The organism is Agrobacterium sp. LR_9 (assembly GCF_041954855.1).
In the GTDB taxonomy this organism is placed as follows: Bacteria; Pseudomonadota; Alphaproteobacteria; order Rhizobiales; family Rhizobiaceae; genus Agrobacterium; species Agrobacterium leguminum.
The window spans coordinates 55,136-166,726 of record NZ_JAVAYA010000004.1; the positions used below are offsets into that span (position 1 = coordinate 55,136).

The 111,591-nt window shown below is 61.0% G+C and carries 111 protein-coding genes, 2 tRNA genes, 1 pseudogene and 1 riboswitch (1 of these 115 running past the window's edge); of the genes and pseudogenes, 53 read left to right on the plus strand and 61 right to left on the minus strand.

Going from position 1 to position 111,591, the window contains the following annotated elements:
- From RAC79_RS06595 to RAC79_RS06610, 4 genes are all read left to right on the plus strand, one after another.
- A protein-coding gene (locus tag RAC79_RS06595) for an ABC transporter substrate-binding protein (RefSeq protein WP_174038919.1) crosses the window boundary here: on the plus strand, positions 1-244 show its 3' end. Its footprint begins 767 nt before the window's first position; the window shows 244 of its 1,011 coding nt (coding positions 768-1,011); its start codon lies off the left edge, out of view; its stop codon occupies positions 242-244.
- A 246-nt stretch (positions 245-490) separates the two neighbouring features.
- Positions 491-1,399: a proline/glycine betaine ABC transporter permease gene (locus tag RAC79_RS06600; protein ID WP_174038918.1), complete on the plus strand. Its 909-nt coding sequence runs from the start codon at positions 491-493 to the stop codon at positions 1,397-1,399.
- The gene (locus RAC79_RS06605; protein WP_174038917.1) at positions 1,392-2,501 is read left to right on the plus strand and encodes a glycine betaine/L-proline ABC transporter ATP-binding protein; all 1,110 of its coding nucleotides are present in this window, start codon (positions 1,392-1,394) and stop codon (positions 2,499-2,501) included. The genes RAC79_RS06600 and RAC79_RS06605 overlap by 8 nt, the downstream gene beginning before the upstream one ends.
- A 374-nt stretch (positions 2,502-2,875) precedes the next feature.
- On the plus strand, positions 2,876-3,163 hold the full coding sequence (locus RAC79_RS06610) for a hypothetical protein (RefSeq protein ID WP_065654236.1): 288 nt from the start codon (positions 2,876-2,878) through the stop codon (positions 3,161-3,163).
- Positions 3,164-3,173: 10 nt separating this feature from the next.
- On the opposite strand, the gene dmeF is transcribed toward RAC79_RS06610, so the two are convergent.
- Together dmeF and dmeR are read right to left on the minus strand one after the other, a co-directional pair.
- On the minus strand, positions 3,174-4,187 hold the full coding sequence (gene dmeF, locus RAC79_RS06615) for a CDF family Co(II)/Ni(II) efflux transporter DmeF (RefSeq protein WP_142846557.1): 1,014 nt from the start codon (positions 4,185-4,187) through the stop codon (positions 3,174-3,176).
- A 20-nt stretch (positions 4,188-4,207) separates the two neighbouring features.
- Positions 4,208-4,480, minus strand: coding sequence for a Ni(II)/Co(II)-sensing transcriptional repressor DmeR (gene dmeR, locus RAC79_RS06620; RefSeq protein ID WP_003509296.1), 273 nt, complete (start codon positions 4,478-4,480; stop codon positions 4,208-4,210).
- Positions 4,481-4,609: 129 nt separating this feature from the next.
- Between dmeR and RAC79_RS06625 the strand changes: the two genes are divergently transcribed.
- The 4 genes from RAC79_RS06625 to RAC79_RS06640 all read left to right on the plus strand — a co-directional run bounded on the left by RAC79_RS06625 (position 4,610) and on the right by RAC79_RS06640 (position 6,711).
- Positions 4,610-4,957, plus strand: coding sequence for a hypothetical protein (locus RAC79_RS06625; RefSeq protein WP_161988023.1), 348 nt, complete (start codon positions 4,610-4,612; stop codon positions 4,955-4,957).
- 60 nt (positions 4,958-5,017) lie between these two features.
- Positions 5,018-5,431: a helix-turn-helix domain-containing protein gene (locus tag RAC79_RS06630; protein ID WP_174038916.1), complete on the plus strand. Its 414-nt coding sequence runs from the start codon at positions 5,018-5,020 to the stop codon at positions 5,429-5,431.
- A gap of 203 nt (positions 5,432-5,634) precedes the next feature.
- Positions 5,635-6,123, plus strand: coding sequence for a GNAT family N-acetyltransferase (locus RAC79_RS06635; protein ID WP_003509304.1), 489 nt, complete (start codon positions 5,635-5,637; stop codon positions 6,121-6,123).
- 21 nt (positions 6,124-6,144) lie between these two features.
- Positions 6,145-6,711, plus strand: a complete 567-nt coding sequence (locus RAC79_RS06640; protein ID WP_174038915.1) for a type 1 glutamine amidotransferase family protein — start codon at positions 6,145-6,147, stop codon at positions 6,709-6,711.
- Between the two features lie 170 nt (positions 6,712-6,881).
- Here RAC79_RS06640 and RAC79_RS06645 read toward each other — a convergent pair whose 3' ends face one another.
- The 6 genes from RAC79_RS06645 to RAC79_RS06670 all read right to left on the minus strand — a co-directional run bounded on the left by RAC79_RS06645 (position 6,882) and on the right by RAC79_RS06670 (position 10,880).
- Positions 6,882-7,196: a hypothetical protein gene (locus RAC79_RS06645; protein WP_142778879.1), complete on the minus strand. Its 315-nt coding sequence runs from the start codon at positions 7,194-7,196 to the stop codon at positions 6,882-6,884.
- A 4-nt stretch (positions 7,197-7,200) separates the two neighbouring features.
- On the minus strand, positions 7,201-7,911 hold the full coding sequence (locus tag RAC79_RS06650; RefSeq protein WP_174038914.1) for a CbtA family protein: 711 nt from the start codon (positions 7,909-7,911) through the stop codon (positions 7,201-7,203).
- Between the two features lie 10 nt (positions 7,912-7,921).
- Entirely contained in the window at positions 7,922-8,104 is a 183-nt protein-coding gene (locus tag RAC79_RS06655) for a CbtB domain-containing protein (RefSeq protein ID WP_080856088.1), read from the minus strand.
- Positions 8,105-8,264: 160 nt separating this feature from the next.
- Positions 8,265-8,501, minus strand: a riboswitch (cobalamin riboswitch).
- A gap of 185 nt (positions 8,502-8,686) precedes the next feature.
- Positions 8,687-9,607 (minus strand): cytochrome c, encoded by a 921-nt coding sequence (locus RAC79_RS06660; protein ID WP_078051090.1) that lies wholly within the window; start codon positions 9,605-9,607, stop codon positions 8,687-8,689.
- Between the two features lie 90 nt (positions 9,608-9,697).
- Positions 9,698-10,132 (minus strand): cytochrome c, encoded by a 435-nt coding sequence (locus RAC79_RS06665; RefSeq protein ID WP_174038913.1) that lies wholly within the window; start codon positions 10,130-10,132, stop codon positions 9,698-9,700.
- Positions 10,133-10,250: 118 nt separating this feature from the next.
- Positions 10,251-10,880 carry a LysE family translocator gene (locus RAC79_RS06670; protein ID WP_080856087.1) on the minus strand — a complete coding sequence of 210 codons (630 nt, stop codon included), beginning with the start codon at positions 10,878-10,880 and terminating at the stop codon, positions 10,251-10,253.
- A 133-nt stretch (positions 10,881-11,013) separates the two neighbouring features.
- Here RAC79_RS06670 and RAC79_RS06675 point away from each other — a divergent pair, with 133 nt between their 5' ends.
- Entirely contained in the window at positions 11,014-11,715 is a 702-nt protein-coding gene (locus tag RAC79_RS06675; protein ID WP_374996950.1) for a helix-turn-helix transcriptional regulator, read from the plus strand.
- A 201-nt stretch (positions 11,716-11,916) separates the two neighbouring features.
- On the opposite strand, the gene RAC79_RS06680 is transcribed toward RAC79_RS06675, so the two are convergent.
- Positions 11,917-12,768: a metallophosphoesterase gene (locus RAC79_RS06680; protein ID WP_080856085.1), complete on the minus strand. Its 852-nt coding sequence runs from the start codon at positions 12,766-12,768 to the stop codon at positions 11,917-11,919.
- Positions 12,769-13,029: 261 nt separating this feature from the next.
- The gene (locus RAC79_RS06685; RefSeq protein ID WP_003522258.1) at positions 13,030-13,632 is read right to left on the minus strand and encodes a superoxide dismutase; all 603 of its coding nucleotides are present in this window, start codon (positions 13,630-13,632) and stop codon (positions 13,030-13,032) included.
- Between the two features lie 220 nt (positions 13,633-13,852).
- Between RAC79_RS06685 and RAC79_RS06690 the strand changes: the two genes are divergently transcribed.
- Positions 13,853-14,215: a hypothetical protein gene (locus RAC79_RS06690; RefSeq protein ID WP_078051094.1), complete on the plus strand. Its 363-nt coding sequence runs from the start codon at positions 13,853-13,855 to the stop codon at positions 14,213-14,215.
- Between the two features lie 4 nt (positions 14,216-14,219).
- Here RAC79_RS06690 and RAC79_RS06695 read toward each other — a convergent pair whose 3' ends face one another.
- Positions 14,220-14,762, minus strand: coding sequence for a GNAT family N-acetyltransferase (locus RAC79_RS06695; RefSeq protein ID WP_059754120.1), 543 nt, complete (start codon positions 14,760-14,762; stop codon positions 14,220-14,222).
- Between the two features lie 96 nt (positions 14,763-14,858).
- On the opposite strand from RAC79_RS06695, the gene RAC79_RS06700 reads away from it, so the two are divergent.
- On the plus strand, positions 14,859-15,746 hold the full coding sequence (locus RAC79_RS06700) for a LysR family transcriptional regulator (protein WP_174038912.1): 888 nt from the start codon (positions 14,859-14,861) through the stop codon (positions 15,744-15,746).
- 346 nt (positions 15,747-16,092) lie between these two features.
- On the opposite strand, the gene RAC79_RS06705 is transcribed toward RAC79_RS06700, so the two are convergent.
- Positions 16,093-18,468 (minus strand): HAMP domain-containing methyl-accepting chemotaxis protein, encoded by a 2,376-nt coding sequence (locus RAC79_RS06705; protein WP_174038911.1) that lies wholly within the window; start codon positions 18,466-18,468, stop codon positions 16,093-16,095.
- A 172-nt stretch (positions 18,469-18,640) separates the two neighbouring features.
- Entirely contained in the window at positions 18,641-19,522 is an 882-nt protein-coding gene (locus RAC79_RS06710; protein WP_174038910.1) for a branched-chain amino acid aminotransferase, read from the minus strand.
- A gap of 338 nt (positions 19,523-19,860) precedes the next feature.
- On the opposite strand from RAC79_RS06710, the gene tam reads away from it, so the two are divergent.
- The gene (gene tam, locus RAC79_RS06715) at positions 19,861-20,631 is read left to right on the plus strand and encodes a trans-aconitate 2-methyltransferase (protein ID WP_174038909.1); all 771 of its coding nucleotides are present in this window, start codon (positions 19,861-19,863) and stop codon (positions 20,629-20,631) included.
- Between the two features lie 2 nt (positions 20,632-20,633).
- Here the strand turns inward: tam and RAC79_RS06720 are convergent, their stop codons facing one another.
- Positions 20,634-21,002 (minus strand): VOC family protein, encoded by a 369-nt coding sequence (locus tag RAC79_RS06720; protein ID WP_174038908.1) that lies wholly within the window; start codon positions 21,000-21,002, stop codon positions 20,634-20,636.
- A 48-nt stretch (positions 21,003-21,050) separates the two neighbouring features.
- Complete coding sequence (locus RAC79_RS06725; RefSeq protein ID WP_174038907.1) at positions 21,051-21,755, minus strand: YafY family protein; 705 nt, start codon at positions 21,753-21,755, stop codon at positions 21,051-21,053.
- A gap of 215 nt (positions 21,756-21,970) precedes the next feature.
- Here RAC79_RS06725 and RAC79_RS06730 point away from each other — a divergent pair, with 215 nt between their 5' ends.
- Positions 21,971-22,798: an aldo/keto reductase gene (locus RAC79_RS06730; protein WP_174038906.1), complete on the plus strand. Its 828-nt coding sequence runs from the start codon at positions 21,971-21,973 to the stop codon at positions 22,796-22,798.
- Between the two features lie 24 nt (positions 22,799-22,822).
- On the opposite strand, the gene RAC79_RS06735 is transcribed toward RAC79_RS06730, so the two are convergent.
- From RAC79_RS06735 to RAC79_RS06745, 3 genes are all read right to left on the minus strand, one after another.
- Entirely contained in the window at positions 22,823-23,434 is a 612-nt protein-coding gene (locus RAC79_RS06735) for a LysE family translocator (RefSeq protein WP_174038905.1), read from the minus strand.
- 181 nt (positions 23,435-23,615) lie between these two features.
- Entirely contained in the window at positions 23,616-24,455 is an 840-nt protein-coding gene (locus tag RAC79_RS06740; RefSeq protein WP_174038904.1) for an AraC family transcriptional regulator, read from the minus strand.
- 70 nt (positions 24,456-24,525) lie between these two features.
- Positions 24,526-25,284, minus strand: a complete 759-nt coding sequence (locus RAC79_RS06745) for an SDR family oxidoreductase (RefSeq protein ID WP_059753982.1) — start codon at positions 25,282-25,284, stop codon at positions 24,526-24,528.
- A 103-nt stretch (positions 25,285-25,387) separates the two neighbouring features.
- Between RAC79_RS06745 and RAC79_RS06750 the strand changes: the two genes are divergently transcribed.
- A complete protein-coding gene (locus RAC79_RS06750; protein ID WP_065654255.1) occupies positions 25,388-25,819 on the plus strand; it encodes a helix-turn-helix domain-containing protein in 432 nt (143 codons plus the stop codon).
- A 7-nt stretch (positions 25,820-25,826) separates the two neighbouring features.
- On the opposite strand, the gene RAC79_RS06755 is transcribed toward RAC79_RS06750, so the two are convergent.
- Positions 25,827-26,219 carry a hypothetical protein gene (locus RAC79_RS06755; RefSeq protein WP_065654256.1) on the minus strand — a complete coding sequence of 131 codons (393 nt, stop codon included), beginning with the start codon at positions 26,217-26,219 and terminating at the stop codon, positions 25,827-25,829.
- Between the two features lie 314 nt (positions 26,220-26,533).
- Here RAC79_RS06755 and RAC79_RS06760 point away from each other — a divergent pair, with 314 nt between their 5' ends.
- Complete coding sequence (locus tag RAC79_RS06760; protein ID WP_174038903.1) at positions 26,534-28,105, plus strand: helicase HerA-like C-terminal domain-containing protein; 1,572 nt, start codon at positions 26,534-26,536, stop codon at positions 28,103-28,105.
- Between the two features lie 54 nt (positions 28,106-28,159).
- On the opposite strand, the gene RAC79_RS06765 is transcribed toward RAC79_RS06760, so the two are convergent.
- Together RAC79_RS06765 and RAC79_RS06770 are read right to left on the minus strand one after the other, a co-directional pair.
- Positions 28,160-28,510: an Atu4866 domain-containing protein gene (locus RAC79_RS06765; RefSeq protein ID WP_078051105.1), complete on the minus strand. Its 351-nt coding sequence runs from the start codon at positions 28,508-28,510 to the stop codon at positions 28,160-28,162.
- 12 nt (positions 28,511-28,522) lie between these two features.
- Positions 28,523-29,245: an SDR family oxidoreductase gene (locus RAC79_RS06770; RefSeq protein WP_142843903.1), complete on the minus strand. Its 723-nt coding sequence runs from the start codon at positions 29,243-29,245 to the stop codon at positions 28,523-28,525.
- Between the two features lie 122 nt (positions 29,246-29,367).
- Here RAC79_RS06770 and RAC79_RS06775 point away from each other — a divergent pair, with 122 nt between their 5' ends.
- Entirely contained in the window at positions 29,368-30,264 is an 897-nt protein-coding gene (locus tag RAC79_RS06775; RefSeq protein ID WP_174038902.1) for a LysR family transcriptional regulator, read from the plus strand.
- A gap of 40 nt (positions 30,265-30,304) precedes the next feature.
- Here RAC79_RS06775 and RAC79_RS06780 read toward each other — a convergent pair whose 3' ends face one another.
- The 3 genes from RAC79_RS06780 to RAC79_RS06790 form a co-directional block, all read right to left on the minus strand.
- Positions 30,305-31,084 carry a VOC family protein gene (locus RAC79_RS06780; RefSeq protein ID WP_065654260.1) on the minus strand — a complete coding sequence of 260 codons (780 nt, stop codon included), beginning with the start codon at positions 31,082-31,084 and terminating at the stop codon, positions 30,305-30,307.
- 98 nt (positions 31,085-31,182) lie between these two features.
- Positions 31,183-31,677, minus strand: coding sequence for a DUF1579 domain-containing protein (locus tag RAC79_RS06785; protein WP_020813114.1), 495 nt, complete (start codon positions 31,675-31,677; stop codon positions 31,183-31,185).
- A 26-nt stretch (positions 31,678-31,703) separates the two neighbouring features.
- Positions 31,704-32,432 (minus strand): thioredoxin family protein, encoded by a 729-nt coding sequence (locus RAC79_RS06790; protein ID WP_174044068.1) that lies wholly within the window; start codon positions 32,430-32,432, stop codon positions 31,704-31,706.
- Positions 32,433-32,582: 150 nt separating this feature from the next.
- On the opposite strand from RAC79_RS06790, the gene RAC79_RS06795 reads away from it, so the two are divergent.
- The 3 genes from RAC79_RS06795 (at position 32,583) to RAC79_RS06805 (ending at position 35,454) form a co-directional block, all read left to right on the plus strand.
- The gene (locus tag RAC79_RS06795; RefSeq protein ID WP_003522235.1) at positions 32,583-33,029 is read left to right on the plus strand and encodes a MarR family winged helix-turn-helix transcriptional regulator; all 447 of its coding nucleotides are present in this window, start codon (positions 32,583-32,585) and stop codon (positions 33,027-33,029) included.
- Positions 33,030-33,131: 102 nt separating this feature from the next.
- The gene (locus RAC79_RS06800; protein WP_003522234.1) at positions 33,132-33,554 is read left to right on the plus strand and encodes a YciI family protein; all 423 of its coding nucleotides are present in this window, start codon (positions 33,132-33,134) and stop codon (positions 33,552-33,554) included.
- A gap of 385 nt (positions 33,555-33,939) precedes the next feature.
- Positions 33,940-35,454, plus strand: coding sequence for an ABC-F family ATP-binding cassette domain-containing protein (locus RAC79_RS06805; protein ID WP_174044066.1), 1,515 nt, complete (start codon positions 33,940-33,942; stop codon positions 35,452-35,454).
- Between the two features lie 23 nt (positions 35,455-35,477).
- Here the strand turns inward: RAC79_RS06805 and RAC79_RS06810 are convergent, their stop codons facing one another.
- From RAC79_RS06810 to RAC79_RS06820, 3 genes are all read right to left on the minus strand, one after another.
- Positions 35,478-36,239 carry an RES family NAD+ phosphorylase gene (locus RAC79_RS06810; protein ID WP_162934042.1) on the minus strand — a complete coding sequence of 254 codons (762 nt, stop codon included), beginning with the start codon at positions 36,237-36,239 and terminating at the stop codon, positions 35,478-35,480.
- A complete protein-coding gene (locus RAC79_RS06815) occupies positions 36,199-36,582 on the minus strand; it encodes an MbcA/ParS/Xre antitoxin family protein (RefSeq protein WP_020813119.1) in 384 nt (127 codons plus the stop codon). The genes RAC79_RS06810 and RAC79_RS06815 overlap by 41 nt, the downstream gene beginning before the upstream one ends.
- Positions 36,583-36,690: 108 nt before the next feature.
- Positions 36,691-37,113 (minus strand): organic hydroperoxide resistance protein, encoded by a 423-nt coding sequence (locus tag RAC79_RS06820; protein ID WP_003509379.1) that lies wholly within the window; start codon positions 37,111-37,113, stop codon positions 36,691-36,693.
- Between the two features lie 192 nt (positions 37,114-37,305).
- Between RAC79_RS06820 and RAC79_RS06825 the strand changes: the two genes are divergently transcribed.
- Positions 37,306-37,764 (plus strand): MarR family winged helix-turn-helix transcriptional regulator, encoded by a 459-nt coding sequence (locus tag RAC79_RS06825; protein WP_078051112.1) that lies wholly within the window; start codon positions 37,306-37,308, stop codon positions 37,762-37,764.
- 236 nt (positions 37,765-38,000) lie between these two features.
- Here the strand turns inward: RAC79_RS06825 and RAC79_RS06830 are convergent, their stop codons facing one another.
- Positions 38,001-38,726, minus strand: a complete 726-nt coding sequence (locus RAC79_RS06830) for a L,D-transpeptidase (RefSeq protein ID WP_065654265.1) — start codon at positions 38,724-38,726, stop codon at positions 38,001-38,003.
- A gap of 155 nt (positions 38,727-38,881) precedes the next feature.
- A complete protein-coding gene (locus tag RAC79_RS06835; RefSeq protein ID WP_174038899.1) occupies positions 38,882-39,790 on the minus strand; it encodes a L,D-transpeptidase in 909 nt (302 codons plus the stop codon).
- Positions 39,791-39,957: 167 nt separating this feature from the next.
- On the opposite strand from RAC79_RS06835, the gene RAC79_RS06840 reads away from it, so the two are divergent.
- Positions 39,958-42,699, plus strand: coding sequence for a heavy metal translocating P-type ATPase (locus tag RAC79_RS06840; RefSeq protein WP_174038898.1), 2,742 nt, complete (start codon positions 39,958-39,960; stop codon positions 42,697-42,699).
- Between the two features lie 153 nt (positions 42,700-42,852).
- Positions 42,853-43,635 carry a glycosyltransferase family 32 protein gene (locus RAC79_RS06845; RefSeq protein WP_374996951.1) on the plus strand — a complete coding sequence of 261 codons (783 nt, stop codon included), beginning with the start codon at positions 42,853-42,855 and terminating at the stop codon, positions 43,633-43,635.
- Positions 43,636-43,720: 85 nt separating this feature from the next.
- Here the strand turns inward: RAC79_RS06845 and RAC79_RS06850 are convergent, their stop codons facing one another.
- The 4 genes from RAC79_RS06850 to RAC79_RS06865 all read right to left on the minus strand — a co-directional run bounded on the left by RAC79_RS06850 (position 43,721) and on the right by RAC79_RS06865 (position 49,290).
- Positions 43,721-44,686 (minus strand): S9 family peptidase, encoded by a 966-nt coding sequence (locus tag RAC79_RS06850; RefSeq protein ID WP_174038897.1) that lies wholly within the window; start codon positions 44,684-44,686, stop codon positions 43,721-43,723.
- A gap of 171 nt (positions 44,687-44,857) precedes the next feature.
- Complete coding sequence (locus tag RAC79_RS06855) at positions 44,858-46,483, minus strand: cisplatin damage response ATP-dependent DNA ligase (RefSeq protein ID WP_374996952.1); 1,626 nt, start codon at positions 46,481-46,483, stop codon at positions 44,858-44,860.
- Position 46,484: 1 nt separating this feature from the next.
- Complete coding sequence (locus RAC79_RS06860) at positions 46,485-47,501, minus strand: ligase-associated DNA damage response exonuclease (RefSeq protein ID WP_174038895.1); 1,017 nt, start codon at positions 47,499-47,501, stop codon at positions 46,485-46,487.
- A gap of 259 nt (positions 47,502-47,760) precedes the next feature.
- Positions 47,761-49,290: an MDR family MFS transporter gene (locus RAC79_RS06865; protein WP_174038894.1), complete on the minus strand. Its 1,530-nt coding sequence runs from the start codon at positions 49,288-49,290 to the stop codon at positions 47,761-47,763.
- Positions 49,291-49,431: 141 nt separating this feature from the next.
- Here RAC79_RS06865 and RAC79_RS06870 point away from each other — a divergent pair, with 141 nt between their 5' ends.
- The gene (locus tag RAC79_RS06870; RefSeq protein WP_078051119.1) at positions 49,432-49,947 is read left to right on the plus strand and encodes a MarR family winged helix-turn-helix transcriptional regulator; all 516 of its coding nucleotides are present in this window, start codon (positions 49,432-49,434) and stop codon (positions 49,945-49,947) included.
- A gap of 82 nt (positions 49,948-50,029) precedes the next feature.
- On the plus strand, positions 50,030-50,689 hold the full coding sequence (locus RAC79_RS06875) for a glutathione S-transferase family protein (RefSeq protein WP_065654273.1): 660 nt from the start codon (positions 50,030-50,032) through the stop codon (positions 50,687-50,689).
- A gap of 150 nt (positions 50,690-50,839) precedes the next feature.
- Here RAC79_RS06875 and RAC79_RS06880 read toward each other — a convergent pair whose 3' ends face one another.
- On the minus strand, positions 50,840-51,460 hold the full coding sequence (locus RAC79_RS06880; protein ID WP_078051121.1) for a glutathione S-transferase family protein: 621 nt from the start codon (positions 51,458-51,460) through the stop codon (positions 50,840-50,842).
- Positions 51,461-51,594: 134 nt separating this feature from the next.
- Positions 51,595-52,593 carry an asparaginase gene (locus tag RAC79_RS06885; RefSeq protein WP_174038893.1) on the minus strand — a complete coding sequence of 333 codons (999 nt, stop codon included), beginning with the start codon at positions 52,591-52,593 and terminating at the stop codon, positions 51,595-51,597.
- A gap of 73 nt (positions 52,594-52,666) precedes the next feature.
- Between RAC79_RS06885 and RAC79_RS06890 the strand changes: the two genes are divergently transcribed.
- Positions 52,667-53,419 (plus strand): DUF3750 domain-containing protein, encoded by a 753-nt coding sequence (locus RAC79_RS06890; protein ID WP_174038892.1) that lies wholly within the window; start codon positions 52,667-52,669, stop codon positions 53,417-53,419.
- 4 nt (positions 53,420-53,423) lie between these two features.
- Here the strand turns inward: RAC79_RS06890 and RAC79_RS06895 are convergent, their stop codons facing one another.
- Positions 53,424-54,767: a chloride channel protein gene (locus tag RAC79_RS06895; protein ID WP_162934038.1), complete on the minus strand. Its 1,344-nt coding sequence runs from the start codon at positions 54,765-54,767 to the stop codon at positions 53,424-53,426.
- 151 nt (positions 54,768-54,918) lie between these two features.
- On the opposite strand from RAC79_RS06895, the gene RAC79_RS06900 reads away from it, so the two are divergent.
- Together RAC79_RS06900 and RAC79_RS06905 are read left to right on the plus strand one after the other, a co-directional pair.
- Positions 54,919-55,191, plus strand: a complete 273-nt coding sequence (locus RAC79_RS06900) for a YlcI/YnfO family protein (RefSeq protein ID WP_065654276.1) — start codon at positions 54,919-54,921, stop codon at positions 55,189-55,191.
- Positions 55,188-55,487, plus strand: coding sequence for a type II toxin-antitoxin system RelE/ParE family toxin (locus RAC79_RS06905; RefSeq protein ID WP_125144693.1), 300 nt, complete (start codon positions 55,188-55,190; stop codon positions 55,485-55,487). Before RAC79_RS06900 ends, RAC79_RS06905 begins: the two co-directional genes overlap by 4 nt.
- Before the next feature lie 3 nt (positions 55,488-55,490).
- On the opposite strand, the gene betA is transcribed toward RAC79_RS06905, so the two are convergent.
- The 3 genes from betA to betI form a co-directional block, all read right to left on the minus strand.
- Positions 55,491-57,140, minus strand: coding sequence for a choline dehydrogenase (betA, locus tag RAC79_RS06910; protein WP_174038891.1), 1,650 nt, complete (start codon positions 57,138-57,140; stop codon positions 55,491-55,493).
- A gap of 231 nt (positions 57,141-57,371) precedes the next feature.
- Positions 57,372-58,835 carry a betaine-aldehyde dehydrogenase gene (gene betB, locus RAC79_RS06915; RefSeq protein WP_161987741.1) on the minus strand — a complete coding sequence of 488 codons (1,464 nt, stop codon included), beginning with the start codon at positions 58,833-58,835 and terminating at the stop codon, positions 57,372-57,374.
- Between the two features lie 30 nt (positions 58,836-58,865).
- Positions 58,866-59,486 carry a transcriptional regulator BetI gene (betI, locus tag RAC79_RS06920; RefSeq protein WP_065654279.1) on the minus strand — a complete coding sequence of 207 codons (621 nt, stop codon included), beginning with the start codon at positions 59,484-59,486 and terminating at the stop codon, positions 58,866-58,868.
- Positions 59,487-59,854: 368 nt separating this feature from the next.
- Between betI and RAC79_RS06925 the strand changes: the two genes are divergently transcribed.
- The 5 genes from RAC79_RS06925 to RAC79_RS06945 all read left to right on the plus strand — a co-directional run bounded on the left by RAC79_RS06925 (position 59,855) and on the right by RAC79_RS06945 (position 63,862).
- Positions 59,855-60,085 carry a type II toxin-antitoxin system ParD family antitoxin gene (locus tag RAC79_RS06925; RefSeq protein WP_142843918.1) on the plus strand — a complete coding sequence of 77 codons (231 nt, stop codon included), beginning with the start codon at positions 59,855-59,857 and terminating at the stop codon, positions 60,083-60,085.
- 166 nt (positions 60,086-60,251) lie between these two features.
- Positions 60,252-62,054, plus strand: a complete 1,803-nt coding sequence (locus RAC79_RS06930) for a GGDEF domain-containing protein (protein ID WP_065654280.1) — start codon at positions 60,252-60,254, stop codon at positions 62,052-62,054.
- 88 nt (positions 62,055-62,142) lie between these two features.
- Complete coding sequence (locus RAC79_RS06935; protein WP_174038890.1) at positions 62,143-63,156, plus strand: NAD(P)H-quinone oxidoreductase; 1,014 nt, start codon at positions 62,143-62,145, stop codon at positions 63,154-63,156.
- Positions 63,157-63,218: 62 nt separating this feature from the next.
- Positions 63,219-63,500: a DUF6516 family protein gene (locus RAC79_RS06940; RefSeq protein WP_174035723.1), complete on the plus strand. Its 282-nt coding sequence runs from the start codon at positions 63,219-63,221 to the stop codon at positions 63,498-63,500.
- Positions 63,497-63,862: a helix-turn-helix domain-containing protein gene (locus RAC79_RS06945; protein WP_174038889.1), complete on the plus strand. Its 366-nt coding sequence runs from the start codon at positions 63,497-63,499 to the stop codon at positions 63,860-63,862. Before RAC79_RS06940 ends, RAC79_RS06945 begins: the two co-directional genes overlap by 4 nt.
- A gap of 519 nt (positions 63,863-64,381) precedes the next feature.
- Here RAC79_RS06945 and RAC79_RS06950 read toward each other — a convergent pair.
- The 5 genes from RAC79_RS06950 to RAC79_RS06970 form a co-directional block, all read right to left on the minus strand.
- A complete protein-coding gene (locus RAC79_RS06950; RefSeq protein ID WP_078051130.1) occupies positions 64,382-65,422 on the minus strand; it encodes a sulfate/molybdate ABC transporter ATP-binding protein in 1,041 nt (346 codons plus the stop codon).
- A gap of 11 nt (positions 65,423-65,433) precedes the next feature.
- Complete coding sequence (gene cysW, locus RAC79_RS06955; protein WP_080856056.1) at positions 65,434-66,306, minus strand: sulfate ABC transporter permease subunit CysW; 873 nt, start codon at positions 66,304-66,306, stop codon at positions 65,434-65,436.
- Entirely contained in the window at positions 66,299-67,156 is an 858-nt protein-coding gene (gene cysT / locus RAC79_RS06960; RefSeq protein WP_003494311.1) for a sulfate ABC transporter permease subunit CysT, read from the minus strand. The genes cysW and cysT overlap by 8 nt, the downstream gene beginning before the upstream one ends.
- A 196-nt stretch (positions 67,157-67,352) precedes the next feature.
- Positions 67,353-68,378, minus strand: coding sequence for a sulfate ABC transporter substrate-binding protein (locus RAC79_RS06965; RefSeq protein WP_065654285.1), 1,026 nt, complete (start codon positions 68,376-68,378; stop codon positions 67,353-67,355).
- A gap of 498 nt (positions 68,379-68,876) precedes the next feature.
- Positions 68,877-69,317: an Rrf2 family transcriptional regulator gene (locus RAC79_RS06970; RefSeq protein WP_003520468.1), complete on the minus strand. Its 441-nt coding sequence runs from the start codon at positions 69,315-69,317 to the stop codon at positions 68,877-68,879.
- Between the two features lie 204 nt (positions 69,318-69,521).
- On the opposite strand from RAC79_RS06970, the gene RAC79_RS06975 reads away from it, so the two are divergent.
- Genes RAC79_RS06975 through cysN form a run of 3 tightly spaced genes read left to right on the plus strand, consistent with a single transcriptional unit; the run spans position 69,522 to position 72,766 of the window.
- On the plus strand, positions 69,522-70,304 hold the full coding sequence (locus RAC79_RS06975; RefSeq protein WP_161987652.1) for a phosphoadenylyl-sulfate reductase: 783 nt from the start codon (positions 69,522-69,524) through the stop codon (positions 70,302-70,304).
- A gap of 27 nt (positions 70,305-70,331) precedes the next feature.
- Complete coding sequence (gene cysD / locus RAC79_RS06980) at positions 70,332-71,285, plus strand: sulfate adenylyltransferase subunit CysD (RefSeq protein WP_003520470.1); 954 nt, start codon at positions 70,332-70,334, stop codon at positions 71,283-71,285.
- Positions 71,285-72,766, plus strand: a complete 1,482-nt coding sequence (cysN, locus tag RAC79_RS06985) for a sulfate adenylyltransferase subunit CysN (RefSeq protein WP_127756230.1) — start codon at positions 71,285-71,287, stop codon at positions 72,764-72,766. Before cysD ends, cysN begins: the two co-directional genes overlap by 1 nt.
- 846 nt (positions 72,767-73,612) lie before the next feature.
- Here cysN and RAC79_RS06990 read toward each other — a convergent pair.
- A tRNA-Pro gene (locus RAC79_RS06990) sits at positions 73,613-73,689 on the minus strand.
- Positions 73,690-73,953: 264 nt separating this feature from the next.
- On the opposite strand from RAC79_RS06990, the gene RAC79_RS06995 reads away from it, so the two are divergent.
- On the plus strand, positions 73,954-74,376 hold the full coding sequence (locus RAC79_RS06995) for a hypothetical protein (protein WP_080856053.1): 423 nt from the start codon (positions 73,954-73,956) through the stop codon (positions 74,374-74,376).
- 389 nt (positions 74,377-74,765) lie between these two features.
- Positions 74,766-76,499, plus strand: a complete 1,734-nt coding sequence (gene mqo, locus RAC79_RS07000; RefSeq protein WP_164865343.1) for a malate dehydrogenase (quinone) — start codon at positions 74,766-74,768, stop codon at positions 76,497-76,499.
- 348 nt (positions 76,500-76,847) lie between these two features.
- Here mqo and RAC79_RS07005 read toward each other — a convergent pair whose 3' ends face one another.
- Both RAC79_RS07005 and RAC79_RS07010 read right to left on the minus strand, forming a co-directional pair.
- Complete coding sequence (locus RAC79_RS07005; RefSeq protein WP_142843923.1) at positions 76,848-77,225, minus strand: hypothetical protein; 378 nt, start codon at positions 77,223-77,225, stop codon at positions 76,848-76,850.
- Positions 77,226-77,568: 343 nt separating this feature from the next.
- Positions 77,569-77,643 (minus strand) — tRNA-Gln (locus tag RAC79_RS07010).
- A 202-nt stretch (positions 77,644-77,845) separates the two neighbouring features.
- On the opposite strand from RAC79_RS07010, the gene RAC79_RS07015 reads away from it, so the two are divergent.
- Complete coding sequence (locus RAC79_RS07015) at positions 77,846-78,754, plus strand: MBL fold metallo-hydrolase (protein ID WP_142843943.1); 909 nt, start codon at positions 77,846-77,848, stop codon at positions 78,752-78,754.
- A gap of 257 nt (positions 78,755-79,011) precedes the next feature.
- Here the strand turns inward: RAC79_RS07015 and RAC79_RS07020 are convergent, their stop codons facing one another.
- Positions 79,012-79,932: a DUF1499 domain-containing protein gene (locus tag RAC79_RS07020; protein ID WP_174038888.1), complete on the minus strand. Its 921-nt coding sequence runs from the start codon at positions 79,930-79,932 to the stop codon at positions 79,012-79,014.
- A 498-nt stretch (positions 79,933-80,430) separates the two neighbouring features.
- Here RAC79_RS07020 and RAC79_RS07025 point away from each other — a divergent pair, with 498 nt between their 5' ends.
- The 3 genes from RAC79_RS07025 to RAC79_RS07035 all read left to right on the plus strand — a co-directional run bounded on the left by RAC79_RS07025 (position 80,431) and on the right by RAC79_RS07035 (position 82,807).
- Entirely contained in the window at positions 80,431-81,795 is a 1,365-nt protein-coding gene (locus RAC79_RS07025; RefSeq protein WP_149742291.1) for a dicarboxylate/amino acid:cation symporter, read from the plus strand.
- 149 nt (positions 81,796-81,944) lie between these two features.
- Complete coding sequence (locus RAC79_RS07030; protein ID WP_174038887.1) at positions 81,945-82,343, plus strand: hypothetical protein; 399 nt, start codon at positions 81,945-81,947, stop codon at positions 82,341-82,343.
- A gap of 191 nt (positions 82,344-82,534) precedes the next feature.
- Complete coding sequence (locus RAC79_RS07035; RefSeq protein WP_035260597.1) at positions 82,535-82,807, plus strand: hypothetical protein; 273 nt, start codon at positions 82,535-82,537, stop codon at positions 82,805-82,807.
- Here the strand turns inward: RAC79_RS07035 and ppdK are convergent.
- On the minus strand, positions 82,785-85,511 hold the full coding sequence (gene ppdK / locus RAC79_RS07040) for a pyruvate, phosphate dikinase (RefSeq protein WP_174038886.1): 2,727 nt from the start codon (positions 85,509-85,511) through the stop codon (positions 82,785-82,787). The two genes, RAC79_RS07035 and ppdK, sit on opposite strands and share 23 nt — an antisense overlap.
- Before the next feature lie 228 nt (positions 85,512-85,739).
- Here ppdK and RAC79_RS07045 point away from each other — a divergent pair, with 228 nt between their 5' ends.
- Positions 85,740-86,717, plus strand: coding sequence for a VOC family protein (locus RAC79_RS07045; protein WP_174038885.1), 978 nt, complete (start codon positions 85,740-85,742; stop codon positions 86,715-86,717).
- Between the two features lie 323 nt (positions 86,718-87,040).
- On the opposite strand, the gene RAC79_RS07050 is transcribed toward RAC79_RS07045, so the two are convergent.
- The 3 genes from RAC79_RS07050 to RAC79_RS07060 form a co-directional block, all read right to left on the minus strand.
- Positions 87,041-90,508: a chromosome segregation SMC family protein gene (locus tag RAC79_RS07050; RefSeq protein ID WP_174038884.1), complete on the minus strand. Its 3,468-nt coding sequence runs from the start codon at positions 90,506-90,508 to the stop codon at positions 87,041-87,043.
- Positions 90,509-90,592: 84 nt separating this feature from the next.
- Positions 90,593-91,273 carry a DsbA family protein gene (locus RAC79_RS07055; RefSeq protein WP_125144703.1) on the minus strand — a complete coding sequence of 227 codons (681 nt, stop codon included), beginning with the start codon at positions 91,271-91,273 and terminating at the stop codon, positions 90,593-90,595.
- A 610-nt stretch (positions 91,274-91,883) separates the two neighbouring features.
- Positions 91,884-92,399 carry a DUF721 domain-containing protein gene (locus RAC79_RS07060; RefSeq protein WP_374996953.1) on the minus strand — a complete coding sequence of 172 codons (516 nt, stop codon included), beginning with the start codon at positions 92,397-92,399 and terminating at the stop codon, positions 91,884-91,886.
- Positions 92,400-92,496: 97 nt separating this feature from the next.
- On the opposite strand from RAC79_RS07060, the gene mutY reads away from it, so the two are divergent.
- A complete protein-coding gene (gene mutY / locus RAC79_RS07065) occupies positions 92,497-93,600 on the plus strand; it encodes an A/G-specific adenine glycosylase (protein ID WP_174038882.1) in 1,104 nt (367 codons plus the stop codon).
- Positions 93,597-94,208: an HAD family phosphatase gene (locus RAC79_RS07070; RefSeq protein WP_142843949.1), complete on the plus strand. Its 612-nt coding sequence runs from the start codon at positions 93,597-93,599 to the stop codon at positions 94,206-94,208. The genes mutY and RAC79_RS07070 overlap by 4 nt, the downstream gene beginning before the upstream one ends.
- Before the next feature lie 37 nt (positions 94,209-94,245).
- Here RAC79_RS07070 and RAC79_RS07075 read toward each other — a convergent pair whose 3' ends face one another.
- The 3 genes from RAC79_RS07075 to RAC79_RS07085 all read right to left on the minus strand — a co-directional run bounded on the left by RAC79_RS07075 (position 94,246) and on the right by RAC79_RS07085 (position 96,311).
- On the minus strand, positions 94,246-94,536 hold the full coding sequence (locus RAC79_RS07075) for a type II toxin-antitoxin system RelE/ParE family toxin (protein ID WP_174039004.1): 291 nt from the start codon (positions 94,534-94,536) through the stop codon (positions 94,246-94,248).
- Positions 94,537-94,538: 2 nt separating this feature from the next.
- Entirely contained in the window at positions 94,539-94,790 is a 252-nt protein-coding gene (locus RAC79_RS07080) for a type II toxin-antitoxin system ParD family antitoxin (RefSeq protein WP_125144708.1), read from the minus strand.
- A 375-nt stretch (positions 94,791-95,165) separates the two neighbouring features.
- Entirely contained in the window at positions 95,166-96,311 is a 1,146-nt protein-coding gene (locus tag RAC79_RS07085) for a site-specific DNA-methyltransferase (RefSeq protein ID WP_065654299.1), read from the minus strand.
- Between the two features lie 237 nt (positions 96,312-96,548).
- On the opposite strand from RAC79_RS07085, the gene RAC79_RS07090 reads away from it, so the two are divergent.
- Complete coding sequence (locus RAC79_RS07090) at positions 96,549-97,649, plus strand: hypothetical protein (RefSeq protein WP_374996954.1); 1,101 nt, start codon at positions 96,549-96,551, stop codon at positions 97,647-97,649.
- On the opposite strand, the gene RAC79_RS07095 is transcribed toward RAC79_RS07090, so the two are convergent.
- A complete protein-coding gene (locus RAC79_RS07095) occupies positions 97,609-98,070 on the minus strand; it encodes a DUF1284 domain-containing protein (RefSeq protein WP_078051146.1) in 462 nt (153 codons plus the stop codon). The two genes, RAC79_RS07090 and RAC79_RS07095, sit on opposite strands and share 41 nt — an antisense overlap.
- A 45-nt stretch (positions 98,071-98,115) precedes the next feature.
- Positions 98,116-98,796, minus strand: a complete 681-nt coding sequence (locus tag RAC79_RS07100) for a GntR family transcriptional regulator (RefSeq protein WP_142843951.1) — start codon at positions 98,794-98,796, stop codon at positions 98,116-98,118.
- Between the two features lie 222 nt (positions 98,797-99,018).
- Between RAC79_RS07100 and RAC79_RS07105 the strand changes: the two genes are divergently transcribed.
- Positions 99,019-99,708 (plus strand): HAD family hydrolase, encoded by a 690-nt coding sequence (locus RAC79_RS07105; RefSeq protein ID WP_003520496.1) that lies wholly within the window; start codon positions 99,019-99,021, stop codon positions 99,706-99,708.
- Between the two features lie 13 nt (positions 99,709-99,721).
- Positions 99,722-99,913: pseudogene (locus RAC79_RS07110) on the plus strand (hypothetical protein); the annotation flags it as partial.
- A gap of 253 nt (positions 99,914-100,166) precedes the next feature.
- Here RAC79_RS07110 and RAC79_RS07115 read toward each other — a convergent pair.
- Positions 100,167-100,706, minus strand: coding sequence for a hypothetical protein (locus RAC79_RS07115; RefSeq protein WP_035236805.1), 540 nt, complete (start codon positions 100,704-100,706; stop codon positions 100,167-100,169).
- Between the two features lie 264 nt (positions 100,707-100,970).
- Here RAC79_RS07115 and thrC point away from each other — a divergent pair, with 264 nt between their 5' ends.
- From thrC to RAC79_RS07135, 4 genes are all read left to right on the plus strand, one after another.
- On the plus strand, positions 100,971-102,368 hold the full coding sequence (gene thrC, locus RAC79_RS07120; RefSeq protein ID WP_078051149.1) for a threonine synthase: 1,398 nt from the start codon (positions 100,971-100,973) through the stop codon (positions 102,366-102,368).
- A 21-nt stretch (positions 102,369-102,389) separates the two neighbouring features.
- Entirely contained in the window at positions 102,390-103,688 is a 1,299-nt protein-coding gene (locus tag RAC79_RS07125; protein ID WP_065654303.1) for a pitrilysin family protein, read from the plus strand.
- A 93-nt stretch (positions 103,689-103,781) separates the two neighbouring features.
- On the plus strand, positions 103,782-104,381 hold the full coding sequence (locus tag RAC79_RS07130) for a GNAT family N-acetyltransferase (protein ID WP_003509108.1): 600 nt from the start codon (positions 103,782-103,784) through the stop codon (positions 104,379-104,381).
- On the plus strand, positions 104,378-107,293 hold the full coding sequence (locus tag RAC79_RS07135) for a sensor domain-containing phosphodiesterase (RefSeq protein WP_065654304.1): 2,916 nt from the start codon (positions 104,378-104,380) through the stop codon (positions 107,291-107,293). The genes RAC79_RS07130 and RAC79_RS07135 overlap by 4 nt, the downstream gene beginning before the upstream one ends.
- 196 nt (positions 107,294-107,489) lie before the next feature.
- Here the strand turns inward: RAC79_RS07135 and RAC79_RS07140 are convergent, their stop codons facing one another.
- The 3 genes from RAC79_RS07140 to RAC79_RS07150 form a co-directional block, all read right to left on the minus strand.
- Positions 107,490-108,596, minus strand: a complete 1,107-nt coding sequence (locus RAC79_RS07140; protein ID WP_374996955.1) for a putative zinc-binding metallopeptidase — start codon at positions 108,594-108,596, stop codon at positions 107,490-107,492.
- Positions 108,597-108,989: 393 nt separating this feature from the next.
- The gene (locus RAC79_RS07145; protein WP_003521119.1) at positions 108,990-109,181 is read right to left on the minus strand and encodes a CsbD family protein; all 192 of its coding nucleotides are present in this window, start codon (positions 109,179-109,181) and stop codon (positions 108,990-108,992) included.
- 105 nt (positions 109,182-109,286) lie between these two features.
- Positions 109,287-109,892, minus strand: a complete 606-nt coding sequence (locus RAC79_RS07150) for a YqgE/AlgH family protein (protein WP_003521117.1) — start codon at positions 109,890-109,892, stop codon at positions 109,287-109,289.
- 160 nt (positions 109,893-110,052) lie between these two features.
- On the opposite strand from RAC79_RS07150, the gene RAC79_RS07155 reads away from it, so the two are divergent.
- Complete coding sequence (locus tag RAC79_RS07155; RefSeq protein ID WP_174038880.1) at positions 110,053-110,901, plus strand: protein-disulfide reductase DsbD domain-containing protein; 849 nt, start codon at positions 110,053-110,055, stop codon at positions 110,899-110,901.
- A 199-nt stretch (positions 110,902-111,100) separates the two neighbouring features.
- On the plus strand, positions 111,101-111,586 hold the full coding sequence (locus RAC79_RS07160; protein WP_142843955.1) for a peroxiredoxin: 486 nt from the start codon (positions 111,101-111,103) through the stop codon (positions 111,584-111,586).
- Positions 111,587-111,591: the final 5 nt, after the last annotated feature.

Sequence of the window (111,591 nt, forward strand, 5' to 3'; positions counted from 1 at the left end):
CTATCCGGTTGCCGATGTCTATACCGTCATCACCAAGGACTTCGAAAGCAAGGCCGGCGTGACGCTGGACTACATCAAGGCCCGCCACTGGGACAACAAAACGGTCGCCGAAATCCTCGCCTGGATGGATGAGAACCAGGGCACCAACGAGGATGGCGCGGAATATTTCCTCGAGAACCACGAGGAAATCTGGACGAAGTGGGTTCCGGCCGAGGTGGCGGAGAAGATCAAGGCTTCGATGTGATTGGTTAGTGGGGAGTCGGCGTAAGCCGCTTACCCCCCTCTGCCCTGCCGGGCATCTCCCCCTCAAGGGAGGAGATCGGCGGGGCGCGCTTTCACCGCTTCATCCTCAACCATCAAGATGGGCGAGACCTTGCCGCAGATCGATCTCCCCCCTTGAGGGGGAGATGTCCGGCAGGACAGAGGGGGGTGCCCGCGCACTCCAACCTCCACCACCCATCCCCCAAAACCCAAAGGGAAAACAACAATAATGGCCCTCTGCACTTACCTGCCGGACATGCTCTGCAAGTTCCCGGCCATCGACAATTCCACGATGCGTGTGGCACGCAAGACCATCGATGATGGTTTTCGCGACATCGTGCGCAACTACGGCGATGCGATTGACGTCGTCGTGCATCCGCTGCAGCTCTTCCTCAATTCCTCGGAGCGGCTGTTCATCCAGACACCGTGGATCATCATGCTCCTCATCATTCTCGCCATCGTGCATCTGGCCGGTCGCAGCTTCAGGATTACCGGCGGCACGGCGCTCGCCCTGCTGATGATCGGCGCCGTCGGCCTCTGGCGAGACGCCATGACGACGCTCTCCATCGTCGCCATCGCCACCCTGATCGCCATCGTCATCGGCCTGCCGCTCGGCATCCTGATGGGACGTTCCGAACGCCTGCAACGCCTCATCAATCCCGTGCTCGACGTGATGCAGACCCTGCCGAGCTTCGTTTATCTCATCCCCGTGGTGGTGATTTTCGGCATCGGCAAGGTACCGGGCCTGATCGCAGTGGTGATCTATGCCATTCCGCCCGTCATCCGCCTCACCAGCCTCGGCATTCGTCTGGTGGACCGGGAGGTGCTGGAAGCGGCCGATGCCTTCGGCTCCTCCAACGGCCAGAAGCTGTTCAATGTGCAGCTGCCGCTGGCGCTGCCCACCATCATGACCGGCATCAACCAGACCATCATGATGGCGCTCGCCATGGTCGTCGTCGCCTCCATGGTCGGTGTCGGCGGGCTCGGCAAGAACGTGCTGCAGGCCATCAACAACCAGTTCTTCACGGTGGGCTTCCTGAACGGTTTCGCTCTGGTCGCCATCGCCATCATGTTCGACCGGGCAAGCCAGGCTTTCGGCAAGCGCCTGCAGAAATACCGCGAGGTCTCCCATGGCTAAAAGCATCGAAATCAGGAATCTTTACAAGATCTTCGGCAAGCATCCCGAGAAGTACCTCGAAGCGGTGCGATCCGGCATGGACAAAGCCGAGCTGAACGACAGGCACAACCACGTTCTCGGTCTCAACAACATCAACATCACCATGCCGGGCGGCAAGATCACCGTCGTCATGGGCCTTTCCGGCTCCGGCAAGTCGACGCTCATCCGCCACATCAACCGGCTGATCGACCCGACCGCCGGCGAGGTGCTTTACGATGGCGAGGACATCTGCGGCATGAGCGCCTCGGCGCTCAGGCAATTCCGCCGTCACAAAACAGCGATGGTGTTCCAGAAATTCGGCCTTCTGCCGCATCGCACCGTGCTGGAAAACAGCGTCTACGGTCTCGACATCCAAGGCGTGCCGCGCAGCAAGAGCGAGGAAAAGGGCCGTTACTGGCTGGAGCGCGTCGGCCTTGCCGGTTACGAGGATTATTATCCGAACCAGCTTTCCGGCGGCATGCAGCAGCGTGTCGGCCTTGCCCGGGCGCTGGCCAACGATGCCGATATTCTCCTGATGGACGAAGCCTATTCGGCGCTCGATCCGCTGATCCGCGTCGACATGCAGACCATGCTGCTCGATCTGCAGCAGGAGCTGAAGAAGACCGTGGTGTTCATCACCCACGATCTGGACGAGGCTTTGCGGCTGGGTGACCATATCGCGATCCTGAAAGACGGCGAAGTGGTGCAGCAGGGCGACGGCCAGAGCATCATCCTCTCCCCGGCCGATGGTTACGTCACCGAGTTCGTGCGCGACGTCAATCGCGGCCGCGTGCTGCAGGCGACCACGGTGATGGAGCCGCTGGAAAGCCGCCCCGAGGGCATGCCCGTGCCGGAAAACGCGACGCTGGAAACAATCGCCCGCGACATGTCGGAAGCCAACGAGACCACCGCCCATGTGGTGGACGAGGACGGCAAACCGGTCGGCAGCATCGGCCTCGATACGCTGGTGGCTGCGATGGTGACGCCCGCGCCGCAGGATGTTGAGGTTGAGGTTGAAGTGAAGGCGGAGGAGCCGGAGAAGCTCCAGGAAACGGTTATGCCGGTGGAGAAGGAAACGGCGTAATCCGGCACCGGACGGATTGGCCGCGTCCGCGAGATTTCCTCTTTCCGTCATACCGGCCTCGAGCCGGTATCCAGCCAGCCCAAGTCCTTGGGCTGAAAGGACTCTCTCGCCGCGCAGACGTGCGGCGGCTGGATGCCAGATCAAGGCGGAATGACGGGAGTGAGGTGTTCACGGCGCCAGAAATTTAACCCGGACTGCAATGCCGCGAGGGACAAAGCTGGCAATCGCCTCCTGCCCCGCCCCCTTTATGCAAAAACGAAGCACTACTTCGCCTGCTGTCAACCCTCGGCAGTCGCTGCAGCGCAGCAAGCGCAAGTTTCGGACAAGTCGCCGCCGTTAACCATTCGTTAACTTTTGAACGCGGAATCACCGACATGCAGATCGAAAGCAATATTGGCGGATATAACTATCAGGGTCGCATCCGCGACATCGAAAAAGCTGGCAGCGCTCAAAGCGCGCCGGAGGAGCAGGCGGTAAAACGCGGCCCGGGCAATCCCACCGTTTCCAGCACCATTCTTTCCCAGTCGCTGGCCAATGTTCTGTGGGCCGTCGGCAATGGCAGTGCGCCCGCTTATCAGGATACGACCGCGGCTTCCCCCGAGGACAAGGCGGAAGCCGAGGTGGAATGGGTGCGCAGCGCCTATTCGGAATATACCGAATAGGCGATTCCAATCAGGCCCTTGCCGGGCTGACTTCCACCGTCACATGCGAGAGTTCATGTATGGCGGCAAGTTTCTGCTTATAAAAAGCCGGCGCTTTCGGTGCCTGCGAATGGATCGCCACGATGGCGGCGTGATGCCCCGGCCCTACCTGCCAGACATGCAGGTCGGTGATGCGATCCTCTTCCGTCTCCACGCTTTCACGGATTTCCTGCGGCAGATCCTCCGCCGGCGGCAGCGCATCGAGCAGTGTCGTCGCCGTGGAGCGGATCAGGCCCCATGACCAGCGGGCAATGACCAGACCGCCAACGATACCCATCAACGGATCAAGGAACGACCAGCCGTTCCACTTGCCGAGCAGCAGCGCGACGATGGCGAGAACCGACGTCAACGCATCCGCCAGCACATGCAGATAGGCCGCGCGCAGATTGTTGTCCCGCCCGCCCTTTGCGCCGTGGTCCGCATGGTGACCGGCATGGGAGCCGTGATCGTGATGGGCGTGGCTGCCATGGCCATGATGGGCATGCGAGCCGTGGGCATGGCCATGGCCATGATCGTGGTGATGGTCATCCTTCAAAAGCACGGCGCTGAGAAGATTGACGGCAAGGCCGATGATGGCGACGAGGATCGCCTGGTTGAAATCGATTTCAACGGGATCGATGAGGCGCATCGCGCTTTCGACGGCAATCAGCAGCGCCACCACAGCCAGTACGATGGCGCTGGCAAAACCCGCCAGATCGCCGAACTTGCCGGTGCCGAAGGTGAAGCGCGGATTGCGCGCCTCGCGGCGGGCATAAAGATAGGCGAGCGCCGAAATCAGCATCGCGCCGGCATGGGTGGACATGTGCCAGCCATCCGCCGTCAGCGCCATGGAGCCATACCAGTGGCCGGCGACGATTTCCGCCACCATCATCGCCGCGGTCAGCCCAATGACCATCCAGACGCGCCTTTCATTGCGCTCATGGTTCTGGCCAAGGAAAACATGGTCGTGACCGGCTGCTGCACGGTGTTCGGATGTCGTCGTCATGTCGCTAATCCTGTTCGCTTTTACCGTATGTAGGTCTTCAGCACCTGGGCGAGCTCTTCCGCCGCCCGCGCCCGCTCGTCTTCGTTTTCGGCATGCACCACATGCTCATGCAGATGCTCCTGCATCACCTCTCCGGTCAGGCCGGAAAGCGCGCCGCGCACCGAAGCGAGCAATTGCAGCACCTCGCCGCAGGGCTTGGCATCATCCAGTGCGCGCTCGACCGCCTCCATCTGCCCTTTCAGACGGCGGATGCGGGCCAGAAGCTTCTCCTTGTTGCGGATCGTATGGGACATGGGCACCTCATATACTATAGGGGGGTATAGTATATTGCCGCTATTTTTTGCGCAAGGCGTGCATGACGCAATCTTCGGGAATGTTTCGGACCTTAAAAATGCCCCATCAGAACTAGGGGACTCACAGTCATGACGACTATCGCAGCAACCAGCAGCATCAATTTCGCCTCTCCCGTCCGCGGCATCGCGCCTGCGCATAACCGGGAGAGCCAGTCTACCACCGAGGCTTTGCAGGAGCTGACGCGGGCGGCCCATCGCGCCATTTCGGTGGCAGGCAATGTCGCCACCACCGTCGCCCCGCTGGCCGGCGCCTCCGCGAGCCTCGCTGCTGCTCTCTGGAACATGGACAGCGGCGTTTCCGCCGCCACTGGCGCCAATGCTGAGGTGGCCGCTTCCGCCCAGCCAGATATGGCAAGCCTCGAATCGCAGATTCTGAAGGCACTGGCCCAGGCGCTTGGCGTCAACGACGCCGCTTAAGGCCATTGAACCGGGGACGGAAAAGCCATATCTCTAGAGACTGGAGATATGGAGAAAAAGATGCTGTCCATCGGTGAACTGTCCAAACGCACCGGCGTCAAGGTGCCGACTATTCGTTATTACGAGCAGATGGGCCTCATCCGCGAGGCCGACCGTTCGGAGGGCAACCAGCGCCGCTACGAAAAGACCGACCTCGAAAGGCTGGCCTTCATCCGCCATGCGCGCGATCTCGGGCTGAACATCGACGCCATCCGCGAACTGATCGCGCTTAGCCAGCACCGGCAGATGCCCTGCGAGGGCGCGGACCGCATCGCCGCCGAACACCTCGCCCATGTGCGCGAGAAGATCGCCAGCCTGAAGAAGCTGGAGCACGAGCTGGAGCGCATCGTCTCCCATTGCCACGGCCATTCCATAGAGGATTGCTACGTCATCCGCGCGCTTTCCAATCACGGCATGTGCGAGGGTGAGCATTGATCGGAAAACCGGGCTTGACAGATTGCGGATTCGGGCGCATTGCATGTCCCATGATCAATGAACGCGCACCCATCTCCTGCTCGTACTTTTGGGCCTACCTCTAAGGGCGGCTCGACAGATCATATTGTCAACAAGCCGCCGTCAGGCGGCTTTGTTGTTTCTCAAGCGTCCTGACGGCACCGATAAGACCAAAGGACCGAAAAATGACCGAAGATAGCTCCCTTACACTGGAAAGACCGCCCGTCGTCATCATTCGTGGTGCACGCAAGACGGATTTGCCCGAACTCAACGAGATGATCACGCTGCTTGCCTCCTACCACGGCGATGCGGCGGCGATTACCCCTGCGAAACTGGAACGCGACCTGTTCGGCCCGCTGCCCTGGGTGCATGGCCTCGTGGCCGAAGCCGATGGCGCGCTGATCGGTTACGCCCTGCTTCTGCCGCTCTACAGGGCGCAGGAAGGCCGGCGCGGGCTTGAGCTGCATCATCTCTTCGTGCGTGACGGGCATCGCGGCCATGGCACCGGCCAGCATCTGGTTTCCCGCGCCCGCGATATCGCCAAGCGTCTCGGTTGCGACTATCTTTCCGTCAGCGCCACGACCGGCAATGTCGCGGCACATCGTTTCTACGAAAACATGGATTTCGCGCCCCGCCCGGTTACCGGCATGCGCTACATGCAGTCCATCGCCTGATTAAAAACCACGGAGACGGCCATGACACGGATTGCCATTGCGCTGGCGCAGGATTTTGCGGACTGGGAACCGGCGCTGCTTGCTGCAGCAGCGCGCAGTTATCTGGGCGTCGAGATCGTCTATGCCACCCCCGATGGCAGGCCGGTGACATCCATGGGTGGGCTGAATGTGACGCCTGACACATCCTATGACGCGCTTGATCCAGCTGGCATCGATGCGCTTGTCATTCCCGGCGGCTTGAGCTGGGAAAAGGGAACGGCTGTCGATCTTGGCGGGCTGGTGCACCGGTTTCGCGACAGGAACCGGCTGGTTGCCGGCATCTGCGCGGCGGCGAGCGCGCTCGGCGGCACGGGCGTCCTGAACGACGTCGCCCATACCGGCAATTCGCTGGCGTCCCACAAGGCTTATGCCGTCTATAGCGGCGAGTCGCTCTACCGCGACCAGCCGAAAGCGGTCAGCGATGGCGGCATCATCACCGCCGCCGGCAGCGCGCCGGTCAGTTTCGCTGTGGAAATCCTGAAACACCTCGGCCTCTTTGGTCCGGAAGCCGAGGCGGAACTTCAGGTTTTTGCGGCGGAGCATCGCTGAGGCATAGCCGCCTCGGTTGTTTGCGCTCCCTCTACTCCCGTCATTCCGGCCTTGAGCCGGAATCCAGCCGACGCGCGTCTGCGCGGCGAAAAAAGTCCTTTCAGCCCAAGGACTTGGGCTGGCTGGATCCCGGCTCCAGGCCGGGATGACGGACGTGAAAACGGCAATGATTATCGCCGATCAAGTACGCGACAAACACGCGCCGCATGATCGCCGTTCTCCCCGGCAATCGCACGGCGAATATCGCGGCTGTTCAGATGCAGGCTGCGGCCGGCGGGTGAATTCGAGCGTTTTATCTTGCTGAGCGCCGCAGCGATAAAAGCGGCCTCGTGCTCATGAAAACAGGCGATAGCCGCCTCGCGATCCGGGGTCGCCCCAAGAACCGCCTTGAAAGCAAGGCGGTGCACGGCGCAGAAAGCGCCGTGACCGGGAACCGCAAAACGCAGCGCATCGAGTTCCTCACTCCATTCCGCTGCGTCCTGCATGGATTTACGCCTGCTGGAAGCGCTTCAGGAAAAACGCGCTCAATGTTCCAAGCAAAGCCCAGAATACGAAGCTGGTCACGGTGGCGGCGACGATGAACTGACGCTCCAGCGGCAGCGGCGCCAGCGCATGTTCGCCTTCCGGCGGCAAGGGTGCGCCGACCACATGCGGCGCGACGATCAGCACCAGCGCCAATACGATGGCCCAGGGTTCGCGGCGGAAGGCGATCAGCGCAATGCCGCCCGCGGTTGCGGCAACCGTCGCAAGCCACCAGATCTGCCGGGCCTCAAGTGCGGCGGCCGGGCTGCCCGGCAGTTCCGGCGGCAGGCCGATCATCGGGGCCAGCATGACGGCGGCAAAACCGGCAACGCCCCAGAGAAGTCCTTCGCGCCAGCCGCCATTCGTGCCACGCAGCGAAATCAGGCCGGTCAGCACCAATGCATAACCGATGGCGGTCAGGACATTGGCGGCGACGGTGTAGGCGGTGCGCTCGAAGCCATCGGCCGGAGCCCAGGCCTCGTCATTGTGCTCATGGGCGGGAACGGCAGCACCGGGCGCCGGCGCATCATGGCTGTGGGCCGCTTCGCCAGCGCTTTCATAGGTTTCCGCCTGAAGGATGAGCGGCGTCGTGCCAAAAGCCTGCATGGCCGAGACGGCGAAACCGCCAAGAATGCCGACGAGAACGGCGGTAAAGACGATATTGCGAAAAGACGACATGCCGTTCCCCTCAATGGCAGGGGAAGGCGTTGGCATGACGCGTGTCATGCGCGGCATTGTGAACGGCTTCCACATGGGAAAAGCCGACAAAACCGACAACGAACAGGCCAAGCACGATCGCCGTCAGCGATTGCGCGAAGCTGGTTGTTTTTGCGGAAACGGCGGCGTCGGCCGTATTCTGGTTGATGGACATGGTGACCCCTCTCCGGCGCGACCCCGCGCCTTTGGACGCGGCCGGACGGCAAAAGGCCATCGAGCCGCTACGATACACTTCACCACGGGGATACCAGACTGACACAGGGAAGCGTCGATCCCGCCACCCTGAAATTCCGCTCTTCCGGACACCCCGCCGGCATGGATATTTCCGCGATGGCAGGTCTCCTGGCTTACGGGTCAAAACCTGAAACACCTTCCCGGCGTCACCCTCTCTGGAAACCTTCGGTTCCCGGCGAGATGGCCTGCCAGTGGCATTTCGTTTCAGGCTCTCCGCTCACAGTTGCGGGGGCAGCCACGAATGAGGATCTCTCCCTATCGTGTTCCCTTTTCACCTTCCGGAACGCCCGGAAGGAACCATCACAGGATTGTTATCCGATGGGCGGGGTCGGGAGTCAATGGCGGGCTTGCTTTCGAACTACACGCCGTCGCTTCCACCTCCGTCACCCCGGACTAGATCCGGGGTACAGCGCGATCAAGTCCTTGATCGCAAGAAACTCTTCTCACGGCGCAGACGCGCCGTGGCTGGATGCCGGATCTAGTCCGGCATGACGGCTGAGGATTACCGCGACGGTATGGCCTTCAGATAGGCGGCAATTGCATCGCGGTCTTCAGGCGTCAGATGCGCCATGTTCTGCTGTACCTTGACCATGGAGCCGCCGACGCTGTCGAATTCCGGGGTGAAGCCGTTTTCCAGATAGCTGGCAATATCGGCCTCGGCCCAGCTGCCGATGCTTTGCGAGCCGGGGGTAATGTCGGGAATGCGGCCCTCGCCTTCCGGGTTGGGACCGCCCGCCAGCCATTTGTCTTTCACGAAACCGCCAAGCGCGTTGCGCGGCGTGTGGCATTCGCCGCAATGGCCCGGCCCTTCCACCAGATATTGGCCGCGCAGCAATTCAGCATTGGCATTGGCAAGCTCCACGCGGGGCCGCGCTGCGGGGTCGAAATAAAGGAATTTCCAGCCGCCCAGCGCCATGCGCAGATTGAAGGGGAACGGCAACTCGTGATCCGGCGCATCGTTCTGGCTGGCCGGCAGGGCCTTCAGATAACCGAAGAGATCGTTGATGTCCTTCTGCGTCATGCGGGCATAGGAGGCATAGGGAAAGGACGGGTAGAGATGTTCGCCGTTCCTGCCCACACCGCGCGTCATCGCATCGCCGAATTCCGCCAGCGTCCAGCCGCCGATGCCATGCTGCGGATCGGAGGAAATATTGGGGACATGGAAGGTGCCGAAGGGGCTTTTCAGCGCCTGCCCGCCCGAAAGCGTCAACAGCGCCTCGCCTTTCGCATCGGGTGCGGCATGGCAGCTTGCGCAGCCGCCCGCCCAGAACAGTGTTTCGCCATTGGCCAGATCCGGTTCGCCCAGGCTGACCCAGTGGCTGGGCGCCTGCCGCTGAGGCGCGGTGACCCAGGCGAATATGCCGTAGCCCGCAATGGCCGCGACGACGGCCCCGCCCACGAGTTTCGTCCAGATGGAGGACATGCCCCTCTCCCCATTCTCACCTGACCCGGTCAGATGTCTTTCGTGCCTGAGAAAACGCCGCCGGTAAGCGGCGTTTCCAAAGTGCTGCGATTATTTCTTCAGACGATAGGTCTGATGGCAGGTGCCGCAATCGGCGCCCAGCGTCTTCATGGCGGTGGCGACGCCCGCCTGATCGGTGGGGAGATTGGCGAGAACCATGTCCGCATCCGTGCCGAGCTTGGCGGCCTTGGCCTTGAAGTCGTCGAAATTTTCCCAGATGGCGGGGGCCGCCGCACTGCCGGTCTCGGTGCCGGGGGGGAACTGGTCCGGGAAAGCCTTGGCGTTGGTGCCGATGGTGGCCACGGCAGTCTTGACGGTATCGGCGTCAAAGGGCTTTTCGCCCTTGGATATGGCGGCGAGCGAACCCATCGCCCCACCGATCTGCTTCATCATGCCTTCACGTTTTTCGACTTCGCCGGCAGCGTAGACCGCTCCGGCGCAAAGACAGCCGAACAGCATAGCCGCGGTAATGGTTTTCAGTTTCATGCAACTCTCCTTGATTCCGGCCAGGACACCGGGCGCTAGATGGAACGGCGCGAGGATGCCCTTTCCGGATGGCGAAAAGAAGTCACATTGCGGTGAATTCCATCGTGAAAACAGAAGCCTAAGACAGGGCCTCCCACAATGTCAGCAGCGCTGCGGCAATCAGCATGAAACCGGCGGCGCGGCCGATGAAGATCGTGGCGGCGGGCGAAGAAACCAGCCATGCCCGGCTTTTATCCGCCGTCAGCGCCAGCGCGCCGTAAACCGTGAACTGCGTGACCGCCACCATCGCGCCCATCACAAGCCCCTGCATCCAGATCGGGCCATAGGCCGGTTTGAGGAATTGCGGATAGATCGCCATCATGAACAGATAGGCTTTCGGGTTGGAAAGGCAGGTCAGCACCGCCCGCCAGAAGGCTTTTCTGACCGAAGCGCTCGCCTGCGCCTCATCGCCGTTCACGACAATCGCGCTGCGCATCAGGCCGATGCCGATTGAGATCATATAGGCCGCCCCGAAAACCAGAAGCGGCAGGAACAGCGACGGCATCCAGGCGGCCAACATGCCGACGCCCAGGGCGCCGTAAAGCGAATGCACGATGCCGCCGGCGCTCATGCCGCTTGCAGCGGAAAGGCCGGTTCTCTTTCCCCCCGTCAGTGCGCTTGCCAGCACAAACAGCATGTCCATGCCCGGCAGGATGATGATGCCGAACAGGACCAGAAAGAAAAGCCAGAGATTTTCTGCGTAACTCATGTCAGTATCTCCCAAAACGGTTCACGACACATTCGGGAAATCCCATGTTTCTCAATGTGTTTCTCTGTTTATAGGAGAAGCCAACTGACAGCGTTGTGTCAGTTGCGTGGGAAAATCCACCGGGAAAACGGCAATGCGCAAGGCGTCGAGACTGTTCGAGATCATCCAGATCCTGCGGGTGGCGCGCAGGCCTGTCACCGCACAGACGATTGCCGAGGCGCTGGAAGTGACGGTGCGCTCGGTTTATCGCGACATCGCAGCGCTTCAGACCATGCGCGTGCCGATCGAAGGGGAACGCGGCGTCGGTTATATCCTGCGTCCCGGCTTCAACCTGCCGCCGCTGATGTTTTCCATCGAAGAGACGGAGGCGATCGTGCTGGCGCTCGCCATGGTGGCCCGCACCGGCGATAGCGAGTTGCGGCAGGCGGCAATGCAGGTCAGCGACAAGATTGCCGCCTCCCTGCCCGAACCACTGTCGAAAACCCTCTCCGCCAATGCCCTGCATGCCTGGGGCAGCATCGCGCCCTCCCCCGCCGGCGTCGATCTTGCGACGGTCCGGCGGGCGGTGCGCGACGAGGAGAAGCTGGAGATCACCTATCGCGATGAAGCCGGCGCGCAAACGCAGCGGCAGGTTCGGCCGATTGCGGTGATCTATTATTCGGAGACGGTGAATATCGTCGTCTGGTGCGAATTGCGGCAGGCGATTCGCAATTTCCGTTCTGACCGGGTGCTGAGCTGCGAAACGACCGGCAGCTTCTTCAAGCTGGAAGGCGAGAAGCTGCGGCAATTGTGGATGAGCGGCTGGCAGAGCAACCAGTTGGGAAACAGAATTTAGTGCAGTTCGCAGCCCTTGTTATGTGTCGGAGCACTCCTCTCCGCCCTCATTCCTGTGCTTGTCACAGGAATCCAGTCGACGCGCGTCTGCGCGGCGAGAGGACTCTTTTCAGCCCAAGGACTTGGGCTGGCTGGATTCCTGTGACAAGCACAGGAATGAGGGCCTCGAGAGAGGTCCGGCATCGCAGCAAGGCATTATTTCCTACAGGAAATACTCCAGCAGGCGATTCTCCTCGCGCCCGAAACCGCGAATGACGATCCGGTCGGCAAAGACATCGGCGATGGCGAAGGTGTTCTGGTCGGGCGTATCGACCATTCCCTTGAAGTTCACGAAGTGGGTATTGCCCAATAGGCCGTAATTGCCCTCGTGATTATGGCCATTGAACCACGCGACGACCGAGGGGTGGGAGCCGAGAAGCTCAAGGATGCGAGGCGCGTCCCACATATTGTGGGCGTTTTCGGGATAGACAGGATAGTGGCAGAGAACGATCACTTTTTCGCCTGCCGCATCCGCCCTTTGCAGAACGGCCCGCAGCCATTCGAACTGCTCGTCGCTGAGCGAGGCGTTCCAGTCCTGCGCATTGATTGCGCCGGCATCCGCAAGGTGCTTCAACCGATCTGCGGCAAGCGCCCGACGCGGATCGCCGGGCGGCGGCGCGAAAAGGCTGACCTCATTGCCGTCAAGCACGACGAAACGGACGTCGCCGATGGAAAAATCATGCCAGGGGGCGGACATGCCGAGGCGGGCGTGGATAGCCGGCAAATGCTCGGCGGCGACAGCAAAATCGTGATTGCCCGGCAGCAGCACCGAGCGGTGGCGAAGCCCGTCGTAAACGGCAAGGATCGCATCGAAGTTTTCGAAGCCGCGATCGATGATATCGCCGAGCGTCACGACGAAGGCGAGGTCCTCGCGGTTGAAGGCGTCGACCGCGTCTGCGAGCTTTTTCGGGCTCTCGGCGTAATAACGGCCCATTTCCGGACGGGGAGCGGCATCGGCATATTGGGGATCGGCGACAATGCCGAAGGAGAAGAGAGGCGTGGTTTTTTCAGTCATGATGCGCCGCGATAAACCCGGCGGATGACAGGCTTGTGACAATACAATCCGACAGGCCGTATCGCCATATCACAAATGCAAAACACCCGGCTTGAAGCCGGGCGTCTCAAGTGGATATTTCCACTGTCGTCATGCTCGGGCCTGTCCCGAGCATCTGCCACGTCGCGTTTTGAGAGACGGAGCAGATCCTCGGCACAAGGCCGAGGATGACGTCGCGCGGGAGGAGGCTGCTTCGATCAGCAACCACGCATTCCGCAAGCCTTACTTGGCGGCGGCTTCGTAACGCTCCAGGACGTAGTCCCAGTTGATGAGGTTATCGACGAAGGCTTCGAGGTACTTCGGACGCAGGTTGCGGTAGTCGATGTAGTAGGAGTGTTCCCAGACGTCGACACCGAGGATGGGATCGGCACCGTGAACCAGCGGGTTTTCGCCGTTCGGGGTCTTGGAGATTTCAAGCTTGCCGTTCTTGACGGAGAGCCATGCCCAGCCGGAGCCGAACTGCGTGGTGCCGGCAGCGATGAAATCGGCCTTGAACTTGTCGTAACCGCCGAGATCGGAGGCGAATGCCTGCTCGAGCTTGCCCGGCAGCTTATTGCCGCCGCCGCCCTTCTTCATCCACTTCCAGAAATGGACGTGGTTGTAATGCTGGGCCGCATTGTTGAAGAGACCGGCATTGGTGCCAAAGGACTTCTTCACGACTTCTTCGAGCGACAGGTCGGAAAGACCTGCTTCGGCCGCCAGCTTGTTGCCGTTGTCGACATATGCCTTGTGGTGCTTGTCGTGATGGAACTCGAGCGTCTCGCGCGACATGTAGGGTGCAAGCGCGTCGTAGTCGTAGGGGAGTTCGGGAAGTTCGAAGGCCATGGTTTTTACTCCTTTTTGCAGCGGGTTACCGCTCCTAGAAACCGTGTGAGCGGACCATAGGAGCGAACCTCTGTTTGGGCAACCTGCGAAATATCAAAATGTTCCGACAAAAGAGAAAATTCCTCCCCGCGCGGCCGCCACCACATTTGTTTCACAACCCTGGCGTACCGTTTTCCACCCTATCGGTTCGCTTTTGCCGAGATTGCAGGAAGGAAATTCCATGACCCGTCCGATCCCCCGCACCATCCTCCTCCTTGCGGCCTTCTCGTCGCTTACTCTACCCGCCGCCGCATCGTCGGATGACGCCTGGAAGGAGTTCGTGGCGGATGTGCAGACGGCCTGCCTTGCCGGCGCCAAGGACATGATCGAGGACGCGAAGGCCGTGGTCGATCCGGTCGGCAGCGAGAATTACGGCCTCGCAATTCTTACCGGCAAGGCCAAACTCGCCGGGAAGAGTGGGGGCGCGGATGCGACCGTCAGCCATATCTGCGTCTATGACAAGAAGACCAAGGCCGTGGAGCTGGGCAGCGAGCTTTCCGGCGATACGCTGAAGGTGGAAATACCCGGCTCCACCAAGCCCTGACCGTTCAAAAGCGCGGTGTGGTGTCGCCCTCGCCCAGCGCACGCTGCATCAGCACCGTATCCAGCCATTGGCCATGTTTCCAGCCGATGGATTTGAAGGTGCCGACATGTTCGAAACCGGCGGCGCGGTGCACGCCGATCGAGGCGGCATTGGCCGAATCGCCGATGACGGCGATCATCTGCCGGAAGCCGCGTGCCGTCGCCGCCTCGATCAACGCATCGAGCAGCTTGCGGCCGATGCCCATGCCCTTCATACCCGGATCGATATAAACGGAATTCTCCACCGCCGCGCCATAGGCCGGGCGCGGGCGATAGGCGCCGGCATAGGCATATCCGGCTATCTTTCCATCGCATTCGGCGACGAGATAGGGGTAATTGCCCTCCACCAGAAGGCGGCGGCGCTCGAGCATCATCTCCGCGCTCGGCGGATCGATCTCGAAGCTCGCGCGGCCGTGCAGCACGGCGTCCCGGTAGATTTCGGCGATGGCTGGAATATCCGCCTCTTCGCAAGGGCGGATGGTAAGGCTGGAAACGGTGGAAAGGGTCATTCTCTTGTCCTGCGGATCATTCACGCCCTCATTGTGCATTGCGGCGCAGCCAAAATAAAGATTATCTATCTTATACAAACGATAAGGTTTTCTTTGATGATGGACCTCGATCTGCGGCAGCTTCGCAGCTTTATGGATGTGGCCGATTTTGGCAGTTTTTCCGCCGCCGCCGACAAGGCGGGGCTGACGCAGCCGGCCATCAGCCTGCATATAAGGCTGCTTGAAAAACAGCTCGGCGTGCGGCTGATCGAAAGGGTCGGCAGGCGCGCGCAGCCGACGGCGGCGGGGCGCGATTTTCTCATCCATGCAAGGCGGATTGCGGAAGAAGTGGCGCATGCCATCGATACCGTTGCGCCGCATCGCAGCGGGGTAACGGGACGCCTGCGCATCGGCACCGGCGCCACCGCCTGTATCTATCTGCTGCCGCCGGTGCTGGGCAAAATCCGGCAGGCCATGCCCGGCATCGAGATCGTCGTGCAGACCGGCAATACCCACGATATCCTCCGGCTTCTGGAGGCCAATACCATCGATGCGGCGGTGGTGGCCCTGCCCGCCAGCGGCCGCAGCCTCGATATCAGCGATATCCATCTCGACGAGCTGGTCGCGGTTTTCCCGCAAGGCTCCGTTTCTGACACAACGGCGCTCAACGCCGAGACGCTTTCAGCGCGGCCGCTGCTGCTTTACGAGGGCGGCAATACGCGCCGGCTGGTGGATCAATGGTTTTCGGCGAGCGGCCGCACCGTGCAGCCCGCCATGGAACTGGGCAGCGTCGAGGCGATCAAGAAGCTCGCAGGTGCGGGCCTTGGCCTTGCCATCGTGCCGCACATGGCGATGGAGCATGAAGGTGCCGCATCCGGGCTCGAATGGCGCTCGCTCGAACCGCCGCTTGAACGGCGGATCGCGCTGGCGATGCGACGCGACAAACATATGACCGCGCCGCTGCGGGCGCTTGCAGCCGCGCTGCCGGATGTGCGGAAAGGATAAGGCCCGTGCCGGCTGCGAGGGCAGGCCAGCCATCGCCTCCGATGGCGAATAGTGCGCAGCCCCCTTTTGAGGTCAGTCGTGGAGGGCCAACATTCTCTCGACGTCATCCTCGGGCCTGTCCCGAGGATCTAAACACGTCGAATAAAATCAATACGTTGCAGATCCTCGGGACAAGCCCGAGGATGACGTCGGCGCGGTTGGCCCGACTTGCCTTCCTATCTGACGACGCTATTTTTCTTTGGTGTCCGGTTTGGGGCGGCAGGCCCGAGGATGACGTTGAGTGTGTCGGATGCTCCGTCACCGCATTGCCCGCGCCATCCGGTGACGCGAGCAACGCTTGCAAAACTCAAAACTCCGTCCACTCATCCCCCTTCACGGCCAGCGCCGCATTGCCGCGTGCAGCAACGGGGCGAGCCTTCCGCGCCGGTGCGACCGGTGCGACCGGTGCAACCGGTGCGGCGGGCGCGTGGGCCGGGCTTGCGGCGCGCTGCATATGCCGTGCCGTTTCCCGCAATGCGGAGCTTTGCTGGCCGAGCTGGAATTGCGCAAGCAGGGCGTGAAGGTTCGTGCATTCCTGTGCAAGACCCGCACCGGCCGCATTCATTTCCTCCACCATCGCGGCATTCTGCTGCGTGGCCTGATCCATGTGGTTGACGGCCGTATTGACCTCGGAAAGGCCTGCCGACTGCTCCTGCGCCGCCGTGGCGATGGCGTCCATATGGGTGTTGACGGAAAGCACCAGCTGCTCGATCTCGGAAAGGCCGACGCCGGTATCGGCCACCAGTTTCACGCCTTCACCCACCGCAACGGCTGACGCGGTGATGAGTTGCTTGATTTCCTTGGCGGCATTGGCGGAGCGCTGCGCCAGTTCGCGCACTTCCTGTGCGACGACGGCGAAGCCCTTGCCCGCATCGCCCGCCCGCGCCGCCTCGACGCCGGCATTCAGCGCCAGAAGGTTGGTCTGGAAGGCGATTTCGTCGATGACGCCGATGATCTGGCCGATCTGGCGCGAGGAATGTTCGATGCGCTCCATGGCGGCGACGGCATCGCGCACCACCTTGCCGGAAAGATCGGCCTTTGTCCTTGCCTCACGCACCGTGTCGCGCGCATCGCTCGCCCGTTTGGAGGTGGCGGAAACATTGGCGGTGATCTCTTCCAGCGCCGCGGCGGTTTCCTCCAGGGAAGCGGCCTGCTGTTCGGTGCGGCGTGAAAGATCGTCGGATGCGGAGGACACCTCGTGGGCGCCGCCGTTCACGGTCTGCACGGACTGGCCAACGCTGGTGAGCGCTTCGCGCAGCTGATGCACGGAGCTGTTGAAATCGTGCCGCAGCGTCTCGAATTGCGGCGCAAACGGCGTGGCGATCTCGCAGACCATATCACCGGAGGCAAGCCGGCGAAGACCGCCAGCCAGCGACCCCGTGGCCTGATTGAGACGCTCTTCGGCCTCGGCCTCGGCGCGCTGTTGCAGCTCGATACGGTCACGCTCGGCCTGCTCGCGGTTACCGATGGCTTCGTCCTCAAGCTGCCGGTTGCGGATGGCCGCTTCGCGGAAGATTTCCACGGCGCGGGCCATCTCGCCGATCTCGTCGCCGCGTTTTGCGCCGGGCACATCGATGGTCAGGTTGCCGGTGGACAATTCCATCATCGCCTTTGTCAGGCGGCTGATGGGACGGGTGACGCGGCCGACGATGACGGCAAGGCAGAGAATGCAGACGCCAAGTGTGAGGATGAACGCAGCGAGATAGATCATCGCGCCGATAAAGGCGTCCTGTCTGGCCTTTTCGGCATTGACGTTGAGAACATCCATCGCTTCGGAGGCGATTTTCGCGACCGTATCGAGGTTCGCGGTGACCGTATTGCGCCATGTATCGATGGTGAAGGCAGGCGTGCGGCCGTTGTTCAGATCGTCGATCAGCTTTGCGCGCTGCGCGACGAAATCACCCTTGAAATAGGTCCTGTCGGCAACCGCATAGATATCTTTCAGCGCCTGCGGCGTCGATTCATGCGCGACGAGGTCGCCGGTGGCTTTCCAGGCAAAGGCCGCGCCGGCATCGAAATTGCCAAGCTGCTGGGTTTCCTGCGGGGTCAGCGGCCGCTGCTGGGCCACGACTGCATTGATGACAACGGTGGCGCTGCCGCCGAGCGCACGCGCCGACCAGCCATAGGACCGCAACTGGATGAGGCCGGTCAGGCTCTGGTCCAGCGAGCGAACCTCACCTTCCACCGCCGTCGAGCCGGCTTCGAGCGCCGTCAGGAAATCCTGACCGAGCGCCAGCACGGTCTTGTCCAGCCCGTTTTCACGACGGTCGAGCGGCAGGGTGACGTTGGCGTCAACCTTTTTGCGCAGCTCCAGGAATTGCGTGTAGATATCCTTCACGCGGGCAAGCGGGGCCTTGAGGCCAGCCTGATCGAGCGCGGCGGCCTGTTCGAGAAAGGCGCCCATGGCGGCGTCCACCTTCTGGCGCGACGCCTGCACGCTGGCGATGGTGTTGGCCGTCTTCGCCGGGTCGACCGTCAGCGCCGAGGCGCTGTTGCCGCGTTCACTGCGAAAGTTCAGCAAGGCGTTGAAAAGCAGCCTGTCCAGCGAAACGAGCTGCGCCACCTCCGAAAAGCTGCGGGCACGCTGCACGGACTGCAACATGCCGTTGCCCACGAAGCCTGCCAGCGCGATGCCGACGAGCAGAAAAAATCCCACAAGTATATTGCGTATGCTGAAAGACATTTGACGGCCCCCACTAGCCCGGATCGGTAATGTCGCAAGCTAGCGTGTGGTCCTCTAAAATTGGATTAAATTCCCCCTGAATTTTCATGGGAAAATAATGCGGCTCAAAACAAAAGGCCGCGGCAGGGGTGAGCCCGCCGCGGCCTTTTGAAACTATGGGTTTTACCCGGCCTTAAACATCCGCGCCGAGACGCGCCCAGTCCATGTAGAGATCGAGCGCCTTGCGGGCGACGGGGCCTGCCTGCAATTCGCGATCGTCGAGCTTCACGACGGGCGAAACCTTGGAATAATTGCCGGAGCAGAAGATTTCATCGGCCTCGCGGAAATCCTCGACCGAAAGCGTCGCTTCCCGCACGTCGAAACCGGCCTGGCGCAGAAGGCCGATCACGCGCGAACGGGTGATGCCGGCAAGGAAAGTGCGGTTCGGAACCGGGGTAAGGACGACGCCATCCTTGACCATGAAGATGTTGGCGGAGGCGGATTCGGCGACATTGCCGTTCATGTCGCGCATCAGGGCATTGTCGAAACCGCGCGAGCGCGCTTCCAGAATGGCGCGACCGCTATTGGGATAAAGGCTGCCGGCCTTTGCGTCGGTCATGGCGGTTTCCGGCGAAGGGCGGCGCAGCGGCGAGACGGTGAGCGTCAGCGGCTTGCCGGCATCCATCGGCGCTTCGAAAAGGCAAAGCGCAAACCTGGTGGAGCTGGCATCGGGCGCCACGACGCTGCCGGGCATGCCGTGTTCGGCCCAATACATCGGCTTGATGTAGATCGCCATCTTGCCGTCGAATTTCTTGACGCCTTCGAGTGCAAGGGTCTCGATCTCGTCGGCCGTCATGGTCGGCTTCATGCCCATATTGACGGCGGAGCGATTGACGCGCTGGCAGTGCAGATCGAGATCGGGCGCCACGCCATCGAACCAGCGCGCACCGTCGAACACCGTGGAGGCCAGCCACATGGCATGCGAGGTCGGGCCGATGAGCGGCGGATTGCCGGGCAGCCATTGACCGTCAACATAGGTCCAGGTGGTTGATCGGGGTGCGGTATCGACGCTCATGATGGTCTCCTGTCTCGAGCGTTTTCGTTCGGTAAAAACGCTCCGTCTTTTTTGTTCTGATGCATTGCCGGATGAAGAGCGGTGCGCGCTCTCAACGGGGCATGTGCTGGAAATCGGCCGGAGTGAATGCCTCTCCCCGGACGAGGTCAAGTTTTAATTGCAGCGATTTCTGATTTTGATGGAAAATAACAAAGCGACGGCCCCGCAAGCACGTTTTATGAGGTGAAACAAAAGGTTGATGAATATGTTCATCACAATAATTCATGCATCGGACGATAGCGGCGCGATTTGCCGCATGCGATGCTGGCGATCTGACGGCATTTTGCAGGAGGAAAATCATGGCATGGTCCGCCCACCAATATCTGAAATTCGAAGACGAGCGGACGCGTCCCGCACGGGATCTTCTGGCGCAGGTGCCGCTGGAGCGGGTGCTGAACGGCTATGACCTCGGCTGCGGCCCCGGCAATTCCACCGAGCTTCTGACCGACCGTTACGGCGTCAATGTCATTACCGGCATCGACAGCGATGACGACATGCTGGAAAAGGCGGCGGACCGGCTGCCGACCACGCGCTTCGGCAAGGCCGATCTTTCCCAGTGGAAGCCGGCGCAGAAGGCAGACCTGCTTTACGCCAATGCCGTGTTCCAATGGGTGCCGGATCATCTCACCGTTCTTTCGCAACTGATGGACCAGCTGGAAAGCGGCGGCGTTCTGGCCGTGCAGATGCCCGACAATCTGCAGGAGCCGACACATCGCGCCATGGAGGAGACCGGAGCGAACGGTTCCTGGAAGGATGCGTTCTCAGCTGGCAGGCTGCGCCGCAAACCCCTGCCCGCGCCTTCGGATTATTTCGATGCGCTGACGCCAAAATCCGCGCGGGTGGATGTGTGGCACACCATCTATAATCATCCGATGAAGGACGCGGAAAGCATCGTCGAATGGGTCAAGGGCACGGGGCTGCGCCCCTATCTCACCGCCGTCGGCGAGGAAAACCGCGAAGCCTTCCTCACTGACTATACGCGGCGCATCAAGGCGGCCTATCCGCCGATGGCGGACGGCCGCCTGCTTCTGCGCTTTCCCCGCCTTTTTGTGGTGGCGGTGAAGAAGTAGCTTCAGCCCGCGAAAGCATAGACCCGGAGACGGTGCTTGTCGGGGTCGGCGGCGGTAAAGGTGTAGCCGAATTCCATGCCCGCCGGCTGCTGCAGCATGTCGATGCCCTTCGCCTTCCAATCCGCAAAAATCTCGTCCACCCGCGCATCGTTTTCAACGCGGAAGGCAAGCTCGCCGCCGCCGCCCGTAACGGATGCTTTCGGCTCCACGGTGTGCCGCGACCAGAGGCCGAGCTTCATGCCGTTCTGAAGCACGAAGAGCGAGAATGTCGGCGAGACTTCGACCGGCTCCGCACCCAGCAGGGCCTTGTAAAATTCGGTGCTGGCCGGCGGGTTGTCGACGTAAAGGATGGTGAAATCGGGGTGGGTCATGGCTGTTCTCCTGTGTTGCGGATGAACGATGTCTAGACCCTGCTGCTGTCAGTTTTTGTCAGCATGATGCCGCCGCTGTTTTTCCCTTTCGCGCCATTCTTTCAGCAGCGCCTGGCGTCGGCGCGGATAACGGCTGTCGAGAGGGCGGAAATCTTCGATGCGGTCGGCCCGGAAACTGCGGTAGTCCTGCCGTGTCTCGCACCAGCCCAGCACCACCCGCACCAGATCGAAAAAGGCGAGTGCGAAGGGCCAGATCACCCGTTCCGTCACCTCTCCCTTTTCATCGCGATAGGTGATGACGACCCTGCTTTCCTTACGGATCGTATCGCGAATGGCGGCCAGATCGACATGGATGGCGGCAGGGCCCTGGCCCGGACCGACCAGCAGGGTGGAATGATCGAGTTCCTCGCGCAGGGTATCGGGAAGCACGGCGCCGATCTTGACGACGGCGGCGCGGGCGGCCTCCGCCAATCCCGCATCGGCACGGCCCGCCACCCAGCGCGAGCCGAGCACCAGCGCCTCGATTTCCTGCTGCGAAAACATCAGCGGCGGCAACAGGAAACCGGGGCGCAGCACATAACCCACGCCCGCCTCGCCTTCGATATCCGCGCCCTGCGCCTGAAGCGTCGCTATATCGCGGTAGAGCGTGCGCAGGCTGACGCCGGTTTGCGCGGCAAGGGCCGCGCCGCTGACCGGCATGCGGTGGGAGCGCAGGATCTGCAACAGATCGAGAAGCCGTTGTGAGCGTGACACGCGATATTTCCTTCCATCCGTATATTTAAATCCATACCGCGATATGATCTTCTGCAGCCGACTGTTATCGCCGCGCCTGTCCGCCCGCAATGGCGTGGATGGTGATCGCGTCGAAACTGTTGAAACCGATCGCGCGGACACCAGTTAATGAAAGACGGCTTCCCCGCCCGGCATCCCGCGCCGGCCATGTTTTCAGCAAACAGGAGAGACATCCCATGTATGACGTCAGCGCGAATGGCGCGAATATTCCCGCCCTCGGTTTCGGCACCTTCCGCATTCCGGAAGACGATGTCAGGTGCATTCTGCCGGAAGCACTGAAACTCGGCTTCCGCCATGTCGATACTGCGCAGATTTACAAGAACGAAGGCGCGGTCGGCGAGGTCATCGCGCAATCGGGCATTTCCCGGCATGATATATTTCTCACCACCAAGGTCTGGGTGGATCGCTTCCGCCACGACGATTTTCTCGCTTCCGTCGATGAAAGCCTTACGAAGCTGAAGACCGACTATGTCGATCTGCTGCTGCTGCACTGGCCGAAGAGCGATGTGCCGCTTGCCGAGCGCATGGGCGCGTTGAACGCGGTGCGCAAGGCCGGCAAGGCGCGCAATATCGGCATTTCCAACTTCAACGTTGCGCTGACCGAAGAGGCGGTGAAGCTTTCCGACACGCCGCTTGCCACCAACCAGATCGAATATCACCCCTATCTCGACCAGACGAAGGTGATTTCGGCCGCGCGCAAGCACGGGATGTCGGTGACGGCCTATTATCTGATGGCCGATGGCAAGGTGCCGAACGATCCCGTGCTGAAGGATATCGGCGCAAAACACGGCAAGACCGCCGCGCAGGTGACCCTACGCTGGGCGGTGCAGCAGCCGGATATCGTGGCGCTTTCCAAGACGGCGACCGAAAGCCGCCTCAAGGAGAATTTCGATGTTTTCGATTTTGCGCTGACCGAAGAGGAAATGCGGGCGATCCACGCGCTTGCAAAGCCGAATGGCCGCATCGTCAATCCCGGCCACCTCGCGCCCGATTGGGACGACTGAGGCGGCCTTCCCTCCGCTCTGGTCTCATCGCTCGGTCAGGGCCAGCTTCGCACCCAGCGCCACAAAAGCGGTCGCGAAGCTGCGCCTCAGCCAGGCGAGGACCGCCGGGCGCGACACCACCTGCCGCCGGACCGAGGCGGCGAAACAGCCATAAAGCGCAAACACCAGAAACGTCATGGCCATGAAGATCAGCCCGAGATCGATCATGCGCCATGTCGGCAAAGCCTCATCCGCCGCGATGAACTGCGGCAGGAAGGCGAAAAAGAAGATCGACAGTTTCGGGTTCAGCAGATTGATGAGGATCGCCTCGCCGATGATGCGGGCGGCCTTGCGGGGCTCACTGGTATCGTCGATCTTCAGCGCACCGTCCTCCCGCAGCGTGTTCCACGCCATGTAAAGGAGGTAGGCGACCCCCAGATATTTGACGATGCCGAAGGCGAGCGCGCTGGTGTGCAGGATGGCGGCAAGGCCGGTGATGGCAGCGAGCAGATGCGGAACGATGCCAAGCGTGCAGCCGAAGGCCGCAATGACGCTCGCCCTCGCCCCCTGCGAAAGACCGGCGGCCAGCGTGTAGACCACGCCGGTTCCGGGAGAGGCGGCGACGATGAGGGATGTGATGAGGAATTCGGGTGTCATGGTGCGGGTGTGTCCTGTGGGTGGAGGACAGGAGCATGAGGGTGCGCGGGGCGGGTGTCTTGGATGAAATTGCAGCGCCACATCCGCACACCGTCACCCGAGCCGGGATCCAGCGTGGTCAAGTCCTTGACCACGAAAGACTCCTTTCACGGCGCAGACGCGCCGTGGCTGGATGCCGGATCTAGTCCGGCATGACGGAAGAGAGCGACGATCCGCCACCTGTCGCCGCCCGGTAAACCGCCGGCGTAACCCCGAATTGCCGCACGAAGAACCGGTTCAGATGGCTCTGGTCGGCAAAACCGGCGGCAAAGGCCGCCTCGGCGGGCGGCGTGCCTCTGGCCAGTGCATGGCGTGCCGCATGGACGCGCCGCTGGAGAAGATAGCTGTGCGGCGTAAGCCCGGTCGCCCGGGCGAAAGCGCGCAGGAAGCGAAACTGGCTCATGCCGGCCTCTGCGGCGAGATCGGCAAGGCGGAACGGCCGGGAGGGCTCGTCGTCGATGCGGCTTTTCGCCCGCTTTATATTCTCGGGTGCGGCGATATCGCCCGGCTTCGCCGCCTTCTCCATCGCGCCCGCCAGAAGCGTCAGCAGGGTTTCGTCGCCACGAAGGGTTTCGCCCGGCCGTTCCCTTGCCGTCATGGCTGCAAAGACCGCGTTGAACCGCTTCGCCAGCGGCCTGATATCGACGGGATAGGCAAATTCGAACGCGCTGCGATCCGTCTCGCCGATATCGGCAATGGCGTCGCGGACGATATCGATGTCGAGATAGAGCATCCGCCAGGCGCGGCCGCCCTCCCCGAGCGGAATACCGTCATGCACCTCGCCCGGATTGACGGTGATGAGATGGCCGGCGCCGGCTTCCACCATGCCGCGGCCGGAGAGCGATTTCTGTGCCCCGCGTTCGATGAGACCGATGCCGAACTGATCGTGCATGTGGCGCGGAAAGGAACGGTCGCTATCCGCCGCCACGGCGACGACACCGGGCAGAATGGTTTTCGGCATCAGGAACCGGCCTTGGGCCATGACAGCGCGCGCTCCGCAGATTAGAGCGCGACGCTATCACAGGATGCCCAGTCGAGACAGATGCGGCCGTTTAGGGATGCATATGGTTGATCATGGCGAAGACCTGATCGAAATTGCCGTTCTGCGCGGCGAAACGCAGCGGCTTGCAGCGTTCCACCACCACTTCCTTCTCATCCGGGCGATTTTCAAGAATATCCATCACCTCGGAAATGAAGGCGTCGAGCGGCATGGCCCTTTCGTCGCTCGCCTGCCCCTCGCCCATCAACGTCGTCTGCACATAGGGCGGCACGATTTCGATGACCTCCACCGGCGTTTCCTTCAGCTGCTCGCGCAGCGCGACCGAATAGGCATGGATGGCCGATTTGGTGGCGCTGTAGGTGGGCGTCAACACCATGGGCACAAAAGCGAGGCCGGAAGAAACCGTCAGCACAGTGGCTGCGGGTTGCTTGAGGAAATGCGGCAAAAGCGCCGCCGTCAGGCGAATGGGTGCTAGAAGATTGGTGGCGATGGTTTCTTCGGCCGTGTCGAGATAATCCGGTGCTGCGGCGATGTCTTCCGGCCGCATGATGCCGGCATTGTTGATGACGGCGTTGAGGGTGGGATGGGCCTTTACCAGAGCTTCGGCAAACGCGCGGATGCCTGCGGCGTCCGTCGCGTCCATCACCATCGAGGCCATGCCGGGGTTGGCGGCCGTCACCTCGTCGAGCACGGCCTTGCGGCGGCCGGAAATGATGACCCGGTTGCCGGCCTTGTGAAACGCCTCCGCCAGCGCCCGGCCGATGCCGGAACCGCCGCCGGTGATGAGAATGGTGTTATCAGCGATTTTCATTGGAACATCCTTTGCTTGTTGGCTGAAAGGAAGTTAGCTATTATACTCTCCAATCGAAAGTAGGCACCCAAAAGATTTATACTTACCCGAAGGAGAGTGTAAGATGAAACGGCACCCCGCCGACCCGGCCATCGAAAGCCGGCGCAAGGTTCCGCCGCCCGCGGATACCGATCCGGCAATAGAGGCGCTGGTTCAGGACATCATTGCCAAGGTGGCCGACAAATGGACGATGCTCATTCTGGAAGTGCTGGAAGAGCATGGCACGCTGCGCTTCACGCAGATCGGCAGGCTGGTCGGCAATATCAGCCAGAAGATGCTGACGAAAACGCTGCGGCAGATGGAAAGCGACGGGCTGGTGCGCCGCACCGTGCATCCCGTTATTCCGCCGCATGTGGATTACGGCCTGACGAACCTCGGCCGCACGCTGGGCAGCGCCTTTTGCGGCGTGTGGATATGGGCGGAAACGCACCATGCCGAAATAGAAGAGGCGCGGCGCCTGTTCAACGAACAGCCGCCGCGCCCCGCTATGGAGTAGTTTCGCCTCAGGCGAACTGGCTGAGGCCCGGAACCGAGGCGATCACCTGATCGACAACCTCATCACCCGCATGCTGGCGGGCAACGGAGATGGTTTCCTTGGCGAGCGTGGAAATCTCGCTCATGCCGAGGCCCTGGCTCATCAGCTGCTGGCCCAGCCCCATGATGCCGCCGCCGCCGATCGCGCTCATCAGGCCGCCGAGCAGACCGCCGCCGCCGGCACCTTCGCCATTATATTGCGCCACCAGTTCGCTGGCGCCGGGAATGGCTTCGATCATGCGGGCGATCGGGCCGTCTGCAGCCTCGCGCTGGAGAAAACCGAGAATCATGCCAATGGCCTTTTCGGCCAGTTCGGGGCTGATTCCCGCCTTCTCGGCGATCTGGCTCACGACTTCGTTCATTCTTGCCTCCTGTTGAAAAACGACGCCAACATCGAATAAATGACGTTAACGTCAACGTAAAACAATATCATGCCGCATTCAAGCGGCCAGGGTCAGGTGCGGCAACTTTCATCAAGCGGTTTTTCTTCATCGCCATCAAGCAGTTGTTGCGCCTTGAAACTGTCCTTATAAGATCATCACAACCAAACTATGAAAAGGCCGCTTTCGCGAGGAACGGTCATCGCATGCCAGCTACGCTTTAAATTCGGACATGACTTTTGCAAAATCCATCGCGATTTTAAGGGTCATGCACCAGCCGCAGGAGAAAATGGTCGATGTTGCAGGACGGACAGCTCTATATCGGGACCAGCCGCAATCCGGACGACAGCCTGAACAAGGGCGAATATCTGGAGCTGAAATTCGGCAACCGCCACGGCCTCATCACCGGCGCGACGGGAACGGGCAAAACCGTGACGTTGCAGGTTCTGGCCGAAGGTTTTTCCAAGGCCGGTGTGCCGGTTTTCTGCGCCGACATCAAGGGCGACCTTTCCGGCATCGCCGCGCAGGGCGAAGCCAAGGACTGGGTGCAGAAACGCGCCGAGCAGATTGGCTTCACCGATTTTGCCTATGGCAAATCGCCGGTGATCTTCTGGGATCTCTACGGTGAAAAAGGCCATCGCGTGCGCGCCACCATCGCCGAGATGGGGCCGCTGCTGCTTGCCCGGTTGATGGATGCTTCGGAAGCGCAGGAAGGCGTGCTCAACATCGCCTTCAAGATCGCAGATCAGGGCGGGCTGCCACTGCTCGATCTCAAGGACCTGCAATCACTCCTGAACTATATGGGCGAAAACGCAACCGAGCTTTCCAACCAGTTCGGCCTGATTTCCAAGGCCTCGGTCGGTTCGCTGCAGCGCGGGCTGCTGGTTCTGGAACAGCAGGGCGCGGCGAATTTCTTCGGCGAACCGGCATTGAAGATCGCCGACATCATGCGTGTGGGCGCGGATGGGCGCGGCACGATTTCTGTTCTCGCCGCCGACCGGCTGATGATGAACCCGCGCCTTTACGCCACCTTTCTGCTCTGGATGCTTTCGGAACTGTTTGAAGAGCTGCCGGAAGTGGGCGACCCGGAAAAGCCGCGTCTGGTGTTCTTCTTCGACGAGGCGCATCTGCTCTTCAACGATGCGCCGCGGGTGCTGGTGGAACGGGTGGAACAGGTCGTGCGGCTTATCCGCTCCAAGGGCGTGGGCGTCTATTTCGTGACGCAGAACCCGCTGGACGTGCCGGAAACCGTTCTCGCCCAGCTCGGCAATCGCGTGCAGCACGCGCTTCGCGCCTATACGCCCCGCGAGCAGAAGGCGGTGCGCACCGCGGCCGACACCTTCCGGCAGAACCCGGCCTTCAACACCGCCGACACCATCACCACGCTCGGCACCGGTGAGGCGCTGATTTCCACCCTGCACGACAAGGGCGCTCCCTCCATCGTCGAGCGCACGCTGGTACGCCCGCCATCCGGCCGTGTTGGGCCGCTCACCGATGCGGAGCGCAAGTCCCTGATCGATGTGAGCCCCGTCGCCGGGCAATATGACAAGGATATCGACCGGGAATCGGCCTTCGAAATCCTCGCCGCCCGTGCCCAGAAGGCTGCCGATGCAGAAGCTGCCAGACGTGCGGAGGAAGAAAACGCCGCCAGCCAGTCCGAGAGCGCTTCCGGCCGCTGGCGCCTGCCCGGCTTCGGCGATGAAGAACCTGCACCGGCCTCCACCGGCTCGCGCAATGGCGGTGCACGCAAGACCGGATACCAGCGCGAAACGGTGATCGAGGCGGCAATGAAAAGCGCGGCCCGCTCCGTTGCCACCTCTGTCGGCCGCGCCATCGTGCGCGGGATTCTCGGTAGTTTGAAGCGATAAAACAGATACGCCACCCGACCTCGATGGGGCGGGTGGCGCGTGATTGGCGGGGCGTTACTTCTGGCGATAGAAGATCATGCCGCCGTGATAAAGCACATCGTCGACGAATTCGCCGTCGGCGGTGAAGCCGGTATCGTCCCAGTAGTCGATATGGTTTCCCTTCACCTCATACCGCCCCTGATAGGCGCTTTTGCGGTTGCCCCGCGCCTCGTCATACCGGCCATTGGGCAGAAGTTCCTGACGAATATGGCCATCGCCGGTGACCCACATGCCGATATAGGGGTGGTTCCGGGTTTGAGACGTTTCGGTCATATTCACGTCCATGGCGTTGCTCGTTTTGCTGGAGCCCGTATCGGTGGAAGCCGTTGCGAGCAGAAGCGCAACAGATGTCGAAACAATGTTCATTGCCAATCCTCCTTAAGCGGCGGTGGGGCGGACGACAATCTCATTGACGTCCACATCGTCGGGTTGCTCGATGGCGTAGCGCACCGCGCGGCCGATGGCGTCGGGCTTTAGGGCGATGGCCCGATAGGTCTGCATCAGTTCCGCAGCGGCGGGATCGGTGATGGTGTGGGCAAGTTCGCTTTCCACCACGCCGGGGTGAATGCAGGTGACCCGCAGGTCGCGGTTTTCCTGCCGCAGCCCGTCCGAAATCGCCCGCACCGCAAATTTCGTCGCGCAATAAACGGCAGCGGTAGGCGAAACGGCGAGCGCACCGATGGAGGCGATGTTGATGATGTGGCCGGACGCGCGGGCCGTCATCTCGGGCAGAACGGCGGCGACGCCATAAAGCACGCCCTTGATGTTGACGTCGATCATGCGGTCCCATTCGTCGACCTTGAGGGACGACATTAACGACAGCGGCATGATGCCGGCATTGTTGACGATGACGTCGACCTGCCCGAAGGCCTTGCGCCCTGCCTCCGCAAAGGCTTCGACGCTCTGTCTGTCGGTCACGTTCAGCGGCTGGATGACGACCTCGGCGCCCTTGCCGCGCAATTCTTCGGCAAGCGCCTGCAAGCGGTCCATGCGGCGCGCGCCCAGTACCAGCTTCGCCCCGGCCGCGGCCAGTTCCCTTGCGATACCCTCACCGATCCCGCTCGATGCACCTGTGATGAGAACGACTTTATTCAATGTCATGGCTTTCTCCTTGGTGTCATGGCCGGCTTTTTCTGGAAGCGGCCATTGCGGAGAAGATAAAGCTTGTGCATTGTCGTGATAACTGCCTCAATCATAACCTCAATGGGTAGAATTTCTAACCAATGAACATCGATCTCAACGCGCTTTCGACATTCTGCATGGTTGCCGAGGAGCGCAACTTTCGCGCCGTTGCAGACAGGCTCGGCGTAACCCGCTCCGCCGTCAGCCAGACCATCCGCAAGCTTGAAGAAACGATGGGAATAGCGCTGGTGCAGCGCACGACGCGCAGCGTCAGCCTGACGGAAGCGGGACAGCAGCTTTATGCGGATGTGTCGCCATCCATCGGCAATCTCGTCCAGGCAGCCAATGCTGCGTCTTCCCTCAGCGGTGTCGTGCGCGGGCAGTTGCGCCTTGCGGTTTCCTCGATCGCCGAGCGTTTTTTATCCGGGCCGCTGCTGGCGAGCTTTGCGGACATGCACCCCGAAGTGCAGCTTGACATCGTCGTGACGGATGAAGAATTCGATATCGTCGCCGAACATTACGATGCCGGCGTGCGTCTTGGAGAACTGATCGCGCAAGACATGATTGCGGTTCCGGTTTCCGCCCCGCAGCGGCAGCTCGCCGTCTGCTCGCCGCACTATCGGGACCGCTTCGGCCTGCCGGCGCAGCCCCGCGAATTGATAGGGCACAGGTGTATCGGCTGGCGACCGCGTCCGGGTGTGGCGCCATACAGGTGGGAATTTGCGGAAAACGGCCGCGAATTCGCGGTGGCGGTGGAGCCGGCCTTCACCACCAACGACATGCAGCTGATGATAAAGCTGGCCTGCGCCGGTGCGGGTATCACATTCGGTATGGAAGAGACGTTCCGCCCCTATCTGGAAAGCGGGCAGCTCGTTTCCATGCTGGAAGACCATTCCCCGAGCTTTGCGGGATTTTATCTCTATTACCCCAGCCGCCGCAATCTTGCGCCGAAGCTGCGCGCCTTCATCGATCACGTCCGCCTGTCGAGAGAGCGGTAATCTGCCGGAGCGAGCCCCGGCAGACCGTTAGAAAACAGGGCTATTTCCTCTGCGAAACCAGCGAGAAATAAGCGCCCTGCGGATCGACGCAGTTGACGATCCAGCTTTCGCCGGGAACCTCCATCGGGCCGTTGACGACCTGGCCGCCGCCGGTGCTGACGCGGGTGATGGCGTCATCGATACCGTCCACATTGAAGTAATAACCCCAATGGCAGACGGGAACCTGCGGCATGCGTTTCATCATGCCGCCGACGGCCTTGCCCTTATAAGCGAAGATGCGGTACGGGCCCATGTCGCCCATGTCGAAATCATGGTCCTTGGTCCAGCCGAACACATCGCCATAAAAGGCCATGGCCTCGTCGACATTATCGGTAAAGAGCTCGTGCCAGCCGACATGGCCCTGCTTTTCCTGCATATCCTCGGGGAAACCGCCGGTTTCCATCGGCAGCGGCGTCATGATGCAGAGCACCGCACCGAAGGGATCTGCGACCACGGCGAAGCGGCCGATTTCGGGAATATCCTGCGGCGGACGTCTGACCGCGCCGCCCTTTTCGGCGAATTGTTTCGCCGTGGCGTCCACATCGTCGACATCGACATAGGCGGTCCAGTTCGGGGGAATGCCCTGGCCCTTGTGCTCGTCGGTCAGCTCCATGACGCCGCCCATGCCCTTGCCATCGGCCTCCAGCACCAGATAGGGCATTTCCGGCGAGCCGAAATCCTTGGTCTGCCAGCCGACGACATGACCATAAAAGCGGGCTGCCGCTTCCATGTCGGGCGTCATCAGCTCGACCCAGATGAATTTTCCATGTGTATCGGACATTGTCGTCTCCTATGGAGGGTTTGGCGGGTGTGTTTCGGCAAGCGACCGCCGCAGGATGCGGCGGCGCCGGCGGTCTTCGGATGAATTTTCGCAGGGCCTCAGGCCTTGCGGCGGAATTCCGATGTCATGAAGGTCTTGAATGTGCCGTCCGGCTGCCTGACGCTGCCGGAAAAGCTGCGGTGATTGTCGTCATGCAGCACCAGCACGTCGTGATAGGTATCGGTGCGGCCGGAACCGTCGAAGGCGGGGCCTTCCGCTTCCAGCGTCAGGGTCTTGCCGTCCTCTTCCAGCCAGCCCTTGTAGACCCAGAGATTGGTCATCATCGACCCTACCCAGGTGCCGACGAAATTGCCCTTGGCCGGGTCGAAACCGACCGTGATCACAGCCGTCATATCCGTGCCGTCGGGCATCTTGCCGGTGCCGTTGCCGATGATCCACAAGCCACCGACGGAGCGGACGGTCTCGGTGAATTGCTGCGACGGGTCGTCGGCATCGTAGCCCTCATGGCCGGAACTGGAGGTCATGACCCAGTCTCCGACGATCCTCTTGAGGAACTCATGTTCCTTCTGCGGCTTGGCGATTTCCATTTCCATTGTTGTTTCCTCCTCGTCGTCCGTTTTCAGTGGCAGCAGGCTGCCGCCTTCGGCGCTTCCTCATACTGGTCGTGGCGGCGCACCCAATCCATTACCTCCTCTTCGTTACGGCCTTTTGGCACCAGATCGAGCAGCATCAGCGTGCCGAGCGTCTGTTCCGCGCCGCGGGCGTAAGTGGAATAGGTGTGGTAGATCTTGCCGTCGTCGCCCTTGGCGAAAACGCTGATACCGTGCAGGTCCTTCAGGTCGCCATAGGGCGCCATGTCACGGTAATTATAGGTGATTTCACCTTTGGCCATGTCCTCGTCGCGGAACGAGGCCTGATAATCGTAGTTGAAATCGCTGCCTTCGGCCGAAACCCAGGGGAATTTCCAGCCCATCCGGTTCCTGTAGCTTTCGATCTTCTCAAGCGGCGCGCGCGAAACCGCAACGAAACCCGCATCGCCATGCTTGAGGTGGATCAGCGCGCCGTCGACATGATCGGCAAAGAAGGAGCAACCGACGCAGCCCTCCTCCCAGTCCGGCGCCAGCATGAAGTGATAGACGATGAGCTGGCTGCAGGTGCCGAACAGTTCCTTCAGCGATTTGGGGCCGGAAGGGGCATCGAAGATATAATCCTTCGTCACCTCTTCCCAGGGCAGCGCACGCCGGGCCTCGTTCAGCCTGTCACGGGCGCGGGTCAGTTCCTTTTCCTTCACCAGCAGATCGCGGCGGGCCGCAAGCCACTCCTCTTTCGAAACGACGGGATGAGACATGATCTTTCCTCCTTGGATCCGTCTTTCACCACGGCACCGCCCCGCTTTGACGGTGGGCGCCGGCTATTTCTGTGCTGAAAGTCAATAAACAGTCTGCGGGGACATCAAGTTCCGCTTGACTAATTAGGTTGATATCAACATATTTATCCCATGTCAAACGCCAGCGTGATTCCTTTTTCGACAACTCTTTTCGTGCGGGATGCCTGTCTGTGCCTGCATGCGCAGCGCGCCGCACGGGCATTGGCGCGGTTGTTCGACAATGCGCTGAAGCCGGTTGGGATCACCAATGGACAATTTTCGCTGCTGATGTCGCTCAACCGGCCGGAGCCGCCGCCGATGGGACCGGTCGCCAATCTTCTGGCCATGGACCGCACGACGCTGACGGCGGCGCTGAAGCCGCTGGAGCGGCGCGGGCTGGTCAGCATCGAACAGGACCCGAAGGACAAGCGCGGCAAGCGGCTGCGGCTGACGGCGGACGGCATGGCCGTGCTCGCCGCCGCCTTTCCCATCTGGGAACAGACCCATGCCGAAATCGAAGCCCGCATCGGCAGCGGCGACCCCGACCGGCTGCGCCGTGACCTTATCGACCTCGGCTGACAGGATTGACGGCATGGCGCCACTTTTGTCGGCGACAATGTCATCCGGCCGTCGTGCCGGGGAGCGACACTACGAAGAAAGCGCAATCAAGGAGGAATGATCATGCGTGCAATCGTTTTTGTAAAAGCCACCAAAAGCAGCGAAGACGGCGTCATGCCCACGACCGAGCTGATCGAGGCGATGGGAAAATTCAACGAGGAACTGGTCAATGCCGGCATCATGCAATCCGGCGACGGCCTGCATCCCTCCTCCAAGGGCAAGAGGGTTGTGTTCGACGGCGACAGCCGCACGGTGATCGACGGCCCCTTCCCGCACACCAACGAGCTGGTCGCCGGCTTCTGGATCTGGACTGTGAAGGACATGGACGAGGCCGTGGCCTGGGTGAAACGCTGCCCGAACCCGATGCTGGAGCGCAGCGAAATCGAAATCCGCCCGATGTTCGAAATGGAAGACTTCGGCGACGCCGTAACGCCGGAAATCGCCGCGCATGTCGAAGAACTGCGCGCGCGTGTCGCGAAGCAATAAAGGCCGCTCAGCCGAGCGCCGGATTAAAACAGGAGAGTGCGGGCTTGCCGCATTCTCCCCCACCGCCTGCCATTGCAAAAGCCGTTGCCTCGAACAACCGCCGCTGTTAATGGTGAAGCGGTTCAACCCGTTTCAAGAAAGGAGGCTTCGCATGGATATTTCCTGCTTCTGGCGCAATCGTCAGCTCTGCCACCTTTTTGCCCTGCGGACACGTTTGCAGGGCTGACCGGAACACCAACACTCTGGTTTGCCCAAAAGGCCGCGCAGAATGCAGCTTGTCTGCCGTTGCGCATGTTTTCACGACGGATCACCCCAAACCGAAACCCCGTACTGCCTGCGGCAGACCAAGGTTCGTCAACGGGTCCGTCTTGCCAGAGACGACTTCATGACCATCATCACGCTTCGAAACCTCGGAATCATTCTGGGCAAGCCGCTTTTTTCCAGTCTCAGCCTCACGGTGAATGCGGGAGACCGCATCGGCATCGTTGCCGCCAATGGCTGCGGCAAATCCACCCTTCTCCATTGCCTTTCCGGTGACATGGAGCCAACCAGCGGCGATATCACCCGGCTGCGCGGACTGACGCAGTCCATCGTCCACCAGCATCTGCCCGCCCCGTTGATGGAACGGACGATGCGGGACGCCGTGCTTTCCGCCTTGCCGGCGGATACGGTCGACAGCGAGAGCTGGCGCGCCGACATTATTTTCGACGCCATGCTGGTGCCGGAGCCGTTCCGGGAGCGCCGCCTGAAAGAATTGAGCGGCGGCTGGCAGAGGCTTGCCATGCTGGCGCGGGCGTGGATCACCGAGCCGGATGTGCTGCTGCTCGACGAGCCGACCAACCATCTCGACCTCGAAAAGATCAATGTGCTGGAAAACTGGCTCGGTGAATTGCCGCGCGATACGGCTGTCATCATCGTCAGCCATGATCGCGCCTTTCTCGACAATGTCACCAGGAGCACGCTGTTCCTGCGGCCGGAAAATTCGGCGCTGTTCCGGTTGCCCTATGGCCACGCACGGGCGGTGCTGGAAGAAGAGGATGCCGCCGATGAGCGGCGTTTCCAGCGCGACATGAAAACCGCCCAGCAATTGCGCCGTCAGGCCGCCAAGCTGAACAATATCGGCATCAATTCCGGCAGCGATCTTCTGACCGTCAAGACCAAGCAATTGCGTGAGCGGGCGGAAAAGATCGAGGAGAAGGCGCGGCCCGCCCATACCGAGCGATCCGCCGGCAAGATCCAGCTCGCCAATCGCGGCACCCATGCCAGGGTTCTGGTCACTCTGGAAGATGTGCCGGTCTCGACGCCAGACGCGACAGTGCTGTTTCGCACCGGCCGGCAATTTGTCCGTCAGGGGGACCGCATCGTCATTCTCGGCCGCAACGGCGTCGGCAAGACACGCCTGATGTCGCTTCTGCAGGCGGCTGTATCGGGCGCAGGCCAGATACAGGAGGGCATCAAGGCCACGCCCTCGCTGGTGGCCGGATATGTCGACCAGTCGCTCGCCGAGATCGATGACGACAGCACGCCCGTTTCACTGCTATCCCGCCGCTTCGATATTGGCGACCAGCGCATCCACGGCCTGCTCGCGGGCGCCGGGATCGACATGGAAATGCAGAGACGCCGCATCGCCGCCCTTTCCGGCGGGCAGAAGGCGCGGCTTGCCATGCTGGCGCTGCGGCTGGCGGAGCCGAATTTCTACCTGCTGGACGAGCCCACCAATCATCTGGATATTGAGGGGCAGGAAGCGCTGGAGGCGGAAATCATCAGCCGCGAAGCCAGCTGCGTGTTCGTCTCGCATGACAGGAGTTTCGTGCGGGCTGTCGGAACCCGCTTCTGGCTGATCGACAAGCGCAGGCTGGTGGAAGTCGATGATCCGGAAGGGTTTTTCGCCTCGGCCTGATGGACTTGAGAAGCAAACGCCCGTCAGCCCAAAAGGCTGGCGAGGCGTGGATCGCCGGCGAAATCCAAAACCGCAAAACCCGTTCTGCGCATCGGAAATTCGCAGAGCGCCTGCACCCCCGTTTTCGACAGGTGGATACGCCAGCTCATCCGTTCCACCGGTGTCTTCGCGGCAAAAGCCTTCGGCGACAGAACCGCGATGTTGAGGCCGCCGGCGGGGTCGCGTACCGAGCGATAGAGAATAGCCTCGATCTTCGCCAGACGCGCCTGATCGGCCAGCGCCTGGCATGGCTCGTAATTTTGCAGATCGGTCCACAGGCGAGCATCCCGGCTCAGTTCCGGTTTCGTCAGGTTGAGCGCCGCATCGGTAGCGATACGGGCGGCGAAGGCGGAATAGTCGGCGGGATTGGCGGGCAGCGGCGTGCCCGGCGATTCGGCATAAAACAGCAGCCGGTAAAAGGCCATTTCGGCTAGCGCCGTCTCCACCTTCTGGGCGGCGTAATAAACGCCTTCGGTATAGCCCGCGCGGCGGAAGCGCGAACCATGCGGATAGGCGGCTCCATACCGGAAGGGCGTGGCGAGAAGATAATCGAAACCGGCGCATTCCGGCGGAAACGGCCGCTTGCTCGTCTCCAGAATATCTTCCAGCAGCGATTGCTCCTCCACCGTATCCACCAGTTTCATGGTGGAGACCTGATGCTGCGCTTCCACCAGCCGCCAGTATTTTCCCGATACGGCGCGTTTTTCAGACAGGAGCGCGGCGGGCGTCCAGATAGGAGAGGACATCGATCAATCCGGTAATGGTGGTCAGTTTGTCGGCAGGCACGGCGTTCAGCGCAACATTGTGATTGCGCAGCCAGTTTTTCGCCACGGCCTCATCGCCGCCGGCAATCGCATCCAGCGAGCGGAAAACCCGGATCAGCAGCACCGCAAGCTCGAAGGATTTGGCGCCCGGCTCCAGCAGGAAATCGAGCCGTTTCATGCGCGACACGGTGGGGGCGGAAACGCCGAGAATATCGGCCGTGCGCGCGGCATTCAGGCCCAACCGCTCGGCGGCGGCGATAACGGCCTTGGTGACGACCCTGCCCTGCGAAGCCGGATCCATGGCGCTCTTGGCGTGAATATTCATGGCGCATATCCTTTCCTTGGAAAGAATATAGCATTTTTCTTTCTGAAAACAAGAAGGCCGGGATGAACCCGGCCCCATTGTTCATATAGCTTACTCACGCGAATTGGATCAGGCCACCGAGACCGGCACTTCCGTGGAGGTGCGCATGGCGTGGCTATAAGGGCAGACGATGTGAGCGGCGGCAACCAGCTTTTCGGCGACTTCGCGCTCAACGCCCGGAATATTGGCCTTCAGCGACACTTCGATGCCGAAGCCGCCGCCGTCTTCGCGCGGGCCAATGCCGACGGTTGCCGTCACAGTGGTGTCTTCAGGAATCTTTACCTTTTCCTTGCCGGCAACGAATTTCAGCGCGCCCAGGAAGCAGGCGGAATAACCGGCTGCGAAAAGCTGTTCCGGATTGGTGCCACGGGCGCCATCGCCGCCCAGTTCCTTCGGAACGGTCAGCGTCACGTCGAGAACGCCGTCTTCCGACTTGGCGTTGCCGGCGCGGCCACCGGTGGCGGATGCTTTGGTCGTGTAGAGAATGGGCATGGCATTTACTCCTTCGGGTTGGTGTTGGGCATCTTATAACGCACAATTAAATTGTGCGCAATATAGTTTTGCACATTGAATGAGATTTTGTTTTTTGCGATAATTTTCACGAAATTTCGCCGCGCATCCATGCGGCAGGAACCGAAAGCGGGGGCTGATTGTTCCCTTCCCGGTTGATTTTGGAGCAGGAAAATGGACGCAGAGGGCGACGAGAAGAAGATGGAAAGCCTGTTGAGGCTGGACCAGCAGATATGTTTTGCCCTTTATGGCGCGGCACACGCCTTCACGCGCGCCTATAAGCCGCTGCTCGATCCGATCGGGCTCACCTATCCGCAATATCTCGTCATGATGGCGCTATGGGAAAAAGAGACATCCACCGTCAAGGCGCTCGGCGAAATGCTGGGCCTCGATTCGGGCACGCTGTCGCCGCTGCTGAAAAGGCTCGAACATGCGGGGCTGATTACCCGCAAGCGCGGCACGGTGGATGAGCGGCAGGTGCTGGTGGCTCTGACGCCGAAGGGCGCGAACCTCAAAAAAGAGGGCGTGAAGATCATGGCGGCAATCGGCAGCGCCACCGGCTGCGGGCTGGAAGAGCTGGTGCAGATTCGCGACCGGGTGAATGCGCTGAAGGACAATCTAAGCCGTCAGTGATCTCGAAAAAAACAGGGCGCAACATTTCCACGTCATGCCGGACTGGATCCGGCATCCAGCCACGGCGCGTCTGCGCCGTGAAAGAGTCTTTTGCGATCAAGGACTTGATCGCGCTGGACCCCGGATCAGGTCCGGGGTGACGGTGTGCGGATGAGACATTTTCGCCCATGGTTTCGCCACCCGGAGCAACACCAGGCGGCCCCAGAGGCCGCCTTCTTATGCAAGGGAAGTCCGGCTTACTGCCAGACCACCACACGCGCCTTCTGCGGCACGCGGTCGTAAAGATCGATGACATCCTGGTTCATCAGGCGCACGCAGCCGGAGGAGACGGCCTTGCCGATGGAGTTCCATTCCGGGGAGCCGTGCAGACGGTAGAGCGTATCCTTGCCGTTCTGGAAGATATAAAGCGCGCGGGCGCCGAGCGGGTTCTTCAGGCCCGGCGGCATGCCACCGTTCTTGGAGGAATATTTGACCAGTTCCGGCTGGCGGGCGACCATTTCGTCCGGCGGCGTCCATTTCGGCCATTTCTGACGCCACTGGATGACGCCCTCGCCCGACCAGGCGAAACCTTCGCGGCCGATGCCGACGCCATAACGCATGGCGCTGCCGCCCTGCTCCACCACATAAAGGAAGCGCGAGCGCGTATCCACAACCACGGTGCCGGGACGTTCGCCGGTCGGGTCGACAACCCGCTGGCGGTAATAACGGCGGTCGATTTTCTGATAGGGGACGGCGGGAATGACGTAACCGCCATCCTCAACCGAGCCGTACATGACGGCCAGTTCCGCATCGCTGACGCCCGGCGAGAACATCTGCCGAAAATCGCTGCCGATGGCGCTTGCCTGCTGGCGAATGGCGTCTCCCGTGCCCGACGACGCGCAGCCTGCGAGAAGCGAAGCGGAGGAGATGCCGAGAAGGGAAAGGAAGGTGCGTCTGGAAAGATCTGTGTCGGTGCTTGTCATAAGGCCGGTTTGTCCCACATTTCGAACGGCTATATCGCCGTTGTACGTCATTTGTTCCGTTTCATGCGTATTGCGAAAATAGTTAACCGACCGCTAAAAGCCAGTCACAAGGCGCTGGCGGAATGGGTCCAATATCTCTTTCTTTTAGAACGTGTTCAGATAACCACAATCTGCGCCCCCTGCGGCACACGCTCGTAGAGATCGATCACATCCTGATTGAGCATGCGCACGCAGCCGGAGGACGTCGCCTTGCCGACGGATTGCCAGTCCGGCGTGCCATGCACGCGGTAAAGCGTGTCCTTGCCATCCTTGAAGATATAAAGCGCACGCGCGCCGAGCGGGTTGTTGAGACCGGGCGTCATGCCGCCATTGGCGGCGGAGATGGAGGCGAGCTCCGGCTGGCGCTTGACCATTTCATCGGGCGGCGTCCAGCGCGGCCATTTCGCCTTCCACTGGATCTTGCCACGGCCCGACCAAGCATAACCGTCGCGCCCCAGCCCAACGCCGTAACGGATCGCCTTGCCGCCGGACTGCACGAGATAGAGAAAATGCTGTCTGGTATCGACGATAATCGTGCCGGGGGCTTCCGCCGTCTGGTAGCTCACTTCCTGCCTCAGATAACGCGGATCGATGCGGCCATAGGGAATGGCCGGCAGCGAGCGGTCCTCATCGCGGATCGGGCCATACATGACCCGGTGCAGCGGATTGGAGACAGGCAGGCCATAGGCCATCGCCTGACCCTGCGGCTGCTGCGCGTTATAACCCTGCACCTGCGGGGCTTGCAGCCCCTGCCCGCGCACCGGCGGACCGTATTCCTGATGGAAGCGGGTTCTGAACAGATCCGGCGGGCGCGTGGAAAGCTGGCCCGGCTGCGGCGGCAGTTCCGGCTGACGATTGGAGCTGACGGAGTTGAAATTGAATACCGGCGCCGTTTCCCTGACGAAAACATCCGGGTCCATCCGGGTCGTATCCGTCACGAAAAGGCAGCCGCTCATGAGAGGCAGCAGGGCAAGCCCCGCCAGAGAGGCCGCCCGGCGACCGTTTTTCAAAAGGAGTGCTATCATCTGAACCGCTTCATGGAATCCAATCTGCCGGCATGATGGACCGCGCGGCTGGCGCGAGGCTGGCGTCAGTTTTTCAAAAAAAATCGAAAAACCGCATTTTTGCTCTTGAAGCTCTAGTTGCTAGAGGTGCCAGATTGGCTGTCGACTGGAATTCAGGAGCGGAAACCATGAATATTTCGACAGGCATAAACATCAAGGGCAAAGACGGGGAGCCACTGACCTTCTCCGTTGGCGGCATGGATTGCGGCAGCTGCGCGGCGAAAATCGAAACCGCGCTTTCCCGCCTGCCGGGCGTTGCCGACGTCAAGGTTTCCGTTGCACGCGAAAGGCTGAACCTTTCGCTGGCCGAAAGCAAAACCTCGGTCGAAAAAATCGAAGACACGCTGCGCAAACTCGGTTTCAAACCCGCTTTGCTGCCACAGGAAAAAGTCTCCCGCGCAAAAGTCGAAGCGGATCATCACGGCCACGGCCATGAGGACCACGATCATTCGTCCTGCGGCGGCCACCATGCCGATACCGGAGCGAGCGCCGACAGCAGCAATGCGCTGACCTTTTCGGTCGGCGGCATGGATTGCGGCAGCTGCGCCGCCAAGATCGAGACCGCGCTTTCCCGCCTGCCCGGCGTTGCCGACGTCAAGGTTTCCGTTGCGCGCGAAAGACTGAACCTCTCGCTTGCCGAGAGCAAAACCCCGGTCGAAAAAATCGAGGACACGCTGCGCAAACTCGGTTTCAAGCCGGCCCTGCTGCCGCAGGAAAAGACCGCGCGAGAAAAGGCCGCAGATCACAATCACGACCATGATCACGGGTCATGCGGCGGCCATCACCACGACCATGATCATTCAGATCATGACCATTCGGGGCATGACCATTCCGCACACGATCACGCGTCCTGCGGCGGGCATGATCATGACCACTCCAAGCATGACCATTCTGGTCACGATCATTCCGGCCACGACCATGCGGGCCATTCGCATGGCTCCGCTCCGGCGGCTGCAGTGCAGAGCGCGGAAGTGGGGCACGCCCATGGCGCGGATGAAAAAGGCGCGTGGTGGCGCACTGCAAAGGCGCGCAACACCTTCACCGGCACCGTTCTCGTCGCCATCGCCTATGCGGCGGAACTGAGCTTCCCGGCATGGGGCGGTTACGCTTTCATCATCGCCACGCTGGTCACGCTGTTCCCGATCGCGAAGAACGCCTTCAACGCCGCCCGTTGCGGCGCGATCTTCACCATCGAAATGCTGATGACGATTGCCGCCATCGGCGCGATCATCATCGGCGAGGCGGAAGAGGCGGCCATCGTCGTGCTGCTTTTCTCCATCGGCGAATTGCTGGAAGGTTTCGCGGCTGCCCGCGCCCGCTCGGGCATCAAGGCGCTCGGTTCGCTCCTGCCGAAAACGGCTCTGGTGGAGGAAAACGGCGCGCTGCGACAGGTCGCGGCCGATCAGGTGCGCATCGGCCAGGTGGTCGTGGCGCGTCCCGGCGACCGCATCGCCGCCGATGGCGTTGTCATGGAAGGCCAGTCGAGCGTCGATGAATCGCCGATGACCGGCGAGAGCATTCCCGTCGCCAAGGAAAAGGGCGCACGCGTCTTTGCCGGCTCGATCAACCATGACGGCTCGCTGCGCATCCGCGTCGACCGCGCACCGGAAGACAACACCATTGCCCGCATCATCACGCTCGTCGAGGAAGCGCAGGATGCGCGTGCGCCGACCGAGCGTTTCATCCAGAGCTTCTCGCGTTATTACATGCCGCTGATCGTGGCGATCTCGGTGCTCACCATCATCGTGCCGCCGCTTGTCGGCCTCGGCGACTGGGATACGTGGATTTATCGCGGTCTCGCCCTGCTGCTGATCGGTTGCCCCTGCGCGCTGGTCATTTCGGTTCCCGCCGCCATCGCCTCCAGCCTTTCGGCAGCGGCACGCCATGGCATGCTGGTGAAGGGCGGCGCGGTCATCGAAATGCTGGCGCGCACCGAAACCGTCGCCTTCGACAAGACCGGCACGCTGACGCTCGGCGAACCTGTCGTGACCGACGTGGTGGCGCTGGACGGCAACGAGGCCGAGCTGATTGCGCAAGCCGCAACAATCGAGCACGAATCGAGCCATCCGCTCGCCCGCGCCATCGTCAATCATGCCGAAAAGCTGGGCGTGAAGCCCCTGCCCGGCTCCAACATCAAGGCGATTTCCGGTCGCGGCATGCAGGGCAATGTCGGCGGGAAAGACCTGTTCATCGGCGCACCGCGCTTTGCAACGGAAGTCGGCACCCTCTCGAAGGAACTGGCCGATCGCATTTCCGCACTGGAAAGCGAAGGCAAGACGGTGGCTGTCGTGATAGTAGGCGGGGCGGCAAGCGGCCTCTTCGCCATGCGCGATGAGCCGCGCAAGGATGCGGCGGAAGGCGTGAAAGCGCTGAAGGAGATGGGCATTTCCTCGCTGATGCTGTCGGGTGACAATGCCCGCACGGCGCGTGCCATCGGCAACAAGCTGGGCCTTGAAGCGCGCGGTGAACTCTTGCCGCAGAACAAGGTCGAGGAAATCCGCAAGCTTGCCGAAAAGAAGACCGTGGTGATGGTGGGCGATGGCATCAACGATGCGCCGGCCCTTGCGGCGGCCAGCGTCGGCGTCGCCATCGGTTCGGGCACTGACGTGGCGATGGAAGCTGCGGACGCCGCGCTGATGCGCAACAATGTCGGCGACGCCGCCCGCCTGATCGGCCTGTCGCGCGCCACCATGAGCAATATCCGCCAGAACGTGACCATCGCGCTCGGCCTGAAGGCGGTCTTCCTTGTCACCACCGTCACCGGCGTTTCGGGCCTGTGGCTCGCCGTTTTCGCCGATACCGGCGCGACGGTTCTGGTGACCGCCAATGCCATGCGGCTGCTCGGCTATTTCAACCGCAACAAGGGCTGACATTCCATTCGCATGCAAGACGGCCGGGTCTCGTCAATCGAGGCCCGGCCGTCTCATTTACGGCATATTGACAAACTAATTGCGTCCAATAAATACCGCGTACCGCCGTTTCCACGTGCGTGACAATCGATTCCACGCGCAGGAGCGCTGAACTTGGCAAAGCATGGCTATAACCGCATCGCGTACCGCGCGATCAAGATCGGTGGAAACATCGTCAAGGTCATCTTTTCCATCGATTTGTTCATCCGGCCCGGCAGAAGAAAAACGCTTCCGCAATATCAGCCAGCCAGACGCAGCCCGAAATCGGAAAAGGCCATTCCCCGCATCATCTGGCAGACGAATTACTCCAACCGGGTAACGACGCCGATCTATGCGAATTTCCTGTTCAACCGTTGGCTGACGCCGGAATTCGAATATCGCTACCATGATGACGAGGCGTGCCAGACCTATATCGACCGGCATTTTCCCGGACGGTACGCCGACGCCTTCCGGCGCCTGCAGGTGGGCGCCGCCAAGGCGGATTTCTGGCGTATTCTGGTGCTTCTGCAGGAAGGCGGCATCTATCTCGATATCGATTCCAATTTTGCGGCCCGCCCCGAGGATGTGATCGATCCGCAGGAAGAGGCCGTTTTCATCGCCATGAAAAGCGGCGAGATCACGAATTACTTCATGGCCTCCAGGCCCGACCACCCGGCGCTCAGGCTGATGGCCGACCGTATTTCCCAGAATATCGAAGATGGAACGCTCGCCAGCGTCTATGACATGACCGGCCCGACGGTGGTGCATGCCGTCGTCAAGGAGCTCGGCCTGCCGGTCCGCAATTACCGCGAAATGTGCACCCAGGGGCAGTTCACCAATAAGCGCGCCCAATATGCCGACAAAAAAGACGGCGCATGGTGGGCGGAGCAGGCAAAGACGTCCATCGTCAAGAACTAGGGCATCTGCGGCAAACGTGCGAAGCGGTTTTACCGGACGTGCTCCTGAACCTCAGACGTTCCTAAACAGCGGCACAGTTCGCATTTCAAACAAAGGCGTTGAAAAGGCGGATGCTTTCCTCGACCGCATGCGGCACCACGCCGTTATGGGTGCCGGGCAACAGCTTCCTGTCGACCTTGAAGCCGGATGTCAGGGCGCGATCCACGAAAAGCTGGTGATCGGCATCGAAAGGCCGCTCCTCCGTGCCGCGTAGAAGCAGCGCCGGACATTTGAGGCTGGGGCCGAAACAGACGGAGGAGCGCATGATGAATTCGCGCTCGTCGGTCTCGTCGAAACAGATCTCGTCGCTATAGCGGTTGAAATAACGCCAGGAATTGACGCCGGCGGAGATGGGTGCTGCGGCGCGGAACCTGCGGCTCATGGCGGCCAGAAGCGTCAGCGTGCCACCATTGGAATGGCCGGCGATGAAGAAGCGGTTTCTGTCGATACCGGGAAGGTTTTCCAGATAGGTGGCCGCCGCCAGCGCATCCGCCGTTTCGTCATAGAAACCGGAATAATTGCCGCTCTGGCCGTTTTCACCACGGAAGGACGGCAGAAGCACGACATAGCCCGCTTCCCAATAGGGCTTCATCAGCGCCCAATGGCCGTCTCCGGTGGCGTTGCCGCCATGGAGGAAAAGTACGGCGGGCTTCAGCGTTTTTGACGGCTGGTAGTGGGAGAGCCAGGCGACAAGCTCGATGGAGCCATCCGGCCCGCCGGGATAGGTGACACGTTCCGCCCCGGGCGGCGTGCCGAGCGCAGAGGATTTTTCCGGTGCAGCCATTTTTCGCAAGAGATGGGTGTGGAACCGTTTGCGTGCCTCCGCATAATCCTGCCGCTCCAGCGGCAAAACCTCGGGCGCGGCAACGCCCGCTTTCGCACGCAGCGGCAAAAATGCAGCCGCTGACAGCCCCATGGCGCCGGCCAGCAGGCTTCGCCGGGTCAGGCCCGGCAAGATGGCGCCGCTCTCTTCCTGTCCGAAGGCTGAGGAAAGAAAGCGTTTGTCTGCCATATGGTCACCTGAAGGGATGGTTGTAACAGCAGTTCAACACTGCGGCGGGAGGCTGTCCAATCACGGATTCGCGAATGACAACAATGTATTCGCAGCCATCATGGCAATTTCTGGACAGCGTCTTCCCCGTTTCCGCGCCTGTCACGGAGGATAAGGGGCGGCCAAGGCACCCTACGCTTCCACGCCATCGATCATCGCCACCAGCGTCGAGAGCCTGTCCGCCTCCGCCGGCAGCTTGTCGGCGCGCAGCCGCGCAATGCGCGGGAAGCGCATGGCGACGCCGGATTTGTGGCGGGTGGAACGGTTGATGCCCTCGAAGGCCACCTCCAGCACGAAGCCGAAATCCGGTGTGGCGCGCACCGCCCGCACCGGGCCGAAACGCTCGATCGTGTTGTCGCGCACGAACTTGTCCAGCACCTCCAGCTCCGCATCGGTGAAGCCGAAATAGGCCTTTCCAACAGGCACCAGCTGCTCGCCATCCTCGCCTTCCGCCCAGACGCCGAAGGTGAAATCGGAATAATAGCTCGACCTTTTGCCGTGGCCGCGCTGCGCATACATCATCACGGCATCGATATTATAGGGATCGCGTTTCCACTTGAACCATGGCCCCTTGGCGCGGCCGGCCTGATAGGCGCTGTCGCGGCGCTTGATCATCACGCCCTCGATCACCGGATCGGGAGGGGCGGCGCGCAGCGTGTCGAGTTCCTGCCAGCTGGAAAAGCCGATCAGCGGCGAGAGGTCGAAACGATCATGCGGCGCGCGCTCGATAATATCCGACAGGCGGCCGCGGCGCTCCATGTAGCTTTCGGCGCGAATATCGCTCTCGCCCTCGAACAGCAGGTCATAGGCGCGGATGAAGGCGGGATAGTCATCCAGCATCTTCGCTGTCACAGACTTGCGGTTCAGCCGCTGCTGCAGGTCGGAAAAGGTGCGGGTGAGATTGTTGGAGCGCGCTGTGCCGCCGATCAGCAACTCACCATCCATTACGCCTTCGAAATCGATTGCCTCCAGAACATCGGGAAAGGCGCCGGAAATATCGTCGCCGGAGCGGGAATAGAGTTTTCGCGTGGCGCCTGCGCGGGAGAGCTGCACGCGAATGCCGTCCCATTTCCATTCGGCGGCGTAATCGGCCGGGTCCAGCGCATCGAGGTCGCCATCCGCCACCGGCGTTGCCAGCATCACCGAGTGGAAGATGGCGGGTGTGGCCAGCACCGGCCGCCCGGACTTCCCCTCAAGCCATGCGAAAAGCGGCGTATAGGGCGGCGTCAGCCCGTGCCAGAGGGTCTCGATTTCGGTGATGTCTTTGCCGGCAAAATCCGCCAGCGCCTGCCGGGCCAGCCGCGCCGAAACGCCGATGCGCAGGCTGCCGGTGGCGAGTTTGAGGAAAGCGAAACGCGAGGATGTATCGAGCCGGTCGAGAAGATCGCGCACCGCGCCGCTTACCTCCGTGCGGCCGAGTGAATTCATCAGTGTCACGACGTCGCCGAGGCGCGGGTCCTGCGCCTCGGAATCATCCGCTCCGCCGATATTGCCCCAGACCAGCGAAATGGTTTCGGCCAGATCGCCGACATAATCATAGGAATAGCGGAACAGAACCTCATCCATCCGCTCCAAGACCAATTCGCGCAGCAGGGCCGGTTTGACGCTTTTGAGGTCCAGCGTGCCGGCAATCGCCGCCAGCCCGTAGCCTCGGTCTGGATCGGGCGTATCGCGAAAATAATCGGTCAGCAGCTTCAGTTTGCCGTTGCGCGAAGGGGTGAGAACGAGGCGGTCGAGCAGCGTGGCGAAGGCTTTCATCTCAATCCCCCTCATCCTCGTAACCGACAAGATGCAGCGGCTTGGCGGCAATGCCCTGTAACTCACACCAGCGCACCAACGCCTCCTCACGGCCATGGGTGACCCAGACGGCCTGGGGGCCGATTTCCTTGATCGTCTCCAGAAGCTCCGGCCAGTCGCAATGGTCTGATATCACCAGCGGCAGCTCCACACCGCCTTGTTTGGCGCGCTGCCGCACCATCATCCAGCCGGAGGCGAAAGCGATGAGCGGTTCGTTGAAGCGCCGCGCCCAGCGTTCCTGAAAAGCCGAGGGCGGGCCGACGACGATGGCGCCCTTGAAGGCGGAAGGATCGCTTTTTTCGAGTGTTGCCGGGCGCAGATCGCCGAGATCGATGCCCTGCGAGACGTAATAATCGCAAAGCCGCGCCAGCGCGCCGTGAATATAAATGGGATCGGAATAACCGTTGTCCCGCAAAAGCCGGATGACGCGCTGCGCCTTGCCCAGCGAATAGGCGCCGACAAGGTGCGTCCGCTCGGGAAACTGTTTGATGGAGGTGAGCAGCTTGCCGATTTCCACGCGCGGCAGCGGATGGTGAAACACCGGCAGGCCGAAGGTGGCCTCGGTGATGAAGACATCGCAGGGAACGATCTCGAAGGGTGCGCAGGTGGGATCGACGCCGCGCTTGTAATCGCCCGATGCGACGATGCGCAGGCCGTTCATTTCCACCGAGATTTGCGCCGAACCCAGCACATGGCCGGCGGGATGGAAACCGGCGGTGACGCCGTTCACCTCCACCGTCTCGCCGAATGCCACCGCCTGCTCGCTGCCGCAGAAATCCTCACCGTAACGGATACGCATGATATCCAGCGTCTGGCGCGTGGCCAGTACCGCGCCATGGCCGGCGCGGGCGTGATCGGAATGGCCATGGGTGATGAGCGCCCGCGCCACCGGGCGCACGGGATCGATATAAAAATCGCCCGCCGGACAATAGAGGCCCTTGGGCGTGGAATTCAGGAGCTGTTCCGGCTTCATATTCATTGAGATAGGGCCGCCCGCGCGAATGTAAAGTGCTGCGAGCATAACGCGGAACGGGCGTTAAATTTCCCGTGGGGGTGTTTTTGTTTTGTAAGCATCTCCCGTCATTCCGGCCTTGAGCCGGAATCTAGCAGTCGCGCGTCTGCGCGGCGGGAAGAGCTCTCTCAGCCCAAGGACTTGGGCTGACTGGATACCGGCGCAAGGCCGGTATGACGGAGGAGAGGTTTCAGCACAAAACCAGCATTCACAACTGCCTACCTGCCTACTCCCCCGCCCCTTCGGCCGGCTTCGCCTGCACCGCCGCGGGCAGTCGCACCGGTTTCAGCATCAGCGCCGCCGCAAGGCCGATGGCGGCGGTTGCGGCGGCCGCGAAGAAGAGCGGCGTAAACGCATCCGAATAGAGCGAGGCGACGGCGGCCTGCGAGGCCGCCGGGAGTTCGGAGAGCATTTTCGGCGTCAGTTCCTCGATCTTGCCGACGCCGGGAATATCGACCGCCACGCCCTTCAGGCTCGATGACACGATGGCGCCATAGACCGAGATGGCAATGGCAGCGCCACCCATGCGGGTCAGGGTCACCGCGCCGCTCGCCGCACCGATATCCGCCTTGGGCGCGGAATTCTGCACGCCGATGATCGGCGCCTGCTGGCCGAGGCCGACCGCAAAGCCTTGTGCCAACATGAGGACCGCAATCACCCAAAGCGGCGTTCCTGCATGCATCTGCGTGAAGAGTAGCATGGCGATGACGTTGATGGAGAGACCCGCCACCGAGAAGGGCTTGTAGACGCCGGTGATCGAAATCAGCCGTCCCGCCGAAAGCGAGCCCATGACGATGCCGCCGGTGACGGCGATGAAGAACAGGCCGGCATGGGAGGGCGAAAGCCCGGTCGTGGTCTGTAGAAACAGGGCATAATAATTGACCATGCCGATACCGATGCCGCCGCTGGTCAGCGACACGATCATCAACAGCGGAAAGGTGCTGTCCTTGAAGAGACGGAGCGGCACCACGGGTTCCGGCGCGCGGCGCTCCACCTGCACGCAGAGAAAGGCGGCGATGACGGCGAAAGCAATGATGCCGAGGCTGGGGCCTGCAATCAGCGAGCCGAACAATTCGCTGCTGTCGGCCCAGAAGACCACGCTGGCAATGGTGGCCGCCAAGAGCACCGCGCCGAGATAATCGATCTTCGGCTGGCGGGCCGGACGGCGATAGGGCAGCATCAGCGCCAGCCCTGCAATCACGATAATGCCAAGCGGCAGGTTGATGAGGAAGATCGACCGCCAGCCGAAGAGATCACTCATCGTGCCGCCGAGGATCGGGCCGACACTGCCTGACGCCATGATGGTGAGGCTGGAATAACTCTGGTAACGGGCGCGTTCGCGCGGTTCGAACAGATCCGCATTGACGGAAAAGATCGAGACCATGATGCCGCCGCCGCCAAGCCCCTGCAACACGCGGGCGGCAATCAGGCTGTCCATCGACCATGCCAGCCCGCAGGCGAGCGAGCCGAGCGTGAAGATGACGACCGCCGCGATCATCACATATTTGCGGCCGAACAGATCGCCGAGCTTGCCATAAACCGGCATGACAGCGCTCGTCGCCAGAAGATAGGCCGAACCGATCCAGCCGAAACGCTCCAGCGCGCCGAACTCACCGACGATGGTGGGCAATGCTGTCGATACGATCTGGTTATCGAGGGTCGCCATGAACATGGCCAGCATCAGGAACAGAAAGACGATGAGCCTGCGCCGATGATCCGACACAAGCGGCGCCACGGGGGCGGTGGACATATCCATGAAAAATCTCGTTGGCTTCCGGCGGTTTTGCTGCGCCAATTTGTGTGCTATCAGCATATATATGTCAATGGCAAGTTTTTGACATCTGTGCTAATGCCGCTAAATGTGATCGGAAAACAGCATCGAAAGGGACGATGAAGCGTGGCGACTGAGGAAAACTGGAACGAGGATCTGCCCGAGGACATCAAGCGGATCGGCAATACGATGACGCGCATGCGCATCATGATCGGCCGCCGCATCATCGGCCGCATGGCGCTTGCCAAGCTCGCTCCGGGTCTCGAACTTTCCCATATCGACGTTCTCGATATTCTGCGCCGGGCGGAAGGCGATGTGACCGTGGGTGCGATTGCCGAGGGCATGCGCATCGACCCCTCGCGCGGCAGCCGGGTGGTGGCGGATATGGTGGGGCGCGGCCTGCTGAAACGCGGCGTTTCCCAGAAGGACGGCCGCCGCAGCATTGTCGAGATCACGCCGCTCGGCACCAGTCTTTTGCAGGAAATGCGCCGGACCAAGATGAGCGTCATCGAGGACGTGATGGATGGCTGGCCGGCGGAGGATGTGGAAACATTCGCCCGCCTGTTCGAACGCTTTATCGACCGTTTCGAAAATCGTCTGTCGCCGGATACGGACTTCTTCACGGATCAGAAAAAATCATAGCTGCCCCGGCGATCTGCAACTTCACTTTAAAACGACGAAACCGTAACGTGCCGCGCATCGAACTGGTCAAGGGGTAATTTCGATGTTGACGATCTACGGTGTCTACCGTTCCCGTGCCACGCGCACGTTGTGGCTTGCGGTTGAACTGGGCATAGAATTCAAGCATGTGCCCGTGATACAGGCCCGCCGCCTTGCCGATCCGCTGGCTGCGGATGCGCCGCTCAACACGCTGTCTCCCGCATTTCTCGCCGTCAACCCGATGGGCACCATTCCCTGCATCGAGGATGACGGCATGGTGCTCTACGAATCCATGGCCATCAATCTCTACCTTGCCCGCAAATATGGCGGACCGCTCGCCCCCATCGACCTGAAGGAAGATGCGGCGATGCTGCAATGGTCCTTCTTTGCCGCCACCGAAGTCGAAACCAATTCGCTGAAGATTTCCTCCGCCATCGCCGAAGGCCTTTCGGAAAGCGATAGCGGCAAGGCCGTGATCGACGTCGCCGCCCGGCTGCTGAAGCGCCCCTTCCGGGTGCTGGAGCAGCATCTTTCCAGCCATGATTATCTGGTGGGCGACCGTTTCACCGTCGCCGATCTCAACGCGGCGGAAATCGTTCGTTACGCGCAGGGCCACAAGCCGCTGTTCGATGCCCATCCGGCGCTGAAAGCCTGGCTGGATCGTTGCCAGGCCCGCACAGCGTTCAAGACCATGTGGGATACGCGTGCGGCGGAGGCGGCCTGAGCGGGAGAGCCGCTTTTCCCCCCGTCATGCCGGACCTGATCCGGCATCCAGCCAGCCCAAGTCCTTGGGCTGAAAGGACTCTTCTCGCCGCGCAGACGCGCGTCGGCTGGATTCCGGCTCAGGGCCGGAATGACGGAAATACTGAGCCCCTCAGCCCCTCTCGCCCGCCAGCGCCCGCTGCACCGCCGGGCGGTCGTTCATGCGGCGGAAGTGGTCGTGTACCTTCGGGAAGCGGGCAATATCCACGCCATCGCTTTCCAGCCAGCCGGACATGACGAAAAGATAGGGATCGGCAACCGAATAGGCCGTGCCCAAAACCCATGGGCCGTGCAGCATGCCGTGCTCGATCAGTTCGAAGCACTCGCCCATGGTCTGCGGCACTTTCGCCTTCATATCGGCCAGCGAACTATCCTCATTCGCCCAGCGGCTGCCGCGCCGGCCATGCGCATGGGCAACATGCACGGTGGAAGAAATGAAGGCGTTGAAGGACTGCATCAGCGCGAATTCGAACGGATCGTCGAGCGGCGCGAGCTTCTTTTCCGGCGCCATCTGGGCGATGAAGGCGAGGATGGCGGGCGTCTCCGTCAGCACGCCGCTTGCCGTGGCCAGTGCGGGCACGCGGCCCTTCGGATTGATCTTTAAAAATGCCTCGGAGCGTTGCTCGCCCTCCGCGAAATTGACGCGGTGGGCCTTGTAAGGCAGGCCGGATTCCTCAAGCACGATATGGCTGGCGCGGGAGCAGGAACCGGGGGAGAAGAACAGTGTGAACATGGATATGCGACCTCCAAAGCAATGAAGCGTCCGTTTCTTCCTCATGCGGACGCCGCCCCTCGGCGGCCATGGGATGACCGTCACACGCAGGGCACGTCATCATCGTGCCCGCAACCGGCCGCGTCAAAGGTTATTTAAAGCCCGACGACTCTGACATCGCCGACATGGATGCCGTTCCAGTTGCGCATCTGCCGGTTCGCCATGCCGCTCAAAGCCTGTTGCTCGGCGCTGCCTTCATCGAAATAGCGGGCCAGCAGTGCCGAGACCATGGCTTCCGCCGCCCGCGTCGTGCCGTCTTCGCATTTCACCGCCATGGCAATGCCCTTTTCCGGCAGGGCGGCGACGAAGACGCCTTCAGCGCCGGTCTTTGCGAAGATTTTTCCCGGCGCGATCTGCATCAGTTTCGTGCAGGCGCGGCCGGTGCCCGCCACGTAAAAGGGCTCTGCCATGCAGGCCTCGACGAGACGGCGCGAGGCTTTCGCACGGCCCGCTTCCAGCCCTCTGCCCGTCGCCATCTTTGCGAAACCGTGCGCCAGCCCTTTGAGCGGAACCGCATAGGTGGGGATGGAGCAGCCATCCACGCCGCAATTGTCCTGACCGAGAGCAGCACCCGTCAGGCTTGCCATCGTGGCGCGGATTTCCTGCTGCAGCGGGTGATCGTAACCGACATAGCCCTCAGGATCAGTGCCGGTGTGGCAGCAGGCGCAGATGAAACCGGAATGTTTGCCGGAGCAATTATTGTGAAGCGCCGTCGGCTTTTCCAGCGTGCGGGCCTGATGGATGATGGTTTTCTGGTCGGAAGACCAGTGCGCGCCGCATTCCAGCGTATCGGCATCCCTGCCCGCCTTCGCCAGCATCGAAGCGGCGAGCTCCACATGCGCGTCCTCGCCGGAATGGGAGGAACAGGCAAGCGCCAGTTCGCGGTTGCCGAAGCCGTACGCATCCGCAGCGCCGCTTTCCACCAGCGGCAGCGCCTGCATGGCCTTGCAGGCGGAACGCGGGAAAATGCCGCGCTCGATATCGCCCGCCGAAAACAGCACGCCGCCATCGCCATCCACCACCACGGCAAGGCCATGATGGCGGCTTTCCACGAGGTTGCCGCGGGTGACTTCGACGGTAACGGAATTGTTCATTTTCGCAGCCTCAAAAAATTCTGATTTCATGTGGTTGATACCGCAATTGATTTTTCGATGCACGGGGCTATCAGTGAAATTTGCAAAACGTCTGCTGCTGGCGATTGCCGTTATCTATCTGCTTCCCGCACTGGCATCGGCCGGGCTGTGGGCCATGCGGGACCATCCGCGCGGCTGGAACGCCGCAAGATGGTCATCCTCCGGCATGCTACCGGCGGCGTCGAGCGATGGAGAAGCCGCCGTCTATGTCTTTTCCGCCATGACCGGCGGCTTCAAGGGCTCCGTCGCCAGCCACGCCTGGATCGTTCTGAAAAAGCCGGGCGCTACGAGCTATGACCGTTACGACAAGGTGGGCTGGGGCACGCCGATCCGCCACAATGGTTATGCGGCGGATGCCTACTGGTATTCCAACATGCCGCGCCAGGTGGTGGCCATTCACGGTGCAGAAGCGGAAAAGCTGATCCCCAAGATAGAAAAGGCGATTGCTGACTATCCCTATGGCAAGCGGGGTGGATATCGCATCTATCCCGGCCCCAACTCCAACACCTTCGTCGCCCATGTACTGCGCAGCGTTCCGGAACTCGGCGTCGTGCTGCCGCCGGATGCCGTCGGCCGCGATTATCTGCCGGAGGGCGCGTTTTACCACATCGCCGATGACTGGAAGGATGCGAGCGTTTCGCTCGGCGGCCTGTTCGGCATTTCGGCCGGTGCGCGCAGCGGTTTCGAGATCAATTTTCTCGGTCTTGTCGCCGGCATCGATTTCAGCCGGCCCGGCGTGAAGATACCGGGGCTCGGTTATTTCGGGGTGGCGGGCATCAGGGCTTGAGCCATCACGTTTCAGTGGCCTGAGCGGCGCGTCTGGCGCGGATGCTCTGGGCGATGAAGACCCGCGACAGGCCATGATAAAGCGGCTCGCGGGAGAAAAGCCGCGACGTCAGATATCCGAGCATCGATGCGGCCATGATGGGCATGACGCCTTCATGATTGCCGGTCATTTCAAGGATGATGACAAAGGCCGTCATCGGCGCCTGCACCACGCCTGCAAAATAACCCGCCATGCCGACAATGGCGCCAAGGCCGATGCTGGTGCCGAGCAGGGTGGCCATGGTGCTGCCAAAGCCCGCGCCTACTGACAGCGACGGCGCGAAAATGCCGCCCGGAATGCCCGACATCATGGCGAGGAACGTCGCCGCCAGTTTTTCGATGAAGAAGAATGCCGGCGCGGCCTCGCCCTCGATTGCCGCGCGTGCCTGTTCGTAACCGGTGCCGAAGGTCGCGCCGCCCGTTGCGATGCCGAGGACGGCGGAGGCAAGGCCGCAGGCGGCGGCGACCGCCAGCATCCGCTTCAGCGGCATGGTCTGGGCAAAACGGCGGATACGTGCCGAGAGCCTCAGGGCACCGGCGCTGAACAGCGCGCCGAACGCGCCGCCGCCAATGCCGCAGACCAGAACCAGCAGCCAGTCCATGGTCGTTTTCGCCATCACCGAACTGGTGCCGAAATAGGTATAGCTGCCGACCAGCGCCAGCGAAGCGAGGCCCGACAGGATGACGGCGGTGAGGACGAGGCCATTGGCGCGGGATTCATAGGTCTTGCTCATTTCCTCGATGGCGAAGACGATGCCAGCGAGCGGCGTGTTGAAGGCCGCCGCAATGCCCGCCGCCGAGCCAGCGAGAATGAGACCCTTCGCCTGCGCCATGCCGCCCCAGCGGGCGGCCTGCAGCATGATCGAGGCGCCAACCTGAACGGTCGGGCCCTCACGGCCGATGGAGGCACCGGAGAGCAGGCCAGCAACGGTCAACACCACCTTGCCGAAAGCGAGCTTCAGCGACAGAAGTCGCGAACGGTCCGCATCTTCCCGCAGGTGCCGCGCGGCGATGGCCTGCGGGATGCCGCTGCCGCCGGCATTGGGGAAAACCGTGATCGCGAGCCAGGCGCAGAGCGTGAAGCCGAGCGGCGTGATGATGAGCGGCAGCAGAAACGCCCATTCGCCCGATGATGTCGCCGCAAAGAAAAGGTGCTGGGCCCGATCCGCCGCCCACGCAAACCCGACGCTGATAAGGCCAACGGCAATCGCGCCAATCCAGAAAACCGCCCTCGGCCTCCACACCCGCCACGAACCCCACACAACACGGGAACGGCGGAGCATCTTCAGCTTTTTGTAGTCGACGGGCATGGCGGTCCAGATCGGTGATTTTGGTATTGTTTCTCGGGCGGTATGCCCGTTTATCTGCCTCCCTGGGCTCGATTGCAAGGTTTTGCATTTGACAGGTCGCCCCTATCGGCGCATTCTTTGCATCGCAATTGCAACGCACGGAGACGTAGACATGAAAACGGCAACGATCCCTTCGCTGCGGGTGACGGCGGATTTTCGCGAGGCTGCTGAAAGCGTGCTGAAGGAAGGCGAGACGCTTTCTTCCTTCGTTGAAGAGTCCGTGCGCAGGCAGGTGGAAATCCGTAAATCCCAGGCGGAATTCATTGCGCGCGGGCTGGCGTCACTCGAAGAAGCGGAGCGCACCGGCGTTTATTATAGCACCGACGATGTTCTTTCGATGATGCAAAAGAAACTTGATGCTGCGAAAGCCGCGAAGCGGAAATGACGTATGAGCTTCGCTATACCGAAGAAGCCTTGGCTGATTTTGATCGCATCTATGATTTTCTGATCGCCTACGACATCGACGTGGCTGAGAAAGCGATCCGCGCCATAAGAGCAGGACTGGAGATTCTCGGCGATTTTCCTTTCAGCTGCCGCAAGGCATCCCCGGAAAACAGCCTGATACGCGAACTCCTCATACCGTTCGGTTCATCAGGCTATATCGTGCTGTTCCGCATTGATGGCCCGAAAACCGTCACCATTGCCGCCGTCCGCCACCAGCGCGAGGACGATTACCATTGATCCTTACCGGTCGCTCACGGCCGCGCGCGGGTTTACCCACGGTTCCTGATTGGAGCGCGGCAGCGGGGTCTTGCCGAGAATATGATCCGCCGCCTTTTCGCCGGTCATGATCGACGGGCCGTTGAGGTTGCCATAGGTCACATGCGGGAAGATCGAGCTGTCCGCCACTCTCAAGCCCTCAACGCCAATCACCCGGCATTCGGGATCGACGACGGCCATCGGGTCGTCCCTGTCGCCCATGCGGCAGGTGCCGCAGGGGTGATAGGCGCTTTCCAGATGCTCGCGCAAAAAGGCGTCGATCTCCTCATCCGTCTCCACATTTTCGCCGGGCTGGATTTCCGGTCCGCGAAAATCGTCAAAGGCTTTCTGGCTGAAGATATCGCGCGTCAGGCGCACGCAATGGCGGAATTTTTCCCAGTCTTCCGGGTGGCTCATATAGTTGAAGCGGATGACCGGGTCGTCATGTGGGTCTGCGGAACGCAAGGTAACATTCCCGCGCGATTTCGACAGGTTGTAACCTACATGCACCTGAAAACCATGGCTTTTCGCCGCCGCTTTGCCATCATAGGAAATGGCAACGGGCAGGAAATGATACTGGATGTCAGGCTGCTTCAGACCGGCTGCTGAGCGCAGGAAAGCACAGGCCTCGAACTGGTTGGAAGCGCCAAGCCCGCCTTTCGACAGCAGCCATTGCGCACCCGCCACGCCCTGCCAGAACCATGGCAGCCAGGAATAAAGCGAGACCGGCTTGGTGGAGACCTGCTGGAAATAAAACTCCATATGGTCCTGAAGGTTCTCGCCCACGCCCGGGCGATCCGCCTTCACCTCAATGCCCATGTCTTTCAGGTGCGCGGCGGGGCCGATGCCTGAGAGCATCAGCAGTTTCGGCGAATTGAAGGAGGAGGCGGAAACGATGACCTCTCGATTGGCCGCGATGGTTTCCACCACGCCCTTGCGCTCGATCTCGACGCCAACCGCGCGGCCGTTCTCGATGACGATCTTGCGGGCGAAACCGTTGACCAGCGTGACATTGCCGCGCTTCAGCGCCGGTTTGAGATAGGCATTCGCGGCGGACCAGCGACGGCCATTGTGGATGGTCTGCTCCATCAGGCCGAACCCCTCCTGCTTGGAGCCGTTATAGTCGTCGGTCAGTTCGAAACCGGCCTCAGCGCCCGCCTGAATGAAGGCGTGGAACAGCGGATTGTTGACCGGGCCGCGCTGCACATGCAGCGGCCCGTCCGTGCCGCGCCAGCCTTCTTCGCCGCCATGGCTGTGTTCCATGCGCTTGAAGTAAGGCAGCACATCCGCATAGGCCCAGCCATGCGCGCCAAGCTCTTCCCAGCGGTTGAAATCCTCGGCATGGCCGCGCACGTAAACGAGGCCGTTGATGGAGGACGAACCGCCGATAACCTTGCCGCGCGGGGCCGTGATGCGGCGATTGTCGAGGTTCGGCTCGGGCTCGGAGAGATAGCCCCAATTATAGCGCTTCATGCTCATCGGCCATGCGAGTGCGGCCGGCATCTGGATGAAGGGGCCGAAATCCGAACCGCCGGCCTCGATGACGATCACCGAATAGCGGCCGTCTTCCGACAGGCGATAGGCGATGGCGGAGCCTGCGGAACCCGAACCGACGATGACGTAATCTGCTTGCATGATCTGCTCTCTCCGATGAGCGTTGGTTCCGATGACCGTATGCGGCTGGGGTTTCACCCCCCTCTGCCCTGCCGGGCATCTCCCCCTCAAGGGGGGAGATCGGCAAGCGGCGCTACCGCCGCTTCATTCGCTGACGTTGAGATGCGCGCGACCTCGCCGCATATCGATCTCCCCCCTTGAGGGGGAGATGTCCGGCAGGACAGAGGGGGGTAAGCCCCACGCACCGCCCCATCAATAAGGCGCTTCCACCTTCCCCGTGCTCACATAAACCGTCTTCAACTCACTATAATGCTCCAGCGCGGCGGCCGAATTCTCTCGCCCGAAGCCAGATTGCTTGGAGCCGCCGAAGGGGATTTCCACCGGGCAGAGATTATACGTATTGATCCACAGCGTGCCCGCCTCCAGCTGGTCGACCACGCGATGGGCGCGGGCGAGATCGGCGGTGAAGACGCCGCCGGCGAGGCCGAATTCGGTGGCGTTGGCGCGGGTAAGAACCTCGTCTTCATCGTCGAAATCCAGCACGCACATGACGGGCCCGAAGATTTCCTCGCGGGCGATGGTCATGTCGTCGGTCACATCGGCGAAGACGGTCGGCTGCACATAAGCGCCCTCGCCCGAGACGTTGTTGGGAATGCCGCCGCCGGTGATGAGCGTCGCGCCCTCCGCCTTGCCCTTTTCGATATAGGAAAGGACCTTCTCCTGCTGGGCCTTGGAGACCAGCGGGCCGAGATGGGTGGCGTAGTCCAGCGGATCGCCGAGGATCATCGCCTCTGTGCGGCGCTTCAGATTGTCGAGGAAACGCTCCTTCGCCTTTTTCTGCACGAAAACGCGGGTGCCGTTGGAGCAGACCTGGCCGGAGGAATAGAAGTTGCCGAGCATGGCCCCGCCGACAGCGCTTTCGATATCGGCGTCGTCGAAGACGATCAGCGGCGACTTGCCGCCGAGTTCCATCGTCACATGCTTCAGATGCCCGGCAGCGGCGGCGGCTACCTTGCGGCCGGTCGGGACTGAGCCGGTAAGCGAGACCTTGGCCACATCCGGGTGGTTGACGAGCAGCGGGCCGGTATCGCGATCGCCCTGAATGACGTTGAACAGGCCCTTTGGCAGGCCGGCTTCGATGAGGATTTCGGCGATCTTCAAGGCGCCGAGCGGGGTGTTTTCCGAAGGCTTGAAGACCATGGCATTGCCGGCGACCAGCGCGGGCGCGGCCTTCCAGCAGGCGATCTGCTGCGGATAGTTCCACGCGCCGATGCCGACGCAGACGCCGAGCGGCACGCGCTTGGTATAGGCAAAATCGCCGCCGAGGGGGATGTAATCGCCGTTCAGCGCGGAAGGGGCGATGCCGCCGAAAAATTCGAAGGCATCCGCGCCGGAGGTCGGGTCGGCGACGATGGTTTCCTGAATGGGCTTGCCGGTATCCAGCGTCTCCAGCGTGGACAACGCATCGTTGCGCTCGCGCATGATATCGGCGGCGCGTTTGAGGATGCGGCCGCGCGCCATCGGGCTCATCGCCGCCCATTCCTTCTGCGCACGTTTGGCCGAGACGATGGCGCGCTCGACGATGGCAGGCGTTGCCGCATGCAGCCGCGCGATCACCTCGCCGGTGGCCGGGAAGATGCTCTCGAACGGCGTGCCGGTCGTGTCTTCGACATAGTCCCCGTCAATGAAATGCGAGGCTTTCGGCTGCGCCTTCAGCGGTGTCGCGATGGTCATGTCGAAGTCTCCTTAAAGAACGCGGATGGACGGCTTTGGGCGCTGTCCATCGGGAAATGATTTGAGCTGCATGTCGAAATAATCCTCGACAAGCGCCGGTGCGGAGGCAAGGCCGAGCGGCGCCGAGCGCAGGCTGTGGCGAATATAAAGCCCGTCGATCAAGGCGGCCGCGCCTTCCGCGATGCGCGCGGCATCGTCTGGCGGGCAAAGCCGGTTGAGGCTTGCCATGAGGTTGGAGCGCAGACGGCGCGAATAGAGCACGAGCAGGCGGCGGGTTTCTTCCGAGCGCTGCGCCTCGACATAAAAGGCAAGCCACGCCGCCACCGTTTCGGGCGTGAACTGGTCGCTCTGGAAGGAGACATGCACGATGGCGCTCAACCTTTCACGCGGGCCGGAAGCGCGGGTCAAAGCCGCCACCGCATCACGCCTGAGATCGCGCAGCAGGCTGCGAATGGTTTCCAGCAGAAGCTGCTGCTTGCTGCCGAAATAATGGTGCGCGAGCGCCGCCGACACGCCCGCTTCCCGGGCGATATCCGACATCGTCACATTCAGCGAACCATGGTGGCCTATGGTGCGAAGCGCCGCATCCACCAGCGCCTTCCGGCGCAGAGGCTCCATTCCGATCTTGGGCATAGGCGTCTCCTTGATGGCGGCAAAATATTCTTGATTGATCGATCAATCAATAAAAAACGCGCCATTTTATGTCGCTGATTTGCGATGGATCATATTTTCCGCCGGCGGACAGTGATAGTTTCGCAGGCATCGGCCAGCGCGGCGAGCCCCATGCAGCCGCCCGGTTCACGGGGGAAAAACTAAACCGTGATATACTGCGAATTGGGAATGGAATGCGTTTCGTGCTAATATCGCTGATGATACAAATTTCGCTGGAAGCGGCGCCAGACGAAAGACGATAAAAACGCCCGCCTAGACCACGACGGCGCCCGATCCGTAAACCGGACATCGAAGGACCGATCGCAGCGTTTAAAGAAGGGAGTGATATCATGCCAATGGTAACAGTATCGATTTCCCCGGAACAGGCAGCAAGGATGCGTGAGGCCGTGAATTGCGGAGCCTATGCTTCCGGCAGTGAGGTCGTTCGTGAGGCCCTGCGCCTGTGGGCGGCCTCCACCGCGCACGGATCGGCTTCAAGACCAGCGGCGGATGCGGACCGGGAGCGGCTCAACGTTGCGGACCTTTACGCCGCACACACCGGACATGCGCGAAGGGCCTGAACCGCCGCGCAACAACCTTTAATATCCAAGGGGTTGTTATAAAAGGTTCACGAAAGCTTCACAGTGGTGAAAGCTTTTGTTGACCTGTGATCTGCAATTGTTTGCCCAAAAATAATGGGCGCCCAAGGATTTAAAACCGGGCGTAAGAACATGAGCGGAGAAACATATGCAGGCCGTCACGCTGGAGAACGATGTCATAAGGCGTTTTGCCTCCGGGCACATGTTTCCCATGGCGAAACTGGTGCTCGAAACGGCGTTTCAGCCGATTGTCGAGGCGACGACAGGCACGATTTTCGGTTATGAATCGCTGATGCGCGGCCATGACCGGCTCGGTTTTTCCAATCCGCTGGCGCTTCTCGACCAGGCTGCCGCCGATGGCGAGTTGAAGGCCTTCGAGCAGATGCTGGCGAGCCGGGCGCTGGCGAAATTTTCCACCCTGCCCGATTTCTCCTCCGCCACCCTGTTCCTCAATCTGGATGTGCGGCTGATCCCGCATGGCGACGCCATTCTCGACAAGCTCGTTGGCCATCTGGCGCGGGCGGGCATTCCCGCCTCCTCCATCTGCTTCGAGCTTTCCGAACGTTTCGACAATACCAGCGTGCCGGAATTCACGGCGCTGATTGCCCGCATGCGCAAGGAAGGCTTCAAGCTGGCCATCGACGATTTCGGCGCCGGCCATGGCGAGATGAAGCTGCTGTGCGATTTTCCGCTGGATTACCTGAAGATCGACCGGCATTTCATCACCGGAGTCGACCAATTGCCGCGCAAGCAGCACCTTGTGCGCAACATCGTCAACATCGCCCATGTTCTCGGCGTCCGGGTCATTGCGGAAGGCATCGAAACCGAAGCGGAGTTTCTGACCTGCCGCGAATTCGGCGTTGATCTGGTGCAGGGCTGGCTGATCGCGAGGCCCACGGTCTTCACCAGCGAGCTGCCGGAGAGCTTTCCCCACATCAACCGCATGGGCGTGGCGCGGCGCAGCAGCCAGACGCTGGATGAGATTCTCATTCGCCGCGAAATCGAGCGTCTTCCGACCGTCTTCGAGCATGACAGCGTCGACAGCGTCTTCGAACTGTTCCGCAGAAATCCGCAGCAGGCGTTTTTCCCGGTTCTCAACGCCAATGGCGAACCGCGCGGCGTCATCAACGAATATCACCTCAAGGAATATATCTACCGACCCTTCGGCCGCGACCTGCTCAAGAACAAGATCTACGAGCGCACCATTTCCCATTTCGTCGATCCCGCGCCGATTGTCGGTCTCGATGCGGATGCCGATCAATTGATGAACATGTTCGCCAGCATGGGCGGCAGCGCCTGCATCATCCTCACCGAAAACATGCGTTACGCCGGCATTGTTTCCGCCGCTTCGCTCATCAAGGTCATCAATGAAAAACAGCTGAAGATGGCGCAGGACCAGAACCCGCTGACGGCGCTGCCCGGCAACCGCGCGATTGGCGGTTTCATTGCCGACCGTTGCAGCGATGGCGACGAGGCGCGCTTCTTCTGCTATTGCGACTTCGATAATTTCAAACCCTTCAACGACAAATACGGCTTCAACGCTGGCGACCACGCCATCACGCTGTTTTCGGCCCTGATGCGCCGTTACTTTTTTGCCGGCGATTGTTTCCTCGGCCATATCGGCGGCGACGATTTTTTCATCGGCGTGCGTGACTGGACGGTGGAGGAGCTGACGGAAATCCTCGAGCGGCTGCTCAGCGATTTTCACGACGACGTCGCCGAACTCTATTCGGACGAGGACCGCGCCGCCGGCTGCATGAAGGGCCAGGACCGCCACGGCAATGAGCGGGACTTCGCGCTGCTGCGCTGCTCCATCGGCGTTCTGACCTTGCCGAAAGGGCTGATCATCGCCAATCCCGAGCGGATCGGCAGCGAGATCGCTGGCGTGAAGGCGGCTGCGAAGGAAAACGAAGGCGGTCTCGTCGTCCGGGTCTTCGGCGAGACAAATTGACACTCGTGACAAACGGCCTCCTTCCCTAAGCGGCGCATCTGACCTACATCTTCAGGCGACGTCGACACGTGAGGAGTTGCCCCTGGCCATGCCCGACACCAAGACCCTGCCCGAAACAATGTGCTTCATCGACCTCCCTTCCCATGGCGGCCCGGAGGTGATGCGGCTTTCGCAAGCGCCTTTGCCGAAGCCTGCAAAAGGCGAGGTTCTGGTGAAGGTCGAGGCGGCGGGCGTCAACCGGCCGGATGTGGCACAGCGGCAGGGCACCTATCCGCCGCCGAAGGATGCAAGCCCGATCCTCGGCCTCGAAATCGCCGGCGAGGTGGTTGCGCTGGGTGAAGAAGTTACCGAATTCAAGCTGGGCGACAAGGTCTGCGCGCTCGCCAATGGCGGCGGTTATGCGCAATATTGCACCGTGCCGGCCGGGCAGGCCCTGCCCTTCCCGAAGGGTTACGACGCCGTCAAAGCCGCGGCTTTGCCGGAAACCTTCTTCACCGTCTGGGCCAATCTCTTCCAGATGGCGGGCCTCACCGAAGGGGAAAGCGTCCTTATCCATGGCGGCACCAGCGGCATCGGCACGACGGCCATCCAGCTTGCCAAAGCCTTCGGCGCCGAAGTCTATGCCACGGCGGGTTCTGCGGAAAAATGCGAAGCCTGCGTGAAGCTCGGCGCCAAACGGGCGATCAACTACCGTGAGGAAGATTTCGCCGCCGTCATCAAGGCCGAAACCGATGGCAAGGGCGTCGATGTCGTTCTCGATATGATTGGTGCTGCCTATTTCGAAAAGAACCTTTCGGCACTCGCCAAGGACGGCTGCCTGTCCATCATCGCCTTTCTGGGCGGCGCCGTGGCCGAAAAGGTCAATCTCACCCCCATCATGGTCAAACGCCTCACCGTCACGGGCTCCACCATGCGCCCCCGCACGGCCGACGAAAAACGCGCCATCCGCGACGACCTCGTCGCAGAGGTCTGGCCGCTCATCGAAAGCGGTCAGCTGGCACCTGTCATCAACCGGGTCTTCACGCTGGATGAGGTCGTGGAAGCGCACCGGCTGATGGAAAGCAGCAGCCATATCGGCAAGATCGTGATGCGGGTGTCGTGAGGTTTTGAGCAAGATCGTTGTTTTCATTGACAACACAGCAAAGCGTTGTCAAGAATAACAACATGAAGGCCATTCTGCTCGAAAAGACGCGCAAAGTGATCGACGAGACGGCCTTCTTTGAGGTTGTCCTGTGGCATCTGCCTGAGCCTGTTCCCGGAAGTCTTCACCCGTTCAAATATCGGCTGGCGCTGGTGATCAAAGGGGAATGTGTTCTGCGTTATGACAATGAACGCGGCAAAGGCGATCATCGTCATATGGACGGGCGTGAAGACCCCATTGCCTTCACCACGCTCGAAGCCCTGTTCGATGCTTTTCAGGCGGATATGGAAAGGATTTTGTCATGACCGCACTCACCGTCCGTCTCAGCACGATCAAGGATGTCAAGAGCCGCTTTGTTGCCGCCGGTAATCTGGCCATGTCTGGAAAGCCGGTGGAGGCGAAACCATCCGTCGAATTTTCCAGCTATGAGGACCTGCACCGCATTCTCGCGCCGCTTCGCCTTGCCATCGTCAAGGCTCTGGCGGGACAGGGACCGCTTTCTATCCGGGAGGTTGCCCGTCGGGTCGGACGGGACGTACAGGCCGTTCATCGCGACGTGACGTCGCTCCTCCATGCGGGCATTATCGACCGGAACGAGGCTGGCATCGAGTTTCCCTATGACAGCATCCACTTCGAATTCGACGTAAAGGCCGCAGATGCGGCATAGGGGCCGGGCGTCCCCTGGAAGTAATCCCTCTTGCATTACTGACGAATCGTACTACCTTCTAGTTATGTTCAACGTATCGGAAGGAGGTGATCCAATGTCTAGTGAGATTTCGGTCTCTGGTGCAGGCAATGGAAAGGGTGTGTTTTCGACGGGGCAGCCCTCGTTGTAAACCTCTTCTGCCTTCGGAACGTTGAGAAACAGTCCCGGGTCTGTAAACAGGACCAAACTCATGGAAGGGTCGCTTTGGCGGCCCTTTTCCGTTTTTGCTTATTTCTTCGACGATTGGGGAAATCTGCGCCTCGAGTGCCGGTGCGGCAAGCTCGATGCTCGAGGTACTCGTGACACGCCTCTTCCGTCATGCCGGGCTTGACCAGGCATCCAGCCGGCGCGCGTCTGCGCGACGAAAGGACTCCGTTCAGCCCAAAGACTTGGGCTGGCTGGATACCGGCTCAAGGCCGGTATGACGGAGAACTGGGGAGAGCGCCGTATCATCGACCAGCGTTTGCGTTCACGTATTCCTTATTTCTTCCCGAATACCTTCCACCGCGTCGGCCGGAAGCGCAGTTCCGCGCCCACCGCCACGGCGGCGTTGAGCGGCACCTCGATTTCGAGGTGATAGGGTTCATGGCCGTTATTGGCGATGTCGATTTCGGCGATGCGGGTGCCCGCAAGGCGGCGACAGGTGGTGACCTTGCCGTAAAGCGCATCCTTTTCTTGCGTCAGCACCACATCTTCCGGGCGGAAGAAAAGCTCGCCCTCGCCAGAACCGCTTTCATCGATGCCGATGCTTTCGCCCTGGAACAGCACATGGCCGTCGCGGATCGTCACCGGCAGGCTGGAAGATTCGCCGATGAAGGAGAAGACGAAGGGGGAGTTGGGCGTGTCGTAGACGTCATCCGCCGTGCCGACCTGTTCGATCTTGCCCTGGCTCATGACGACGACGCGGTCGGCCAGTTCCAGCGCCTCTTCCTGATCGTGGGTGACGAAAACGGTGGTGTGGCCGGTGCGGTCGTGGAATTCGCGCAGCCAGCGGCGCAGTTCCTTGCGCACCTTGGCATCCAGCGCGCCGAAAGGTTCATCGAGAAGCAGGACCTTTGGCTCGATGGCGACGGCGCGGGCGAGCGCCACGCGCTGGCGCTGGCCACCGGAGAGCTGGGTCGGATAGCGCTTTTCGAGGCCGGAGAGATGCACCATGTCGAGAAGTTCGGATACGCGTTTGCGGATCTCGGCTTTCGGCGGGCGGTTGGCGGAGGGGCGCACCTTGAGGCCGAAAGCGATATTGTCGGCCACCGTCATATGGCGGAACAGGGCGTAATGCTGGAACACGAAACCGACATTGCGCTCCTGCACCGTGCGGTGGGACGCGTCCTCATCACCGAAGAAGATTTGCCCCTGCGTTGGCTGCTCGAGGCCGGCGATGAGACGCAGCAGCGTCGTCTTGCCGGAGCCGGAAGGACCGAGCAGCGCGATCAACTCACCGGAACGAATGTCGAGCGACACATCGTTCAGCGCCGGAAAGCGGTCGAACTGCTTGGTGATGCCGGAAACTTTCACTTCCATGAAGATGCCTTTCAATGCTTGCCGGCTGCGTTGCCCGCGCCAAAGCGTATTTCGAGAATGGTTTTGAGAATGAGCGTCACCAGCGCCAGACCGGCGAGCAGCGTTGCCACCGCAAAGGCCGCGCCCATATTGTACTCATTATAGAGTATCTCGACATGCAGCGGCATGGTGTTGGTCTCACCGCGAATATGGCCCGATACCACCGAGACGGCGCCGAACTCGCCCATGGCGCGGGCGTTGCAGAGCAGCACCCCGTAAAGCAGGCCCCATTTGATGTTGGGCAGCGTGACATACCAGAAGGTCTGCCAGCCGGAAGCGCCAAGCGAAATCGCCGCCTCCTCGTCGCCATTGCCCTGATCCTGCATCAGCGGGATCAGTTCGCGCGCGACGAAAGGAAAGGTGACGAAGATGGTGGCAAGCACGATGCCCGGCACGGCGAAAAGTATCTCGATGCCGTAGCTCTTCAGCCATGGCCCCAACACGCTGTGGGATGAGAACAGGATGACATAGACGAGGCCCGATATGACCGGCGAGATCGAGAACGGCAGGTCGATGAGCGTAATCAGGAAGGCCTTGCCCTTGAACTCGAATTTCGCAATCGCCCAGGCGGCCATTACCCCGAAGATGAGGTTCAGCGGCACGGAAATGGCGGCGACGAGCAGCGTCAGGCGAATGGCGGAGAGTGCATCCGGCTCGACAATCGCCTCCCAGAAGCTTTCCGTGCCCTTGCGGAAGGCTTCGAAGAAGACCGAGACCAGCGGCAGAACCAGAAAGGCGGCGAGGAACACGAAGGCAATCGCGATCAACGCCAGCCGGGCGGGAAAGCTCTCGCTGGCGGGGTCGCGGAACGGCCGGGGGGACGTACGGGAAGCGGTCTCAGACATAACCGTACCTCTTGCGGCTCCAGGCCTGAATGAGATTGATGAGGAACAGCATGGCAAACGAGATGATCAGCATGATGGTGGCGATGCCGGTCGCGGCCGCATAATTGAATTCTTCCAGCCGGATGACGATGAGGAGCGGCGCGATTTCCGAGACATAGGGAATATTGCCGGCGATGAAGATGACCGAGCCATATTCGCCCACACCACGCGCGAAGGCGAGCGCAAAACCCGTGAGGATGGCGGGCGTGAGGCTCGGCAGCAGAACGCGGGTGATGGTCTGGAAACGGTTGGCGCCAAGCGTTGCCGCAACTTCTTCCACCTGCCGGTCGATTTCTTCCATGACCGGCTGCACGGTGCGCACAACAAAGGGCAGGCCGATGAAGATCAGCGCGATGACGATGCCGGTCGGCGTGAAGGCGATCTTGATGCCGAAGGGTTCGAACAGCGAACCGACCCAGCCGCGATTGGCGTAAAGCGTGGTCAGCGCGATACCGGCGACCGCCGTTGGCAGGGCGAAAGGCAGATCGACGATGGCATCGACGAAGCGGCGGCCGGGAAAACGGTAACGCGTCAGCACCCAGGCGACGATGACACCGAAGACCGCGTTGACCAGCGCGGCAAGAAATGCCGTTCCGAAACTGACACGCAGCGCATTCAGCGTGCGGCTATCCGTGGCTATCGCAATGAAATCAGAAAAACCCAGTTTCGCCGTGGACCAGACAAGGCCGCCCAGCGGAATAAGAATGATGAGAAACAGATAGGTCACTGTGTAACCAAGCGTCAGGCCGAAGCCCGGTATGACGCTCGACTGCCGCCATTTCCACCTGTTTCCGGAAGTATTATTGCTCATCAAGGCTCCGGATAATCTTTAGTTTGGCGCATTTCCGGACAGGAAACCGGGGTCCACTTTTCCTGGAAATGCTCTCTGGGAGCCGGCGTTCCCCGGCGCTTATTATAAAGTATCGACCGGCACTGTGTCCGGTCGATCGATTTTTCGTTTCGCTTGTCCCAGCGGACGGACGATCGCTTTTCAGCCTATCATCCGCTTACTTTGCGGGCTTGTAAATCTGGTCGAAGATGCCGCCGTCACCAAAATGTTCAGGCTGCGCCTTGGCCCAACCGCCGAACTGCGGGTCGTCGATGGTGACGAGCTTGATGTCGGGCAGCTGCTTGAGCAGATCCTTGGAGACCACGGCGGGGTTCGACGGGCGGTAAAAGTGCTTCGCCGCGATATTCTGGCCCTCGTCGGAATAGAGATATTGCAGATAGGCTTCCGCCGCCTTGCGGGTGCCCTTGGCATCGACATTGGCGTCCACCACGGCGACCGGCGGTTCGGCAAGGATCGAGATCGGCGGCACGACGATATCGAAGGCGTCAGCGCCGAATTCCTGACCGGCGAGATAGGCCTCGTTTTCCCAGGCGAGCAGCACATCGCCGATCTGGCGCTGGGCGAAGGTGACCGTGGAGCCGCGCGCGCCGGTGTCGAGAACCGGGGCGCGCTTGTAGAGCTCGCCGACATAGGCCTTGATCTTGTCCTTGTCGCCCTTGAACTCTTCATTCGCCCAGGCCCAGGCCGCCAGATAGTTCCAGCGCGCGCCGCCCGATGTTTTCGGGTTCGGCGTCACGATCTGCACGTCGCCCTTCACCAGATCGCCCCAGTTATGGATGCCCTTCGGGTTACCCTTGCGCACCAGGAAAACGATGGTCGAGGTGTAAGGCGAGGAATTATGCGGCAGGCGGGTGCGCCAGTCCTTGTTGATCTTGCCGGAATTCTGGACGATGGCGTCGATATCGCTCTGCAGCGCCAGCGTCACGACATCCGCCTCCAGACCGTCGATGACCGAACGCGCCTGCTTGCCGGAGCCGCCATGCGACTGCTGGATGGTGACGTCCTCGCCGGTATCGGCCTTCCACTTCTTGGCGAAAGCTTCGTTGAAGTCCTTGTAGAGTTCACGGGTCGGATCGTAGGACACGTTGAGCAGCTTGGTCTGCGCGGCGGCCGAGCCAGCTGCGCCAAGTGCCAGTGAGAGGCTAAGCGCAACAACGCTCAAACCGGACAGAAGCTTGGACATCGGTATTCCCTCCTGATTGCGATGGCTTAACTCTACCGGTTGAGTAGAGTTGGTCAATGAGGCCGAATACGATCGAAAAAGTGTTTCCCGAGAGCGTTTTCCCGGGCAACAAATACAGCGCAGCATAAGCGAAAGGCGCAACAAGCGTCGTGTAAAACTTTGCTGAATGCAAAACCGTTTCACATTTTTGACGATTTTTTGCGCTGGCGGCGAAAAATATTATGGGGTTTTAGACGATTTTTTCGTCTGAGCGGTCCGAGGGGATGGGGGGATACATCGTCGCCCAAGTCCGTCGGTTCGGCAGGCTCAAGCTCCCGGTTGTCGCGACGTGCGCTCTCCCGCCCTCATTCCTGTGCTTGTCACAGGAATTCAGCCAGCCCAAGTCCTTGGGCTGAGAGGAGTCTTTTCGCCGCGCAGACGCGCGTCGGCTGGATTCCTGTGACAAGCACAGGAATGAGGGTTGGAGGGGCTGTACTGCACACCTATTGCGCCGAGTGGCTAGGCCGTCAAAAGCTCGGGCACTTCGACACCCGCCACGGCATCGGCGATGGTGGTGTTGAAAAGGATGTTGCGGGTGGCATCGGCCACGCGGGCAAAGACGTGGCGGATCTCGCACTGCTTCTCGCCGTCGCAATCCTCGCAGCGGCGATAGGCGGTCTGCGACAGGCAGGGCAAGGGGGCAAGCGGCCCGTCGATGAGGCGCAGCACCTCGCCGAAGGTGATATCCGCGGCCGGGCGCGCCAAGAGATAACCGCCCTGCTTGCCGCGCCGGCTTTCGACAAGGCGTTCCTTCTTCATTTCGAGAAGGATCTGCTCCAGAAACTTTTTCGGAATGGCCTGTTCGCGGGCGATGTCGGAAATCTGCACAGGACAGGCCCCGTCGGCCTTGGCCAGCGAAAGGAGCGCCCTCAGCGCGTATTTTGCCTTCTGCGAAATCATCGTAAAACCAGTAGACCACAAGCCCGGAAACCCGGCAATTCCGGCTTAGCGCAGAAGTTGTCACAATTCAAATCCAAGCTGCGAAGAAGGTGAACGGGTATCTTTTGCTCATACCCTGCGCGCGTGAGGCATTTTTGCTCTCAAGTGCAGCGCACAAAGACTGTCATTTCTGTTCCAAAGGCCGGATTTCAACAATAATCGGCCATGGAAATCCCGGACGTGACAATGACGATCAATTCAGCAAATGCCTCTGCCGATGCCGCTTCCCTCGACGCCACGCTTGCCGGGCTCGATCTGGCGGGTCGGCTTTCGTTTATCGCCGGCCTCGGCGGGCGGGCGGTCTTCACCACCAGCCTCGGCATCGAGGATCAGGTCATTACGGCCGCCATCGGCACGCATCGCCTGCCGATCGACGTCGTGACGCTCGAAACCGGCCGGCTGTTCAAGGAAACCGTCGATCTCATCGATGAGACCGAAGAGCGTTTCGGTATCGAAATCCGCCGCTTCCGTCCTGAGCAGGACGATATCGACGCTTATGCCGAAAAATACGGTCTGAACGGTTTTTACGAAAGCGTCGAAGCCCGTCACGCCTGCTGTCATGTCAGAAAGCTGATCCCGCTCGGCAAGGCGCTGGAAGGCGCCGCCTTCTGGATCACCGGCCTCAGACGCGGCCAGTCGGGCAATCGCGCCACGACGCCTTTCGCCGAGTTCGATGCGGAGCGCAATCTCATCAAGATCAATCCCCTGGCTGACTGGGACATCGACCTCATCCGGGCGCATGTCGCCCAGGAGAACATTCCCGTCAATCCGTTGCATCAGCGCGGTTACCCCTCCATTGGCTGCGAGCCGTGTACGCGCGCCATCAAGCCCGGCGAGCCTGAGCGCGCCGGACGATGGTGGTGGGAAAACGACGAGAAGCGCGAATGCGGTCTTCACGTCGCCGGTGCGGAGCAGACATCCGCCGTTTCCGCCATCCCGCAACGATAATCATTCAGTACATTCCCGGAGTTCACAATGTCCAACGCAGTCCACGAGACGGACAGCAAGAATACTGTCGCATCCAAGCCGCCGCTCGATCCCCATCTGAAGGCGCTTGAAAACGAAGCTATTCATATTTTCCGCGAAGTCGCCGCCGAATTCGACAAGCCCGTGATGCTCTATTCCATCGGCAAGGATTCATCCGTGCTGCTGCATCTCGCGCGCAAGGCGTTTTTCCCCGGCCGCATTCCCTTCCCGCTGCTGCACGTCAATACCGGCTGGAAGTTCAAGGAAATGATCGAATTCCGCGACAATATCGTCAAGGAATACGATCTCGACCTGATTTCCTACACCAACCCGCGCGGTGCGAGCGAAAACGTAACGCCCTTCACCCACGGTTCGGCGCTTTACACCGACATCATGAAGACCGAAGCGCTGCGCCAGGCGCTCGATGCCGGCCAGTTCGATGCAGCCTTCGGCGGCGCGCGCCGCGATGAGGAGGCGAGCCGCGCCAAGGAACGCATCTATTCCTTCCGCACGCCCGACCATAAATGGGACCCGCGCAACCAGCGCCCGGAACTGTGGAACATCTACAACGGCATGGTCCGCAAGGGCGAAAGCGTGCGCGCCTTCCCGCTCTCCAACTGGACCGAAGTGGACATCTGGCGTTACATCGAGGCGGAAAACATTCCGCTGGTGCCGCTCTATTACGCCGCCGAGCGCCCCTATGTCGAACGCGACGGTATGATGATCCTTGCCGAAGACGAGCGGCTGGAACTGCTGCCCGGCGAAGAGATCAAGCATGGCTCGATCCGCTTCCGCACGCTCGGCTGCTTCCCGCTGACCGGCGCGATCCGGTCCGAGGCGGCGACGCTTCAGGAAGTCATCGCGGAACTCGAAATCGCCACCGTTTCCGAACGGCAGGGCCGCGCGATTGACCGCGACCAGTCCGGCTCGATGGAGAAGAAGAAGCGCGAGGGGTATTTCTGATGAGCGCTGCCGCCGCCAACACCCCCTCTTCCGCAACCATTCTGCCGTTTGCCGAGCATTCGAAGGCGGCGCGCGACACGCGCCCGCTGCGTCTCATCACCTGCGGCAGCGTCGATGACGGCAAATCGACCCTGATCGGCCGTCTTCTCTGGGACACCAAGGCCGTCAAGGAAGACCAGGCCGCGACGCTCCACCGCGACAGTGGCAAGCAGAACGATCTCGGCCTGCCCGATTTCGCGTTGCTGCTCGACGGTCTTCAGGCGGAGCGCGAACAGGGCATCACCATCGATGTCGCCTATCGCTATTTCGCCACCGACCGGCGCGCCTTCATCGTGGCCGACACGCCCGGCCATGAGCAATATACCCGCAACATGGCGACTGGCGCTTCCACCGCCGATCTCGCCGTGCTGCTCGTCGATGCGCGCACCGGCATTCTGGAACAGACACGCCGTCACGCCACCATTGCGGCGCTGATGGGCATCCGGCAATTCGTGCTGGCCGTCAACAAGATCGACCTGACGCATTACGACAAAGCCGGTTTCGAGCTGATCGCCCATGAATTCCGCGATTTCGCGTCCAATCTCGGCATCAAGCAGATCACCGCCATTCCGATGTCGGCGCTGAAGGGTGAAAACGTCGTTCTCTCCGGCAAGGCCTCCATGCCCTGGTATGAAGGCCCGACGCTGGTGGAGACGCTGGAGCTTGCCACGGTGCGCTCCGCGCAATCCGGCGGCTTCCGCCTGCCGGTGCAGCGCGTGTCGCGTCCTGGCGAAAGTTTCCGCGGTTATCAGGGCACGGTTGCCGGCGGTTCGGTAAAGCCGGGCGACAGCGTCGTCGTCCTGCCTTCCGGCATGGTCGCGAATGTCAAGCAGATCGTCACCTTCGATCTGGTGCGCAACGCCGCTGTCGCGGGCGATGCGGTCACGCTCGTCCTCGACCGTCAGGTGGATGTGTCGCGCGGTGACATGATCGTCTCCATCGAGGCGCAGCCGCAGACCGGTCTTGCCTTCGACGCCCAGATCGTGGCGTTGCAGCCGGGCGGCATCGAGGCAGGCAAGCGCTACTGGCTGAAAAGCGGCAGCCGCCGCCAGCGCGTCAGCGTGCAGCCCGTCAGCCAGCTGAACCTGAAGGAAGGCGAATGGCAGGCGCATGAAACCTCGCTGCCGATGAACGCCATCGGCAAGGTGCGGCTTTCCTTCGACGAGACGGCGATCTTCGATCCCTATGAACAGAACCGCTCGACCGGGTCCTTCATTCTGATCGACCCCGACACCAACAACACGGTTGCGGGCGGCATGATCGCCGGCAAGCGCAGCGTCGGTGCGACGGAAGAAAAGGGCGACCGGGTCATTCTCTCGCTGCCCGCCGATCTCGCCGAAAAGCTGCTGGCCAGCGAACTCCTCGCCAAGCACCGCGACGAGATCGACATCCGCCGCACGGACGGCGCAACGGCCGCGCGGCTGATCGGCGATCTGGGCTGACACGCCCCCTCAAACAGACAAAAGGCGACCGTCAAAGCGGTCGCCTTTTTCGTTTCAGAGCCTCTTCCGTGTCAGAGACTGCGGATGGCTTAAAACACGAACATATAAAGCAGAATGATCACGAAGATCGGAACGCCCATAGCCCACAATGCGATACCCTTCAGCATGCTATCCTCCATTGTTGTATGGTTAGATAACGGCTGAGGCGGCTTTCCGATCCATGCCGCTCTCCTGATTTTTACGGGTTGTTTCTCGGCGGCATAAAAGCTGTTTGTTCATTCGACGTTCATGCACGAAAGACGAATTTGCATGCGGTCGCTCCGCCAAGCGGCCCAACAGAGGCTCGTTGTTTGAAAAAGCAGCGGGCCTCTTTTTGATCGCGATAAGTTGATCGCGAGGATGCCCCTGAAATTCAGGGCTCATGACGGTGATGGATAACTTCTTGGATTGTGAAGAAGAATTGAGGCTTCTAAGACGATTCCTGTCGCGCGTCCCCTGAAACAGGCCGCGACATTGAGGCCTGGCGCTTGGCGGAGCGACGGGCCTCTTTTGTTGGGGTGCCCGGTGGCGACAAACAAAGCCCGGCGAAGCGATCCATCTGCTGTTTGACGGCGACGATTCGCATCCGTGAGCGGATGCGGAAAGAAACACTCTCTCCCAAAACGCATACCGGTTGAAGAACGGCGATTTGAACGCAGTTATTCGCCCCAGCGCCCTGATTTTCAGGCGCGAGCGGCGAATGCAGTCCAGCCGAAACGGGTTTTCACAGGTCCGGTTTCGGTGCGAGATTTCGATTGAGAATTTTCGGGATGAGTTGCAAGCCGCTGTAACTATTGGGCTTCAAGCTGGTCGGAGTGAGAGGATTCGAACCTCCGACCCCCACGTCCCGAACGTGGTGCGCTACCAGACTGCGCTACACTCCGTGACCAGCGGCGCTTCTATAGACCAGCCTCCGGCATTCGACAAGCGGCTTATTGCATTTTTTGTGACAAGTTTTTTCCATCTGTTGAAACAACCCTGCCAGGAGCCTGTGGCGCCGGCTGGAAGGCCTCAAAACGTTACAAAAAAGCAATTGTGGCAGGAAATTTTCATCGAGCCGCATACCTCCCCTGCCCCCCGTCTCCAAATCTGCTAGGGGAACGGAATGACCGGCGGGAAGCCGGACACGGCACAAAGGACATTTCACCATGCTATCTCGCAGCGTAACGCTTGCAGCGTTTGCCATTGCGCTCTCGGCCTGCACCACTTCCACGGGCGGCTCCACTCCCTCTTTCACCCAGAAGAGCCCCGTTGAGACCCGCTGGGTCGGCCAGTCCGCAGGCATTTTCTTCGCAAAATTCGGCCCGCCGCTCAGCGATACGGAAACCGGCAGCTCCACCGTCTATAACTGGCGCGGGGGCTACAGAAAGGCCACCATTCCGGCCAGGTTCGAAGAAGGCAAGGATGGCAAGAAGGGTCGCCAGATCTCGCCCGCCCGCACCGCCTCGCTCTCCTGCACGGTGCAGCTCGTCGTTTCCAGCGATTACAAGATTACCGCCGTGCGCACGGTTTCCGACCGCCCCGGCGTCAACGGCCCGAGCTATTGCGCGGAATTCCTCGCCGCAGACTGATCTTCGGCCACAGGCCAGATGCAGCAAGGCCCGCTTGAACTGGCGGGCCTTTTCACTTTTTTCGGGATTATTGTCATTTTTCTGAAAAAAATTTTGCCTATAGCCGCACCCTGCCGCCCGTGATGCGCCGAAAACAGCGTTATATCCGCCTTTGCGCGATATCCCGCTGACAGAACCCTTTCAACCGTTTGAAAGCGCCGTCTAATCTTCGCCGTCATAAAAATGACGATCGGCAAAACCGCAAAATTGGCCGTTGCGGCCATATGTCCCTGCAAAATCCCTGCAAAACTGCTTGAACTGGAGTAAAAGAGTCCGGGTTGTGTCGGTTTGCGCTTTGCTGTAACGGGGCGAACGGGAGGAATGTTTTTAACACAAAACAAGAATCAGGTATGGCCGTGACTCCCATCGATCAAGACAAATCCCAGCTCACTGATCTTTCGCAGGAAACATCCCTTTCCAACGCATTTCCCATGAACCGCCGACAGGTTCTGGGCGGCGCGCTTGCCGGCATTGCCGCAGCGGCGCTGCCAGTTACACCTCTTCTCGCCAACACGGCTGCCAAGAAGGTCGATGTGCTTTTGATCGGCGGCGGCATCATGAGCGCGACGCTCGGTGTTTGGCTGCGTGAACTAGAGCCCACCTGGTCGATGCAGATGCTGGAGCGGCTGGATGGCGTGGCGCTTGAAAGCTCGAACGGCTGGAACAATGCCGGCACCGGCCATTCGGCGCTTGCCGAGCTCAACTACACGCCGGAAGACGACAACGGCAACATCAAGATCACCCAGGCCGTCAACATCAACGAATCCTTCCAGATTTCCCGGCAATTCTGGGCATGGCAGGTGCGCAACGGCGTTTTGAAGAACCCACGTTCCTTCATCAACCACACGCCGCATATGAGCTTCGTCTGGGGTGACGAGAACGTCGCCTATCTGGAAAAGCGCTATCAGGCGCTCAAAGCCAGCCCGCTTTTCGCCGGCATGGAATATTCCACCGATCCCGAGCAGATCAAGAAGTGGGTGCCGCTGATGATGGAAGGCCGCGATCCTTCCCAGAAGATCGGCGCGACGTGGTCGCCGCTCGGCACCGACATGGAATTCGGCGAAATCACCCGGCAATTCGTCTCCCATCTGCAGGGTGACCAGAATTTCGACCTGCAGGTCAATAGCGAGGTTTCCGACATCCAGCGCAATGCCGATGGCAGCTGGCGCGTGACCTATACCAACACCAAGACCGATGCCGAACAGGTGGTGGATGCGAAATTCGTGTTCATCGGTGCTGGCGGCGGCGCGCTGCATCTGCTGCAGATGTCCGGCATCCCGGAAGCCGATGACTATGCCGGCTTCCCGGTGGGCGGCTCATTCCTCATCAACGAAAACCCCGACGTGACGATGCAGCATCTTGCCAAGGCTTACGGCAAGGCCTCGGTCGGCTCGCCGCCCATGTCGGTGCCGCATCTCGATACCCGCGTGCTGGGCGGCAAGCGCGTCATCCTGTTCGGACCTTTCGCCACCTTCTCCACCAAGTTCCTGAAGGAAGGCTCCTATTTCGATCTCGTCTCCTCCGTCACCACCAGCAATGCCTGGCCGATGGTGCGGGTGGGGATCGATGAATATCCGCTGGTGGAATATCTCGCCGGCCAGCTGATGATGTCGGATGACGACCGTTTTGCCGCGCTGAAGGAATATTTCCCGAATGCCAAGCAGGGCGAATGGCGCCTGTGGCAGGCCGGCCAGCGCGTGCAGATCATCAAGCGCGACGAAGAAAAGGGCGGCGTGCTACGGCTCGGCACCGAAGTCGTCGCCGCCAGGGACGGCAGCATCGCCGGCCTGCTCGGCGCCTCGCCGGGTGCTTCCACCGCCGCCCCGATCATGCTCAGCGTTCTGGAAAAGGTCTTCAAGGACAAGGTGGCAACACCGGAATGGCAGGCCAAGATCCGCCAGATCGTGCCGAGCTACGGCACGAAGCTCAATGACGACCCGGAAAAGGTGCAGCAGGAATGGGCCTATACCGCCGAACACCTGCAGCTGCCCACCCCGCCGCAGATCGACCTTGAGGCGCTGAAGGGCGCCGGTGCGGCGCCTGCGGGTGCGCCGGTGAAGAAGGTGCCGGATATCGCGCTTTAAGGCCTGGCTGCGATTTAGGATTGAACGCCGCGTGTCTCTGGATGCGCGGCGTTTTTTGTTGATGCACGCCTTTCCCGCACTCACCCTTGGGCTTGCCCCGAGAATGACGGAGGACAGGTTTTCGCGCTCAACGGTATCCTGGGTTATAGCGTGGCGTGGTAAGCCGACCATCATCGGATGACGGTCAGGTCACCTTCGGATACCGTTGGAGCGTTACGAGGGGACGCCTGTGGCTTCTGCTGTTTTTCGCTGAGCCCCCGAACTTCTCCTGAAGTTTCCTTGCATGGTCTCAAGCACGGAGTGAAGATGGGCGGCGCGGAAGACGAGCTTAGCGCCGCGCAATCGCAATCAGGACTTCATGTTCAGCAACTCAGGAAAATTATAGTAACGCAATCGCTTGTCGCGGCAGCGGTAGTCATTCTTTGACGCGTCCACGCTCACATTCTGGTACAAGGCTATGCCAATATACGACCAATTGGGATTGGAACGTTCTGCTGTCCGCGTGCAAAAAGCGTAAATCTGCTTTGCGGGATCGAGCAACACTACGCTCGAAATCTCGGCTTTCGTGAAATCCCCGGGTTTAATGGTTCCGCGCAGGACGCCCACATAGTCCCGTTTAATCGATCTGGTAGGAGGACGCTGCGAATCCAAAACAGATTGTGGTGCCGGTGTCTGGCAGCCAGCCAGCGTCATCACTGCTGCACAGAGTAGTAAAGTCGTCTTCATTCAATTAAATCCCCAAAAGGCAAGGCATAAGACGCACACCATATCCTACGAATATTGCGATAATATTCGCAACGCACAGGTATCCACAGCCGATAGTATCAAGGTCACTCTTCGGTAGTCCGGGCAATAACCATTTATCAATGAGGTTGCGGCGCGCGCTTCCAGCTTCCTCACCTCCGATGATGACGCCGCTAGCTGCTTGGCAGAAAGTGGGCGACTATCACTCACGCAACATAGGTGGTCGAAAGAGTTCAAATCTTGCCGCAAACGGGGTACATAGTGAGGTACTCACTGAGGTACGCATCTACGTCTAAGTCTTTTATTTAACTGCGGTAAGAAAATTTGGCTGGGGCGCCAGGATTCGAACCTGGGAATGCCGGTACCAAAAACCGGTGCCTTACCGCTTGGCGACGCCCCAACAGGGCAGCGATGGCGAAACGCCGCTGCCTGAACCGCGCCTGATTAGCAAAGCCTGCCCGGCCCGGCAATGACCCGGCGACTTATTTTTTCACAAAATTCAAGCTTTTTGGGTGCCGTGGCGAAGTTCGCATGTTAGGGCTTGGCGATGGCGCGGTTGAGGCTGCGGCTCAAGCTGGCATGGCATTTTTCAGGAGGTCTCGATGGCGGACCCGGCATTCGATCTCGATTTTCAGCCGGCCTATGGCGAGGCGGTTCCTGTCGCTCCGCTGATCCAGCGCATCACCGTCAACAATCCCTCCGCCTTCACCTTCCATGGCACCAACTCCTATATTGTCGGCGACCGTTCCGTCGCCGTCATCGATCCGGGCCCGGAGGATGAGGCGCATTTTCAGGCGCTGATGGCGGCGCTGACGGGCCGCGAGGTCACCCATATCTTCGTCAGCCATACGCACCGCGATCACTCGCCGCTTGCCCGGCGACTGAAGGAGGCGACCGGGGCGATAACGGTGGCCGAGGGTCCACACCGTGCCGCCCGCCCGCTGCACACGGGTGAGACAAACCCCTTTGCCGAAAGTTCCGATACGGCTTTTGTGCCCGATATCGCGCTTGGCGATGGCCAAAGCCTTTCCGGCGACGGGTGGCGGCTTACCGCGCTGCATACGCCGGGACACACGGCCAACCACGCCGCCTTCGCGCTTGATGGCAGCGGTATCGTCTTTTCCGCCGATCATGTGATGGCCTGGGCCACCACCATCGTCGCGCCGCCGGATGGGGCGATGAGCGATTACATGGCCTCGCTGGAACGGCTGCTGACCCGCGACGACCGGCTGTTCCTGCCCGGCCATGGCGGCCCGGTCACCGATCCCGCCGCCTTCATGCGGGGCTTGCGCGCCCATCGCCGCATGCGGGAAAAGGCGGTTCTGAAGCGTATCCGCGAAGGCGACCGGCTGATCGCCGATATGGTGAAGGTGATCTACGCCAGCACCGACAAGCGCCTGCATGGCGCGGCTGCACTTTCCGTGCTGGCGCATATCGAAGACCTGATCGAAAAGGGCGAGGTACACACGGATGGTGCGCCTTCGCTGCTGGGTGAGTATTTTCCGGCCTGACAGGTTTTGAGGCGCTAATTATCGAGATGCTTTCGTCGTTCGCCGCCCCGTTGGATGGAGACCGAGCGGATGCCACTTGTTTCTTCTCCCCGAGGGGGAGAAGTCCGCGGCAGCGGGATGAGGGGGCAAGGGTAGATGTGTTCGGAGAGGGCTCCCCCTCATCCGGCCCTTCGGGCCACCTTCTCCCCCTCGGGGAGAAGAAACAGGCGGCACACTCTCGTTTCTCATCGAAATGAAAGCGTAGCGTCAGCTACACATCAATTGTCGTTCAACCCCTGCATCTCCGCATCCAGCGCATCGAGATAGGCTTCGGCAATCGCAGCGCCCATGCCGAGATCGTGCGGGCCGTAGCGGGAGGCGACGCGGACATCGACGATGGTGGTTTCGGCCTCTTCCTTGAGGCGGATGAGGATATCGAAACGCAGGCCCCAGATGCGCGTGCGGGTTTCGCCCTGCATCAGCACCACGCCGCTACCGTTAAAGAAGGTGGGCAAAGGCGCGTCCGTCGGGCGGGCCATGGGCACCGGCACGATGGAGGGCAGATCCTCGACCGGCCCTTCTTCCGAAGGCTGCGTCCTGTCCTGCTCCGGAACGCCGACGGAGGGCGCATCTTCCGCCCCGATCACGCCCTTCGTGTGAGCGATGCGGATATTCTGGGCGGCGGCCATTTTTTTGGCGGCGGCGTAGATGCGGTCGATTGCGCCTTCATAACGGCGGCCGGCGAGGCTGGCATAGGCTTCGGTTTGCGCGTCGCGGTCTTCCTTGGTGATAGTCGCGGGCCGCACCAGCCATTGCTGGTTGGCGGCGGGCGTCACCAGCCATTCCGGCACGTCGGTGAGATCGGTGGAGATGTCGTAAATCTTCGGCTGCTGCCAATAAAGAAAAGCGCCGTAACCGACCACGCCGAGCGGCAGGGCCGAGAGAAGCAGCGCCGCCAGCGCCGAAAGGCCGCCGCGTGCGCCCTTTGTCCACAGCCGCTCAAGCCCGATCAACGCCAGAAGTACGGCCGCGAGAGCGATGCCAGCGGCGATAATGAGGAGACCGACAAGATCTGGCGTCGTCAGCGGCCCGAAACGATGAATGCCGGCGGCGATGAGAAACAGCACAAGCGCCGCAAGACCCAGATAGCGGGAAAGATAGGCTGCAACCGAAAAAGGCCGGACGAAACGCACAGTCATGAAAGCGGATATCCGTTAGATCGCATTGGCTAAAAAGCGTTGCACCCGAATTCTGGCAGGGAATCACCTGCATATGATGTCATAGACCGGATTTGCGGCGAGGAAAACAAAGGAGGAGGCGATCCCTACGCTAAAGCGCGCGAACTTCTCCGTCATGCCGGTCGCCGGAACAAGCCCGAGGATGATCCGGCATCCAGCCACGCTGCGCCGTGAGGAATGAGTCTTTTGCGATCAAGGACTTGATCGCGCTGGACCCCGGATCAGGTCCGGGGTGACGGAATATCTATAGGTTTTAGGCCTCTGACGTCGAAGGCAACAAGAAGCGGGATATTTTTCCGCATTGTCGCTACTTAAGAGAATTATTCCCCGACAACGCAACAAATACGCACGTTCATCCCTTAATTGCTGAGGAAATCGGCGTATTCTCGGCGACCTCCCTCGAGAATGCGTGTAAAAAGTGCAACATTCTCGTTTTCTTGCACAATAAAGAGACATGTCATGTCACAGGCAACGACGTCCGCCGGCCCCTCCGGGCCTAAACCTTTTTATCGCAATTTCGGCTTTCAGGTTCTGATCGCCATGGTCATCGGCCTGCTGCTCGGGCTCGTTGCGCGCAACATCGGTCCCGATGCCGCCGGCAGCCCCAACTGGCTTTCGGTGACACTGCAAACCATCGGCAGCATTTTCGTGCAGCTTTTGCGCGCGCTGGTTCCGCCGCTGATCTTCACGGCCATCGTCGCCTCCATCGCCAATCTCAAGAACCTCTCCAATGCGGCGAAGCTTGTGTGGCAGACACTTCTCTGGTTCGCCATCACGGCACTGATCGCCGTCGTCATCGGCATCGTGCTCGGCCTTGTCATTCAGCCCGGTGTCAACACGGCGATTGCCAATACGGCAGCGGCGGCACCCTCTTCCACCGGCTCCTGGCTGGATTTCCTGAAGGGGCTGATCCCGGCCAATGTCTTCGGCCTCGAAGCGTCTACCAAGCTCAATAATGGCGCGGCCAGCACCTCGTTGAACTTCAACGTGCTGCAGCTGCTCGTGGTGTCGATCGCCTTCGGCGTCGCGGCGCTGAAAGCGGGCAAGGCGGCGGAGCCGTTCCTCGCCTTCAACCAGTCGCTGCTCGCCATCGTGCGCAAAATCCTGTGGTGGGTCATCCGCCTCACCCCCATCGGCACCATCGGCCTGCTCGGCCGCGCGGTCGATCAATATGGTTGGACGACGCTGTCGCAGCTCGGCTGGTACGCGGCGGCCGTTTATATCGGTCTCGCACTGGTGCTTTTCGTGGTCTATCCGGCGCTGCTGATCGCCCATGGCCTGAAGCCGTCGCGCTTCTTTGCGGGCGCATGGCCGGCCATCCAGCTCGCCTTCGTGTCGCGTTCCTCCATCGGCACGCTGCCCGTCACCGAAACCGTGACGGAAAAGAGCCTCGGCGTGCCGCGCGAATATGCCGCCTTCTCCGTGCCGCTCGGCGCCACCACCAAGATGGATGGCTGCGCCGCCATATATCCGGCGATTTCGGCGATCTTCATCGCGCAGTTCTTTCAGGTGCCGCTCGGCATTCAGGAATATGTGCTGATCGTCTTCGTCTCCGTGCTCGGTTCCGCCGCAACGGCAGGCCTCACGGGTGCCGTGGTGATGCTGACGCTGACGCTCTCCACGCTCGGCCTGCCGCTGGAAGGTGTGGGCCTGCTGCTCGCCATCGACCCGATCCTCGACATGGGCCGCACGGCGGTCAACGTCGCCGGCCAGGCGCTGGTGCCCACCATCGTCGCCAAGCGCGAGGGCATTCTGGATGAAGCCGTCTATAACAACGCCAAGGATATCGACGCACTCGACGACCGGGAAGCCGCGCCGGCCTGACGGCGACAATCATGGGGCGTTTCCGGAACAGGGAGACGCCCCATGCGGACCACTCTCTTTCTTCCCTGATAGTTTGGGGTTGACGGTGCCAATTTGATCGATAGCGATAACGGCACGGGCAATAGCGCAATTTAGAGCGGAAACTGTGCATGGCGAAACGCAACTGGATTTATGTCGGCTTGCTCGCTTTCATCTCACTCGGGCTTCTGATCGATGCGGCCGTCTGGCCTGCCGGGCCTCCAGCATCCTTTACCGCAAACGATCTGGTGCAGATGATCGGCATCATCACGCTATTTGCCTGGTGGCAGATAGAGGATGCCGAAAAGCGGGACCTCCGGCGCAGCTCCGCCGCCAAAATCACCACCGTTCTGCTCGCACCCATCGGGCTTGCGATTTACCTTTATCAAACCCGCCGGTGGACCCGAGCCACGCTCGGCCTCTTCGCCTTTATCGGCGGCATCGTCCTCATCGCCATCCTCACGGTTCTGCTCGGCGACTGGCTCATTCAACAGGGTTTGTTCCCGCCGTCTTTCCTGCGTGATTCCTGAGCAGCGGGAGCATGTGAGATTTTACGACCCCACGCCGCCTGACACCGATATCGCCGCCGCCTGCCAAGCCATTCTCCATGACGGATTGATGCAACTTTCCGCCCCAACGCGGCTTTTCCCCGTATCAAAACAGGCGTATCAATCGCGGCAATAAAAGTGCCGTACGGCTGTCATGTTAAGGGAGAAACAAAATGCGTGTTTCCATCGTCTTCGGTGCGCTTGCCGCCATGCTGGCGCTCACCGCCTGCCAGACGCTGACGCCGGAAGAGCGTCGGGCGCGGGATGAGGCGACTTGCCGGGGTTATGGTTTCCGCCCCGGCACGGACCCGATGGCCGGTTGCCTTCTCGATCTGGAAATGGACCGCCGCGCCGACAACCGCGCCTGGCAGGCGCAGATGAACCGCGACATGTTCTACCGCCCCGTGGTGGTGGAGCGGCGCATCATCGTCCAACAGAACCCCTGACGGGAATGAAGGCGACATTGCTCGCCACCCTGCCCTCATCCCTCTTCGCCGCCAGCGTTGCCTGCGCCGCGGCCAGACGGGCGATGGGCACGCGGAAGGGCGAGCAGGACACGTAGTCGAGATCGGCATCCTCGCAGAAATGGATCGAGGCCGGGTCGCCGCCATGTTCGCCGCAAATGCCGAGCTTCAGCTCCGGCCGCGTCTGGCGGCCGCGTTCGGCGGCGATGCGGATCAATTCTCCCACGCCGTCGAAATCGAGCGATATGAACGGGTCGCGTTCGATGATGCCCTTGCGCTGATAGGTATTGATGAAACGCGCCGCATCGTCGCGGGAGATACCGAAGGTGGTCTGCGTCAGGTCGTTGGTGCCGAAGGAGAAAAATTCCGCCGCTTCCGCAATGACGTGGGCGCGCAGTGCGGCACGCGGCAGCTCTATCATGGTGCCGGTGAGATATTCGATCTCCATGCCGGTTTCCTGCGCCACCGCTGCGGCGACGCCATCGATGACCTCGGTAACGTAATCCAGTTCCGAGCGCAGACCGACCAGCGGCACCATGATCTCAGGCACGACCGGCGCGCCGGTGATGCGCGCTGCGGCAACCGCCGCTTCGAAAATGGCGCGGGCCTGCATTTCGGCGATTTCCGGATAGGAAATGGCGAGACGGCAGCCGCGATGGCCGAGCATGGGGTTGAATTCGTGCAGGGCATCCAGCCGCTGGCGGAATACAGTCTGCGGCATGCCCATGGCGGCCGCCACCTCGACGATTTCGCCATCGGTCTTGGGCAGGAATTCGTGCAGCGGCGGGTCGAGCAGGCGGATCGTCACCGGCAGGCCGTGCATGATCTGGAAAAGCTCGGTGAAATCCGAGCGCTGCATCGGCAGAAGCTCATCCAGCGCCGCCCGCCTGCCCTTTTCGCTTTCGGCGAGGATCATCTCACGCATGACATGGATGCGGTCGCCCTCGAAGAACATATGTTCGGTACGGCAGAGACCGATGCCTTCCGCGCCAAATGCGCGCGCAGCGCGGGCGTCGGCGGGTGTGTCGGCATTGGTGCGCACAGTCATGCGGCGCAGGCTGTCGGCCCACTCCATCAGCTTGCCGAAATCGCCCGAGAGTTCCGGCTGCGTCATCGGCACCTCACCCTTCAGCACCCGGCCGGAAGAACCGTCGATGGTAATGACATCGCCGCGCTTGAGCATACAGCCGACGCCGATCAGCACCTTGTTGCGCATGTCGACGCGCATGGAGCCGGCGCCGGTGACGCAGGGAATGCCCATGCCGCGCGCCACCACGGCGGCGTGGCTGGTCATGCCGCCGCGCGTGGTCAAAATGCCTTCGGCGGCGTGCATGCCATGAATATCTTCCGGGCTGGTTTCGATGCGCACCAGAATAACACGGCGGCCTTCGGCTTCCGCCGCAACCGCCTCTTCGGCGGTAAAGACGATTTCGCCCGTCGCCGCCCCCGGCGAAGCCGGCAGGCCGGAGCCGATGATGGGGCGGGATGTGCCGGGATCGATGGTGGGGTGCAGCAGCTGGTCGAGCGACGAGGGCTCGATGCGGCAGACGGCCTCCTCCTGCGAGATCAGCCCTTCTTCCACCATATCGACGGCGATCTTCATCGCCGCGCGGGTGGTGCGCTTGCCGGAGCGGGTCTGCAGCATCCAGAGCTTGCCGCGCTCGATGGTGAATTCCAGATCCTGCATGTCGCGATAGTGGTTTTCCAGCCGCTTGCAGATCGCCAGAAATTCGTTGAACGCCTCCGGCATCAGCTTTTCCATCGAGGGCTTGTCGGAGCCGGAGGCCAGACGCGCGGCCTCGGTGATGGATTGCGGCGTGCGGATGCCCGCCACCACATCTTCCCCTTGAGCGTTGACGAGGAATTCGCCGTAAAGCTCCGCCTCGCCCGTCGAAGGATTGCGGGTGAAGGCGACGCCGGTTGCCGAGGACGAGCCGAGATTGCCGAAGACCATGGCCTGAACGTTGACCGCCGTGCCCCAGTCGCCCGGAATATTGTGTAAATGGCGGTAGGTCACGGCGCGGTGGTTGGTCCAGCTGGCGAAGACGGCGCCGATTGCGCCCCAGAGCTGAACATGACAGTCCTGCGGGAAGGCTTCGTCCAGCTCATCCTCGATCAGCTTTTTATAAAGCGAAACGACATGCTGCCATTCGACGGCCGACATGTCGGTATCGTATTCGTGGCCGAGGCGGCCTTTCTCGTCCTCGAGAATTTCCTCGAACAATTCGTGATCGAGGCCCATGACCACATCGGCATACATCTGGATAAAGCGGCGGTAGCTGTCCCAGGCAAAACGGGCGTCGCCCGCATCGTGGCCCAGCGCCTCGACGGTGCGGTCGTTGAGACCCAAGTTCAGCACGGTATCCATCATGCCGGGCATGGAGGCGCGCGCGCCGGAACGGACGGAGATGAGCAGCGGCGAGTGGCTGCCGCCGAAGGTCTTGCCGGTCACGGTTTCCATGCCGTGCAGGCCAGCCATGACCTGCAGCTTCAGCTCTTCGGGAAGATCGCGGCCATTCTTGTGATAAAGCGCGCAGGCATCGGTTATGATGGTGAGGCCGGGGGGAACGGGAAGGCCGAGACTTGCCATTTCAGCAAGGTTCGCGCCCTTGCCGCCCAATATCGCAACGTCACCTGCCCTGCCTTCGGCAGCACCGTTGCCGAAGGTATAAACCCACTTTTTCATTCCACGCTCTCCACCCAGAAGCGTTGTCATTTTTCTATCATCTACAGCATTGGCGGCACGTTGGAAACGCCGCAACGTGCAGTTTACATCGCAGTGCAGCATAATTGCGGCAAATTGCGCGCAAGAATTGCCGCAAAGGCCGAATAACGGCATGATTGACGCATTCGTGTAATGCGCTGAACTGGAGTGTTGCCTAAGCCATTCAAATCGCCGACAAAGAGATTATTCATGCAATTTACCCGCCGCCATACGCTTAAATTTGCCGGAATTTCCTGTGCCGCCAGTGCGTTTGCCGGGGCGCTCAGAGCCGAGGGCGCAGTGCCCGTCGCAGGCGCCGCCTCCGCCCGTCCCTTCGCGCTGACGACGCCGATGCATATCGGCCAGGCCGCGCTGCGCGTGCGCGATCTCGACCCGATGATCGAGTATTACCGTTCAGTGCTGGGCATGAACGAGGTGGAGCGCACGGCCAGAGGCGTGACGCTTGGCGTCGGCACCGTGCCGCTGCTCGATCTGGTGCACAAGCCGGCCGCGGATTTCGAAAGCCCCACCTCCGCCGGCCTGTTCCACATCGCCTACCTGATGCCCTCCCGCAAGGATCTGGCGCGCTGGCTGGTGCATGCGGCGCTGAAGCAGGTGCCGCTTTCCGGTTTTGCCGACCACAATGTCAGCGAGGCGATCTATCTCAACGATCCCGAAGGCAACGGCATCGAGGTTTACAGCGACCGGCCGAAGGATACATGGGTGTGGAGCGGCCGCGTGGTGAAAATGGGCACCGAACCGCTCGATGTCGACGATCTGGTGAAGCTGACCGATACCAAAAGAAGCGATTACGAGGCTGCCCCGCCGGGAATGCGCATCGGGCATGTTCACCTGCGGGTCGGCGAAATCGCCCGCGCCCGCGCCTTTTATGAAACGGCCATCGGCCTGCAACCGACGCAGGATGCGCGCTCCGATGCCTCGTTTCTCTCTTCCGGCGGATATCATCATCATCTGGCGGTGAATACATGGAACAGCCGTGGCGCGAAGGAACGCAACGCCATGGAAACCGGCCTCGACTGGTTTTCCCTCACCATTCGCAACCCCGATGATCTGGAGGCGCAGAAAACGCGGCTGCGGGCCGCCGGTTATGTGCTGGTGGAGATGGAGAATAACGTCGTGGAAGCGATAGACCCCTGGGGCACGCGGCTGCGGCTGATGCCAGGGTGAGTGGTCCATACGCTCGATGCGAAGCGGGCGCCACAAAAAATGCTTACACAACTTCGTCCGAACACGACAGAGCCTCACCGCCCCCTTCCTCATCAAGTCAGTCGTATTCGTCAGCCGGAAAAAAGACCTTGCGAGGCCGTTGCAGCGGCCTCGCAAGGCAGTCCACCCGGTACAGGAAACCGGATGGCGGGGTTGGGAAAGCACACTGAGGCTCATGGCAAGACATAGCAAAATGCCGCGGGTTTGCGCTCACCCGAATGGGTGAGACGACGAGATAAATTCATGTTGAGCAAAAGTCAGGATCGAAATGCGGCCTGGCAGTTTCAGACGGCTTCGCGCAGCTGTTCGGCGGTCTGCAAATCGACAGACACCAGTTGCGACACGCCCTGTTCGGCCATGGTAACGCCGAAGAGGCGGTTCATGCGCGCCATGGTGATGGGATTGTGGGTGATAATGACGAAGCGGGTTTCGGTGGAGGCCACCATCTCATCCATCAGGTTGCAGTAACGTTCGACATTGTGGTCGTCGAGCGGCGCATCCACTTCGTCCAGCACGCAGATGGGCGCGGGATTGGTGAGGAAGACCGCGAAGATCAGCGCCATGGCCGTCAGCGCCTGTTCGCCGCCGGAAAGCAGCGTCATGGTCTGCGGTTTCTTGCCCGGCGGGCGGGCGAGGATTTCCAGGCCCGCTTCCAGCGGATCGTCGGATTCGATCAGCTGCAATTCCGCCGTGCCGCCGCCGAAGAGATGGGTGAACAGCCGCTGGAACTGCGAATTGACCACATCGAAAGCGGCGATCAGCCTCTCACGGCCCTCGCGGTTGAGGTTCTGGATGCCGGCGCGCAGCTTGCGCACGGCGTCGATGATGTCGTCGCGCTCCTTGATCAGCGCGTCGAGCTTGGCGGAAAGCTCGGCCTGCTCTTCCTCGGCGCGCAGATTGACGGCGCCCAGCCGCTCGCGCTCGATCTTCAGCCGGTCGAGATCGCGCTCGACATCGCGAATATCGGGCTTCGGCTGGTCCGGGCCAAGGCCGGTCAGGCGGAACGCCATATGCGGCTCGGTGTTCAGCGTTTCGCGGATGCGGTGTTCGGTTTCCTGCCGCTTTTCGCGGGCGGAGACCAGACGTTCTTCGGCGCGGCCGCGTTTTTCGCGGGCTTCGGCCAGTTCCGACAGCGCCGTTGCCGCCACCCGGTCGGCGGCGCGCTGCAGGTTTTCCGCCTCGGCCAGCCGGTCGGCGGCCTCACGGCGGGCATCTTCGGTCTTCTGCAATTCGTTGAGAAGATTGCGGCGCTTCTCGTCGAATTCCTCCGGCGCTATGTCCAGCTCGACGATCTCCTCGCGCGCCTCTTCCTCGCGTTCGCGCAGCGTGGCGATGTGATCGGCCGCACTTGCTGCGCGCGATTGCCAGGTGGAGCGCTCCTGCCCTATCGCCTGAATTCTGCGCTGGCGGCTTTCCGCCTCGCGGCTCACGCCTTCATGGCGGGCGCGGGCTTCCGCCAGAAGGCCGCGGTCGGTCGCGACTTCAAGCTGGCTTTCGCGCAGCCGCAGATCCAGCACGGAAAGATCGGGCGCGTCTTCCATTTCGATGCGGGCGTTTTCTTCCTGAACGGCGATCTCATCGATCTGCGCGCCGATCTGGTTCAGTGCTTCGGACACGATATCGCGACGACGCAGCAGATCGCCAGAGGCCCGTTCGGCCGCAGTCAGCGCCTCGCGCGCCTCGGCAAGATGGCGGGTCGCAAGACGGCTTCTGTCGCGCACTTCCGAGAGCCGCAATTCGCTGCTGCGGATATCTTCGGTTTTCGCGGCAAGCTGGTCTTCGGCCTCGTCCAGAATGGAGCGCGCCTCATCCAGTTCTGTCTCGATTTCAGCGAGGCGGTTCTTCTGCGACAGGCGAAGCGCTGCAGCACCCGGCGCATCGGCGCTGGCGATATGGCCATCCCAGCGGAACAGCGCGCCTTCACGCGTCACCAGCCGCTGGCCAGCCTTCAAGTGCGGCAACAGACGCAGGGCTTCCGCAGTGTTTGCGACGACGCCGATCTGCGCCAAAGCGCGGCGCAGGGCTTCCGGCGCCTGCACATAGTCCAGAAGCGGTTTCGCACCCTGCGGCAAGGCGGGATCACCCGCGCCATCGCCATTTCCGGCCCAATAGGCGGGTGCTGCGGGATCGAGCGGGCTTTCGAGATCGTCGCCGAGGGCGGCACCCAATGCCGCCTCGAAACCGCGCTCCACCGTCATTTCTTCCGCCACCGGCGTAAAGCTGCCATTGGCGGCGGCACTGGAGGCAAGGATTTTGGTAATGGTGCGCGCTTCCGTGTCCAGCGCGTTCAGCCGGTTCCGCGCCGTTTCCAGCGGCGCGCGCGCCAGCGCTTCGGCGGAACGCGCCTCCGCGACGGCGGCTTCGGCTTCCTCCACCACGATCAGGGCATCCTCGACCGCGATCTCCGCCGCCTCGACCGCTTCTCGCCGTTCGGAAGGATCGGGAAGGCCGGAGAGCTTTTCGTCGATGGCATCGATCTCGGCGGATGCCTCCTGCGATTGCCGTTCCAGCCTCAGCTTGCGATCCGAAAGATCGCGGATCGCCCGCTCCAGTTGCTGGCGCGCGGCGGCGGCTTCGGCCCGTTCGGCGGTGATCGCGGTGAAGATGGCTTCGCTTTCCGCCAGCTTGACAGCGGCGGCTTCGAAGGCTTCACGCATCTCTTCCGCATGACGGCCGGAATCGGAGAGGATTTCCAGAAGTTCGGCCTCTTCCTCATCGAGCCGCGCGAGTATCTGGGCATTATCGGAGACCAGCCGTTCCTCGCGGATAATGTCCTCGCCAAGCTGCGACAGGCGGCGCGCCAGCTCATCGCGGCGGCGCAGCAGGCGGTTGGCCTCGTCATCCAGCTGGGTGCGGGCGATCTGCAGGCGTTGCAGGGCGGCGGCGACTTTCGCCTCGTCCTCGCGCAGCTCCGGCAGCTTCAGGCTGGCGATGCCCTGCTGCTTGGCCGCTTCCATCTGGGCCTGCGCCTTTTCGGCGACGATGTTGGTGGCCTGATTGAGCGCGCTTTCCGCCTCGCCTTCGGCTTCCTTCGCCTCGACCCAGCGGATGTGCAAAAGGGTCGCTTCACGGGCGCGGATGTCGGCTGACAGCATCTTGAAACGGTTGGCCTGGCGGGCCTGGCGTTTCAGGCTTTCGATCTGGCTTTCCAGCTGGGCGGTCACATCTTCCAACCGCTCCAGATTGGTTTCGGCGGCGCGCAGGCGAAGCTCGGCTTCGTGGCGGCGGGAATGCAGGCCGGAAATGCCGGCCGCCTCTTCCAGCAGCTGACGGCGGGCCTGCGGCTTGGCGTTGATGAGTTCGCCGATGCGCCCCTGCCCAACCATGGAGGGAGAGCGCGCGCCGGTGGAGGCATCCGCGAACAGAAGCTGCACATCCTTGGCGCGGGCTTCCTTGCCGTTGATGCGGTAGACGGAGCCGTTTTCGCGCTCGATGCGGCGCGTCACCTGAATTTCATCGGCATCGTTGAAGGCGGCGGGCGCGGTGCGGTCGGAATTGTCGAGATAAAGGCCGACTTCGGCGGTGTTGCGGGCCGGGCGATTGCCGGAACCGGAGAAGATGACGTCATCCATGCCGGAGGCGCGCATGTTCTTGTAGGAATTCTCGCCCATCACCCAGCGCAGCGCTTCGACCAGATTGGACTTGCCACAACCGTTCGGACCGACAACGCCGGTAAGCCCCGGCTCGATGATGAATTCGGAAGGCTCAACGAAAGACTTGAAACCGACGAGGCGGAGCTTGTTGAACTTCATGCCGTCACGCCCCGGCAAGAATATGGGCAATAAAAAACGGGCGTGCGAAAATATCCGCCGCCCGTTTCTTTCAGGGTCCGGCGATCAGAGCAGCTTGTCGATGACAGCCGACATGATTTCAACCGACATGTCTCCTGCGTATTTCTTGCCGTTGATGATGAAAGTCGGCGTGGAGTTGATGCCGAATTCCGTCGCACCGCGTTGCATCGTTGCGTTCACATCATCCAGAAGTTTCTGGTTCGTCAAGCAGGCCTCGAAAGACTCCTGTGAGAAACCGGCCATTTTCGACATTTGCAGCAGGGCGGCGCGCGCATCCTGCGCGACGGCCCAGCTCTGCTGCTGCTTGAACAGCATGGAAACGAAGGGGAAATACTGACCTTCCGGTGCGCAGCGCGCCAGCATGAAGGCGGCAGCGGCGCGCGGATCGAACGGGAATTCGCGCAGCACGAAATAGACCTTGCCGGTATCGATGTACTTCTTCTTGATCTCTTCGAAGGTCTTATTGTGGAAGTTGGCGCAGTGCGGGCAGGTCATCGACATATATTCGACGATCTTGACGGGTGCGTTGGCATCGCCGAGCGCGGCTTCCGGCAGCGGGCCGGGCTTCATCACCGCAGCCATATCCACATCGCCGGTGGATTCAGGCAGTTCCTGCGCCTCGGCGATACCGGGCGTGAAGGCGAACGGCAGGGCCGTGGCGACGGCAGCAAGAGCAACGCCGCCGAGGAGGCTGCGTCTGGTAATATTCAATTCGGAAATCGGCATGGAAACACCCGTGTTGATTTGAAACTGCCTGATGCGCAATTCGCTAACCCGATATCATCAGGACCGGCAGCGCGACAAGCGGGGTCTGAAACTTCCCTGTCAAACAATCGTGACAAGGGAATGGCGTTACAAGGAATAAGTCGTGGCGCTAAACCAACCTAATACTAACACCATCGGTATTCTACACTTACAACTGCGACCTTAGAGCTTTTCGCAAGCTTGACGACAACGTCTCATTCACGCCCGGTAGATTCACTTGGAGACCGGATGGATTTGTCGATCGCGTTTCGCTGATCTATAGAGCGTTGGAGTTTTTTGTTGAACTCTATCTCGCGGTATATCGAGCAGATCATAAATATTAGCAAAGCAACACCTATAGATCTATCAAACCACAATACGGCTGTGTAACCTAATACATGCTCCAGAAAATCATCCTTTCTGGAAACATGTGGATCCGATAAGAATATTAGAAACAAAGAAACAGCTATAAAAAACAAATTTAGAAAAATGTATTTTATCTTATCGCCCATATTTATCCTTGCGAATACTACTGTAAACGCAGCAATATAGTAAATTTCATTATTTTATCAAGCTTGCTTCATGAAGCGAATTATTTGCGTTTCTTCTGCAAAACCGCCGTGCCCAGCCTCTCCACCGCCTTGCGTAGCGCCTCGCTCTCGATGCCGTCCGTCATGTCATCGAGACGTTTTGCCGCATCGCCGCGCAGGGGCTGCGGTTTGCGCCTTCGGTTGACGGTTTGCGACACCGGTTTCTGCACGATCCTGATCTGGCGCACCGCCGGAAAGCCGAAAAAGCCGTTGATGCGGGCAATCAGTTCGCCCTGCGCATGGGTGAGAAACAGGGCGCGCGCGCCTTCGCAGGCAATCGTCAGCACGCCCGGCTGATAACCGCCGCGATCCGGCCCCTCGTCGCGGCGCGGCCAGGTGATTTTTTCCGGGCGGGTGCAATCGGCAAAGTCGTCACCGGCGATCTCGTCCCAGGAACCGAGCAGCGCGGTGTTGATGCCGGCGCGTTTCGAGAGCACGGGGTCCATGATGCCATTGGCGACTTCGGCGATCTGGACGACGCCCTTCTTTTTGCCGGCGCCGCTCTGGGGATAACGCATGTTTCACTCGCGATTTTGGAGAGGGCGATCCACATTTTCTTGATCGCCCGCTACGGATGTCCCAACTATAGGCCAAATCGAACAGAAACGGCAAACCATGCTTCAAAAAACCGCCCCGTCGTCTTATGCGCAGACGCTGCTAGCATGGTACGACCGGCACCATCGCGAACTGCCATGGCGCACGTCTCCCGCCATGGCGGCACGGGGAAAACGCGCCGATCCCTACCACGTCTGGCTCTCCGAGGTCATGCTGCAGCAGACGACGGTGCAGGCGGTCAAGCCCTATTTCCTGAAGTTTCTCGCGGCATGGCCAAGCGTCAGCGATCTGGCGGCGGCGCCGGTCGAGGATGTCATGGCGGCCTGGGCGGGGCTCGGTTATTACGCCCGCGCCCGCAACCTTAAAAAATGCGCCGAAGCCGTGGCGCGCGAGCATGGCGGCACCTTTCCGGACAGTGAAGAGGGCCTGAAGCAACTGCCCGGCATCGGCGATTATACCGCCGCCGCCGTGGCGGCCATCGCATTCAACCGGCAGGCGGCAGTGATGGACGGCAATGTGGAGCGCGTCATCTCCCGCGTCTTTTCGATAGACGCTCCCCTGCCCGGCTCAAAGCCCGCCATGAAAGCGAAGGTGGCCGAACTTACCCCTTCCGACCGGCCCGGCGATTTCGCCCAGGCGATGATGGATCTCGGCGCAACGATCTGCACGCCGAAACGGCCGGCCTGCGCGCTCTGTCCGTTCAACGGCCACTGTCTTGCGCTTGCCCATGACGAGCCGGAGCGTTTTCCGGTCAAGGCCGCGAAGAAGGCAAAGCCGGTGCGGCTCGGGGCTGCCTTCGTGGCGGTGAATGCGAGCGGTGAAATCCTGCTCCGTCGGCGCATCGAAAGCGGGCTTCTCGGCGGCATGACCGAGGTGCCGACAACGGCATGGACCGCACGCATGGACGGCGGCACGGAGGCGAGCCATGCGCCCTTTGCCGCCGGCTGGCAGGCGGCGGGCGTCATCGTGCATGTCTTCACCCATTTCGAACTGCGGCTCACCGTCTATCGCGCGCAGGTGTCGGACGGCCTTAAAACCGGCCCGGATGACGGATGGTGGGAGCCGGTTACAAATCTTGACGCGCAGGCGCTGCCAACGGTGATGAAAAAAGTCATCGCGCAGGCTATTCCATCCGCATTCGATGAAAGCAGGAAATTTCGATGACCAAGATTGAGCATATCGTATTCGACATCGGCAAGGTGCTGATCCACTACGATCCGCATATTCCCTATAGCCGCCTCATCCCCGATGCCGACGAGCGCAAATGGTTCTTCGAAAACGTCTGCACCCATGACTGGAACCTCGAGCAGGATCGCGGCCGCCGCTGGGAGGATGCCGAAGCGATGCTGGTGGAGCAGTTTCCGGAGCGGGAAGAGCACATCCGTTCCTTCCGCAAGTTCTGGCACGAGATGGTCTCGCATTCCTATGACGACAGCGTTGCCATCATGGTCGCCCTGATCGACAGCGGCTACGACGTGACAATGCTGACCAACTTCGCCTCCGACACCTTCCGCGAGGCGCAGAAAATGTTCCCCTTCCTCACTTGGCCGCGCGGCGTCACCGTTTCCGGCGATGTGAAGCTGTTGAAGCCCGATGTGGCGATCTACGATCTGCACGCCAGGGAATTCGGCCTCAATCCGGCCGCCAGCCTCTTCATCGACGATACGCTCGTGAATGTCGAAGGCGCGAAGGAAGCAGGCTGGCAGGCCCTGCACTTCACCGGCGCGGAAAAGCTGCGGCAGGATTTGCGGGCTTATGGGGTGGAAGCGTAAAGTGGCTGCCGGGCAAAACGGTGACGTGGACGCCCGGCTACGACTCGTTGGCCCAGTCTTCATGTGCGTGGCGGACGCGGACGATCAGGACGTCATCGTCAGTCCCCACGGCATAAACAACCAGATGCGCCCTGAACCGATGGATACGCACCGGCGGTAACAACTCATGCCGCTCTCGTGCCATTCGTGGGTTGAGAGATATCAGCTCAAATATCTCATAGAGTTCCCGGTGATATTTTTGCGCCTGCGCCAGCCCGAATAAGACTATGCCTTCTTCGACTATGCGAATGACGTCCTCTTCCGCGAGCAGAGACAGGCGAAAGCCCATGATCAACCGATTTTGCGTTTCATGGAGCGGGCTTCAGCCTCGGCGAACAGGGCATCCTGCGAGCGATGCCCGACGCCACTCTGCAATCCCTCATCCACAAAACGCTGCATCGCCGCGATTTTTTCGCCTCGTTCCTGGTCCTTCCGGATCAGGTCTCGCACGTAGTCACTCGCATTGGAGTAACGGCCCGTCCTGGATTGGGCCTCGACCCATTCTTTCATGGGTGCAGGCAGCGATATGTTCATGGTCGCCATATTCATCTCCTTTGATGGAAGAGTGCAGAATTTGGCAAAGTTTGTCAAAACAGATCGGGAAAAGAAATTGGCGCAGGCGGAAATGGCGGTCTCCGGCCTGCGCCAGTCCTGCCGCAAGCGGCATCGGACGCAATGTTTTTGTGATTTTTCCGAACCGGATTTTCACAACCATTGCTCTGATTTGAGACAGTATTGCCGATCTCTTGCGCGAAACTTGTCTTGCTAAAATAGTATACTCGAAAACACCAACGCCCGACACCGAAGTGCCGGGCGTTGGTCGTTCTCCATCCGGGACTGAAAGTACTAAACCGGACGGAGACATAGGCTGACAAGGGCGGGCGGTGGATCGTTGCGTCCAAGCCTTTTGGGCTTTGACTATTCGGCCTTTGCCAGTTCACTGCGGATGATCGCTCTCAGATCGTCGATCGGCTTCAGCGTGTCGCCGTCTTCGAAATGCCAGAACGTCCATCCGTTGCATGCGTCGAGACCCTGCACCTTCGCGCCAAGGCGGTGAATGGAGCCGGCGGTCCCGGCGGATGCCAGAGTACCATCGGCACGAATAATGGCGCTATAACGGCGTCGTGCATCCGTCAGCACCTGGCCAGGACGGACGAGGCCGCTTTCCACCAGCGTGTTGAAGGCAACGCGCGGTTCGGCCTTCTTGCCGGTCATCACGGTCAGTTCCGCCTTGCCGAGCGGCTCGACGGCGGCGATGCGGGCCGATGCCGCATCGATGTAATCCTGTTCGCGCTCGATGCCGACGAAGTGGCGGCCGAGACGTTTTGCAACGGCACCCGTGGTGCCGGAGCCGAAGAACGGGTCGAGCACGACATCGCCCGGCTTGGTGGAGGCCATGATGATGCGCGCCAGCAGCGCTTCCGGCTTCTGGGTCGGATGCACCTTCTTGCCGTCGTCACCCTTTAGCCGCTCGTTGCCGCTGCAGATCGGGAACAGCCAGTCGGAGCGCATCTGCACATCGTCGTTGGAGGCCTTCAGCGCATCGTAGTTGAAGGTGTAGTTCTTGGCTTTCGGATCGCGGCTCGCCCAGATCATCGTCTCATGGGCGTTCTGAAACCGGCGGCCCTTGAAGTTCGGCATGGGGTTGGTCTTGCGCCAAACGATGTCGTTCAGGATCCAGAAATCGAGGTTCTGGAGCATCGAGCCGACGCGGAAGATATTGTGGTAGGAGCCGATGACCCAGATGGTGCCGTTCGGTTTCAGCACACGGCGGCAGGCGAGCAGCCAGGCGCGGGTGAAGGCGTCATAGGCCTCGAAGGAGGCGAACTGGTCCCACTCGTCATCGACGGCATCGACCAGCGACTGATCGGGACGGTGCAGGGTTCCGCCAAGCTGAAGGTTATAGGGTGGATCGGCGAAAATCGCATCCACCGACTGGCTCGGGAGGGCATCCAAGGCAGCGACACAATCACCTTTGATGATGCTGTCTTTCCAGGCGTCGCTCTCGCCCGCACGATCAAAACCGGCACGCCGAAAATCGGCCAGCGGAAAAACTGCTGCCATTGGTACTCGCTCCATACGCTTACTCTCTACTGATGCTCATGGTTACCGAAGATGGTTATCAAAGCCTGAACAAGTCACGGAAAATGCGAAATAAATGGCTGCCGCGGCACGCAGGCGCGATTTGCGGCGGCCGGCGGGGGAACCCGAAGTCGGGCGAAAACGTTGTGCACAACGGGTTCTTCTGTCCCCGCATATCGGCGCGACAGGAAGAGCCATAATGGCAGGGGGTAATCCGCAATGGGGTCCGTGATGAAAATGGCTTCTTTTTCCATGAATGTCGTCTGCGCCGCACTTTTCGCAACGGCGCTGCCGGCGCCGTCGCAGGCGCAGCAACCGGCCCCGCAATATAACGTCGTCACCGATGCGGTCCTGTTCGATGGCGGCCCCTCGCTCGGCAATAGCGACAGGGTGCGGTGGGATTTCTACAAGGCGGACCGCTCCGGCGGGCGTACGGACGACAATGCCGGCGGCTCCTATGACGCCACCTTCGAGGCGAAACTGCCGGCGGGCAAATATGTCGGGGTGGCGGCGCTGGGCAATGTGACCCGCGAAGTGGCGTTCGAGGTGAAGGACGGAAGCATCGCGAGGCCGAAGGTGAATTTCGACGCTGGGGAATTGACCGTCGTGCCGAAACGCAGCGCCGGCGGCGATGTGGAAACGCAGGCGAAGACGGAAATCACCAAGGACGATTTCAAGGACAGCGTCTATGGCCAGAATACCGTCTTCGTGCCGGCCGGAGACGTCGTCCTCACCGGCAGCATCGGCCCGGCGCGGGCTGAGGAGACGCTTGCCATCAAGGCGGGCGAGAAGATCAGCCACGAGCTGGTCATTCCAAGCGGCGTGGTGATCGCCAAGGCCGTTTATGCGGAAGGCGGCCGGGCGGTGGAAACGGACGATATCCGCTTCGAAGCGATGTCGGCCAGGGAAACGCTGGACGGCACGCGTGAGACCATCAACGGCATTTACGGCACCGGCAAGATCATGGAAATGCCCGCTGGTGACTTCGTCATGCGCGCGCGTCTGGGCAAGGTGACGGTGGAACAACCATTTACCGTGACTGCCGGAAAACGAACCGAAATCACCCTCGATCTCGATGCGGGCGTTCTCGCCATCAAGGCGCCCGGTGCAGAACGGATCGATATCGTTGAAACCACAAGGGATCTTCAGGGCACGCAGAAGGAGATTTCCGGCCGTTACGGCACGCAGCATCAGGAAACCCTGCATCCCGGGGAATATTCGGTGAAGGTGAGCTACGACAAGAAATCCGGCCGCGAGCCGAAGGAGATCAAGGCGACGGTCAAGGCCGCCGAGAGAACCGAGACGGATGTGCCGGAGTAGGCCTCGGCCTCCGGCCGGCCAGAGGCTCCGGACGTTCGCCGATTTTCACGCCTGCGAAACCTGATGCCGCGATACGGTCGCACAGTCTTATCCACTGACAGCCTCGACAAGCAGGCCTGATCTCGCCTGCGGCGAAAGCCAGACGCATCTTCGCAAGAAAGTCGGGCGTCGCCTGCAACCGCTTGCCGGCAGTCAGTGCCTCGCCCAAAAGCGCCGACACCGAAAGGCGGGCTGTCTCATCCCGCTGCACCACGCCTTCGTTGAAACAGTGGGCATGGCTTTCACACAACAGACCCTCGCAAATATCGTCCGGGCCATCCACCAGCTCGATGTCCTCCTCGCCGGCGTTCAGGCGGGCGGCGACACGGTCGTAATTTTCGACGAAGCCGGATGTATATCCCTTGCCCACATAGGTGAGCATACACAGAAGATGGTGGGGCCGCAGGCGGACGGTCACGCGCCCGCCCTATCCGACGATGGCGAAGGCGTCGCGCACCGAGCCGGACGAGGTGCGGATGGCCTTCCGGCCAATCCATTGCACATGCCCGTCAAGAATACGCACCGCCTCTTCGGCGCGGCCGCCGCGCAGCGCATCGATGATCGCGCGGTGATCTGTATCGGTGCGGCTCTCCCAGCCGGCGCGCCAGGCGGAAAACAGGAAGCGGGCGCTCGCCGCATGAAGACCGTCGATCGCCTCCATCAGGCGCGGCATGTTGCAGGGCGCGGTGATGAGACGATGGAAGCGGCGGTTGGCCTCCTCCCAATGCTGCACATCGACGGCGCTGTCGCCTTCGAGCGTTGCCGCCTCCGCCTGGTCGAGAATGGCGGGCGTCATGTTGGGAATGGCGTGGCGCAGCGCCAGAACTTCAAGGGCGGCGCGCATTTCCGCCACCTCGCGCACATCGTCAAGGCCGAAATCCGCCACCCGGACACCCCGGCGCGGAATGCTGGCGGCAAGCCCCTGCGCTTCCAGCCGGCGGAATGCCTCGCGCACCGGCACATGCGACGCGCCGAATTCGGCGGCGATGTGATCCTGCCGCAACCTTTCACCCGGCGACAGCTCACCGCGAACGATGCGGTCGGCGAGCGTGCGGCTGATGCGCGCGGCAATGGTGTCTTCGGGCGTGTTTTTCACTGTCTTGGGCATAACATCCCATAACGCATATGGCGCGACCGTGTGTAGCGGTTTTTGCGCGCAAGAGGAACGCCAAACCAAATATTCGAGGCGACACAGTCGCTTACTCAGGCCGACCGAGCTATGAGCCTGATGGGACCGACCTTTGCGGGTGAGCCGGTTGAGCTTGGCGCGGACATGGTCTAAAAGCCCGGCATCATTTTCTTCCAGCCAAATCCGATACAGGGAGCGCCCATGAGCGGCTTCGACCTCATTATTTTCGACTGTGACGGCGTTCTGGTCGATTCCGAAATCATCGCGGCGCAGGTGGAATCCCGCCTCTTGACCGAAGCGGGATATCCGATCTCCGTCGAGGAAATGGGCGAACGTTTCGCCGGCATGACCTGGAAGAACATTCTTCTGCAGGTGGAAAGCGAAGCCAGCATTCCGCTCTCCGCCTCGCTGCTCGACAAATCGGAAAAGCTGCTCGACATGCGGCTGGAACGCGACGTGAAGATCATCGAGGGCGTGAAATTCGCCCTGTCGCGCCTGACCACGCCGCGTTGCATCTGCTCGAACTCATCGAGCCACCGCCTCGACATGATGCTGACGAAGGTGGGCCTGAAGCCCTATTTCGCGCCGCATATCTATTCCGCCAAGGACCTTGGAGCCGACCGCGTGAAGCCGAAGCCCGACATCTTCCTGCATGGCGCGGCGCAATTCGGCGTTTCCCCCGACCGCGTGGTCGTGGTCGAGGATTCCGTGCACGGCATCCATGGCGCAAGAGCCGCCGGCATGCGCGTCATCGGCTTCACCGGCGCATCCCACACCTATCCGAGCCACGCCGACCGGCTGACGGATGCGGGCGCCGAAACGGTGATCTCGCGCATGCAGGACCTGCCGGCCGTGATTGCGGCGATGGCGGAGTGGGAAGGCGCTTTTTGAGGAGGTAGCTGTGGTGGCATCCCAGACGCAAAAGGAATTCGTACCCGGCCAAGGCTATACCGAAGCGGATTGGGATGCTGTCGACTTTCCCGAAATGACAGATGAAGAGCTGGCAAATGCGCGTCCCGCGAGGGCCGTTTTGCCGCCAGCTTTTTTTGAGGCTGTGGAGGAGTATCGAAACTCCCGTAGCCGCCCGTCAGCGGAGAAGGCGACGGCTGTGGGAAAACCCTCCGGTTAAAACGCATGGAAAGTCGTAGACCTCTCCTCCGTCATGCCGGACTTGATCCGGCATCCAGTCACGGCGCGTCTGCGCCGTGAGAAGAGTCTTTTGCGATCAATGACTTGATCGCGCTGGACCCCGGATCAAGTCCGGGGTGACGGAATTCGGACCTTTGCGCGCAATCAGAACCGAAGCCTGCCGAGCAGCCTCCGGTTTTTTTGACATTTCGCCCGTCAAATCACCGGCGCTTGGTCTTGGCCTTTGCGCCCTGCTCCGCGAAGCCGATGAAGACGCTGACCGACTTCGGTGCGCCGCCCGGTCCGTTGGGGATGGCGACGTGGTCGTTGTTGAAGATGAACTGCGTGCCGGCCCCGCCTGCCGGAACATCGACGGCGAAGGCGGTGGTTTCGCCGTAGATCTCGCCGTCGCCGTCCTTCACAGTCACGCGGATCGGCACGGTCACGCGGCCGGGCTTGGCCATCGGGCCGGGAACGAGGCGGCCCTGGGCCAGCACGTTCACGGTAAGCGTCGATTCATTGGCGGTGCACGAACGCGTCGTATCGGACAGCGAGACCTGATAGGCGAGTTTCTGCGGATCGTCCTTGGCGCCACCGGCATAGACGCGATGAACGGCGTTGGCATCGAGAACCGTCACGGCCGGGCAATTGGCCTGAACCACGGCAGCCGTCGGTGCGGCCTGCGCCGCCGGCGGGTTGACGGCAAGCGAGTCCGACGGGTTGGAGGAATTGCATCCTGCAACAACGACGAGAAGCGACATCGCGGCGGACAAACGCAAGAAATTCCCTGACACTCTTCTAAATCCTCTCCCTTGTCCCGGAACAGAACCGGAGACGCTGTTTATTGACCTTTCACCCAGGTTGGCGATGGTCTATAGCAGCGACGCCGGAAAAAATCGATTGGCATGTTCGGTTTTGCTTGAATTTTCAGAAAAGCCCTTCATTAGCTCGCCAATCGCCTCATTCCGGTGAGACGCTGCGGACAAAGACGCCGATCGCATCGGCAACGGATAAGGGACTATCTCGTGGAATATGTATCGACCAGGGGTGCGGCCCCTTCGCTTGGTTTTTGCGACGCGCTTCTGGCGGGCCTTGGCCGTGACGGCGGGCTTTACGTTCCGCGCAAATGGCCTTCCATGTCGAAGAAGGAAATCCGCAACCTGCGCGGCAAGTCCTATCAGGACGTCGCCTTCGAGGTTCTCTACCGTTTCACCGGCGGCGAGATTCCGGCAGACAAGTTCAAGGCGATGATTGACGACGCCTATGCGACCTTCCGCCATCCTGCCGTCGTGCCGCTGACGCAGACCGGCCCGAACACCTTCGTTCTCGAGCTTTTCCACGGCACCACGCTCGCCTTCAAGGATGTGGCGATGCAGCTTCTCGCCCGCCTGATGGACTATACGCTTTCCGAACGCGGCGAGCGCGCCACCATTGTCGGCGCAACCTCGGGCGATACAGGCGGCGCGGCCATCGACGCCTTCGCAGGCCGCGAGCGCACCGATATCTTCATCCTTTTCCCGAACGGCAAGGTCTCTCCGGTGCAGCAGCGCCAGATGACGACCTCGACCGCTTCCAACGTGCATGCGCTGGCAATCAACGGTAATTTCGACGATTGCCAGACGCTGGTGAAGGAGATGTTCAACGACGTGAAGTTCCGCGATGGCGTGAAGCTTTCCGGCGTCAACTCCATCAACTGGGCGCGCATCATGGCGCAGGTGGTCTATTATTTCACCGCGTCGCTTTCGCTCGGCGGCCCCGACCGGAAGATTTCCTTCACCGTCCCAACCGGCAATTTCGGCGATATCTTCGCCGGTTACGTCGCCAAGAAGATGGGCCTGCCGATCGACAAGCTCGTCATCGCCACCAATGACAACGACATTCTGGCGCGCACGCTGAAGACCGGCCGTTACGAGATGCGCGGCGTCAAGCCCACCACCTCGCCCTCCATGGACATCCAGATTTCATCCAACTTCGAGCGGCTGCTGTTCGAAGCCTATGGCCGTGATTCCGCTGCGGTAAAGGCATCGATGGACGGCCTCAAGCAATCCGGATCCTTTGAAATTCCGCCGCACGCGCTGAAATTCATCAAACGCGATTTCCGCGCCGGCCGCGCCACCGAAAAGCAGGTGGCGGCAACGATCCGCGACACGCTTGAGAAAACCGGCTACCTGATCGACCCACATACGGCGACCGGCGTTTTCGTGGCGGAAAAGCATGAAAAGGCGTCAAGCCCGATGGTGGTTCTGTCGACCGCTCACCCGGCTAAATTCCCGGCCGCTGTAAAATCCGCTTGCGCAATCGAGCCTGCGCTTCCAGTATGGTTAGCTGACATTATGAACCGGGAGGAGCGTTTCGACATTCTGGATGCGGAGCTCAAAGCCGTGGAAACCTTCATCGGCAAACACGCACGCGCCGGCAAATAGAGACGCGGAAAGACGTTGAGTATGAGAGTAAATGTGACCCGGCTTTCGTCCGGGTTGACCGTTGTGACGGAAAAAATGCCGCATCTCGAAAGCGTCGCTCTTGGGGTGTGGATCAAATCCGGTTCCCGCAACGAGACGACTGCCGAACACGGCATCGCCCATCTTCTCGAACATATGGCTTTCAAGGGCACGGCGCGCCGCACTGCCCGGCAGATCGCCGAAGAAATCGAAAATGTCGGCGGCGAAGTCAACGCCGCGACATCGACCGAAACGACCTCCTACTACGCCCGCGTCCTGAAAGACCACGTTCCCCTCGCCGTCGATATCCTTGCCGACATCCTGACGGAATCGCTGTTCGACGAAGATGAGCTGGAGCGGGAGAAAAACGTCATCCTGCAGGAAATCGGCGCGGCGACCGATACGCCCGACGACGTGATCTTCGACAATTTCTCCGGTGTCGCCTATCGCGACCAGACCATCGGCCGCCCGATCCTCGGCACGCCGGAAACCGTGCAGTCCTTCACCACCGGCCAGATCAGGCATTATCTCGCCCGCAACTACACGACGGACCGCATCTTCGTCGTCGCGGCCGGTGCTGTCGATCACGAAAGCTTCGTGAAGCAGGTGGAAGAGCGTTTCGCCTCGCTGCCGCAGCTGCCCATTGCCACACCGGTTATGGAAAAAGCAATCTATACCGGCGGGGAAATTCGCGAGACCCGCGACCTGATGGATGCGCAGGTGCTCCTCGGCTTCGAGGGCAAGGCCTATCACGCCCGCGATTTCTATTGCTCGCAGATTCTCGCCAATATCCTGGGCGGCGGCATGTCCTCCCGCCTGTTCCAGGAGGTGCGCGAATATCGCGGCCTCTGCTATTCCGTCTATGCATTCCACTGGGGCTTTTCCGACACCGGCATCTTCGGCGTGCATGCGGCCACCGGCGGCAACGACCTGCCGGAACTGGTGCCCGTCATTCTGGAGGAACTTCGCAAGTCCTCGCAGACCATCCATCAGGAAGAAATCGACCGCGCCCGGGCGCAAATCCGCGCGCAGCTGCTGATGGGCCAGGAAAGCCCGGCCGCCCGCGCCGGCCAGATGGCCCGCCAGATGATGCTTTACGGCCGGCCCATCCCCAATGAGGAGATGATGGAGCGGCTTGGCGACATCACCCGCGCGCGCCTGACCGATCTTGCGGGACGGCTGTTTTTCGATACAGTTCCGACATTGTCCGCAATTGGCCCGCTCGAACATCTGCCGCCTCTTTCCGACATCACTGCGGCGCTTTCCGCGCAGCAGCCCGCAAGGATAAAGGCGAACGGATAAACCGATATGAGAGCGGGATTTAAAGGCGAAGACCGCTCATCTTTTTCGCCGTCCCGCTCGCGGATGGCGATGTCTGCCGCACAGGGATCGTGAATGCTGCGTTTTCTTTCCCGACATAGCGACACGCCCGAACTGCGCAGCGCCAATCACCTTCTCAGACTGCCGCGCTACGGCGATTTCAAGCAATGGCATGTGCTGCGCTCCGAAAGCCGGCAGTTTCTCCAGCCCTGGGAGCCGACCTGGCGGCCGGACGAGCTGACGGAAGGCGCCTTCCGCATGCGCGTGGTGCGCAACGGCCAGGAATTTTCCTCCGGCACCGCCGTTTCCTTCCTGCTGTTCGAGAAAGAAACGCTGCTGGTCGGCGGCATCACCATCGGTTACATCCGCCGGGGTGCGGCGCAAAGCTGCATGATCGGATACTGGATCGGCGAGCGGCACGCCGCCCAAGGCCATATGTCTGCCGCATTAAAATTGGTAATACCATACATCTTTAACGGACTTCAGTTGCACCGTATCGAGGCAGCCTGTATTCCGGAAAACTTCAAAAGCATCCGGCTTCTCGAAAATGCCGGGTTCCAGCGGGAAGGCCTCCTGCGGGAATATCTGAAAATCAATGGCCAATGGCGGGATCATATGATGTTTTCCCTTCTTGCCGACAAGCAAAGCTCCGGCGGAACGAAGTACGATACATGACCTACAATCACACTGCGCCTTGCCTTGCGAAACGTCTGACGGCAATCGCGCTGGCTGCGCCGTTTTTCCTGCTTTTCCTGCTTTTCTCTTCCTATTCCTACGCCTTCGAGCCGGTGAAGATTTCCCGTGACGACACGGCGCTCGACCTGACGGCCACCACCGATATCTATGCCAACCAGGGCGAAGCCTTTCAGGTCTCGACCGCGCCCGGCCCCGACGGCATTCGCCGCCGTATCGAGGTGCGCGCCAGTTCCACCGACCATCAGGGCGACTGGGCGGTTTTCGCACTCGCCAACGTCTCCGAAGAGCAGCTGGAGCGCGTCATCGTCGCCCCGCATTTCCGCCTCGTGAATTCCAAGCTGTTCTGGCCCGATCTCGGCTCGCAGCGCATCATGGCGATCACGCCGAGTGAAGGCTTTGCGCTCGATCGGCAGCCGAGCCCGGATGCCGACGTGTTCCGCATCACCCTCAATCCCGGCTCCGTCATCACCTTCGTCGCCGAGCTTTCCACGCCCCAGCTGCCGCAGCTTTATCTGTGGGAGCCGGAGGCCTACAAGGACACGATCAACGCGTTTACGCTCTATCGCGGCATCGTGCTCGGCATTGCCGGCCTGCTCGCCGTGCTTCTGACCATCCTTTTCGTGGTCAAGGGAACCTCCGTTCTGCCGGCCTCGGCCGCGCTCGCATGGGCGGTGCTCGCCTATATCTGCGTCGATTTCGGCTTCCTCGAGAAGCTCATCACCGTCACCTCAAGCGATCAGCGAATATGGAGGGCGGGCGCGGAAGTGGCGCTCGCCTCCAGTTTCGTGGTCTTCCTGTTCACCTATCTCAATCTCAATCGATGGCATGCGCATCTGGGTTATGCGACCTTTGCCTGGGTGGTGGGTCTGGCGCTGCTGTTCGGGGTCGCCATCTACGATCCCTCGGTCGCCTCCGGCATTGCGCGCGTGTCCTTCGCGCTCACCGCAACGGCGGGCATCGCGCTTATCGTCTATCTCGGTTTCAACAAGTATGACCGGGCGATTTTGCTAGTGCCTTCCTGGGCGCTGATTCTCGTCTGGCTGTTCGGCAGCTGGCTGACGGTCACCGGGCAACTGGACAACGACATCGTGCAGCCGGCGCTCGGCGGCGGGCTGGTGCTGATCGTGCTGCTGATCGGCTTTACCGTCATTCAGCACGCCTTTGCCGGCAGCGCCTATCAGCAGGGTCTCTTCTCCGACCTCGAACGCCAGTCGCTGGCCTTGACAGGCAGCGGCGATACGGTGTGGGACTGGGATGTGACGCGCGACCGCATTGTCACCACGCCCGACATTTCCAACCGGCTGGGGCTGGAACCCGGCGCCATGCACGGTGCGGCACGCAACTGGTTGCCGCGCCTGCACCCTGATGACCGCGACCGGTTCAAGGCGACGCTCGACGTGCTGCTCGACCATCGCAAGGGCCGCCTCAACCACGAATTCCGTATTCGCGCCGAAGACGGTCATTTCCACTGGCTGCAAATCCGCGCGCGCCCGGTTCTCGGCTCCAACGGCGAAATCATCCGCTGCGTCGGCACGATCACCGACATCACCGAGCAGAAAAATTCTGTCGAGCGGCTGTTGCAGGATGCGATGAACGACAATCTGACCGGGCTTCCGAACCGGCAGGTTTTCCTCGACCGCCTGCAATCGATCCTCAACCTGTCTTCCGACAGCGACGGCGTGCGCCCGACCGTGATGGCCATCGATATCGACCGCTACAAGCTGGTCAACGATACGCTCGGCATTGCCGCCGGTGACAATATCCTCATTGCGCTGACCCGTCGTCTGCGCCGTCTTTTGAAACCGCAGGATACGCTGGCGCGTCTTGGCGGCGATGAGTTCGGCCTGATCCTGACCTCGGAGCGCGATCCGCAGCGTGTGGCCGATTTCGCCGATGCGGTGAACAAGGCGATCATGGTGCCGATCAATTTCGCCAATCGCGAAATCATCCTCACCGCCTCCATCGGCCTCGTTTCGTGGATCGACCAGCAGGAAAGTGCGGCAGGACTCTTGAGCGATGCGGAACTCGCCATGTATCGCGCCAAGCGCGCTGGCGGAAACCGCGTCGAGCCCTTCCGCCCTGCCTTCCGCACGTCGGGCACAGACCGGCTGCAGATGGAAAGTGACCTTCGCCGCGCCATCGAGCGCAAGGAGCTGTCGCTGGCCTACCAGCCGATCGTCAAGCTCGACGATGGCGAGCTGGCCGGGTTCGAAGCGCTGATGCGGTGGGAGCACCCCAAGCGCGGCAATATTCCGCCGAGCGAGTTCATTCCGATTGCGGAGGCCTCCGGCCTGATCGAGCCGCTCGGCATGTTCGCGCTGGAACGGGCGGCGACCGATCTGATGGACTGGCAGCACGCCATCGAGAAGATGCCCATCTTCATTTCCGTCAATATTTCCAGTGCGCAACTGCTGAACAATGAATTGTACAACGACGTGCGCGGCATGCTGACCCGCACCCGTTGCAATCCGCAGCAGCTGAAGCTGGAACTGACGGAATCCGTCGTCATGGAAAACCCGGAGCAGGCGCGGCTGGTGCTTTCAAAGCTCAAGGAAACGGGCTTAAGCCTCGCCATGGACGATTTCGGCACCGGCTATTCGTCGCTCGCCTATCTCACCCGCTTCCCCTTCGACACGATCAAGCTCGACAAGGCGCTGGTTGCCAATACCAGCGACAAGCGCAACGTGCTCCTGCGCTCCGTCATCGCCATGGCGCGGGCGCTCGACATGCAGGTCGTGGCGGAAGGCATCGAGACGCCCGAGGATGCTGCCGAACTGGCGCGCATGAACTGCCATTTCGGCCAGAGCTTCCTGTTCGGCACTCCGGTTTCGGGCGATGCGGCGCTGAAGCTTCTGCGAGAACGGTTCCAGCCGACGAAGCGGGCTTCGTAAGCGGAGTATTGGAACGCGAGGTAGGCTACCTCCGTCATTCCGGCCTTGAGCCGGAATCCAGCCAAGGGGCGTCTGCCCGGCGGAAAGACTCCTTTCAGCCCAAGGACTTGGGCTGGCTGGATACCGGCTCAAGGCCGGTATGACGGGAGAAGAAAACCGCGCTTCTCCTGATCAGGACACTCCGCCTGCCGCACATTTACTGCACTACCGCATTCTGCACGGCCATCGGCGACTCATCCGCCGCCACCCTCCCATGCAGCAGGTCATGAATGAATTCCATCTTCACCACCACCGGCGGTGTCAGCACGAAGGGATAGAGGTCAGCCTCCCCCATGCTGCGCTGGATGGAATTGATGGCGACACTGAGCGGAATCCACGCCTTGACCAGCTGCGCGGCGCTGCGGGCTTTGTAAGGATCAAACGTCACCTCGGCCGCCATTTCCTCATGCCCATCAGGATCGATTGCGACGCCGAAGGCGCGCGCCGTCTCCAGCGTATCGACGATATGCAGGTAGTGAGCGAAACATTCGGCGAAATCCTCCCACGGGTGGACCGAGGCATAGGAGCTGATGAAGCTTTCCTGCCAGTCGGGGCGTGGTCCGCCATCGTAATTGCGTTGCAGGGCAGCGCCGTAATCCTCGCGCTCATCGCCGAAGACGGCGCGGCAGGCTTCCAGCCGGTTTGCGTCCCGCACCAGCTTATTCCAGATAAAGTGCCCTACCTCATGGCGGAAATGGCCAAGCATGGTGCGGTAGGGCTCGTTCATATTGGCGCGCACCTGCTCGCGCGTTGCATCATCAGCCTCTGCGGCGCGAATGGCGATGAGGCCCTCATCGTGACCGGTCATGGCGGGAATGACGGAACCATCGGGCGCCACCGCATCCACCAGAAAGTCGAAGACGAGGCCACCGGCAGGGTCGGCATCGCGGTTGGGATGCGGCAAGCCAAGCCGCAGGATCGAATAGAACAGATGCCGCTGCGCCTGGCTGATGCGACGCCATTGCGCGATGCCCTGTTCGGTTGCGATATCCGGCACCAGACGGTTGTGGCTGCAGGCCGGGCAGAAGGCGCTGTCGCTTTGCGCCGGCACTGACCAATTGCAGATATCGTTCACTTCATTGGCACAAAACCGCACCTGTTTTTGCGGGTCCGAGAAGATCTGCCAGTTCGGCTCACCCGCGGGCGAAAGCGCCTCCATTGAAAGCCGCTCCGGCACGAAGGCCAGACGATGACCGCAGGAAACGCAGAAACGATTGTCGAAATGGACCGGCTGGCCGCAGGATGCGCAGGAAAAAAGCTTCATCGATGAAACCCTTGCGATGGATCGGGTGGGTGGAGGAAACATACGATGCCAACATGCACCGTAGACGACAGCTGAAAATCATTGACGCTCCTGCGCTCCGGGCTTACCCCCTCTGTCCTGCCGGACATCTCCCCCTCAAGGGGGGAGATCGGCAAGACGCTCTTCCACCACTCCATTCTCAAGTATTGAGATGGGCGAGACCTCGCCTCAGGTCGATCTCCCCCCTTGAGGGGGAGATGTCCGGCAGGACAGAGGGGGGTAAGCCCGGAGCGCATATGAAAGGCGTAACAGGCGACCGCCTTCGGAACATCCCAGACGACAAGAGCGCATGTGCGGTCAACACATGCGCTCCGAAGCGCCGCATCGAAAGAGGCGCGAGGCAGTCAGACGGCATTACATGCGGTCGACGGCACCCTTGACGGCGTCTTTCGCCTTGCCAACGCTGGTCTGTACCTTGCCCTTGGCTTCCTGGGCAGCACCCTTGGCGCGCAATTCGTTATTGCCCGTCGCTTCGCCGACGTTCTTCTTCACCTTGCCAGCAACTTCATTGGCTTTACCGGCGATCTTGTCAGATGTGCTACCCATAATACTACTCCCTTGTTGAGCCGTACTTTCTGTCCGGCTTTCAGGGTGAGTAACGTCAGGGGTCGGGATTTGGTTCCAGCCAAAACCGGCGGAACATTCAGGGGCTCAGGCGTGCCCGGCATCCGTGGAAAGCATGCGCGCATCGACGCCCATGAGCGCCAGCGCCCGCTCGTATTTATTGTCCAGCCCACGGTCGAAGATCAGCTCTTCCGCAGCGGGGCAATTCAGCCAGCCATTATTGGCGATCTCGTTTTCCAGCTGGCCCGGACCCCAGCCGGCATAACCGAGCATCATGGTCGCCCTTTGCGGACCGCGGCCGTTGGAAATGGCGCGGACGATATCGAGCGTTGCCGTCAACGAAATATCATCGCTGACCGGAATGCTGGATTCGCTTAAATAATCATCCGAATGCAGCACGAAACCCCGGCCGGATTCCACCGGGCCGCCGCACTGGATCGGGAATTCGCGGGTGCGGTTGGGCAGCATGATGGCGTCGTTGCTGTCCACCAGTTTCAGGTGCAGCAGAATATCCGTAAACGTGATCTGCTGCGGCCGGTTGATGATGAAGCCCATGGCGCCGGCATCCGAATGGGCGCAGATATAGATCACCGAACGGGCAAAATTGCCGTCGTCCAGCCCCGGCATCGCGATGAGGAACTGACCATCGAGAAAGCCACGTTCGCGTTTGTCCATCAGGGTTGAAAAGCTCACCGGCGCCTCCAGCAGACCGCATTCCGTCATTTAACGAAAACGGCGTTCGCACTTCGACAAAGGACAGGATGCGGCATCGCGCCCGATCAATCAACCGAAAATGATGAACCGCACGAATTCGTAACTGGTCCCCCGGGCGATGTTGGGTTAGACGGAAAGCATGAGCGCCAGAATATTCTTTCGATTTTCACATTTCCGTTTTGCAGCGGCATTTGCTGCCCTACTTGGCGGCGCTGAAGCCGCCCAGGCCGAGATTACCGACTGGGCGAGAAGCGAAGGCGGCCAGATGCGCGTGGCGAGCCTTGCCATGGATGCCGACGGCGTGGTGCGCGGCGTGCTGCAGATCGAGCCTAAGGACGGCTGGATCACCTATTGGCGCGAACCGGGCGAAGCGGGCATACCGCCGCAGATCACGCCCGATCCGGCAAGCGGCGCGGCGCTCACCACCATGGCCTATCCGGTTCCGAAGCTGATCGAAAACGGCGACATCACCGATATCGGCTACGACCACGCCGTCAGCCTTCCGTTTCAGCTGAAAGCCACGGACCCGGCGGCAAGCGGGAAGATCGATCTCACCGCTTTCATCGGCGTGTGTCAGAATATCTGCATTCCCTTCGAGGCGAAGTTTTCAATCGAGCGCGGCAATGCCGGTGATGACGACCACGAGGAGCGGCGATTGCTGGAGGAGGCGCGCGAAACGCTGCCCGAGGCGGCCTCCGACGATTTCAAGGTGATCGATTTCCACATCACGCCCGACAAGACCATGCTCGGCGTGCAATTGCAGCTTCCGGAAAACGCGCCGAAGGAGACCGAAATCTTCATCGCCGGTCCATCGGGCTTTGCCTATTACGAGCCGCAGAACCTGGTGCGCGACAAGCGCAAGCTCTCCTTCTACATGAACATCAAGGGCCTGCCGAAAACCTATCAGGTGCAGGGCAATAGCTGGCCCATCCTGGTCAAATCCGGCGATCGGGCCATGGAAACGATGTTGAATTTCCCGAAGCCCTGAGCAGCGTTTCAGCGCTGGAAACCAGCTCGAAAACCGCATGGCAGATTTCATTTCCGTGCTCAGCATTCTGTCAGCTTCATTCTGAATCTGACGGGATCCGGACGCCTTGTTTTCGTTTGTCTGCCCGGGAAAACCGGGTTCCACTTTTCCCTGCCAAACTCTATAGTCGCGCGAACCGAACGGCTATAGGAGCACGGACATGACCATCAAGATCGGCGAAAAACTGCCTTCCGCAACTTTCAAGGAAAAGACGGCCGAGGGCCCGGTGGAAACCACCACGGACGCGCTTTTCGGCGGCAAGAAGGTGGTTCTCTTCGCCGTCCCCGGCGCTTTCACCCCCACCTGCTCACTGAACCATCTGCCGGGTTATCTCGAAAACCGCGACACCATTCTTTCCAAGGGCGTGGATGACATCGCCGTCGTCGCCGTCAATGACTGGCACGTGATGGGCGCATGGGCGCAATCCTCCGGCGGTCAGGGCAAAATCCACTTCCTCGCCGACTGGGACGCCGCTTTCACCAAGGCGCTCGGCCTCGATGCCGATCTTTCCGCCGGCGGCCTCGGCGTGCGCTCCAAGCGTTATTCGATGCTGGTGGAAGACGGTGTGGTGAAGTCGCTCAACGTGGAAGAGAACCCCGGCCAGGCGACGGTCTCTGCCGCTGCGGCGATGATCGAGCAGCTTTGAGGGCG

Bases quoted from the DNA above. Each gene is read 5' to 3' on its own strand.
- RAC79_RS06600 (WP_174038918.1), top strand. From the start codon at position 491: ATGGCCCTCTGCACTTACCTGCCGGACATGCTCTGCAAGTTCCCGGCC.
- RAC79_RS06605 (WP_174038917.1), top strand. From the start codon at position 1,392: ATGGCTAAAAGCATCGAAATCAGGAATCTTTACAAGATCTTCGGCAAG.
- RAC79_RS06610 (WP_065654236.1), top strand. From the start codon at position 2,876: ATGCAGATCGAAAGCAATATTGGCGGATATAACTATCAGGGTCGCATC.
- dmeF (WP_142846557.1), bottom strand. From the start codon at position 4,187: ATGACGACGACATCCGAACACCGTGCAGCAGCCGGTCACGACCATGTT.
- dmeR (WP_003509296.1), bottom strand. From the start codon at position 4,480: ATGTCCCATACGATCCGCAACAAGGAGAAGCTTCTGGCCCGCATCCGC.
- RAC79_RS06625 (WP_161988023.1), top strand. From the start codon at position 4,610: ATGACGACTATCGCAGCAACCAGCAGCATCAATTTCGCCTCTCCCGTC.
- RAC79_RS06630 (WP_174038916.1), top strand. From the start codon at position 5,018: ATGCTGTCCATCGGTGAACTGTCCAAACGCACCGGCGTCAAGGTGCCG.
- RAC79_RS06635 (WP_003509304.1), top strand. From the start codon at position 5,635: ATGACCGAAGATAGCTCCCTTACACTGGAAAGACCGCCCGTCGTCATC.
- RAC79_RS06640 (WP_174038915.1), top strand. From the start codon at position 6,145: ATGACACGGATTGCCATTGCGCTGGCGCAGGATTTTGCGGACTGGGAA.
- RAC79_RS06645 (WP_142778879.1), bottom strand. From the start codon at position 7,196: ATGCAGGACGCAGCGGAATGGAGTGAGGAACTCGATGCGCTGCGTTTT.
- RAC79_RS06650 (WP_174038914.1), bottom strand. From the start codon at position 7,911: ATGTCGTCTTTTCGCAATATCGTCTTTACCGCCGTTCTCGTCGGCATT.
- RAC79_RS06655 (WP_080856088.1), bottom strand. From the start codon at position 8,104: ATGTCCATCAACCAGAATACGGCCGACGCCGCCGTTTCCGCAAAAACA.
- RAC79_RS06660 (WP_078051090.1), bottom strand. From the start codon at position 9,607: ATGTCCTCCATCTGGACGAAACTCGTGGGCGGGGCCGTCGTCGCGGCC.
- RAC79_RS06665 (WP_174038913.1), bottom strand. From the start codon at position 10,132: ATGAAACTGAAAACCATTACCGCGGCTATGCTGTTCGGCTGTCTTTGC.
- RAC79_RS06670 (WP_080856087.1), bottom strand. From the start codon at position 10,880: ATGAGTTACGCAGAAAATCTCTGGCTTTTCTTTCTGGTCCTGTTCGGC.
- RAC79_RS06675 (WP_374996950.1), top strand. From the start codon at position 11,014: ATGCGCAAGGCGTCGAGACTGTTCGAGATCATCCAGATCCTGCGGGTG.
- RAC79_RS06680 (WP_080856085.1), bottom strand. From the start codon at position 12,768: ATGACTGAAAAAACCACGCCTCTCTTCTCCTTCGGCATTGTCGCCGAT.
- RAC79_RS06685 (WP_003522258.1), bottom strand. From the start codon at position 13,632: ATGGCCTTCGAACTTCCCGAACTCCCCTACGACTACGACGCGCTTGCA.
- RAC79_RS06690 (WP_078051094.1), top strand. From the start codon at position 13,853: ATGACCCGTCCGATCCCCCGCACCATCCTCCTCCTTGCGGCCTTCTCG.
- RAC79_RS06695 (WP_059754120.1), bottom strand. From the start codon at position 14,762: ATGACCCTTTCCACCGTTTCCAGCCTTACCATCCGCCCTTGCGAAGAG.
- RAC79_RS06700 (WP_174038912.1), top strand. From the start codon at position 14,859: ATGATGGACCTCGATCTGCGGCAGCTTCGCAGCTTTATGGATGTGGCC.
- RAC79_RS06705 (WP_174038911.1), bottom strand. From the start codon at position 18,468: ATGTCTTTCAGCATACGCAATATACTTGTGGGATTTTTTCTGCTCGTC.
- RAC79_RS06710 (WP_174038910.1), bottom strand. From the start codon at position 19,522: ATGAGCGTCGATACCGCACCCCGATCAACCACCTGGACCTATGTTGAC.
- tam (WP_174038909.1), top strand. From the start codon at position 19,861: ATGGCATGGTCCGCCCACCAATATCTGAAATTCGAAGACGAGCGGACG.
- RAC79_RS06720 (WP_174038908.1), bottom strand. From the start codon at position 21,002: ATGACCCACCCCGATTTCACCATCCTTTACGTCGACAACCCGCCGGCC.
- RAC79_RS06730 (WP_174038906.1), top strand. From the start codon at position 21,971: ATGTATGACGTCAGCGCGAATGGCGCGAATATTCCCGCCCTCGGTTTC.
- RAC79_RS06735 (WP_174038905.1), bottom strand. From the start codon at position 23,434: ATGACACCCGAATTCCTCATCACATCCCTCATCGTCGCCGCCTCTCCC.
- RAC79_RS06740 (WP_174038904.1), bottom strand. From the start codon at position 24,455: ATGGCCCAAGGCCGGTTCCTGATGCCGAAAACCATTCTGCCCGGTGTC.
- RAC79_RS06745 (WP_059753982.1), bottom strand. From the start codon at position 25,284: ATGAAAATCGCTGATAACACCATTCTCATCACCGGCGGCGGTTCCGGC.
- RAC79_RS06750 (WP_065654255.1), top strand. From the start codon at position 25,388: ATGAAACGGCACCCCGCCGACCCGGCCATCGAAAGCCGGCGCAAGGTT.
- RAC79_RS06755 (WP_065654256.1), bottom strand. From the start codon at position 26,219: ATGAACGAAGTCGTGAGCCAGATCGCCGAGAAGGCGGGAATCAGCCCC.
- RAC79_RS06760 (WP_174038903.1), top strand. From the start codon at position 26,534: ATGTTGCAGGACGGACAGCTCTATATCGGGACCAGCCGCAATCCGGAC.
- RAC79_RS06765 (WP_078051105.1), bottom strand. From the start codon at position 28,510: ATGAACATTGTTTCGACATCTGTTGCGCTTCTGCTCGCAACGGCTTCC.
- RAC79_RS06770 (WP_142843903.1), bottom strand. From the start codon at position 29,245: ATGACATTGAATAAAGTCGTTCTCATCACAGGTGCATCGAGCGGGATC.
- RAC79_RS06775 (WP_174038902.1), top strand. From the start codon at position 29,368: ATGAACATCGATCTCAACGCGCTTTCGACATTCTGCATGGTTGCCGAG.
- RAC79_RS06780 (WP_065654260.1), bottom strand. From the start codon at position 31,084: ATGTCCGATACACATGGAAAATTCATCTGGGTCGAGCTGATGACGCCC.
- RAC79_RS06785 (WP_020813114.1), bottom strand. From the start codon at position 31,677: ATGGAAATGGAAATCGCCAAGCCGCAGAAGGAACATGAGTTCCTCAAG.
- RAC79_RS06790 (WP_174044068.1), bottom strand. From the start codon at position 32,432: ATGTCTCATCCCGTCGTTTCGAAAGAGGAGTGGCTTGCGGCCCGCCGC.
- RAC79_RS06795 (WP_003522235.1), top strand. From the start codon at position 32,583: ATGTCAAACGCCAGCGTGATTCCTTTTTCGACAACTCTTTTCGTGCGG.
- RAC79_RS06800 (WP_003522234.1), top strand. From the start codon at position 33,132: ATGCGTGCAATCGTTTTTGTAAAAGCCACCAAAAGCAGCGAAGACGGC.
- RAC79_RS06805 (WP_174044066.1), top strand. From the start codon at position 33,940: ATGACCATCATCACGCTTCGAAACCTCGGAATCATTCTGGGCAAGCCG.
- RAC79_RS06810 (WP_162934042.1), bottom strand. From the start codon at position 36,239: ATGTCCTCTCCTATCTGGACGCCCGCCGCGCTCCTGTCTGAAAAACGC.
- RAC79_RS06815 (WP_020813119.1), bottom strand. From the start codon at position 36,582: ATGAATATTCACGCCAAGAGCGCCATGGATCCGGCTTCGCAGGGCAGG.
- RAC79_RS06820 (WP_003509379.1), bottom strand. From the start codon at position 37,113: ATGCCCATTCTCTACACGACCAAAGCATCCGCCACCGGTGGCCGCGCC.
- RAC79_RS06825 (WP_078051112.1), top strand. From the start codon at position 37,306: ATGGACGCAGAGGGCGACGAGAAGAAGATGGAAAGCCTGTTGAGGCTG.
- RAC79_RS06830 (WP_065654265.1), bottom strand. From the start codon at position 38,726: ATGACAAGCACCGACACAGATCTTTCCAGACGCACCTTCCTTTCCCTT.
- RAC79_RS06835 (WP_174038899.1), bottom strand. From the start codon at position 39,790: ATGATAGCACTCCTTTTGAAAAACGGTCGCCGGGCGGCCTCTCTGGCG.
- RAC79_RS06840 (WP_174038898.1), top strand. From the start codon at position 39,958: ATGAATATTTCGACAGGCATAAACATCAAGGGCAAAGACGGGGAGCCA.
- RAC79_RS06850 (WP_174038897.1), bottom strand. From the start codon at position 44,686: ATGGCAGACAAACGCTTTCTTTCCTCAGCCTTCGGACAGGAAGAGAGC.
- RAC79_RS06855 (WP_374996952.1), bottom strand. From the start codon at position 46,483: ATGAAAGCCTTCGCCACGCTGCTCGACCGCCTCGTTCTCACCCCTTCG.
- RAC79_RS06860 (WP_174038895.1), bottom strand. From the start codon at position 47,501: ATGAATATGAAGCCGGAACAGCTCCTGAATTCCACGCCCAAGGGCCTC.
- RAC79_RS06865 (WP_174038894.1), bottom strand. From the start codon at position 49,290: ATGGATATGTCCACCGCCCCCGTGGCGCCGCTTGTGTCGGATCATCGG.
- RAC79_RS06875 (WP_065654273.1), top strand. From the start codon at position 50,030: ATGTTGACGATCTACGGTGTCTACCGTTCCCGTGCCACGCGCACGTTG.
- RAC79_RS06880 (WP_078051121.1), bottom strand. From the start codon at position 51,460: ATGTTCACACTGTTCTTCTCCCCCGGTTCCTGCTCCCGCGCCAGCCAT.
- RAC79_RS06885 (WP_174038893.1), bottom strand. From the start codon at position 52,593: ATGAACAATTCCGTTACCGTCGAAGTCACCCGCGGCAACCTCGTGGAA.
- RAC79_RS06895 (WP_162934038.1), bottom strand. From the start codon at position 54,767: ATGCCCGTCGACTACAAAAAGCTGAAGATGCTCCGCCGTTCCCGTGTT.
- RAC79_RS06900 (WP_065654276.1), top strand. From the start codon at position 54,919: ATGAAAACGGCAACGATCCCTTCGCTGCGGGTGACGGCGGATTTTCGC.
- RAC79_RS06905 (WP_125144693.1), top strand. From the start codon at position 55,188: ATGACGTATGAGCTTCGCTATACCGAAGAAGCCTTGGCTGATTTTGAT.
- betA (WP_174038891.1), bottom strand. From the start codon at position 57,140: ATGCAAGCAGATTACGTCATCGTCGGTTCGGGTTCCGCAGGCTCCGCC.
- betI (WP_065654279.1), bottom strand. From the start codon at position 59,486: ATGCCCAAGATCGGAATGGAGCCTCTGCGCCGGAAGGCGCTGGTGGAT.
- RAC79_RS06925 (WP_142843918.1), top strand. From the start codon at position 59,855: ATGCCAATGGTAACAGTATCGATTTCCCCGGAACAGGCAGCAAGGATG.
- RAC79_RS06930 (WP_065654280.1), top strand. From the start codon at position 60,252: ATGCAGGCCGTCACGCTGGAGAACGATGTCATAAGGCGTTTTGCCTCC.
- RAC79_RS06935 (WP_174038890.1), top strand. From the start codon at position 62,143: ATGCCCGACACCAAGACCCTGCCCGAAACAATGTGCTTCATCGACCTC.
- RAC79_RS06940 (WP_174035723.1), top strand. From the start codon at position 63,219: ATGAAGGCCATTCTGCTCGAAAAGACGCGCAAAGTGATCGACGAGACG.
- RAC79_RS06945 (WP_174038889.1), top strand. From the start codon at position 63,497: ATGACCGCACTCACCGTCCGTCTCAGCACGATCAAGGATGTCAAGAGC.
- RAC79_RS06950 (WP_078051130.1), bottom strand. From the start codon at position 65,422: ATGGAAGTGAAAGTTTCCGGCATCACCAAGCAGTTCGACCGCTTTCCG.
- cysW (WP_080856056.1), bottom strand. From the start codon at position 66,306: ATGTCTGAGACCGCTTCCCGTACGTCCCCCCGGCCGTTCCGCGACCCC.
- cysT (WP_003494311.1), bottom strand. From the start codon at position 67,156: ATGAGCAATAATACTTCCGGAAACAGGTGGAAATGGCGGCAGTCGAGC.
- RAC79_RS06965 (WP_065654285.1), bottom strand. From the start codon at position 68,378: ATGTCCAAGCTTCTGTCCGGTTTGAGCGTTGTTGCGCTTAGCCTCTCA.
- RAC79_RS06970 (WP_003520468.1), bottom strand. From the start codon at position 69,317: ATGATTTCGCAGAAGGCAAAATACGCGCTGAGGGCGCTCCTTTCGCTG.
- RAC79_RS06975 (WP_161987652.1), top strand. From the start codon at position 69,522: ATGGAAATCCCGGACGTGACAATGACGATCAATTCAGCAAATGCCTCT.
- cysD (WP_003520470.1), top strand. From the start codon at position 70,332: ATGTCCAACGCAGTCCACGAGACGGACAGCAAGAATACTGTCGCATCC.
- cysN (WP_127756230.1), top strand. From the start codon at position 71,285: ATGAGCGCTGCCGCCGCCAACACCCCCTCTTCCGCAACCATTCTGCCG.
- RAC79_RS06995 (WP_080856053.1), top strand. From the start codon at position 73,954: ATGCTATCTCGCAGCGTAACGCTTGCAGCGTTTGCCATTGCGCTCTCG.
- mqo (WP_164865343.1), top strand. From the start codon at position 74,766: ATGGCCGTGACTCCCATCGATCAAGACAAATCCCAGCTCACTGATCTT.
- RAC79_RS07005 (WP_142843923.1), bottom strand. From the start codon at position 77,225: ATGAAGACGACTTTACTACTCTGTGCAGCAGTGATGACGCTGGCTGGC.
- RAC79_RS07015 (WP_142843943.1), top strand. From the start codon at position 77,846: ATGGCGGACCCGGCATTCGATCTCGATTTTCAGCCGGCCTATGGCGAG.
- RAC79_RS07020 (WP_174038888.1), bottom strand. From the start codon at position 79,932: ATGACTGTGCGTTTCGTCCGGCCTTTTTCGGTTGCAGCCTATCTTTCC.
- RAC79_RS07025 (WP_149742291.1), top strand. From the start codon at position 80,431: ATGTCACAGGCAACGACGTCCGCCGGCCCCTCCGGGCCTAAACCTTTT.
- RAC79_RS07030 (WP_174038887.1), top strand. From the start codon at position 81,945: ATGGCGAAACGCAACTGGATTTATGTCGGCTTGCTCGCTTTCATCTCA.
- RAC79_RS07035 (WP_035260597.1), top strand. From the start codon at position 82,535: ATGCGTGTTTCCATCGTCTTCGGTGCGCTTGCCGCCATGCTGGCGCTC.
- ppdK (WP_174038886.1), bottom strand. From the start codon at position 85,511: ATGAAAAAGTGGGTTTATACCTTCGGCAACGGTGCTGCCGAAGGCAGG.
- RAC79_RS07045 (WP_174038885.1), top strand. From the start codon at position 85,740: ATGCAATTTACCCGCCGCCATACGCTTAAATTTGCCGGAATTTCCTGT.
- RAC79_RS07050 (WP_174038884.1), bottom strand. From the start codon at position 90,508: ATGAAGTTCAACAAGCTCCGCCTCGTCGGTTTCAAGTCTTTCGTTGAG.
- RAC79_RS07055 (WP_125144703.1), bottom strand. From the start codon at position 91,273: ATGCCGATTTCCGAATTGAATATTACCAGACGCAGCCTCCTCGGCGGC.
- RAC79_RS07060 (WP_374996953.1), bottom strand. From the start codon at position 92,399: ATGCGTTATCCCCAGAGCGGCGCCGGCAAAAAGAAGGGCGTCGTCCAG.
- mutY (WP_174038882.1), top strand. From the start codon at position 92,497: ATGCTTCAAAAAACCGCCCCGTCGTCTTATGCGCAGACGCTGCTAGCA.
- RAC79_RS07070 (WP_142843949.1), top strand. From the start codon at position 93,597: ATGACCAAGATTGAGCATATCGTATTCGACATCGGCAAGGTGCTGATC.
- RAC79_RS07075 (WP_174039004.1), bottom strand. From the start codon at position 94,536: ATGGGCTTTCGCCTGTCTCTGCTCGCGGAAGAGGACGTCATTCGCATA.
- RAC79_RS07080 (WP_125144708.1), bottom strand. From the start codon at position 94,790: ATGGCGACCATGAACATATCGCTGCCTGCACCCATGAAAGAATGGGTC.
- RAC79_RS07085 (WP_065654299.1), bottom strand. From the start codon at position 96,311: ATGGCAGCAGTTTTTCCGCTGGCCGATTTTCGGCGTGCCGGTTTTGAT.
- RAC79_RS07090 (WP_374996954.1), top strand. From the start codon at position 96,549: ATGGGGTCCGTGATGAAAATGGCTTCTTTTTCCATGAATGTCGTCTGC.
- RAC79_RS07095 (WP_078051146.1), bottom strand. From the start codon at position 98,070: ATGCTCACCTATGTGGGCAAGGGATATACATCCGGCTTCGTCGAAAAT.
- RAC79_RS07100 (WP_142843951.1), bottom strand. From the start codon at position 98,796: ATGCCCAAGACAGTGAAAAACACGCCCGAAGACACCATTGCCGCGCGC.
- RAC79_RS07105 (WP_003520496.1), top strand. From the start codon at position 99,019: ATGAGCGGCTTCGACCTCATTATTTTCGACTGTGACGGCGTTCTGGTC.
- RAC79_RS07115 (WP_035236805.1), bottom strand. From the start codon at position 100,706: ATGTCGCTTCTCGTCGTTGTTGCAGGATGCAATTCCTCCAACCCGTCG.
- RAC79_RS07125 (WP_065654303.1), top strand. From the start codon at position 102,390: ATGAGAGTAAATGTGACCCGGCTTTCGTCCGGGTTGACCGTTGTGACG.
- RAC79_RS07130 (WP_003509108.1), top strand. From the start codon at position 103,782: ATGCTGCGTTTTCTTTCCCGACATAGCGACACGCCCGAACTGCGCAGC.
- RAC79_RS07135 (WP_065654304.1), top strand. From the start codon at position 104,378: ATGACCTACAATCACACTGCGCCTTGCCTTGCGAAACGTCTGACGGCA.
- RAC79_RS07140 (WP_374996955.1), bottom strand. From the start codon at position 108,596: ATGAAGCTTTTTTCCTGCGCATCCTGCGGCCAGCCGGTCCATTTCGAC.
- RAC79_RS07145 (WP_003521119.1), bottom strand. From the start codon at position 109,181: ATGGGTAGCACATCTGACAAGATCGCCGGTAAAGCCAATGAAGTTGCT.
- RAC79_RS07155 (WP_174038880.1), top strand. From the start codon at position 110,053: ATGAGCGCCAGAATATTCTTTCGATTTTCACATTTCCGTTTTGCAGCG.
- RAC79_RS07160 (WP_142843955.1), top strand. From the start codon at position 111,101: ATGACCATCAAGATCGGCGAAAAACTGCCTTCCGCAACTTTCAAGGAA.